This is a genomic window from Streptomyces sp. NPDC031479 (assembly GCF_055581065.1).
This window is the reverse complement of record NZ_JBVIKC010000009.1, coordinates 56,905-170,232: the sequence shown is the minus strand read 5'-3', so window position 1 is coordinate 170,232 and position 113,328 is coordinate 56,905. Positions and strand designations below refer to the sequence as shown.

The window sequence follows — 113,328 nt, the reverse complement described above, 5'->3', positions numbered from 1 at the left end:
GCACCCCCTGAGCCGTGCCGCCTTCCGCGGGGCGACGCCCGTGGCCGGCTGCCTGCCGACGCTGCTGCAGCTGCCGGTGTTCTTCGTGATGTACCGGGCGTTCTCCTCCTCGGAGGTGGCCGGCGCGGCCAACGAGCTGCTGGGGCACCGGCTGTTCGCCGCTCCGCTCGGATCCCGGTGGGCCGATGCCCTCGGGGAGGGCGGTCCGTTCGGGCCGCAGGGGCTGGTGTTCCTGGGGCTGTTCGCCGCAGTCGGGGTGGTGGCCGCGTGGAGCGCGGTGCGCGGGCGGCGGGCCGCCGCGGCCGCGCCCGCGGTGCCGGTCCTGCCGGTGGCCGGTCCGCGCGGGGGCAAGGCCGTGCCCGGCGTGGGGAAGGCCGTGCCCGGCGGGGGCAAGGGCGGTTCGCGCGGGGTGAAGGGTGGTCCGCGCGGGGCCGGGGCGGGGTTCGGCGCGGGTCGCGCCGGGGCGCCGGCCGCGCTGAGTGCCGAGCAGCAGGCCGCGATGCGCAAGCTGGGCGGCGTACTGCCCCTGCTGGCGTTCGGGACGCTGATCACGGCCGCCGTGGTGCCGCTGGCGGCCGGGCTGTACCTGCTGACCACCACGGCGTGGTCCGTCGCGGAGCGGGCCTGGCTGCAGCACCGCAAGGACCGGGCCGCCCGGCCGGGCGGAGAGGTGGCGGCGGCGGGCCGGGCCGCGGGATAGCCGCCCCGGCCGGCGGTCCGGGGCGGGCGCTGGAGGGGTGGGCGTTCCAGTCTGTGAACAGGGTCTTGCAGATTGGTCGGTCATCTTGGAGGATCGACCAATCCTCCGATGGCCGCAACCCATCGTCCGGCCCGGGGCATGCCCATGGGCCGACCACCCTCGACCACGGGAGAATGTCCATGAAGCTGCTGCGTGTCGGACCCGCCGGATCGGAGCGCCCCGCGCTGCTCGACCAGGACGGGACCCTGCGCGACCTGTCCGGCCTGATCACGGATGTGGACGGGGCCCTGCTCGCCGACGACTCCGTACTGTCCCGCGTACGGGACGCCGCGGCGGCCGGCGAGCTCGCGGAGCTGGACGCCGAAGGGCTGCGCGTCGGCTCCCCGGTCGGCCGGATCGGCAAGATCGTGGGCATCGGGCTGAACTACCACGGGCACGCGGCCGAGGTCGGCGCGCAGGCTCCGCCGGAGCCCATCGTCTTCCTCAAGTCCCCGGACACCGTGGTCGGCCCGGACGACACCGTGCTGATCCCGCGCGGCAGCGTGAAGACCGACTGGGAGGCCGAGCTCGGCGTCGTCATCGGCGCCACGGCCCGCTACCTGGACTCCGCGGCGGAGGGGCTCGCGCACGTCGGCGGCTACGTGCTGGCGAACGACGTCACCGAGCGCGCCTTCCAGAACGAGCGGGGCGGCACCTGGGACAAGGGCAAGAACTGCGAGACCTTCACCCCGCTCGGCCCCTGGCTGGTCACCGCCGACGAGGTCCCGGACCCGCAGGCGCTGGACGTGCGGCTGTGGGTGAACGGCGAGCTCAAGCAGGACGGTCACACCTCCGACCAGATCTTCCCGGTCGGCGAGGTCGTGCGGTACCTGAGCCACTTCATGACCCTGTACCCGGGCGACGTGATCGTCACCGGCACGCCGGCCGGTGTGGCCGCGGGCCGGCCGGAGCCGAAGCCGTTCCTGCGGGCCGGTGACGTCGTGGAGGTGGAGATCGGGGGCCTCGGGCGCCAGCGCCAGGAGTTCAAGGCCGCGTAGCGCCGACGGGGGACGAGGGGCGGGGCCGCCGGTGGCGGCCCCGCCCTTCCGTGTGCGCGGGCCGTCCGCCACGCCGCGCCGCGCCACGCCGTGGGGCAGGGGCCGGCAGGTCGTCAGGCGGCGATGTCCACCGCCACCCCGTCGCGGGAGGACCTGCGCGCCGCCTCCAGTACCTCCAGGCACCGCGCCGCCTCGTGCGCCGTGACCGGGGCCGGGCCGCCCGTGCGCAGGGCCCGCGCGACCGCCGCGTAGTACGCCGGGTAGTCGCCGTGCTCGGTCGGCACCGGGATCCCGCCGCCGGTCAGCGGGGACTCGCCGGAGCCGAGCCGCCCCCACAGGTGCGGCGGCTCCTCGCCCCACAGCGCGCCGTCGGCGGGCCGGTCGGGGCGCATCCCCTCGCGCAGGGCGGCCTCCTGCGGGTCCAGGCCGTACTTCACGTAGCCGGCCCGGGAGCCGAGGACGCGGAAGCGCGGGCCGAGCTGGGCGGTGGTCGCGCTGACGTAGAGGTGCGAGCGGACGCCGTTCGCGTGGGTGATCGCGATGAACGTGTCGTCGTCGGTCTCGGCGCCCGGGCGGCGCAGGTCGGCTTCCGCGTAGACGCGTACGGCCGGGCCGAACAGCACCAGCGCCTGGTCCACGACGTGGCTGCCGAGGTCGTACAGCAGCCCGCCGATCTCCTCCGGGGCGCCGGATTCGCGCCAGCCGCCCTTGAGCTGCGGGCGCCAGCGCTCGAAGCGGGACTCGAAGCGCTGGACCTCGCCGAGTTCGCCGTCGGCGAGGAGGCGGCGCACGGTCAGGAAGTCGTTGTCCCAGCGGCGGTTCTGGAAGACGGACAGGAAGGTGCCGGTCCGGTCGGCCAGCGCGGCGAGCTCCCGGGCCTCGGCGGCGGTGGCCGCGAGCGGCTTGTCCACGACCACCGGGATGCCGGCGGTGAGCGCGGCCGTGGCCATCGGGACGTGGGTCTTGTTGGGGGAGGCGATGACGACCAGGCCGGGGGCGGGGGAGTTCTCGCCGGCGCGGTCCCACAGCTCGGTGGCGGAGGCCGCGACGCGGACGTCGGGGTGGGCCTCGCGGACCTGGGCCTGACGGCCGGGGTCGGAGGTGACGACCGTGTCGAGGACGAGGCCCTCGGTCGCGGACACCAGCGGGGCGTGGAAGACGGAGCCGGCGAGTCCGTAGCCGATGAGTGCGACCCGCAGCGGGGCGGTGGGGCTGGTGGGGGCGGTGTTCATGACTCCACTTTGGCAACAGCGTTGCGTAAGTGCAAGGAGGGTGGACAATGGGCGGGTGAACAGGGGCAAGGGCAACGTCAGCGGGGGCGGCGGCGGGGGCGACGGCGACCGCGCGGGCGGGCGTGGCGGGCGCGGCGGGCGCGGCGGGGCGAACCTGCCGGCCCTGCGCGGGCACAACGACGCGCTGCTGCTGGACCTGCTGCGTTCGGCGGGGGCGCCGGGCCTGGGCCGCGCCGAACTCGCCGTCCGTACGGGCCTCACCCCGCAGGCCGTCAGCAAGATCACCGCTCGCCTCGCCGCGGAGGGCCTGGTGGCCGAGGCCGGCCGCGGCGCCTCCACCGGCGGCAAACCCCGCACGCTGCTGCGGCTCGTTCCGCAGGCCCGGTACGCGGTGGGGGTCCACCTGGACCGCGACCGGATCCGGGCGGTACGGGTCGACCTCGCGGGCGGCGTCGTCGACGAGTGGAGCGGACCGCTGGACTTCGGGGCGGGCCCGGACCTCGTCGTGGAGGCGGTCCTGGCGGCGGTCGTACGGGTCCGCGCCCGCGGGCCGGCCGCGCCGCCGGTCGGGGTCGGGGTGGCCGCGCCCGGGCCGTTGGACTGGCGGAGCGGGGTCCTGGGCCCGGTGACGGGGTTCCCTGACTGGGCGGGGTACCCGATGCGGGAGGTGCTGGAGGCGCGGCTGGGGCTGCCGGTGGCGCTGGACAAGGACACCAACGCGGCGGTCGCGGCGGCCGGGGGACCCGGCGGGACCGGCTCCTGCGTGTACCTGCATGTCGGGACCGGACTCGGAGCGGGACTCCGGCTCGACGGCGCGGTGTACCGGGGCACGCGCTCGGCGGCGGGGGAGTTCGGCCATCAGGTGCTGCGGCTGGACGGGCCGCCGTGCCGGTGCGGGGGACGGGGCTGCCTGGAGGTGCTCTGCCTGGACGCGGTGGCCCGCGGCGACCTCACGGGGGCCGCGCGGCTGCTGGGGGAGGGGGCCGCGAACCTGGTGGCGCTCCTGGACGTGGACCGGGTGCTGCTGGGCGGCCGGGTCGTGGCCGCCGATCCGGAAGTGTTCGTGGAGGGGGTCCGGGCCGTCCTGGCGGCCCGGGCGCCGACGGGTGACGCGCCGCCGGTCGAACGTGCGGCGGCGGGGGTGGCGGAGGGCGCCGCGGCACTGGCACTGGCCCCGCTCTTCGGTCACGCCTGACCCCGGGCGGGCCGCCGTGCCCGCGGCGACCAGCGCCGGGCGGAGGCGTCCGGAGTGGGGTTCGGGGCCGGGTCCGGGGCACAGTCCCGGCTGCGCAGACCCGCCCGGGTCCGGGGCCGAGTCCGCGCTACGCAGCCCCGCCCGGGGCCAGGCGGGGCCAGGCGGGGCCGGGGGTGCCCCGGGTCGGGGCGCCCCCGAGTGGGGTGTCGTCCCGGACCGCATGATGTATCGCGCCCCCTCCGAGCCGGCCCTGCCGGCCGGTACCCCACGCCAGCGCATCACGTTCTACGTCCCGGACACCACCGCATCCCGCCCCACCGCACCGCACCCCACCCCACCCGCCAGGGAGGCCCCGTCGAGGCGGGCGGGTTGACCGTCGCCGCCGTTCGGGCGTAAACCGGGAGGGCTCGGGCGCGGCGGTGTGAAGGGGATTTCGCACGCGTGGGAGGGTGCGGGCAGGGCCGGGGTGATTGTCGCCTCGTCCGATCATCATCCCGTCCGGCTAGCAGCGAAGGTCTTCCATGGGACAGCGACTGCGCACGGCCCTCCCCCCGGGTGCCAAGACCGCCGTGGCGGCCGTCACCGCCATGGCCGCCCTGCTCCTCGCCGCCGGCGCACCCACCGCTGCCGCCGGCGCGCCCACCGCTGCCGCCGACGTCGGTACCGGCGGCGGCAGCGCCGCCCGCCCCGCGCCCGCGCCGCCCTCCCGCATCCAGGCCAGCTGCGGGGACGGCAAGAGCAGCGCCTTCCCCATCGGCGCCCGCATCCGCGGCGGCCCGCCCGTCTACCGGGCCGGCGCCGAGCCGCAGACCTGGCTGCTGGACCTGACCAACAGCACGGGCAGCGTGTGCACCGCCATCCATCCCGTCATCGTGTTCACGGACACCGCCCGGGCCCTGCGCCCCGCCCACCTGCGGATGGAGTTCGACGCGCCCGGCGGCACCCACCCCGTCAGCCTGGAGCGCAGCGACCGCGACGAGACCATCGCCGTCTTCGACGGCGGCGGCGACGCGTTCGCCGGCTTCTCCGTCCCGGCGGGCGGCACCACGACCGTCAAGGTGCGGCTCGCCTTCGCCCCCGACGCCCCCCACGGCGATGTCCTCGCCGACGCCGCCCTGGTCCAGCGCAAGGGCGAGCATGGCGACGACGGCGACTGGGTCGGCGAGGCCGGCGGGTACCGCTTCTCGGTGCGGGGGCCGCAGGACGAGGACCCCGTCGAGGCCGGCTCCCTCGCCCACACCGGCCCCCGGGAGTGGATCTACGGTGCCGGGGCCGTCGCCGCGCTCCTCGCCGGAGCCGGACTCCTGCTCGGCGCCCGCCGCCTGCGCTCCCCCCGTGAACCCCGCCGTCTGCGTGCGCCCCACGGGACGCCCGCCACCCACGTGCCGACCGCCGCTCCCGAATCCAGGCAACGCCGGGACCGCTGAGCGGCCCGGCCCCCCGCGCGGGGCCTCACCCTCCCACGCGCCGATCCCCGTACACCTGCCCCACGTACAGTCCGACCGTGGAAGAACAGACCCCGTACCCGGCCCACCGCCCCGGCTCGCCCGTCCGCTCCGGCATCCCCGAGCACGGTCGCGTCCCCAAGTACTACGCCGTCAAGGCCCAGGTCGCCGACCTGCTCGACGAGCTCGGCGAAGGCGGGACGCTCCCCACTGAGCGCGATCTCGCCGAGCGCTACGAGGTGTCCCGGGAAACGGTCCGCCAGGCCCTGCGCGAGCTGCTGCTGGAGGGCCGGCTCCGCCGTTCCGGGCGTGGCACCGTGGTCGCCGGCCCCAAGCTGGAGCAGCCCCTCTCGCTCGCCAGCTACACCGAGGGCGTGCGCCGCCAGGGCCGCCGCCCCGGCCGCCACCTGATCGGTCTGGAGCGCTTCCCCTGCCCGCCCGAACTCGCCCGCGGGATCGGCGCCGAGGCCGGCGAGCCCGTCTGGCACCTGGAGCGCGTGCTGCTCGCCGACGACGAGCGCGTCGGGCTGGAGAGCACGTACGTACGGGTCTCGCGCGCGCCCCGCCTCGACGTCGATTTCCAGCCGGACTCCTCCTTCTACGGATACCTCCACGACCGCCTCGGCATCGCCTTCGGGGACGCCGACGAGAAGCTGGAGACGGTGCTCGCCACCCCCCGCGAGGCCCTGCTCATCGGCACCCCGCCCGCGCTTCCGATGCTGCTCATCCACCGCTTCTCGCGGGACCGGGAGGGACGTCCGCTGGAGCGGGTGCGTTCGCTCTACCGTGGTGACCGGTTCAGCTTCACGACCCGCCTGCGGCCCGAATAGCCCCCGGGAAACTATCCCAATCTCCCCAAACAGGACCTATTCAGATCACGGAACGATAACGGGTCTAGTCCAAGCGTCGAGGGCTGTTCACCGGCCCGTCGCCGGACCGACCTCCCCGGGACACGGGCCCCCACCACCTTGGTCGACGTGAGAGTCATAGTCGTCGGAGGCGGCGTGGTCGGCACCATGCACGCCTGGCAAGCAGTCCAACGCGGCCACGAGGTCGTCCAGATCGAGCGCGAGGCCGAGGCTCGCGGCGCGTCACTACGCAATTTCGGCCAGATCTGGGTCAGCGGCCGGGCCGGGGGCGAGGAACTCGACACCGCCCTGCGGGCCCGCGAGCTCTGGGAGCGGATCGGCGCGCAGGTGCCCGGCCTGGGTTTCCGTGCCATCGGCTCCCTCACCCCCGTCCGCAACGCCCGTGAACGCGCCGTCGCCGAGGCGGCCGTGGCCCGCCCCGACGCCGCCGCCCGCGGCTACCGACTGGTCACCGCCGCCGAGGCCCGGGAGATCAACCCGGCCCTGCGCGGCGACTTCGAGGCCGCCCTGTGGTGCGAGCGCGACGCGGCCGTCGAACCGCGCACCGCCCAGCTCCACCTGCGCGACGCCCTGCGCGCCTCCGGCCGCTACACCTTCCTCCCCGGACGCGAGGTCCGCGAGGTCACCGGCCCCGGCGCCGTCCGCGACGACCACGGCGACGTCCACCGCGGCGACGCCGTCGTCCTCGCCACCGGCGCCTGGCTGTCCGGCCTGGTCCGCGAACTCGCCCCCGACCTGCCCGTACGCCGCGTCCGCCTCCAGATGATGCAGACCGCCCCGCTCGGCGAGCGGCTCACCACCTCCGTCGCGGACGCCGACAGCTTCCGCTACTACCCGGCCTACGCGTCCCCCGCCCTCGACGCCCTCAACGCCGAACAGGAACAGGCGCCGGTCGCCGCCGCGCACAGGATGCAACTGCTCATGGTCCAGCGCCTGGACGGCGGACTGACCATCGGCGACACCCACGAGTACGAGCACCCGTTCGCGTTCGACACCCTCGAAGACCCCTACGAGCACCTCACCGGGGTGGTCGAGGCCTTCCTCGGCCGCCCGCTGCCGCGGGTCAGGCACCGCTGGGCGGGCGTGTACGCCCAGTGCACCGACACCGGCCGCGTCGTCCACCGCCAGCAGGTGGGCGACGGCGTCTGGCTGGTGACCGGACCCGGCGGACGCGGCATGACCTGCTCGCCCGCCATAGCCGAGACCACCGCGAACGAACTGGGCTGGTGAACACCGTGACCGACCGCACCCACGCCAGGAACCTGATCGTCCTCGACATGGCCGGCACCACCGTCGCCGACGGCGGCCTCGTCGAGCGCGCCTTCGAGCACGCCGCGGGGCACCTCGGCGTCGAGCCCGGCAGCGCCGACCACGCCGTCAAGCTCCAGTACGTGCGCGACACCATGGGCGAGTCGAAGATCTCCGTCTTCCGCCACCTCTTCGGCACGGAGGAACTCGCCCGGCGCGCCAACTCCGCCTTCGAGCAGGCCTACGGAGAACTCGTCGACGGCGGCCTCGTCGCCCCGCTCCCCGGCGCCCGCGAGACCATCGAGAAGCTCCGCGCCGACGGCCGCACCGTCGTCCTGACCACCGGCTTCGCCCGCGTCACCCAGGACGCCATCCTCGACGCCCTCGGCTGGCGGGACCTCGCCGACCTCACCCTCTGCCCCGCCGACGCGGGCGGCCGCGGCCGCCCCTACCCGGACATGGCGCTGACCGCCTTCCTGCGCACCGGCGCCGTGGCCGACGTACGCCACATGGCCGTCGCCGGGGACACGGCCTACGACGTGCTCAGCGGCAACCGCGCCGGAGCGGGCATCGTGGCCGGCGTCCTCACCGGCGCCCACGACCGCGCCGCGCTGACCGGGGCCGGCGCCACCCACGTCCTCGCCACCATCGCCGAACTGCCCGCCCTGCTCGCGCCGCTCGACGAGGAGCCGGTGTGAGCGGCATCCGCTTCGACTCCGTCTCGGTCGCCTACGACGGCACCACCGTCCTGGACTCCCTCGACCTGACCGTCGAACCCGGCGAGGTCATGGCCCTGCTGGGCCCCTCCGGCTCCGGCAAGACCACGGCGCTGCGCGCGGTCGCCGGCTTCGTACGGCCGCGCTCCGGGCGGATCCTGATCGGCGGCCGGGACGTCACCGCCCTGCCGCCGCACAAGCGCGGCATCGGCATGGTCGTCCAGCAGTACGCGCTCTTCCCGCACATGCGGGTCGAGGACAACGTGGCCTTCGGCCTGCGGGCCCGGAAGGCCCCCAGGGCGGAGATCCCCGCCCGGGTCGCCGAGGCCCTGGAGATGACCGGGATGGGCGCCTACGCCAAGCGCTACCCCCGGGAACTCTCCGGCGGGCAGCAGCAGCGCGTGGCCATCGCCCGCGCCCTCGCCATCCGCCCCCGGGTCCTCCTCCTGGACGAGCCCCTCTCCGCCCTCGACGCCCAGCTGCGCTCCGGGATGCTGGCGGAACTGGCCCGGCTGCACCGCGAACTGCCCGAGGTGTCCATCCTCTACGTCACCCACGACCAGGTCGAGGCGCTCACCCTGGCCGACCGGATCGCCGTCATGGACCGGGCCCGGCTCCAGGACTGCGGCACCCCGCAACAGCTGTACCGGGCGCCGCGCACCGAGTTCACGGCGTCCTTCGTCGGCAACGCGAACCTGCTCCCGGTGACGGTGGCCGACGGCGGCGCGGTCTTCGCGGGCCGCACGCTGGCCCTCGACCCGGGCCGCGCCGCGCCGGGCTCCACGGCCACCCTGTGCGTACGCCCGCACCTGCTCGGGCTCGGCGAGGGGCCGAACGCCCTGCGCGGCACGATCGCCGAGGTGCAGTGGCGGGGCTCGACGCACCGGCTCTACGTCGACGTGGACGGCCACCGCGTCAAGGCGGACCTCCCCGAGCTGCGGGAGACCCCGGCCCTGGGCGACGAGGTGACCCTGCACTTCGAACCCCGCGACGGGGTGCTGCTGGCGGCGGGGGTCTGCGATGCCTGACGCCTCGCGGCGAGCCACCGCGCGAACCCCGGCCCCGACGGGGCAGTCCGGTCCGGGCGCCCCCCGCAGTGCCCCGCACGCGGCCGGGGCACCGGCACCGCCGGTGCCCCGGGGAGCGGCCCGGCGGGGGATCGGGCGCGCCGCCTGGGCGCTGCCTCCTGTGGCCGTACTCGCGCTGGTGTTCCTCTATCCCCTCGCGCTGGTCGTGCGGCAGTCCTTCACCCCCGAGAACGGCGGCGGCGCCCTCGACGCGTACGCCTCCGTCTTCGCCTCCGCATCGTTCCGCGAAGCGCTCGGCACCACCGTCTGGCTGGCCGTGGGCGCCACCGCCGGCTGCCTCCTGCTCGGCTTCACGCTCGCGCTGATCATCGCCTTCGTGCCCTTCCCCGGAGCCAAGGCCGTCGCCAGGTTCATCGACGTCTTCCTCTCCTTCCCCTCCTTCCTCATCACCCTCGCCCTCCTCTTCATCTACGGAACGGCCGGCATGGCCAACGGGGTCTGGACCGACCTCTTCGGCGTCGGCGACGGTCCCTTCCACTTCCTCAGCACCCCCTGGGGCGTCCTGCTCGCGGAGATCACGTACTTCACGCCCTTCGTGATGCGCCCGCTGCTCGCCGCCTTCTCCCAGCTGGACACCGCACAGCTGGAGGCGGCCGCCGGCCTCGGCGCCCGCCCCGCCCGGATCGTCCGGCAGGTGATCCTCCCCGAGTCCCTCCCCGCCCTCGCGGCGGGCGGCAGTCTCGTCCTCGTCATGTGCCTCAACGAGTTCGGGATCGTCCTGTTCACCGGAGCCAAGGACGTCACGACCCTCCCGATGCTCATCTACGGCAAGGCGATCCTCGAATCCGACTACGCGGCCGCCTGCGTGGTCGCCGTCGTCAACATCGCGATTTCCGTCGGCCTGTTCGGCCTCTACCGGGTGGTGGGCAAGCGTGCTGGTGCATAGCAAGGGCGGCCGCTGGGCCGCGTGGGGCCTGTTCGGCCTCCTCTTCCTGCCCCTCTTCGCCCTGCCCCTCCTCGTGGTGGTGGCCGCCTCCTTCGCCACCCACTGGTCCGGCGCCTTCCCCTCCGGCCCGACCACCGCGAACTACGCGTCCGCCGTCCGGGGCGAATCCCTCCAGGCCCTGACCACCTCCCTGGTCACCGCGGTGACCGCCAGCCTGCTCGCGCTCACCGTCGGCACCTGGGCCGCGCTGGCCGCCGCCGGGCTGAGGAAGCGCGGGAAGCGCTGCCTGGACGCCCTGTTCATGCTGCCGGTCGCCGTGCCCTCCGTGGTGGTCGGCCTCGCCGTCCTCGTCGCCTTCAGCAGGCCGCCGGTGCTCCTCAACGGCACCGCCTCCATCGTCATCCTGGCGCACACGATCCTTGTCACGGCGTTCGCCTACCAGTCGGTTTCGGCCGCCATCGTTCGTCTCGACCCCGCGTACGAACAGGCGGCGGCCTCCCTCGGGGCCAGCCCCGCCCACGTGCTGTGGCGGGTCAGGCTCCCGCTCCTGCTGCCGTCCCTCACCGCGGCCGCCGGGCTCTGCTTCGCCCTCTCCATGGGCGAGCTGAGCGCCACGATGATGCTCTACCCGCCGGACTGGATGCCCCTCCCGGTCCGCGTGTTCACCGCCACCGACCGCGGCTCGCTCTTCGGCGGTTCCGCCGTGGCCGTGGTGCTGATGGCGACCACCCTCCTGGTGCTGCCGGCCGTCTCCCGCGTCCGCACCAGGGCCTCCTACCGCTGATCCCCGCCCGCCCCACCCCCGCCGACTCCCTTTCCCCGTAAGGAAGTTCCATGCCCAGCAAGCTCCTGCTCCGCGTCACCGCCTCCGTCACGGGCAGCCTCGCCCTCGCCGTCTGCCTCACCGCCTGCGGCGGCGCCGCGACCGCCGGCTCCAAGGGTGGCGAGAAGGTCGTCACCGTCTACAGCGCCGACGGCCTCAAGGGCGACAAGGGCGACGGCTGGTACGACAAGGTCTTCGCCGAGTTCACCAAGAAGACCGGCATCGAGGTCAAGTACGTCGAGGGCGGGTCCGGCGAGATGGTGCAGCGCGCCGTCCGCGAGAAGACCAACACCCAGGCCGACGTGCTCGTCACCCTGCCCCCCTTCATCCAGCAGGCCGACGGCAAGGGCCTCCTCCAGGCGTACGAGCCGCAGGGCTCCGACAAGGTCAACGGCGGGGACAAGTCCGCCGACGGCAAGTGGACCTCCGTCGTCAACAACTACTTCGGGTTCGTCTACGACAAGAAGGAACTGACCGCGGCCCCCAAGACCTGGGAGGAGCTGCTGGACGGCAAGTACAAGGGCAAGCTGCAGTACTCCACCCCGGGTGTCGCGGGCGACGGCACGGCCGTACTGATCAAGGCCATGCACGACTTCGGCGGCAAGGAGCCGGCGATGGAGTACCTCAAGAAGCTCCAGGCCAACAACGTCGGCCCGTCCTCCTCCACCAGCAAGCTCGCGCCCAAGACCGACAAGGGCGAGCTGCTCGTCGCGAACGGCGACGTCCAGATGAACTTCGCGCAGTCCAAGTCCATGCCGAACCTCGGCATCTGGTTCCCCGCCAAGGACGGCGGCAAGCCCACCACCTTCGCCCTCCCGTACGCGGCCGGACTCGTCGACAAGGCCCCGCACACCGAGAACGGCAAGAAGCTCCTCGACTACCTGCTCTCCGAGGACGCCCAGAAGCTGGTCAGCGAGGTCGGCGGAGGCTTCCCGGCCCGTACGGACGTGAAGCCGACCGACGCCAACGCCGTCGAACTCACCAAGATCATGGGTGGGGTCGAGGTCTTCGAGCCGGACTGGGCCGACATCGACAAGAACCTCACCGGCTACGTCGACGCGTGGAAGTCGGCGACCGGCAGCTGATCCGACACCTCCCGGTCACCCACGACCGGAAGAGTGACGAGCGCATAACGGGTCTGGACCGAAGGTGCCCACGAGGCCCCTCGGCCCGGACCCTCCGCGCGCCCGCCCCTCCGCACCACCGAGCGGCCCCGCACCACCACCGCGCCGCACCGCCCGGCACTCCCGCGCCGCCCAGCACCCCTGCACCTCTGCACCCCAGCACCTCTGCACCCCTGCACCCCTGCACCGCCCGGCACCCCCGCACCGCTCAGCGCCACGCTCCGCGCCCCCGTCTGCCCACTTGCTCCTGGAGGAGTACGTGTCCCCTGTCCTGTCCGGACGGACCCTCGCCGTGGCCGCCACCGCCACGGCCCTGCTCGCCACCGCCCTCGGCGCCACCACCGCCCTCGCCGCCCCGCAGCCCCCCGCCACCCCCAAGGCCGCGGCCGAGGCCGCCGCCGCCGAGGCCGCCGCGGCCCCCAAGACCGCCGCAGTCCCCAAGGCCGCCGCCACCACCGACAAGGTGCTCGTGATCGGCATCGACGGTACGGTCCTCGACCGCGTCAAGGCCGCCAACGCCCCCAACCTGCAAGGGCTGATGGCCCAGGGCCTCACCGCCCGCAGCACCCTCTACGCGAGCCCGATGGCCGCCACCTCCTCCGGCCCCGGCTGGTCCACCATCGCCACCGGCGTCTGGCCCGACAAGCACGGCGTCAAGGACAACTCCTTCACCGGCAAGAACTACGGCGCCTACCCGGACTTCCTGACCCGCATCGAGAACGCCAAGCCGGCGCTCAACACCTACGCCGCCGCCGACTGGGAACCCATCGCCTCCACCGACCAGAACGGCCCGATCTTCTCCGCCGAGGTCGACAAGCGCCTCAGCCTCAAGGGCGACCGCGACGGCTACGGCAGCGAGGACCCGAAGATCGCCGCCGCTGCCGCCGCCGAGCTCCAGAACCAGAACCCGGACGCCGCCTTCGTCTACCTCGGCGAGATCGACCACGCGGGCCACACCTCCGGCGCCGCCGGCCAGGAGTACCTGAACGCCATCGGCCGCGTGGACACCCTGGTCGGCAAGCTCCTCACCGCCGTCCAGAACCGCCCGACCTACGCCCAGGAGAACTGGAAGGTCCTGGTGACCACCGACCACGGCCACACCGACGCGGGCGGCCACGGCGGCTCCACCCTCCAGGAGCGCGGCACCTTCGTCATCGCCAAGGGCGCCGGCATCCCCGCCGGTTCGGTCCGCACCGACGTCAAGCTCGTCGACGTCGCCGCCACCGCGCTCGCCCAGGTCGGGGTCACCGCCGCCGGGACCGACGGCGTCCCGCTGACCAGCCCCGGCAGCGACCCCTTCGACACCCTGCGCCCGGGCCTCCAGGCCCGCGTGGACGAGACCGGCATCCCGGCCGCCACCAAGGGCTTCACGCACACCCCGCCCGCCGGCTGGTCGGTCGACAACTCGAAGATGGGCAGCGGCGGCGTCACCGAGTGGGCCGGATGGGCCTTCGCCACCGACGAGTTCTGGAGCCAGTCGCAGCGGGACCAGTGGCGCGAGCTGAACGTCCGCTCCCGTGACGTCTTCGCCGTCGCCGACTCCGACGACAAGAGCCACACCGGCACCTTCGACTCCACCCTCGTCACCCCCAAGTGGGCGGTCACCGGCGGCACCACGCGCACCCTCGCCTTCCAGACGCACTACCGCCACGAGGCCGGCCAGACCGCACAGGTCCTCGTCTCCTACAACGGCGGCGCCGCGACCGTCGTGAAGAACTACACCGCCGACGCCGTGGCCAAGGGCGAGTCCATCGCCCTCCAGGTCCCGGCCGGCGCCACCGACGTCCAGGTCCGCTTCCGCTACAGCGGCACCAACAACTGGTTCTGGACCGTCGACGACGTGACCCTGGGCTGACCCGCCCGGGCCCGCACCGCGGGACGGCCGTCCGGGCCGTGGACGCCCTCCGCGTCCACGGCCCCCGGCCGCTAGGGTGGTACAGACCAGAGGCCCCCGAGGTCAGAGGCCCCGCAGAGCGGAGAACAGTCCCGTGGCAGAGCGCAAGCCGATCGAATCCTGGCTCACCGACATGGACGGGGTCCTCATCCACGAGGGCACCCCGATCCCCGGCGCGGATGCCTTCATCAAGCGGCTGCGCGAGTCGGGCAAGCCCTTCCTGGTGCTGACGAACAACTCCATCTACACCCCGCGCGACCTCCAGGCCCGGCTGAGCCGCATGGGTCTGGACGTGCCCGTCGAGAACATCTGGACCTCGGCGCTGGCCACCGCCAAGTTCCTCGACGACCAGCGGCCGGGCGGTACGGCGTACGTCATCGGCGAGGCGGGCCTGACCACCGCGCTCCACGACATCGGCTACATCCTCACCGACCACCAGCCCGACTACGTGGTCCTCGGCGAGACCCGCACGTACAGCTTCGAGGCCATGACCAAGGCCGTCCGGCTGATCAACGCCGGCGCCCGCTTCATCTGCACCAACCCCGACGAGACCGGTCCCTCCACCGAGGGCCCGCTCCCGGCCACGGGTGCGGTCGCCGCGCTGATCACCAAGGCGACCGGCAAGCAGCCGTACTTCGCGGGCAAGCCCAACCCGCTGATGATGCGCACGGGCCTGAACGCCATCGGCGCGCACTCCGAGAGCAGCGCGATGATCGGCGACCGGATGGACACCGACGTCCTGGCCGGGCTGGAGGCGGGCATGCAGACCTTCCTCGTGCTGACCGGCCTGACCTCGGTCGAGGACACCGAGAAGTTCCCGTACCGCCCGACGAAGACGGTGGACTCCATCGCCGACCTGGTGGACCTGGTTTAGGGCCGTCGCGCGGTCCGTTGGTGCGAACGGCTGACACATACGGGCCAAGAGAGCGCCGCTCCGGATGCGGAGCGGCGCGTCGCGCGTGAATCTCCTTGTCGAGGAGGTTCACCATGCGCAGTTCTCTGATCGCACTCCGTGTCGCCGGGGTGGCCGTCGTCCTGACGGCGAGCACCGCCGTGACCGTCCCAGCCGCGCTCGCGAACGAGTGGGACCGCGGCGGCGTCTCGGCGGACCCGAATCCGGCCGAACCGGGGGCGCAGGTCAAGATCCGCGTCCGTGGCTGTGACGGCGACCGGGCGATCGCCCTCTCCCCGGTCTTCGTCTCCGAGGCCCACCTGACGTCCGGCCGCGACGAACGCCGCACCCTCTACGGCGAGACGATGATCAGCTCCCACGCCCGGCCCGGCTGGCACGAGATCAAGGTGAAGTGCGCGGGCCGCGACGGCGGTCGTGACGGCGACGGCGGTCGCGACGACGGTCGCGACGACGGTCTGCGCGGCTCCATCGAGATCCGCGAGCGCGACCACCGCCCCGACCCCCACCACTCGCCGGTCTGGCCCGTCCACGCGGGCGGCGGCGGGATGGCCGCCCAGGTCGCCGAGACCACCCGGCTCGCCGCGGCCACCAAGAAGAGCCACGGCGGGGACGGGCCCGGACTGTCGCAGACCGTCATCGGCGCCGTGCTGGCCGCGGCCGCCAGCCTGGCGGTCGCCGGGCGGGCACTGACCCTGCGCCGCCGCCGCAACGGCGAATGAGCGAGGCCAAGGCCTCCCCGGGGGGCCGGCTGCTGACCTTCGCCGCCTGGTCGGTGCTGGTCCTCGTGCTGTGGGTGTGGGGCAAGGAGATCACAGGGGTCCCGCCCGCCGCCGCGCCCGGCGGGGCCGGCGGGCCGGTGGGGCCGGGCCTGCCGGCCCCACGGGTACCGCTGTCGGCGGCGATGCCCGCGCGGATCGACGTACCGGCCATGGGCGTCCAGGCGCCGGTGATCGCGCGGGGCCTGGACGCCGACGGGGCGGTCGAGCCGCCGCCGTACGAGCTCCCCGGAACGGTCGGCTGGTGGGGCGCGGGCCCCGCGCCCGGGGCGGCCGGGACCGCGCTGATGGTGGGACACGTGGACACCAGGTCCAAGCCCGCCGTGTTCTTCGGCCTGAGCACCCTGCGGCCGGGGGAGAAGATCCGCGTGGCCCGGGCGGACGGCACGATCGCGGAGTTCACCGTGGAGGACGTACGGGTCTACGAGCGCGCGGGCTTCGACCCGCACAAGGCGTACGGGCCGCGGGTCAAGGGCCGCGCCGAACTGCGCCTGGTCACCTGCGGCGGCACCTACGACAAGGCGGCCCGGCAGTACTCGGCGAACGTGGTGGTCTCCGCCTACCTGACGGGCGCCGGAACCAAGCCGACCGCACCCGCCTAGCGCCCGGACCGGGCCGTGCCCGGCGCGCCGAAGTAAACGAAGAAGTCCCCCGCAGCTTTCGCTGCGGGGGACTTCTTCTTGTCTGTGCGCCGCCAGGGACTCGAACCCCGGACCCGCTGATTAAGAGTCAGCTGCTCTAACCAACTGAGCTAGCGGCGCTTGGTGACAGGGAAAACTCTACCCCACCTGCGGCGGTGCTCGTGACCAGCCGCGCCCGCGTTGTCCGATTAACCCATGTTTGGGGGGTTTGTCGTGCACGATATGTCTGGGCCGAGCCGAATCTGACGTCCCGCCAGATACGTGTGCGGTCGACCACTGGACGACTAGGGGAGCGGACGGAACCGCATGACGATGCAGCCTCCGGTGCATGTGCCGATGCCGACGGCGATGCCGGCGCCGGCGTTCGAGGAGTACGAGCCCGCGGGCGACTGCGCGTGCCTGGGGTGCGCGCAGCGGCGCCGCGCCCTCGCGCGCGGGCGGGCCATAGGGCGGCGCGACGGCGGCCACCCCGCCGTACGCGGAGCCCGCCGGGCGCTGGTGCTGGCCACCGCCGCCGGCGTGGTCCTCGGCGGTGGTGGGTCGGCCGCACTGGCCGCGGCCAAGCCGGTGCCCGGCCCCGGGCCGGTGGCGCGGGACGGGTCGGACACCCCGCAGGGCGGCCGGGCCCCGCTGCACGGACGTCCCGCGGCCGGACACCCCGCCGGCCGGCCCGGCGCTCCCGCCCTCGTACGGCGCATCGACCGCACGACGATCATCAACCGGGCGAAGCTGTGGCTGGAGGCCAAGGTCCCCTACAGCATGTCCGAGTACTGGACGGACGGCTACCGGCAGGACTGCTCGGGCTACGTCTCCATGGCCTGGAACCTGGGTACGAACGAGTGGACCGGCAGCCTCGACACCTTCGCCACCCGGATCACGAAGGAGGAGCTGCTGCCGGGGGACATGCTGCTCTTCCACAACCCGGCGGACCCGAACAAGGGCTCGCACGTGGTCCTCTTCGGCGGCTGGGTCGACGAGACGCGCACGCACTACGTCGCCTACGAGCAGACCCCCCCGACGACGCGGAAGCAGCCCACGCCGTACGGGTACTGGACCAACGCCGAGAAGTACCTCCCGTACCGGTTCAACGGCGTGACCGGCGGCGTCGGCCCGGAGGAGCCCGCGCCCGCCCCCATCCAGCCGGCCGCGACCGCCTTTCCGGGCGTCGCGAAGTTCGGGCCCGGGGCCGACAACCCGTACGTGGCCGAACTCGGCAAGATGCTGATCGGGCGCGGCGCCCTGCGCTTCTACCCCAAGGGCGCCCACACCAAGTGGAGCGATGCCGACCGGCTGGCCACCCAGGCCTTCCAGCAGGCGCAGGGCTGGAAGGGCGCCGACGCCGACGGCATCCCGGGCGAGCACACCTGGCGGCTGCTGGTGCAGAGCCAGGGCAAGGACATCCCGCCCACGCGGGCCGGCAGTCCGGGTCCCGCCGGGGTGCCCGCGTACCCGGGGGCCGCGTTCTTCCGGCCGGGGCAGTCCCATGCGGCGATCACCGCCCTGGGCCGCCGGCTGAGGGAGAAGGGCTTCGGCAAGTACTACACGTCCGGCCCCGGGCCCCGCTGGAGCGAGGCCGACCGCCGCAGCGTCGAGGCCTTCCAGCGCGCCCAGGGCTGGCGCGGCGCCTCGGCCAACGGCTACCCGGGCCCGGAAACCTGGCGCCGGCTGTTCGCATGACGGAGGCAACGATGTACCCCACGCGCACCACGTTCACGACGGGCACCTTCCACCCCTCGTCGCGCCGCCCCACGCCCGTTGCCGCCACCCACCGGACCTGGGGCACGACCCCGGGCGTGGAGCAGCAGCGCGCCGTCGGCCCCGAGCCGACGCCGGGCCCGCGGCCTGCGGGCCCGGCGCACCCGCCCACCCCCGAGCCGCCCCTCGGGCCAACCCCGACGGCCGACCCGGACCCGACGGCTCACCCGGGCCCGGCCGCCTACGCGGCCCCGGCGGCTCACCAGGGCCCGGACCCGGCCGGCCGCCCGGACCCGGCGGCCCACCCGGCCCAGGTCGCCTACCCGGCAGCGGAGTTCCACCAGGGCCCGGCCAGCCGTCCGGATCTGACGGCCCACCCGGCCCAGGTTCCCTACCCGGCCTCGGCGGCCTACCCGGCCTCGGCGGCCTACCCGGCCTCGGCGGCCTACCCGGCCTCGGCGGCCTACCCGGCCCCGGCGGCCGGCGGGCCGGAGCCGACGCCCCCGGCCGCCCACCCCGTCCCGGCCGCCGCCGGTGCGGCCCGCTCCCCCCGGGAGGCCGACCCGTCCCCCGCCCCCGGCCCCGAACCGGTGGCGGCGGGGCACCCCGGCCGGTGGGTCACCCCCGAGGCCGTGGTGGTGGGCCGCCCGGCGGGGCCGGAGGAGCCGCACTCCGCCCGGCCGGCGTTCCCCTCCGCCCCCGAGCCGGCGTTCCGGGCCGGGCACCCGGAGCGGCCGGAGCCCGTCGGGCCGTCCGGCGCCGCCCTGGCGGCCGATTCCGGGCTGGTGGCGTCGGCCGGTCCGGCCGGGGCCCAGGAGCCGTACCCCGCGTGGTCCGCCCGACCGGCCGACGCGGCCTCGGCGCACAGGACCGCGCCCCCGTCGGGGCCCGTGGCCGTACCGGCGGGCCGCCACACCCACCCCGCGGACCCGCCCTCCGCCCGGGTCGCCGGTACCGAGCCGGTGGTGGGACGCCCGGCCGGCCCGGAAGAGCCGCACCCCGTACGGGCCGTGCGCCCGGCCGACGCCGAGCCCGCGCTCCCGGCCGCGCAACCGGCGGAACCGGAAGCCGTGGCGGCGGTCCGCCCCGTCCGGGCGGCCGACCCGGTGGCGGAGCCGTACGCGGTCCACCCGGCCGACCCGGAGCGGTACCCCGTCCCGGCGGGGCACGCCGACGGGTCCGCCCCCCGGCAGGGCCGGTGGGTCGACGCCGGGTGGCCGCCCGCGCGGGGCGACGTACCGGCGGCCCGCGCCGAGGCGGACACCGAGACCGAGCCCGAAACCGAGACCGAGCCCGAAACCGAGACCGCGGCCGCGACGGCGACGGCGAAGGAGCCCGAGCCCGGGATCCCGCACCCCGCCCCGCAGGGAACCGGCGTTCCCGGCCCCGGCGTGGCCGAGATCGTCGCCCAGGCCGTAGCCCGCGGCATGGACGCGACCCAGGGCGCCCGGGGCGCGAGAGGGGAGGGGGACACGCTGGACATCCCCCTCCTGCGCCCCCCGCACGGCACCGCCGTCACCGACGTCCCCGTCCACCTCCCCTTCCGCGCGCACCACCGTCCCCCCGAGCCCCCGCGGGACCTCCGCCCGGCGGCCCGCCGCCCGGCCGCGCGGCCCCCCGCCGGGCGCCGCGTCCCCCGCGGCGACGACCGGCTCCGCGAGCACCGCGGCCCCGTGCTGCCCGGCTGGATCGCCGTGATCATCGGCGGCCTCGCCCTCTCCGGCTGCACGGCCGTGCTCTGGCGGGCCGGGGTCGTCCCCGCCCCCCTGGTGGCCGCGTTCGGCGCGGCCCCCCGCGCCTACCGCGGACTGCACGCCGCGCACTGGCCCCCGCTCGCCCTCCTCGGGATCGTCGCCCTCCTCGCACTCGGCGGCCTCGGCCGCGCCCGGGCCGGCCACGCCTGGGTGCTCACCCTCTTCGGGCGCTACCGCGGCACGGTCCGCCGTACCGGCCTGACCTGGATCAGCCCGCTCCTGCTGCGCCAGCGGATCGACGTGCGCCTGCGGCACTGGCGCAGCGAGCCCATGCCGGCCGTCGACTCCGGCGGCCTCGCCCTCCAGGTGGTCGTCCAGGTCGTCTGGCAGGTCAAGGACACCGCCCGGGCGACCCTCGCCGTCGAGGACCACACCGACTACCTCGCCGAGCAGGTCGAGTCGGCCATGGCCCGGGTGCTGTCCCAGCTCCCCGCCGACGCCTTCCACGAGGACGCCCCGACCCTGCGCGACGCCGAGGCCGTCGGCGACGCGCTGACCCGGATGCTGGCGGCCGAGACGGAGGCCGTCGGGATCGAGGTGTTCTCGGCACAGCCCACCCGGATCGAGTACGCCCCGGAGGTCGCGGAGGCGATGCGCCGACGCCGGGTCGCCGCGATCGACGCCAAGCACCGGGACGCCGTCCTGACCGCGGTGGTCGACGCGGTGGACGACACCGTCCACCGCCTCACCTCGCGCGGGATCGTCGAGCTCGACGACTACGAGCGCAAGGCTCTGGTGAAGGACCTCACCGTCGCCTTCTACACCGGGCGTGGTGACCAGTAACACGCGTGACGGGCAAACGGGTGGCCGGTTGTGACCGGACCACCCGTTTTCTCATTGGTATAGACATGGCCAACTCCCGTCAATACTGTGGGACTTGGTCTAGACCTGGAGTCATCCCCACGCGCGCGCACGGCTCCCCTTCCCGCCCCCCCCACGTCCAAGGAGCACCATGCGTTCCTTCCGCATGCCCGCACGGCCCGGCCGGGCCGGCGCCGCCGCCCTCGGCGTCGGCCTGCTCGCCGCCGTCACCCTGCTGAGCGCCCCCTCCGCCAGCGGCCACGGCTACACCGACACCCCCATCAGCCGCCAGAAGCTCTGCGCCAACAAGACCGTCGCGGACTGCGGCCCCATCCAGTGGGAGCCCCAGAGCGTCGAGGGCTACAAGGGCTTCCCGGCGGCCGGCCCGGCCGACGGCCAGATATGTTCCGGCGGCCACAGCGAGTTCGCGCAGCTCGACGACCCGCGCGGGGGCAAGTGGCCCGCCACCGGCGTCACCTCCGGCCAGAGCTTCGACTTCCGCTGGCAGTTCACCGCGAACCACTCCACGACCGACTTCAAGTACTACGTCACCAAGAACGGCTGGGACCCCACCAAGCCGCTGACCCGGGCCTCGCTCGACCCCCAGCCCTTCCTCGTCGTGCCCTACAACGGCGGCCGCCCGGACATGACGACCATCCACCGCGGCACCATGCCCGCCGGCAAGAGCGGACGGCACATGATCCTCGCCGTCTGGACCGTCAATGACACCCCGATGGCCTTCTACTCCTGCTCCGACGTTCAGTTCTGACGTAACGTCAGCTAACCTCCGGCGACATGCGGACGACGACTGCTCCCGATGCCGAGGCGCCCGAGACCATCGCGGAGCTCATCGCGCGCCACTGGGGCGACCCCCGGGCCGGGCTGATGTACGGGGCCGACGCGGCCCACGGCGTCCCGCCCGCCGTCCTCAGCCGCCACCGGACCGCCCGGGAGGCCGCCGCCCGCGCCGCGCTCCTCGTCGACCTGCTGCCGCCGGGGGCGGAGCCGCACGTGGGGGTGCTGCTCGACAACACCCCCGAGTTCCCCTTCTGGCTCGGTGCGGCGGCCCTCGCCGGGGCCGCCGTCGCCGGGATCAACCCCACCCGGCGCGGCCCGGAGCTGGCCCGCGACATCCTGCACACCGACTGCCGGATCCTGGTCACCGAGCCCGCCCACCTGCCACTGCTGCGCGGCCTCGACCTGCCCGGCGTACGGATCCTGGTCACCGGCACCGAGTCCTACGCCGCCCTGCTCGCCCCGTACGCGGACGCCGGGCCCGGCGAGGCGACCGTCCGCCCGCCCGGTCCCGGCAGCCGGCTGCTCCTCTACTTCACCTCCGGATCCACCGGAGCCCCCAAGGCCGCGATATGCAGCCAGGGCCGGCTCGCCGCCGCCGGCCACTCCCTGGCCCGCGCCTTCCGGGTGGGCCCGGACGACGTCCACTACGTCTGCATGCCGCTCTTCCACGGCAACGCCGTCATCGCCGACTGGCTCCCCGCCCTCTGCGGCGGGGCCGCCGTCGCCCTGCGCCCCCGCTTCTCGGCCTCCGCCTTCCTGGACGACGTCCGCGCCTACGGGGCCACCTACTTCACCTACGTCGGCCGGGCCGTCCAGTACCTCCTGGCCACCGCCCCCCGCCCCGACGACCGCGCGCACCCCCTGCGCCTCGGCTTCGGCACCGAGGCCGGAGCGGTGGACGCGGCGCGCTTCGCCGAACGCTTCGGGGTCCGCCTGGTGGAGGGCTACGGGGCCACCGAGGGCGGCGCCTCCGTCCAGCGGACCCCGGACACCCCGCAGGGCGCGCTCGGCCGGGCCGCCGCCGGGGACGACCTCGCCGTGATCGACCCGGAGACCGGCCTCGAATGCCCCGCGGCCGTCCTCGACGCCTACGGCCGTCTGACCAACGGCGCCGAGGCCATCGGCGAACTGGTCAACCGCGGCCGCAGCCTCTTCGAGGGCTACTGGCGCAATCCGGCCGCCGAGGCCGCCCGCACCCGCGAGGGCTGGTACTGGACCGGCGACCTCTTCTTCCGGGACCCCGACGGCTTCCTCTACTTCGCCGGCCGCACCGACGACCGGCTGCGGGTCGACAGCGAGAACCTGGCCGCCGCGGTGATCGAGAGCATCCTGGCCCGCTGGGACGCGGCGGCTGCCGTCGCCGTGTACGCCGTCCCGGACGAGGTCGCCGGGGACCAGGTCATGGCCGCCCTGGCGCTGCGCGAGGGGACCTCCTTCGACCCGGACGCCTTCGCGGCCTTCCTCGCCGCCCAGCCGGACCTCGGCACGAAGATGGCCCCGCGCTACCTGCGGGTCCTCGACGCCCTGCCCGTCACCGCCACGAACAAGATCCACCGGGTCGCCCTGCGCCGGGCCGGCTTCCTGCCCCCGCCCGTGGACGCCTCCCGGCCCGCCCCCGTCTGGCACCGCACCGGCGCCGGCTACCGCCCGCTCGACGCGGAGTCCCTGGCCACGCTGCTGGCGGCGTACGAGGACCGGGGGCGCCGGGAGCTGCTGGACCGGGGGTGATGGTTTGGAGCACCCCCCGGGAGCAGGTAGTATTTTCTCTGTCAGCAGGCGCCGCTAGCTCAGTTGGTTAGAGCAGCTGACTCTTAATCAGCGGGTCCGGGGTTCGAGTCCCTGGCGGCGCACCTGAACTTCGGGCGGTTTCCGGTCTCACCGGGAACCGCCCGAAGTGCTTTCCCGGGCTTTTCCGCCCGTCCTCACAGTGCGAGCGACAGCAGCAGCGGCGCGGCTTTCCGGTTCAGGGCGTCGGCGGCGGCCCGCAGCCGGTGGGCGTGCTCGACCGGCATCGACAGGGCCAGGCAGCCCACGGCGGCCCCGGCGGTGATCGGAACGGCCGCGCAGACCGTCCCCACCGCGTACTCCTGCAGGTCCAGCACGGGCACGGTGGCCGGGTGGCTGTCCAGCCTGGAGAAGAGGATCCGCTCGTTCACGATCGTCTTCGAGGTGAGCCGGGCGATCTTGTGACGGGAGAGGTGGTCACGCCGCCCGTCCTGGTCGAGCTGGGTGAGCAGGCACTTGCCGACCGCGCTGGCGTGCGCCGCCGAGCGGAAGTCGACCCACTCGTGCACCTTCGGGGTGCGGGGGCTGTCCGCGAACTGTGTGATGCGGACCTCACCGTCGACGTAACGGCTGATGTAGACGGCCGCGCCGACCGAATCGCGCAGCCGGTCCAGGGTGTCCTGGAGCTTCTCCTGGAGCGCCCGCTGCCGGTCGACGCCGGAGCCGAGCAGCACCAGGGAGTCGCCTATGACGTAGGCCCCGTCGGAGACCTGGAGGACGTACCCCTCGCGCCGCAGCATCAGCAGCATCGGGGCGAGATGGGCCGCGGGCAGGCCGGTCTCGCGCGCGAGCTGCGCGTCGGTCACACCGCCGGTGTGCCGCGAGATCGTTTCGAGCACGCGCAGGGCGTACTGCACCGAATGGAACGGCGCGGTCGGCTCGGGCTTCAGAGCCACGGTCTCCCCCTACCAGGTCGTTACCACTTGCCTCTTCACGATAGCCACCAAAAGGCCCTTCCGGAGCGCCTGTTGGGCAGATTGATGGCTCGATCGGGTCCCTCTGCCTGGCCCTACTCGTCTGGCATATGCCAGTGGCATGCCACTGGCCCACCGCGCCGGGAATGCCGGGGGAGCGCCGACGGTTCGAGTTCTTCGTACGGACGAATCGAACGGGACGGGAGCGACGATGAGCGACACCGGGGATGCGGACCGCGGGACGGGCGGCGGGGCGGGCGGCGGGGACGCGGGCGGCACGGATGCGGTCCGCGGCACCGTACGGGGCGAGGCGCCGGTGCCGCTGTCGGTGCTCGACCTGGTCACCGTCGGCAGCGGCAGCACCGCCGCCGCGTCCCTGCGCACCAGCGTGGAGATCTCCCGGCTCGCGGAATCCCGCGGCTACCACCGCCACTGGGTCGCCGAGCACCACTCCATGCCCGGGGTGGCCAGTTCCTCCCCGGCCGTGATCCTGGCCCACCTCGCCGCCCACACCTCCCGGATCCGGCTCGGCTCCGGCGGGGTCATGCTGCCCAACCACGCCCCGCTCGCGGTGGCCGAACAGTTCGGCACCCTGGAGGCCTTCGCCCCGGGCCGGGTCGACCTCGGGCTCGGCCGGGCGCCCGGCACCGACCCCCGTACGGCGGCGGCGCTGCGCGGGCCCGGACGGCCGGACGAGGCCGCGGACGACTTCCCCCGCCGGCTCGCGGAGCTGACCCGCTTCCTCGACGACGACTTCCCCGACGGCCACCCGTACGCCCGGGTGCACGCCGTGCCCGGCCCGGTGCAGGGCCCGGCCGGCCGGCCGCCGATCTGGCTGCTCGGCTCCTCCGGCTTCAGCGCCCGCCTCGCGGGCGAGCTGGGCCTGCCCTTCGCGTACGCCCACCACTTCTCGGCCGCCGGGACGCTGCCCGCCCTCGACCTCTACCGCCAGAGCTTCCGGCCCTCCGAGGTGCTGGACGCCCCGTACGCCCTCATCGGGGTCTCGGCGCTCGCCGCCGACACCGAGGAGGAGGCCCGCGCCCAGGTGCTCACCGGCGCGCTGTCGATGCTGCGGCTGCGCAGCGGCCGCCCCGGGCTCGTGCCGACGCCGCGGGAGGCGGCCGCGTACCCCTTCACCCCGCTGGAGCGGGAGTTCGTGGACAGCTGGCTGTCCAACATCGTGCACGGCACCCCCGACGAGGTCCGCTCGGGGCTCGACGCCCTGGTGAAGCGGACGGGCGCGGACGAGCTGATGCTGACCGCCAACGCCCACGGCGGGGACGCCCGGCTGCGCTCGTACGGGCTCGTCGCAGATGCGTACGGGATGCCGACCCAGGGGTCGACTCCGGCTTGAGCGCGGGAGAACGGGGTTTGGCTGGTTTGTTGCCGAAACCTTGCCGGAGCATGACCTAAGGCAGCCTTAAACCGCTCGTCACCCGGGGTGGCGGGCGGTTTTTGATGTGCCCTCACCCCTCTGACGAGCGGATTTGTCCGCGCAGTGGTCTAGTCCTTCTTTGGTCCAAACCATTGACTGGGGCGCGGGGTGATCGCTATCACTTCTCTCACCTGAAGCTGATGCTCCCCCCTCCCACCCCCCGGAGGCAGTTCATGCACATCCGTAAACCCCTCATCGCGGCCGCCGCCACGGCCGCGCTGGCAGCCGGAGCGCTGGCCACCTTCGCGGGACTCGGCACCGCCCAGGCGGCCGACGCCTCCGCCACCGCGAGCAGCGGCGGCGTGAAGATCGCCTACTACGACCAGTGGAGCGTGTACGGCAACGCCTTCTACCCCAAGCACCTCGACACCCGGGGCATCGCGGGCAAGCTGGACGTGATCAACTACTCGTTCGGCAACATCCACCCCACCAACCTCACCTGTTTCGAGGCGAACAAGGCGGCGGGCGACGACAACAACCCCAACGCCGGTGACGGCGCGGGCGACTCGTACGCCGATTACCAGAAGTCCTTCAGCGCGGCCGACAGCGTCAGCGGCGTCGCCGACAAGTGGGACCAGCCGATCGTGGGCGTCTTCAACCAGTTCAAGCAGCTGAAGGCGAAGTACCCCCACCTGAAGATCAACATCTCGATCGGCGGCTGGACGTACTCCAAGTACTTCAGCGACGCGGCCAAGACCGACGCCTCCCGCAAGAAGCTGGTCTCCTCCTGCATCGACCAGTACATCAAGGGCAACCTGCCGGTCGACGGCGGCTTCGGCGGCGCCGGCGCGGCGGCCGGGATCTTCGACGGCGTCGACATCGACTGGGAGTACCCCGGTTCCTCCGGCGGCCACCTCGGCAACCACTACGCCCCCGAGGACAAGCAGAACTTCACGCTGCTGCTCAAGGAGTTCCGCGACCAGCTCGACGCCTACGGGCAGGCCAACGGCGGCAAGAAGTACCTGCTGACGGCGGCGCTCCCGGCCGGCCAGGACAAGATCAAGTACATCGAGACGGACAAGATCGGCGCGTACCTCGACTACGCGAACATCATGACGTACGACATGCACGGCGCCTGGGACGGCGACGGCCCGACGTACCACCAGTCCCCGCTGTACTCCCCGGCGGGCGACCCGACCGACCCGATCGCGCCGGGCACCCAGAAGTACAGCATCGACAACGCCATCGACTCCTGGATCGACGGCAACCCGGCCTACGGCATCACCGGCGGCTTCCCCGCCAACAAGCTGACCCTGGGCTACGAGTTCTACTACCGCGGCTGGAAGGGCGTCCCCGCCGGGGCGGCCAACGGCCTCGCGCAGACCGCCACCGGCCCCTCCGGCGCCCGCCCCACCAGCCAGCAGGCCGGCATCGCCAACTACAAGGAGCTCGGCGGGATCGTCGACAACCCGGCGACCACCTTCTGGGACGACCAGGCCAAGGCCGCGTACTTCTACAAGGACGGCGAGTTCTTCACCGGCCTGAACCAGAAGGCCGTCCAGGCCCGGGTCGACTACGGCAAGCAGCGCGGCCTGGCCGGCGCGATGATGTACTCCCTGCTCGGCCTGGACGACAAGACCACCCTGCTCAACCAGATCTCGGACGCCCTCGGCGGCACCACGCAGCCGCCGACCACCCCGCCGACGACGCCTCCCACCACGCCTCCCACGACCCCGCCGACCACCCCGCCGACGACCCCGCCGGCCGGCTGCGGCTCCGTCCCGGCCTACGTCGCCGGCACCGTCTACACCGGCGGCAGCCAGGTCTCGTACGGCGGCCACAAGTGGCAGGCCCAGTGGTGGACGCAGAACGAGACGCCGGGCACCACGGGCCAGTGGGGCGTCTGGAAGGACCTCGGCGCCTGCTGATCTCCCCCCACCCCGCGCCGAGCGACCCGCCGCCCCCCTGCCCGACTCGGGCAGGGGGCGGCGGTGGTCCGGGCCCGGTCAGTGCGCGCCCAGGGGGCCGTGCGCGGGCCAACGGCGTCGGACGGCGGAAGGTCTGTCGAGCCAGAGGGCGGCCGCGGCCCAGAGCTGCACGGCGCAGCCCAGGGTGAGGAGGTACTGGCCGAAGCCGGCCTCACCCCCGAGCACCGTCCAGAAGTAGATCGTCGCCCCCAGGGTCAGCAGGGCCACGGCGCTGTAACTCCAGAGCACTCCGGGCATCCGGGCGACCGCGTGGCCGCTCCAGGCGTAGACGGCGACCGCCACACTGGCGACCGCGCTCACCAGGATGACGGCGCACGCCACCTGGCGGGCACCCCTCCATTCCAGCAGTATGGTGAGCTGCCAGGCCGGGCCGCCCGAGCCCAGGGGAATCGGCAGCACCAGGGTCATGATGACGGCCGCGAGCGTGCACGGCCGCAGCGAGCGGGCATCGGCGTGGTCCGTCCCGCCCGTGACGGCAGCGCGCCGGTCCGGCCCGAGCTGCGCGGCGCCCCACGCCTGGAGCAGGCTGCCCACGACGAAGGCCGGGAAGCCCAGGCCGGCGTCGAAGTCGGCCCGGACGACGGAGGCGGCGAACCACAGCGTCACCATCGCGCAGACGCACACCGCCGCCAGCGCCCGGCACCACCGGCTCAGTGCCGGCCGCCGCAGGGCGGGGGAGCGGCGCAGGACGAGGATGCCGGCCGTGGCGCAGGTGCCGGCGCTCAGGAGCGTCAGCACGAGCATGATCGGGCCCGCCCCTCCCAGCGGCCAGTACCAGTGCGCCGGCGACCCGAGCCACATGGGGAACTCGCGCTTGTCGATCTTCTCGTAGAAGGGCAGGGCCAGCGCCAGCACCATCGCGACGGCCGCGAGCGGGAAGGGCCACGGGTTGAGGGAGGAAGCCGCGGCCACTCGGGTCCCGGCCTTCTTCCGCGCCGCCGCGGCCGTACGCGTCTCCGCCGTCTCCGCCGTCTCCGGCGGCGACGTCTCGTCCGGCCCCTGCTGCTTCTCCGGCTCCTGCTGCTTCTCCGGCTCCTCCGGCTTCTCCGGCTCCTCCGGCTCCTCCGGCTCCTCCGGCTCCTCCGGCTCCTCCGGCTCCTCCGGCTTCCTCAGCGTCTCCGGCTCGGCGCTCCCGGCCTCCGCGGTGGTCCCCGTCCCGGCCTCGGGATCGGCCTCCGTCTCCGTTCCCGTCGCCACGGCGATCGCCAGTTCGCCCGTCACGGTCCGCAGCTGGACCGTCCCCTCGTGCCGCCCCCGCCCCTCCGGCTCCGGCACCAGCTCGATGCCGGTGTCGAGGTACCGGACCTTCAGCCACGGGTCCGTCCTGGCCTCCAGCGTGGCGAGGACGATCGGGGGGCCCGTCACCCGGACGACGGCCGTCTCGGCCGGCCCCACCTCCACCGCCGGGGTGTCGACCCCGGGGGAGGCCAGGGACAGGGCGCGGGAGGCACGCTCGGCCACCCGGCGGCTGTCATCGGCGGCGAGCTCGGACAGTGCCGCGTGGGCGGCGAGCGCCACGCCCACGTCCGCGCCGCACAACAGCGTGCCCAGGTCCTCGACCGACCACAGTTTCCGCTCCCGGCTGTCGGAGCGGACGGCGTCGGCGAGTGGGATCGGGAGGTCCGCGGCGACGGCCCGCCGCCGGCCGGTGTGGGCGATGGGCAGGTCGCCCTGGCTGCCGAACAGCCACAGCTGCGGGGTCTGGTGCGGGGTCCGTTCCCGGATCCGCTCGTTGACGTAGTCCGCCAGCTCGGACATGCCGACCTCTCCGTCGTGGTCGAGGTCGGCCTCACCGGTGCGCAGGCCCTCCACCAGGGCACCCGTGAACAGTGACGGTCCGTCCCCGGCCCCCGGCTTGCCGCCGGACACCGGCTGGTCGCCCTCGAAGGCGTACTCCAGGGCGCTGGAAGCGGTGAAGACCGCGCGTCCGCGCTTGCCGCCGGTGCGTTCCAGGTCGTGGAAGCTCTCCTGGACCTGGACCTGGGAGCCCGCCCGGGTGAGCATCCCCCTCTCGAACGCTCCGGCGTAGCAGCAGTCCAGGAAGAGGACCGCACGCTGGGCGCGGCTCTCCAGCATCAGAGTGCTCACGTACTCGGCCGGTATCGCGGTCGCGGCCAGGCGGGCGCGGTAGGTGTCGGACGCGGCGAGGAAGAGTTTGCCCGCGGCGTTCTTCACCCCGTGGCACGAGAAGTGCAGCAGCAGGGTGTCCTTGGTGGACCTGTCCGCGAAGAAGTCCTCCACCGCGAGGCGCAGTCGCTGGACGGTGGGGTCGGTCAGCACCTCCACGTCGAAATCGCCCACGGAGGTGTCACCGAGCACCTCGGCGAGTCCGGCCGCGTCCTTCGCCGGTGCCCGCAGCGCACCCAGTCCCGCGTCCTCGTACCTGCTGGTCACCACGACCAGCGCATGTCTGCCCGGCCTGGTCATGAGTCCTGCTCCTGCTCCTGCTCCTGCCCCGGCTCGCCGGTGTCCGGCCGGGAGATGCGCGCGATCCACAGGTCGGTCAGGCGTCGCTGCTCCTCGCTGCGGACACCGGTCAGCTCCAGACGGTTTCCGTCGATCTCCAGGACGACGTGGCGTGAGGTGCCGGTGCGTCCGAGCCACTCCCTGACGACACCGACCAGGTTCGACAGCAGCGGCAGCGCGGGCGGCAGGCTCACCAGGAGGACGTTGACCAGATCCGTTGCCGCGCCGCGCGTACCGTCCGGAGCCGGACCGCCGTCCTGACGCGTCACCTGCTCCACGTCCAGCAGGAGCAGGTCCTCGCGCAGGACGTCCACCTCGCGTTGCAGCGACTCCGTCTCGTCGTCCGCGCGGCCGTCCGCATGCCCGACAGTGATCCGTACTCGTCTGGTCACGACTGATCGCCCCGGATGGCTCCCGTTTCGCCCGTCAGTGGCGCGGTACCCCGGTCTCCAGTCTGGCACCACCCGGTCCGGGGCGCACGGCTCAGCCGTCGGCCACGGGGCGGCCGCCGATCATCTCGGCGATGCGGTCGGGCGGGACCGCGCGGGAGTAGAGCCAGCCCTGGCCCGTGTCGCAGCCGACGCGGCGCAGCCGGGCGGCCTGGCCGGCGGTCTCCACGCACTCGGCGGTGACCGTCAGGCCCAGCCGGTGCGCGAGCTGGACCAGGGCCTCCACGATGGTCTCGTCGGCCGGGTTGGGATGGGAGCCCTCCTCGTAGCGGAAGCCCCGTACGAAGGAGCCGTCCAGCTTCAGCACCGACACCGGGAGCCGGCTCAGATAGGCCAGGTTCGAGTACCCGGTGCCGAAGTCGTCGATGGCGATCCGCACGCCCATGTCGCTCAGCGCCTGAAGGGCCTGGAGCGGCCGCCCGGCGGAGCCCATCACGGCCGACTCGGTCAGTTCCAGCTGGAGCAGCTGCGGGGCCAGTCCGGTCTCGGCGAGGATCTCCGCCACGTCGCCGACCAGGTCGGAGTCCCACACCTGGCGCACGGCCACGTTCACCGAGACGAACACCGGCGCGTCGCTGGGCTGTTCGATCTGCCAGCGCCGGGCCTGGCGGCAGGCCGTGCCCAGCACCCACCGGCCCAACTGGACGATGGAGCCGTCCTCTTCGGCGATCCCGATGAACCGATTCGGCGTGAGCGTGCCGAACTGCGGGTGGTTCCAGCGGACCAGGGCCTCCACCCCGCGCACGGCTCCGCTCTCCAGATCCACCAGGGGCTGGTACTCCAGCTCGAACTCGCCCCGCTCCACGGCCGGCCGCAGCGTCGAGGACAGCGCCTGCCGCGTCATGCGGTGCGCGTTGCGCTCCGGGTCGAAGAGGGTCCAGCGGGCCTTGCCGTCCGCCTTCGCCCAGTACAGGGTGGTGTCCGCCGCCTGCATCAGCCCCGTCGCCGAGGTGCCGGCCGCGTCCCGTTCCACCACGCCGATCGACGCGGACACCGACAACCGCTGCCCGGCCAGGTCGAAGGGCTCCTGTACGGCGGCCAGTACGCTCCCCGCCAGGTCCGCGAGCTGCTCGGTGCCGGTGGAGTCCTCGACCAGCAGCGCGAACTCGTCGCCGCCGAGCCGGGCCACGAGGTGCCCGCCCGTGCGCCCGTACCCGGACTGGTCGGCGCACTGCGTCAGCCGGGCCGCGACGGCGGTCAGCAGCCGGTCGCCGACCCGGTGGCCCAGGGTGTCGTTGACGGCCTTGAACCCGTCGAGGTCGAGGTAGCACAGTCCGATCCGGCCGGTGCCGCCCTGCTCGTACGGGGACTCCAGGGCGGCGGAGAGCCGTTCGAAGAACAGGGCCCGGTTGGGCAGCCGGGTCACCGGGTCGTGCATCTGGAGGTGGCGCAGGCGGGCCTGGAGGTCGCGCCGGTCGCTGATGTCGGCGACGGACAGCAGGACGTCCGGGGTGCCGGCCACGGGCCCCAGCGTGACCTCGGTCCACAGCGAGTGCCCGTCGGGGTGTTTGAGGCGGCGCGTGCAGCGCAGCCGGGCCTGGCGTCCGCGCAGCACCTCCTGGTAGGCCTGCCAGGTACGGGCCTCAGCCGCCAGGTCCACCAGGTCGGCGGCGCGCTGCCCGGCGAGCGCGTCCGGCTCGCCGCCCAGCAGCCCGGCGAGGGCGCGGTTGGCGGCGATGACCTCGCCGTCACGGCCGACGAGGGCCATGGCGAGGTGCGCCGCGTCGAAGGCGGCCCGGTAGTCGCGCGGCGAGGCAGGCACCGCGGGGTGACGCTCCGTAAGGGTCGATCGGATGCTGTCGGCCGCCGAACCGGTTCCTTCTGAGGTTGCGCTCACCCTTGGCTCCCGCAGTGTTCGTGAGTGTCCGTGCAGGAAAGTGTGCCGATCATAGAGGCTGCCGGGAGGCCCTATCCAGCGGCGTCGCCGTGCGGGGCGCGGCCCGTCGGCATGATGACGCCCTGCGGACGGTGTGCTGACGGAGCGTCGAGCATGATCCGGGTGATCGTTTCTGCGCGCCTGTGAGCGCGCGAGTGCCGTCATTGATCTCACGTGATCGGACGTGACGTTCCGTAGGCGGGCGCGTCAAGTCGGCGGGTCACCGACTTGCCGTACCGCTCACTCATGTGGGGCAGCGGAACAGGGCATTAGTAAGACAATCGCCTCAAGGTGGATGAGAGGGTACGAATCCACCACCGGAGGTCGATGTGCCGCCACAGCAGACACCCGGGGGAGTGGACCGCTCCCGCATGCGCAGCACGGCCGCCGCCCTCACCTCCCTGACGGCACTCGCCGCGATGTCGCTCGTGGCGGGTCCCGCGGTGGCCGATTCCCGGACCGGCGGACCCTGCGCGCTGACGCGCACGGCCGCGCACCACTCCCTCGGTCTGGACAGCTGGAACCGGGCCTACCCCAAGCCCGAGCGCGAGCTCAACGCGGTGCTGGTCTTCCTCTCCTTCCCCGACCACCGGCCGGCCGTCTCCCCGGCGGACCTGACCTCCGACTACTTCCCGGCGACGAGCGACTTCTTCCAGCGGGCCTCCTACGGCCGGTTCCGCCTGGTCCCGCACCCGCAGGAGCGGTGGGTCCAGATGCCCCGGCCGTCGGCCGCCTACGGGATACGGCGCGACTGGGCCCCCGAGGACCGGGCGGCCTACCTGCGGGACGCGGTCGCCGCCGCCGACCCGCAGGTCGACTTCTCCCGGTACGACGTCGTGTACTTCGTCGCCGACCCGAACGCCCCCGGCGTGGACTCCGACGCCACCAAGGTCGTGAACTTCGACCGCCCGATCACCGCTGACGGCGTGGAGCTGCGGCGGATCGTCACCGTCTTCGAGCACCACCCGCCCGACCGCAACGTGCTGGCCCACGAGACCGGGCACGTCTTCGACCTGCCCGACCTCTACCACCGGCCCACGGACGGCAAGGGCGACTGGGACACCTACGTCGGCGACTGGGACGTCATGGGCAGCCAGTTCGGCATGGCCCCGGACCTGTTCGGCTGGCACAAGTGGAAGCTGGGCTGGCTGGACCCCTCCCAGGTCGACTGCGTGCGCTCCGGTATCTCGCTGCACACCCTCCAGCCGCTCTCGGAGGCCCCGCCGCGCGGCGGCACGGGCGGGACCAGGCTCGCGGTGATCCGCACGGGTCCGGGCAGCGCGATCGCGGTCGAGGCCCGGGGCTCCTCCGGCAACGACGGGGACACCTGCACGGAGGGCGTCCTGGTCTACCGGGTCCGCAACGAGGCGGCCTCCGGCGGCGGCCCGATCGAGGTACTGGACGGGCATCCGCGCACGGAGGCCTGCTGGGACCGCTCGGTCTACCCGCCGCTGGCGGACGCGCCGCTGGAGGTCGGGGAGACGTTCACGGTGCCGGGCGAGCGGATCACGATCGAGGTGGCGGACCGCACGCAGTCCGGCGCGTACACGGTGAAGATCACGACCTGACGGCGGCGGACACGAAGAAGGCCCCCGCTCTGCTGAGCGGGGGCCTTCCTCCGTCTGTGCGCCGCCAGGGACTCGAACCCCGGACCCGCTGATTAAGAGTCAGCTGCTCTAACCAACTGAGCTAGCGGCGCTTGCTGACGAGGTAGACATTAGCATCAGGTCCGGCCGAAGGAAAAATCGATACCGGGCCGGGCGGCGTGCAGGAACGCCCAGAGCAGGGAGTCCGGCCCGGGGAGCCAGGGCCGCCGGGCGTCGGGTGCCACCAGCCAGCGCGACGGCCCGGAGGCGGAGCCGGGGCCGGTGGACAGCGGGGGCACGGTGACGGCGTCCCCGTGGCCGTGGCAGAGCGGGGCCGCCGCGGCCGGGCTCCACTCCTCCCAGGCGAGCAGGGCCGGCAGCCGCTGCGCGGTCCCGGGGGCGGCGAAGAGCAGCATCCGGCCGCGGTGCACGGCGGCGGGCCCGGAGCCGGGACCCCGCTCCCAGAGCAGGTCGAGCATCCGGCGGCCCACCACGAGCGGAACGTTGACGACGTCGAACGCGGTCCCGCAGGGCAGGGCCGCCGGTGCGGCGGGCCGGGCCTGCCAGGCCGCGAGGGTGTTCTCCGGGTGGGCGGAGGCGGAGGCCAGCCAGGCGGCGCCCTGCGGGGTGACCTGGGTGGCGGGCGCGGTGCGCGCGTCGAGGCCTTCGAGTGCGGGGCAGCCTGCGGCCGTCGTCAGGGTCGTCATATGCCAAGGTCTACCGGGCGTAGCCTTCCCGTTCCCGGGAGTTACCGAAAACCGGGACAGGGCGGGCGGGGGTGGAGTATGTTGCGCCGCGCATATGCCAGGGGGCGCGCGGCGACGCCACCCGGAACGCCGCGCGCCCGGCGCCCGCCGGGAAGCGGGGCGCCGGGCACGGTGCGGGGTGCTGTACGGCGGTGCAGGGCGGGCTCAGGCGGTGTCGGGGCCGGCACCGCGCTGGAGGTCCTCGCCGAACTCGATCATCTTGCGCGCGTAGTCCTCGGTCCACTCCGCCGCCTCGGCGATGGCCTGCGGCGAGAGCCGGTCGAAGCGGCGCGGGTCCGCCAGCTGGGCCGCCGCCAGGGCCTGGAACTCCACCGCTCTGTCCTGCGCGGCCCGGAAGGCCAGGGTCAGCTCGGTGGCGCGGGCCAGCAGCTCACGCGGGTCCTCGATCGATTCCAGGTCGAAGAAGTGCTCCGGGTCCGTGGCGGCCTCCGAGGGCTCGAAGAGCAGCGGCGCCGGCCGCAGCCTCCGCTCGGTCCGCTCGGGCTCTGACATGCGTGTCCTCCTGCTGCGCGTACGAAATCCTCCGGGCCACCCTCCATTGTCCAGCGTCGCGCAAGGGTGCCGCCGGTTCAGGCGGCGGCGGGCTCCTTGGCCAGGGCCGCGACGTCCTCGAAGACGCCCGCCAGCTCGCCCGCCAGCCCCTCCGTGGGCTCGAACCCCTCGGCGCCGAGCAGCGCGTTGATGCCCGGAATCGCGACCGAGCGCTCGGCGGGCAGCATGCCGAGCCGGGTCAGGACCGGCAGCAGCATCTCGGCGGCCGGGGCGCCACCCGTGGGGCCCGCGCTGTAGCTGACCAGGCCGACCGGCTTGCCCTGCCACTCGCGGTAGAGGAAATCGATGGCGTTCTTGAAGGGGGCGGTGAAGGAGCCGTTGTACATCGGCAGTACGAACACGAACGCGTCCGCGGAGTCGACGAGCGCGCTCCACTCCTGGGTGTGCGCGTGGGCGTATATCCCGGTGGAGGCGTACTCCGGCTCGTCCAGGAAGGGCAGTGCGATCTCCGCCAGATCCACCGGGGTGACCTCGAAGCCACCGTGCGCGCGGGCCTCGTCGGCGATCCAGCGCGCGAGGGGGCGGCCGCTGGAGGTGGGACGGGTGGCGGCGGAGACGACGTGCAGGCGGGTCATGGTGTGAACTCCCGTTGGGTGGAGGTGTGCTGTGCGCACCGAAGTCTCGCCGCCGGAGCCCCGCCGGGAAAACCGGAACCCCGCGATATGTCACGACGGGCCCCGCCGCACCCGACGTCGCCGCCGCACCCGACGTGTCGCACACCCCTCAGGGCCGCCACCGCACCCGGTGTTCGGCGAGGTGGGCCAGGACCGAGTGGTTCGCCTCCCAGCCGTCCGGGAACTTCACCGTGACGCCCAGCTGGACCGGTTCCGTCGACGGGTGTTCGTCCAGGAGCTCCGCTATGCCCGCGCGGGCCACCACCACGCAGGCGTGCCGGTGGCGGGAGGCCAGGACGCACAGCCGGCCCGTCTCCAGGTGGAACGCCGTCGCGTCGGGGCGGCCCGACAGGGGGTGCAGGACCACCGTGAGGTCGTACTCGCGGCCCTGGAGCCGGTTCGCGGTGTCCACGGTGACCCCGGTGACGCCCAGCGAGGCCAGGGCCGTGCGGACCGCGGCGGCCTGGTCGCGGTGGGCGGTGCCCACGGCGATCCGGTCGGCCGTCAGCGGGGACGGCCGCGGGGACTGCTCGTCGGCGGTCACCGCACCCCGGTCCAGCGCCCGCCGGACCACCAGCGCCACCGCCCCCACCGCCTCCGGATCCGTGCGCGGGGTGTGCCGTGCGGGCAGTTCCAGCAGGCCCCAGCCCGACGCGGCGGCCTCGTCCAGCACCCGGTCGGGGCCCGAACCGTCGCCCGCGACCCCGTACGAGAGCCGTCGCTCGCCCGGACCCGTACCGCTGCGGAACTGGCTGTACGGGTAGAAGGCGCGCGAGACCAGCGGCGCGGCCGTCGCCGGCAGCCGCCACGACACCGGGAGCCGGTGCTGCGGCAGCTGCGGGTTGTGCGCCAGCAGGGTGGACACCGCCGACGCCGAGGGGTCGTAGGACAGGCCCGCCCACTGCTCGGCGCCCACCACGCTGAACGGGTCCAACTGCCCCGGGTCGCCGACGAACAGCGCCCGGTCGAACAGCCCGGCCACGGCCAGCAGCGCGTCGGAGCGCATCTGGTACGCCTCGTCGACGATCGCGTGCTCCCAGGGCTCCGCGTCCTTCACGTACGCCCACTTCGCGGCCGTGGAGATGGTCACCGGCAGCTCCGCCAGGTCCCCGGGCCTGGCGGAGAGGGTGACGGACGGCAGCTCCCGAAGGGCGGGGTCGTACGCGTCACCGTCGCTGCTGTGCAGCCGGCCGACCTTCAGCTCCGGGTCCTTGTCGGCGAGCCGCAGCACCAGGTCGTCGACCTGCGCGTTGGTCTGAGCGACCACCATCAGGCGGCGTCCGGCCGCGGCCAGTTCGCGGGCCGCGCGCACCACGAGCGTCGACTTGCCCGCGCCGGGCGGGGAGTCCACCACCACGCCCCGCTCGGTGCCGTGCAGGGTGTCGCGCAGGATGGCGGCGGTCGCCTCGGCGGCGGCCGCGCCCGGGTCGAAGCCGGTCACAGGAGGTCCTCGTCGGTCACGGAATCGGGCGGCGTCGGGGCGCTCAGGTGGGCCGGCGGTCCGCCGTGCGTCCACGGGGTGTGCTCGGGGTCGGGCAGTCTGGGCCCGCCCCGCGCGTCGTGCTCGAACAGCGTCCAGCACACCCGGTCGCCCTTCTCCGGCACCGAACCCGCCACCGGCTCCCGGCCCGTGCCCATCTTGTCGAGCACGCGCAGCACCAGCTGCCCGTCCTCCTCGTGGCGCACGAACGCGAAGGCCTGCTGGCGCCCGTCGAGCGAGCGGAACACCTTCCCGCCGCCCTCGTCGGCCAGTTGGGGCCGGTCCTCGGTGGCCACCGTCACCAGCGGACGCGGGCGGGGCCGCTTGCCCTCCGTCCACTCCATCACCACTTCGGTGACCTCACCGGCGAAGGCCTCGCCCGCGAGCCGCCGGCCCGCCATCACCAGCGGGTCGTCCAGCGCCTCCTGGGCGTCGAGCCGGACCTGCTCGGTCTCGCGCGTGGCCAGCTTCTGGGCCGCGGTCACCGCGTCGTCGCGGCGCGGCTGCGGGGGCTCGCCCGCCCGGACGCGGTCCCGGTGGCCGGTGAAGGACCACCGGTCGCGGGTCCAGCGTTCCGTGGTGCGCTCGCCCGGCGGCAGGGCGCGCAGCAGGTCGAGCGCCTCCCAGGTCTGCCGCCAGGTGTGCTCCATCTGCGAGGTGACCAGCTCCCGGACCGCCCGCTCGGCTTCCCGTACCCGCTCCCCGGCGCCGGGCCCGTCCGCGGCCGCCGCCGCCCGGGCCGCGTCGAACCGGGTGATCGCCGGGGCGAGCAGCCCGTTGTCGAAGGCCGGGTCGGTGGCCGGGCCGGCCGGCGGGAACAGCAGCCGGCCGTGTCCGTCGCGGCCGAGCTCCACGCGCAGGGCCCACTCGGCCCCCGACGTGCCCTCGGGCGGAGCTATCCAGCCCAGCAGCGATCCGAGGTGCTGGTCCTCCAGGTTGCTCTGGCCGGTGGCCCAGTGCCGTCCCAGCAGCTCGGTGGCGCTGAGCAGCATCGAGGAGCCGGGGACGCGGGAGCGCTCGGCGAGGTGCGTGAACCAGCGGCCCAGCAGCGGCACCCGGGCGGGCGCCGGGTACGGGTTCTCCGGGTCCTCCTCGGCGGTGCGCCGGAACCGCATCGAGCGGCCCAGCAGCCGGACGTACTCCACGCCGGCCCGGCTGGGCACGATGATCTGCGGGGCGTCCACGCACAGTTCGGCCTCGACCTTGGACTTCCGGCCGGTCTCCGGGTCGGTTTCGGTGCGCTCGGCCGGCTCCACGACGTCCGCGTACCCGTCGACGTACGGCATCAGGCGCTCCGCCAGGCCCGCCAGGAACGTCCAGCGCAGGTTGCGGTCGCGCGGCTGCGGGACCACCAGGACCAGCGGGTCGTCCGGGTCGGTGCCCAGCATCGCGCCGAGCGGCGCCCCCGCCTCGCCGGCGGTGGTCAGCGGTACGAGGACCATCGGCCGCTCGCTCAGGTGGCGGTGCCGTACGGTCGCCAGCGGCCGGGCGCGGCCCTCGCGGACGGCCTCCAGCCGGGCCAGGGTGTTCAGCAGGGGCATGCGGGGCCCTCCGGGGCGGGGTGCCGGGACCGGGCGGCGGCGAGTTCCAGCGCCTCCGCGCGCAGCCGGGCCGCCCGGCGCAGCGCGGCGGCGGTGGGGTCGTCCTCGGCTTCGGCGGCTGCGTCGGCGGGGGCCGGGGAGGCGGCCGCGGCGAGGGCGGCCCCGACGGTGGCGAGCCCGCCCAGCTCCCCCCGTACGGAGCGGCCCAGGGCGGCGGGGTCCCCGGCGGCGCGGGACCGCTCGCGGCAGTGGAAGGCCAGCTCGCAGGCGGCCAGGCACTCGGGGGCGTAGGCCGCGCCGACGGCGGAGACGGCCTCGGAGAGTTCCCCGGCGGGCCGGGCCGGGTCGAAGCTGAGGCCCGCCGGCAGGCCGGCGGCCAGTTCCTCGACCCGGGTCAGCCGCTCCATCTGGCGCAGGGTCACCGCCCGTTCGCGGCGCACGTCGACGGGCGCGGCGGTGGGCAGGTTGGAGAAGTCCTTGGGGCAGACGAGCAGCACCCGGTGGCCGACCTCGGCGCCGGGCACCTTCCCGGCGGTCCGCTCCAGGGCGAGCACGTAGACGGCGGCCTGGCGCGCGGCGGCGCCCACCTTCGCGGAGTCGGCGGCCCCGTCGATCATCGGGAACGACTTGATCTCCACCACGCTCCACCGGCCGCCGGGGTCCACCACGACCGCGTCGGGCTCCAGGTAGGCGGGGGTGCCGGCCACCTCCAGCGCCAGCATCGGATGGTCCAGCAGCGTCCACGCCCCCGCGGCGGTGGCCTCGCGCAGGGCCAGCGCCGTCCGGGCGGCGCGCCCCTCCGGTCCGGCGGCGGTCAGGTCGGGCACCCGGGCGTCCGGCCCGGGGGGCTCGGCGGCCCCGCCCAGGAGGGTGTGCGCGAGCCGCAGCAGTTCGGCCCCGCCGTCGGCCTTGACCTTGGCCTCGAAGGAGTTGCCGCGGACGATGGCGAACTGCGACTGGCCGAACGCGGCGGGCGTGCCCAGGGCCGCCGCGAGCGCGCCCTTGTCCACCCCTGCGCCGTCGAGCAGGGCGCGTCTGCCGCATCCGGGGTTGGCCGCGAGCGCGGCCAGGGAGCGGGCGTCGAGCGGCCGGGGCGGCACGGCGGGGCCGCGCAGGTCAGCGAGACGCTGCCGCAGTGTCGTCGTCTGCGCAGGAGCGGCGGGCGGGTAGGAGCTCACGGGCGGAAGTGTCCCATCCGCCACTGACAAGCGTGGACGTACCGTGAAAACCGGCCGGTTGTGCCTCCGGTGGAGGGACCGCGGCGGGGCCGGGTGCGGTGTCCTTCGCCCGGTCAGGTGCGGCGAAAGGTTCCTGCGTCCGGCGGGCGGCGAGGCCGCGTGCGATCGCCAGGCCGGCGCCCATCACGGCGGCCCCGGCGACGGCGTCGAGGAAGTAGTGGTTCGCCGTCCCCATCACCACGACCGCGGTGAGCGCGGGATAGGCCAGGCCCAGCGCCCGTACCAGCGGCCGCCGCGCGTACCGCCACACCACGAGCCCGCACCACAGGGCCCATCCGACGTGCAGGCTCGGCATGGCCGCGTACTGGTTGGTCAGGGAACCGAGTCCGCGCGGGGCGCTCGCCTCGCCGCCCCACCAGCCGTAGGCGCTGTACCGGGCCATGGTGTCCGTGAACCCGTACGGGGCGTCGAGCAGCCGGGGCGGGCAGGTGGGCAGCAGGGTGAAGCCGATCAGACCGAGCAGGGTGGAGGCCACCAGCCAGGTGCGGGCGGTGCGGTAGTGCGCGGGCCGCCGGTGGTAGAGCCAGAGCAGCACGGCGGGGGTGACCAGGTAGTGCAGGGAGGCGTAGACGAAGTCGGCGGGTATGCCGAGCGCGCCGCTGTGCGAGAACAGCCGGTTGAGGGGTCTTTCGAAGTCGACGTGCAGGAATTCCTCGGCGCGCAGGATCGCGAGCCCGTGGCCGACGGCTAGGTCCACGTCGCCCCGGGCGAGGAGACGGCCGCCCGAGTAGGCGCCGTAGACGAGACCCAGGAGCAACAGTTCCGCCCACCAGCGCGTGGGCCAAGGCCGTTTGGTCATGAGGTGTATGACGCTCGTGGGGCGGGCGGAGTTGCCCCGTGTTCACGTCGTGGATGATGGACGGACGACGGAACCGCTGCATCCGGGGCGAACGCCCACGAACCGGGAGAAGAAGATATGGCCCCCCGCATCCTGCTGGCCCGCCACGGCCAGACGGCATGGTCCCGGCTCGGCAAGCACACCGGGCGCACGGACGTGCCCCTGCTGGACGAGGGCAGGCAGGGCGCGAAGCTGCTGGGCGAGCGGCTCGCCGGCGAACCGTGGGCCTCGCTGCGCGGCCTGGAGGTGCGCACCAGCCCGCTCGTCCGCGCGAGCGAGAGCTGTGACCTGGCGGGCTTCGGGCTCCAGGCGGAGCCCTGGGACACGCTCATGGAGTGGGACTACGGGGACTACGAGGGCATGACCCCGGCCGAGATCCAGGCGGTCCGGCCGGGCTGGCTGATCTGGCGCGACGGGGTCCCCGGTGGCGAGTCCGTCGCCGACATCGCGGCGCGGGCGGACGAGGTCGTCGAGTGGGCCCGCTCGGCCGAGCGGGACGTCCTGGTCTTCGCCCACGGCCACGTCCTGCGCACCCTCGCCGCCCGCTGGCTCGGCTTCGAGGCCTCCTTCGGCGCCCGCATCCGCCTGGACCCCACCTCCCTCTCGGTCCTGGGCTGGGCCTACGGGGCCCCCGCGCTGGAGCGCTGGAACGACACGGGCCACCTCGACGGCTGACCGCGCCCCGTCCCCGCGCCCCGGCCCTCACTCCCGCGGCCCTCACTCCCGCGGCCCCGCCGCCGGTCAGGCCTCGGCGTGCCGGGTCAGGAAGGCGCCGACGCGCGGGGAGCGCTGGTGGGGGACCAGGGTGCGGGCCGTGCCCGAGAGCATCGAGCGGATCCGGGTCGACTGGACCTCGGAGAGCAGGTCCAGCACCCGCCCGCCCGCCCAGGCGGCCTCGTCGGGGGCGCCCGCCCGCGCCAGGTCCTCGGCCAGTTCCGCCGTGTAGAGGGCGACGTTCCGCGCGAAGTGGGGGTCCTGGAGGTCGGCCGCCCGCCGGGCGTGGCGCGCCGCGCGGGCGTGCTCCCCGAGCGCCGCCCAGCAGCGGGACTCCAGCGATTCCAGCTCGGCCTCGCCGAAGAAGGACATCCACTCCGGGTCGGCGCCCGACGCGCCCCGCGCGAACTCCGTGTGCGCCCGCGCCAGCGCCTCCTCGCAGGCCCTGCGGTCCGCGAGCCCCGACCAGCCGCCCGCCTCCCTCAGGGCCAGCAGCGACAGCAGCCGGGGGGAGCCCAGCGAGCGGGCCGCGCGCCGGCCCGCCTGGGCGGCCCGTACCGACTCGCGGGGGCGCCCGCAGTCCCGGGCCAGGAAGGCCATGTTGCTGAAGGCGTGCGCCTCCAGGGCCGCGTCCCCCGACACCCGGGCGGTGGCCAGGGCCTCCGCGTAGTGCGAGCGGGCGTCCTCGAAGCGGCCCGAGTCGTGCGCCAGCCATCCCACCGAGACGGCCAGCTCCCCGGCCCCGGCGTGCAGCCGGTCCTCGGTGGACTGGCGGGTGGCCCCCGCGTCCAGCAGTGCGTAGGCGGTCCGCAGGGGCTCCGCCGCCCGCCGGTAGAGGGCGTCCGCCCCGTGCCGGTCGTCCAGCAGCCGGATCTGGCGTACGGCGTCCTCGACGGCGGCGGCCTCGGCCTCGCCCGCGCGGGTGGGGATCCGGCGGGTGTCGCCGAGCAGGGTGAGGCTGAGCGTCGCGGCCGCCACGGTCGCGGAGCCGCCCGCCATGAACGCGCGACGCAGCACGTCGCTCTCCTTGGAACGGTGGACGATGGGGGCGAGGACGGCAGGCTCGGGCACGGCGCGCTGCGCGGAGCGGCCGCGCACCGCCTCGCGCGGGGAGAAGCCGAGGTCGGCCAGGGTGCAGCCGGGGAACATGTGGAGGAAGACGCGCTCGTAGGCGTAGTTGGGGCAGCGGATCTCGCCGGATTCGACCCGGCCGATGTAACGGGCGTCGCAGGAAACCGTTTCGCCGATCTCCCGTGCGGCCCGGCGCACCAGGGCCGCGAACTCGGCGGGGGAGTGCTGCCCGCGCAGCCGCCGGAAGGAGGAGTTGGGTGAGTGGGGGGACGCCGCCATGGACGTGGCCTCTCTGGACAATCTCAGGTGATCCCGGTGGATCCCTGTCGATCTCGCCCCGGAGCGCGGCTCCGGCGCGCATGAAAGTACCGCCGCCGGGGGCCTGTTCATGCGGTGTTTGGCTACAAAACGGATATCTCACCCGCGATCCGCCATGAACTGCCATCCTTTGCGGCGTCTTGCCGCCGCACCCGTTGACGCCGCCGTGCGTTGAACCCATGCGGATACGGATCGAGGAGGGGTTCCCCTTGGTGGAGGCCGGCATGGACAGCACTGCAACGGACACCGCGCACGAGCCCGGCGCGACCCCCCTGCTCCCGGTCCCGGTTCCGGCCGCGGCCCCGGACCTGGTGACCGTGCCCACCCGGCAGGGCCTGGAAGCGGTGGACATCATCCGCCGCGGCGCCGGCCGCTCCGCCCCCGGTACGGGCCCCTGCGCCCCGGGTGTCGGCCCGGTGCTCCACGACGGCTCCGACGACACCCTCGGCTTCCTCGTGCCGCCCGGCACCGCCGACGCGTGGGACCTGCCCGGCAGCGCCTGTACGCAGACCAACGGGCGCGGCATCCGCTTCGGCGACGCCGTCTCGCCGACCTCCGGCGGCACCGGCTGGCTGCTGCCCCCCGACGCCGTGGGCCCGGTCACCGACCCCGAGGTGCTGCGCGCCGCGCTCGGCGAGGCGGCCCGGCTGATCGAGGCGGCGGACAACTGCCGCTGACGCGCCCGAGGTCCTGACCAGCCATAATGGAGGGGTGGCAGGCAAGAGCAAGGGTGGCAGGAGCGGTGGCGGCGCTCCCCGGGGCGGTACTCCCCGGGGCGGCGGGGCGGTCGCCGGGCCGGTGGCGGGGCAGGTGGCCGGCGGGCTGGCGGAGCTGACCCCCGACCGCGAGCGCTCCCGTGCCTGGACCCTGCTGATCGACGGGGCCCCGCAGTCCCACGTCGACCTCGACGACCCCGGTCACCTGGACTTCTCCTACCAGCGCCGGATCGGCCACCTCATCGACCTGATCGCCCCCGCCCGGCAGCCCCTGAACGTGGTGCACCTGGGCGGCGGCGCCTTCACCCTGGCCCGCTACACCGCGGCCGCCCGCCCCCGCTCCACGCAGCAGGTGGTGGAGATCGACGGGGCCCTGGTGGCCTTCGTACGGGAACACCTGCCGCTGGACCCGCAGGCACGGATCCGCGTACGGGCCGTGGACGCGCGGGCGGGACTGGCGAAGGTGCCGGACGGCTGGGCGGACCTGGTCATCGCGGACGTGTTCGGCGGGGCCCGCACCCCGGCGCACCTGACCAGCGCCGAGTTCCTCGACGACGTACGACGGGCACTGAAGCCCACCGGCTGGTACGTGGCCAACCTCGCGGACGGCCCGCCGCTGGCCCACCTGCGGGGTCAGATCGCCACCGCCGCCTCCCGGTTCAGTGAGCTGGCGCTCGCGGCGGACCCGGTGGTGTGGCGGGGGAAACGTTTCGGCAACGCGGTGCTCGTCGCCGCCGACCGGGAGCTGCCCGTGGCGGAGTTCACCCGGCGGGTGGCGAGCGACCCGCACCCCGGCCGGGTCGAGCACGGCCGGGCCCTGGCCGACTTCACCGGCGGGGCGGCCCCGGTGGCGGACGCCTCGGCGGTGGCCTCGCCGGAGCCCCCGCCGTCGGTGTTCCGCTAGGCCGGGGGCGGGTAGGGGGCGGGTGGAGGGAGCGGGCCGGCGGCGGTCCCGGTGGCCTCAGCGGCCCCCAGCGGCCCTGGTGGCCTCAGGGGCCCCGGTTGCCCCGGTGACTTCAGTGGCCTCAGTGGCCTCAGTGGCCTCAGGGGTCGACGATCTCCACCGTCGGCGGGTGGTCGTGCCAGGTGCAGAACACCGACACCTCGCGGCCGTCGCGGGTGAAGGTGACCCGGATCCAGAAGTCCTGCTTCCACACCTGCATCCGCCAGCCCGCCTCCGGCGTCGCCGAGACCAGGCCGGCCGCGGAGGCGCCGAGGTCGAAGACGACCCGCCCGCCGGAGACCGAGTAGCCCTTCACCGTGCCGGAAGCGGAATCCCCCTCGTCCGTCTCGCGGTAAGGGCGTTGCCCGGCCGGCGGCGCGGGCTTCGACTTCGACGGCGCGGCCGACGAGGGGTCGGCCGAGGGGGACGCCGAGGCCGGGGCCGGGGCCGACGCGGAGGTGGAAACGGAGGAGGACGGGGAGGCCGTCGGCCCCTGAGTGGAGGACGACAGCGGTGACCCGGTCAGGGGCTGCGTCGTCAACGGCACGGCGAGCGGCGGATCGTAGGCCGTCCCGGACATGACCGTGTGCACGCCCCACCACGACAGGGTCACGGCGGCCGCGGTCGCCAGTACCCACGCCAGGGCGTGTACAAGTCCTCGTCGCATCAGGGCACATACTGCACCACCCACCACAGAGGTGGCCCGGCACCTCCCCGGGTCCCCCGAATGGACTACGGTGCCGCCATGGCAAGTGTGCTCGTGGTCGAGGACGACCAGTTCGTGCGTTCCGCCCTGATCCGGCACCTGACCGAGGCCTCCCACACCGTGCGGAGCGTCGGCACGGCCCTGGAGGCCCTGCGCGAAGTCGCCCACCACCGCTTCGACGTGGTCATCCTCGACCTCGGCCTGCCCGACCTCGACGGCTCCGAGGCGCTGAAGATGCTGCGCGGCATCACCGACGTGCCCGTCATCATCGCCACCGCCCGCGACGACGAGGCCGAGATCGTCCGGCTGCTCAACGACGGCGCCGACGACTACCTGACCAAACCGTTCTCCGTCGAGCACCTCTCCGCCCGGATGGCCGCCGTGCTGCGCCGCTCCCAGGCCGCCGCCGCCGAACCGCCCTCCCGCGTCCTGCGCGTCGGCGGACTCGCCATCGACCCGCTGCGCCGCCAGGCCGAACTCGACGGCTCCGTACTCGACCTCACCCGACGGGAGTTCGACCTGCTGGCCTTCCTCGCGGGCCGCCCCGGGGTGGTCGTGTCCCGGCGCGAGCTGCTCGCCGAGGTGTGGCAGCAGTCGTACGGGGACGACCAGACCATCGACGTGCACCTGTCCTGGCTGCGCCGCAAACTCGGCGAGACCGCCGCACGACCCCGCTACCTGCACACGCTGCGCGGGGTCGGGGTGAAGCTGGAGCCGCCGCTGTGAGCCGGTTCCGATGAGATGGGCCCTGGTCAAGGTGTGCCTCGCGGTCACCACCATGGTGGTCCTGGCCTTCGCCGTACCCCTGGGACTGGTGGTGCGGGAGATGGCCAGCGACCGGGCCTTCTCCAACGCCGAGCGGCAGGCCGCCACCATGGGGCCGACCCTGTCCATCACCACCGACCCCGTCCAACTGCGCAAGGCCGTCGAGTCCACGCAGATGGGCGCCGCCCGCCGGATGGCCGTCCACGTCCCCGCCATCGGCGGCGCCGCCCCCGTGGACATCGGCGAAGGCTGGGCGGGTGCCCGCGCCGTGGCCGAGACCCGCAGCCTCGGCCGTGCGACCACCGCCCGGGTGACCGGAGGGGGTTCCGCCCTGCTCCAGCCGACCGCCCTGGGCTCCGGCGACATCGCCGTCATCGAGATCCTGGTCCCGGAGAGCGAGGTCAGCAACGGCGTCACCACCGCCTGGCTGGTCCTCGCCGGGGTCGGGCTCGCGCTGGTCGTGGGCTCCGTCGCGGTCGCCGACCGGCTCGGCGCCCGCCTCGTGCGGCCCGCCGAACGGCTCGCGGACGCCGCCCACCAGCTGGGCGACGGACGGCTCGGGGCGCGGGTCCCCGAGGACGGCCCCAAGGAACTGCGCTCGGCGGCCGTCGCGTTCAACGCCATGGCCGACCAGGTCGTGGAACTCCTCGCCAATGAGCGGGAACTGGCCGCCGACCTCTCGCACCGGCTGCGCACCCCCCTGACGGTCCTCCGGCTCAACGCCGCCTCGCTCGGCGACGGCCCGGCCGCCGAACACACCCGGGCGGCCGTGGAGCAGCTGGAGCGGGAGGTCGACACGATCATCCGTACGGCCCGCGAACAGCGCCCCGCCACCCAGGCGGCCGGTTCGGCGGGCGCAGGCTGCGACGCCTCCGAGGTGATCCGCGACCGGATGGCCTTCTGGTCGGCGCTGGCCGAGGACGAGGGCCGCGAGGTCCGGCTGGCGGGCGTGGACCGTACCGTACGCATCCCCGTGGCCCGTCCGGAGCTCGCCGCGGCCCTCGACGCCCTGCTCGGCAACGTCTTCCGGCACACCCCCGAGGGCACCCCCTTCGCGGTGGACGTGCACGACGCCGGTGACGCCGTCATCGTCCTCGTCTCCGACGCCGGACCCGGCATCGCCGACCCGGACGCCGCCCTGCGGCGCGGCAACGACGGCCGCCGCGACGGCTCCACCGGCCTCGGCCTCGACATCGCCCGGCGGGTCGCGGAGTCCACCGGCGGTGACGTCCGGCTGGGGCGCTCCGTACTGGGCGGCACCGAGGTCCGGATCTGGATCGCCCTCGACGGCCGGGCCCGGGGCGACGGCCGCGGACCCGGCGTCCGGCGTGGCCGGCGCAAGCGGCGGGGCAACTGACCGACCCCGGGGGCGCGCCGCGCTCCCGCCCCCGGCCTGAGCCACTGACCGTGGCCGCGCCGAGCGGCCCGTGCCGGACGGGCGGACGGGTGGACGCGCGGACGGGCGGACGGGTGGACCAATGGCGGGTGGGCGGGTGGCGGGTGGGCGGTTGGAATACCGTACGGGCCGGGCGAGTTGAGGCCGCCGGGTGCGCGGGTGCGTCCCCGGGCGGGTCCCGTCCGCTCGCCCCACGTGCTGAAGCCCTCGCCTGATTGGAAACCGCATGCGTTACGCAATCCTCGGCACCGGCGTCGTCGGCCGGACGGTCGCCGCCCGGCTCGACTCCCTGGGCCACGAGGTGGTCATCGGCACCCGCGACCCCGGGGCCACCCTGGCCCGCGCCGAGTACGCCGCCTGGCAGGAGGCGCATCCGAGGATCTCCCTCGCGGACTTCCCCGAGGCAGCCCGGCAGGGCGACACGCTCGTCAACGCCACCGGCGGGAAGGTGAGCGTCGCCGCCCTGACGGAGGCCGAAGCCGCGCACCTGGACGGCAAGATCCTGATCGACATCGCGAACCCGCTGGACTTCTCGAAGGGCTTCCCGCCGAGCCTGGACCCCGTCGACACCGACAGCCTGGGCGAGCTGATCCAGCGGACGTTCCCGCGGCTGCGGGTGGTCAAGACCCTGAACACCATGAACTGCGAGATCATGGTCGACCCGGCCCGGGTGAAGGGCGACCACACCGTCTTCCTCTCCGGCGAGGACGCCGACGCGAAGAAGACCGTGCACGCCCTCCTCTCCTCCTTCGGGTGGCCGGACCGTTCGATCCTCGACCTCGGCGGCATCGAGACCGCCCGCGGTACCGAGATGCTCCTGCCGATCTGGCTCCGGCTGATGGGAGCCCTGGGACACTCGGAGTTCAACTTCCACATCCAGGGAGCCTGACCCGGCGCGCCCCGGTCCGGCCCCGTGGGCGGGGTCTTCCCGGAGTCGGGGAGGCCTCGCCCGGACGGGGGTGCAGATGTTGCCGGGCCCCCCGCCCGCCCGGAACGTGGGGGTGACGGAAGGAGTCACCCCATGAGAGTCATGCTCAGGGCCCATATGGACACGGCCGCCACCAACGAGGGCATCAAGACCGGTGCTCTCCAGCAGGCGATGAAGAAGCTGATGGAGGCCGTCGAGCCGGAGGCGGCCTACTTCGGGCTGCACGAGGGCGTGCGGTCCTGCTGGATGGTTTTCGACCTCCAGGACAGCTCGCGCCTGCCGGCGCTGCTCGATGACCTCTTCACGCAGTTCAACGCCGAGATCGAGGTCGGTCCGGTCATGAACGCCGAGGACCTGGCGAAGGGGCTGGCGGCGGTCGGGGCGAGGTCTTAGGGGGATCGGCGGGGGGCGGCTCGGCTGGTGGCACCGGGGTGACGCGGCGGCGTGGTCGTCGTGGGTGTTGATGTGGGCGTGGGCGTGGGTGCGGGTGCCGGTGTCGCCGGAGCGGACCCGCCCCGAAGCCGCCGCCGCCGACGCGGCTGCCGCCCGGCCCCGCCCCGCACGACACGTCGAGGGCGGTCCGGTGCCGGTACGCCGAGGCCGGCGGGCAGGCCGCCCGGCCCGGTCCCGGGCAGGACGCACGAGGCGCCCCGGAGTCGCGAAGCCCGAGCAGCGGCAGGGTGAACACCGTCCGGCTGCCGATCGTCCACCGCGGCCGACCGGCGAACCGGCGGGAGCGCTGGCCCCCGTATCGGCCGCGCTCCAGGTGGCCCTTGCGGTACGGCCATGGCGAACGGCGGGTCCGGCCCCCCGACCACAGCCGTACGTGTACCGGGCCGCCCGCGCCCGCGCCGGCGGCCCGACCCGAGCACGGTGAGCCTGGCGGCGACCGTGAGGCCCGTCCGTGGCCGACGGCAGCCCGCGGAGCACGGCGGCGACCAGGGCGGCCGGTACGGGGGCGCCGGCGCCGTGGGCGGCGGGCGACGCCGGACGGGGACCGCGCCGGACGTGAGCAGGCCGATTACCGGGCCGCCCTCCGGAAGACCCGTTCGCGGCGCGGTCAGGCGTGGTCCTCGGCGCGCAGCCGCTGCGTCTGGGCCCGTCCGACCTCGGCGGCCCGGTGGAGGTAGTCGGCGATGACCGTCAGCTCGGCATCCGAGTAGCCGTCCAGTACGGCACCGAAGGCGCGGCCCGGGACGTCCCAGGCCGCGCCGATGCGTTCGCGGGCGGCGGGCGCGAGGACGACGAGGGAGCGCCGCCGGTCCTCGGGGTCGGCCCGGCGTTCGACGACCCCGGCCTTCACCAGCCGGTCGACGAGGCGGGTGGCGGAGCCCGAGGTCAGGCCGGTGAGGCGGGCGATGTCGCCGGTGGAGACGGGGCCGGGCTCCGTGTCGAGGAGGGCCACGCACTGCATGTCCGTGGGGTGCAGGCCGACGTGGTCGGCCATGGCCTGGGCGAAGAGGGAGTAGTCGGCGTAGTGCCGCTGGCTCTCGGTGACGATGCGCGCCATCAGCTCGGCGCGGCTCCACTCACCCGAACGGGGGGAATCGGTTGACATCGGCTTCTCCATGGTTGAGATTTATCTGTGTCACGCAGTGAATGTGTGACGCAGAATCTGCACCACGTAACTCTTGCTCACCCTACCCGGGCCCGAAGGCCGTGGCGCCGGCTGCGACAGCGATACGCACGACGACCACCTGACGAACGCATGACGACACGCATGACGACACGTACGGCAATACGGGCAGCACCACGGACCTGCGATCGCAACGACAGCAACAACCCCCATGAATCAGGAGTCCCACCATGTCCCTCCTCGTCACCGGCGGCCGCGGCGCCGTCGCCCGCCACCTCGGCGGTCTCCTTTCGGCCCGCGGGATTTCCCACCGCGTCGGCTCGCGGGAGCGGGACACCCCCGGCGCCGTGCACTGCGACCTCTCCGACCCCGCCACCTTTCCCGCCGCCCTGGCCGGAATCCGGTCCGTCTTCCTCTACGCCGAGGCCTCCGCCGCCGAAGCCTTCGTCGAGGAGGCGGTCTCCGCCGGGGTGGAGCACGTGGTCCTGCTGTCCTCCTCCTCGGTGCTCGGTCCGGATCCGGTCGGGAGTCCACTGTCGGCCGGACACCTCGCCGTCGAGCAGGCCCTCCTCGCGTCCCCGCTGCGCAGCACCCTGCTGCGGCCCGGCTCCTTCGCGAGCAACGCCATCGGCTGGTCCTGGGCACTGAAGTCCGGCCGCCCGGTCCACCTGCCCTACCCGGGCTCCTACGCCGACCCCGTCCACGAGGCCGACATCGCCGAAGCCGCCCTCGCCGTCCTGACCGACCCGGCCCTCGGCGGCCGCGCCCACACCCTGACCGGCCCGCAGGCGCTGACCTTCACCGCGCAGCTCGCCATACTCGGCTCCGTCCTCGGCCGGCCCGTGCCCTTCACCGCCGTCACCCCCGAGGAGTGGAAGGCCGAGGTGGAGGGTTATATACCCGGCCCGTACGCCGACGCCCTCCTCGACTTCTGGGCCGCCTCCGACGGCCTGCCCGTCCCGGTCACCGATGCCGTCGAGCGGCTCACGGGGCATCCCGCCCGTTCCTTCGAGACCTGGGCCCGGGACCACGCCGAGGCCTTCGGGGGCTGAGCGGTACCGACCGCCTTCCAGGGGCGCCGGCGGGCAGGCCGGGAGTAGATTCGCAGCCTGGAGGCAGCGATGAAGGCTCACGGGCGCAGCGGGGGCCGGCCGACGTTGGAGGAGGTCGCACTCAGGGCCGGGGTCGGGCGCGGCACCGTCTCGCGGGTGGTCAACGGCTTGCCCGGGGTCAGCGCGCGGACCAGGGCCGCCGTCGAGGCCGCCGTCGCCGAGCTGGGATACGTACCCCACCGGGCCGCCCGGGCGCTGGCCGCCGACCGTGCCGACGCCGTCGCCCTGGTCGTTCCCGACCCGGAGGCGCCCCTCTTTCCCGGCGGCTCCTTCATCGAGGTCGTGCGCGGGGTCGGCGCCGTCCTGGCCGACACCGACGTGCAGCTGGTGCTGGCCCTGGCGGGCGGCGAGCGGGAGCGCCGCCGTCTGGAAGGGTTCCTCTCCGGGCGGCGGGTCGACGGGGTGCTGCTGGTGGGGCTGGGCTCCGGGGATCCGCTGGCGGAGCTGGCGACACGGCTGGGCATCCCGGCGGTGCTCGGTGGGCGCCGCTCGGCCGCCGAGACGCTGCCGAGCGTGGACTGCGACGACCGGGAGGGCGCCGCCGCGGCCGTGCGCCACCTCCTGGAGCGGGGCCGGCGGGCGATAGCGGCGATCACCGGGCCGCTCGACGCGTACGGGGACCGGTGCCGGCTGGAGGGCTACCGGCAGGCCCTGGCGGCGGCGGGGCGCCCCGTGGACGAGCTGCTGATCTCGGCGGGGAACCCCACCGCGGAGGGCGGCCGGCGGGCCGTGCGCGAACTGCTGGAGCGCCGCCCCGAGCTGGACGCCGTCCTCGCCGCCTCCGACCCGCTGGCGGCCGGGGCGCTGGCCGGGCTGCGCGCGGCCGGCCGTCGGATACCGGGCGACGTGGCGCTGGTCGGCTTCGGCGACTCCGCGACGGCCCGGTACCTGGATCCGGCGCTGACCAGCGTCCGGCAGCCCGGGGAGGAGATGGGCCGGGCCATGGCGCGGCTGCTGCTGGAGCGGATCGCGGGCGGCCGGGGGGCGCCGGGAGCGCCGGGGGAGGGGTCGGTGGTACTGCCGACGCAGCTGGTGGTCCGCGGGTCCTCGTAGGGCGTTCCGGCGGCGGGGAGGGGAATGCAGAAGGCCCCGGTCCGCTTCCGCGTACCGGGGCCTTCCCGCAGGGTGAGTGACGGGACTTGAACCCGCGGCCACCTGGACCACAACCAGGTGCTCTACCAACTGAGCTACACCCACCATGTCCGGTCGCAGAACGACCGGCCGAAGAAAAGGGTACAGGGTCCGGGAGGGTGCTCGCTCCACCCTTTTCCCGCACCCCTCTCCGGGGGGTCCTACTCGCCCGCCACCACGTGCTTGGCGGCGATGGTGCGGGCGGTGTCCGAGTCGGGTCCGGGCTGTGGCACGAAGACCGCCTCCCGGTAGTAGCGCAGCTCGGCGATGGACTCCTTGATGTCCGCGAGCGCCCGGTGGTTGCCGTTCTTCGGCGGGCTGTTGAAGTACGCCCGCGGGTACCAGCGGCGCGCCAGCTCCTTGACCGAGGACACGTCCACGATCCGGTAGTGCAGGTAGCCCTCCAGCGCGGCCATGTCGCGCAGCAGGAATCCGCGGTCGGTGCCGACCGAGTTGCCGCACAGCGGCGCCTTGCGCGGCTCCTTGACGTGCTCGCGCACGTACGCGAGGACCTGGGCCTCGGCGTCGGCCAGGGTGGTGCCGGCGGCCAGCTCGTCGAGCAGACCGGAGGCGGTGTGCATCTCGCGCACCACGTCCGGCATGGTCTCCAGGGCCCGGTCCGGCGGGCGGATCACGATGTCCACGCCTTCGCCGAGCACGTTGAGTTCCGAGTCGGTGACCAGTGCGGCCACCTCGATAAGTGCGTCGTCCGTCAACGAGAGCCCGGTCATCTCGCAGTCGATCCACACCATGCGATCGTTCATGCGCCCCACCTTATGCCGAAGGTCCCCCACATTGGTGCTCGGCCGATGTGGGGGACCTTCGTCAGGCGATGCCGGGAGTGGCCGCTACGCGTGCTCGCGCAGGACCCGTCCCGGGGAGTACAGCTCCGTCACGCTCGGACCGGAGGCGGCCAGGGCCGCCGCCGCCCGCTGGGGCTGCGGCGTGCGCTGGTGCGGCAGCGGACCGCCCGAGAGCTCGGACACCGGGGACACGTCGGCCTGCGGCCGGCGCGCACGGTAGGCGGAGCGGTAGGCGGCCGGGGAGGATCCCAGCTGCCGGCGGAAGTGCCCGCGCAGCGCGACGGGGGAACGGAACCCGCAGCGTCCGGCGACCTCGTCGACCGAGTAGTCGGAGGTCTCCAGCAGCCGCTGTGCCTGGAGCACCCGCTGGGTGATCAGCCACTGGAGCGGAGCGCTGCCGGTGAGCGAGCGGAACCGCCGGTCGAAGGTGCGCCTGCTCATGTAGGCGCGGGCGGCCAGCGTCTCCACGTCGAACTGCTCGTGGAGGTGTTCCAGGGCCCAGGCGACGACCTCGGCGAGCGGGTCGGCGCCGATCTCCTCGGGCAGCGACCGGTCGAGGTAGCGCTCCTGGCCTCCCGTGCGGCGCGGCGGGACGACGAGCCGGCGGGCCAGTGCCCCGGCCGCCTCGCTGCCGTGGTCCGTGCGCACGATGTGCAGGCACAGGTCGATTCCGGCCGCGGTGCCCGCGGACGTCAGCACGTCGCCGTCGTCGACGAACAGCTCGCGCGGGTCGACGTGGACGGACGGGTAGCGCTTGGCCAGCGTCGGCGCGTACATCCAGTGCGTCGTCGCGGGCCGGCCGTCCAGCAGCCCGGCGGCGGCGAGCACGAACGCTCCCGTGCACAGGCCGACGATCCGGGCCCCCTCCTCGTGCGCCAGACGCAGGGCGTCCAGGGCCTCCGGCGGCGGCGGTGAAGTGATGGAGCGCCAGGCCGGAACGACGACCGTGCCTGCCCGGGCGATCGCCTCCAACCCGTACGGCGCGGTCAGTTCGAGTCCGCCGGTGGTCCGCAGCGGACCGTCCTCCCCGGCGCACACGAGCAGTCGATAGCGTGGAACTCCCGCGTCCTGCCGGTCGATGCCGAACACGGAAAGTGGAATGGAACTCTCGAAGATCGGCCCGCCGCTGAACAGCAGCACGGCGACGATCTCCCTGCGGCGACGCCCCGCGAGCTTCCGGCCCGCGTCGGCGACGACTGCGGCGGTGGAATCCTGGCTCATGGCGCTAAGCCCCCCTTGGGTGTCGCGACTCCTTGGTCTGGTCGCACCTGCACGTTTCCCCTCGGCCTTGCACGTGGATCCCCCGCCGTAAATACATGATCGAATCTACTGCGTCCCGTGGTGTCGGCGTGACAAGTTCAGCACGGAGCGCTATGTCGACTTGGCAACTTGGCGAAAAGCATTCGATCAGGAAGCGTTCCACTCCGCTACCCGGGTGGGAAGCTCGCTGTCCGGCCATGGCCAGTACCCGTAGGGCCTCAGCGCCCCCCGAGGCTTGTAGTCGCTGGTGGTAGGGGGGTTGGGGGGACATTCCGGCAAGGGGGGCACACGGTCGGGAAGTTGGCTGAAAACAAGCGGGTGTGTACGTGCGAACCGGTCAGTCGTGAGGGGAGAGGGCGCCGGAACCGTGGCAACCGCGGTGCGAACCGGCCCCGCTGCGGGAGTGCCGGCCCCGGTGGCCCAGCGGAAGCGGATCCTCCGAACGCACCCGCGCGGCGGCCCGTTCCGTCTTCTCCGAGTGCCTCAGCAGCACCCGGCAGGCGGCGGTGACGGCGGCCAGCCCCAGCGTCGCCACGGCGGCCCCGCCGTAGGAGGTGCCGTAGACGACCAGCACGACGGGAACGAGGAGGCAGCTGAAGGCGGCCCAGCGCACCACGTCACCCGCCGGGTCGTCAGGGGCGCGCCCGGCGGACCGCACGGACGGGTGAAGAACGGAGGGCGCGTGAGGCCCGGCTGCGGAGTGGGGGGACGGGAGGGACTGCGTCGGCGGAGCGGGCTGGACGGGCTGGACGGGGTGAACCGGATGGCCGGGCACGGCGTACTCCCTGCGGGCTCTTCCTGGACGGTCGGACGTCTGTCCAACGCCCCGGTGCGCGGCTCGGTCACTGCGCGCACGGGTGGCGCGCGGGCCTCTCGTCACTGGCTGTAGGGGACAGTCGCCATTGCCAAGGCGCCGTCGCTCCGGCATGCTCCCTGGGACGCTCTCCAAGGGCGGCATGCCCTGTGCAGGACAGGAGTGTCGCCGTACCCTGGTGGGTAAGGGCTTGGGAAGATGCTTCCCGGACAGAGCTCCGTCACCCTGCGTCGTCAAAAACCCGCGTCGTCAAAAACCTGCGTCGTCACACACCTGCGTCGTCGAAATCGCCCCTGTCGCTTCCCCCGAGGACTCTTCACCGAGACACCCATGGCCGGTCACGAATTCTCCGAACCCGCGGACCGCAAGCGCAAACCCCTCGCCGATTCCGTATCGAGCGACCTGCGCGCGGTGGAACAGACCCGACTCCCCTGCGACCCGGCCTTCCGGCACGGCGTGGTGGTGGGCTTCGACGGCTCCATGTCCAGTGAGCGAGCCCTCGCGTACGCGATCGGAATGGCCCGGCGCTCGGGCTCCGGTCTGATCATCGTGCACGTGGCCAACCGCCTCCCCACCACCGTGTGGGCGGGCTGCGAGCCACCCGTCTTCGTGGACGTGCCGGACCACCGCACCGAGGTGCTGGGGCTGGAGCTGGCCTGCGCCGACTACCTGTCCGAGGTGCCGTGGATCCTGGTCGAGCGCGGCGGGGACATCTGCCACGAGCTGGAGGAGGTCGGCCGGGAGTACTCGGCCGACGCCATCGTGGTCGGCTCCACGCACGGGATCGTCGGCCGGATCTTCGGCTCGGTGGCGGGCCGGCTGGCCAAGCGGGCGCAGCGACCCGTCGTTGTCATTCCGTAACCCTCTGTACGTCGGTTGTGCGGTTGTGAACCCCCTTGTAAAGGGTAGATAAATGCTGCTGGGACGCAGCAAACAACTGCAGATCGAAGGGAGCCCGCCGTGGACAACGGTGTCTCTGCGGGAAGCACGGCCTCGACTTCGACCCTGGGGAACATCGCCCTGGGGCTCACCCTTCTCGCGTTCGGTATCGGCCACACGGGCGTCGTCAGCGGCGTGACCGTGGCCGACTCCGTGTCGCTCGCCATGTACGTCGGCGGTCTCGCCCTGTTCGTCCTCGGACTCCTCGAATTCCGGGGCGGCAACGGCTTCAACGGCACGGCGTTCGCGGGCCTCGGCGCCTTCTGGTTCACCTGGGCCGGCGGCGCCGACGGAAAGGTTTCGCCGCACGCGGCCGGCCTGTTCCTCGCCCTGTTCGCCCTGCTCGCGCTGACGCTCACCGTGAGCGCGGCGAGCGGACTGTTCGGCCAGGGCGTCTACGCCCTGCTCACCCTCTCCCTGGTGCTCCTCGCGATAGGCGCCTTCGCCGGCGGCGACGGGCTCGGCAAGGCGGCGGGCTGGGTGGCGGCGCTCTCCGGGCTGCTGGCCTGGTACGGGGCCACCGCCGCGCTGGCGCACTGGCCGACGGCGCTCGGCAAGGCCTCCGGCAGCGGCGCGGTCGCCGCAGGCTGAGCGGCCTGGCACCGTACGCGCGAGCGGCCCCCGGGGGATGTCCCCCGGGGGCCGCTTCGTGCGTGCCGTGGTGGTGGCGGTCCGACTACTCGACGGTGACCGACTTCGCCAGGTTGCGCGGCTTGTCGATGTCCCGGCCCAGGGCCAGGGCGGTGTGGTACGCCAGCAGCTGGAGCGGGATGCCCATCAGGATCGGGTCCAGCTCGTCCTCGTTCTTGGGCACGAGGATGGTGTGGTCGGCCTTCTCCTGCTCGCGGTGGGCGACCGCGAGGATGCGGCCGCTGCGGGCCTTGATCTCCTCCAGCGCCGCGCGGTTCTTCTCCAGCAGGTCGTCGTCGGGGACGATCGCGACCGTCGGCATGGCGGGCTCGATGAGGGCGAGCGGGCCGTGCTTGAGCTCGGAGGCCGGGTAGGCCTCGGCGTGGATGTAGGAGATCTCCTTCAGCTTGAGGGAGGCCTCCAGGGCCACCGGGTAGCCGCGCACCCGGCCGATGAACATCATCGACTTGGCCTCGGCGTACTCGGCCGCCAGCTTCTTGATGTCCTCTTCGCCTTCGAGGATCTCCTGGATCTGCGCGGGCAGCTTGCGCAGGCCCTCGATGATCCGCTTGCCGTCGGTGACCGACAGGTCCCGGATCCGGCCCAGGTGCACGGCGAGCAGCGCGAAGGCCGTGACCGTGTTGGTGAAGCACTTGGTGGAGACGACGCAGACCTCCGGGCCGGCGTGCACGTACACGCCGCCGTCGGCCTCGCGGGCGATGGCGGAACCGACCACGTTGACCACGCCGAGGACGCGGGCGCCCTTGCGCTTGAGCTCCTGCACGGCCGCGAGCACGTCGTACGTCTCACCGGACTGGGAGACGGCGATGTAGAGGGTGTCGGGGTCCACGACCGGGTTGCGGTAGCGGAACTCGGAGGCCGGCTCGGCGTCGGCGGGGATCCGGGCCATGCTCTCGATCAGCCCGGCGCCGATCAGGCCCGCGTGGTAGGAGGTGCCGCAGCCCAGGATCTTGACCCGGCGGATGCCGCGGGCCTCGCGCGGGTCGAGGTTCAGGCCGCCCAGGTGCACGGTGTTGAAGCGGTCGTCGATCCGGCCGCGCAGCACGCGGTCGACCGCGTCGGGCTGCTCGGAGATCTCCTTGTGCATGTACGTGTCGTGGCCGCCCATGTCGTAGGACGCGGCCTCCCACTCCACGGTCTCCGGGGTGGAGGTGGTCTTCGTACCGCTGGTGGTGTAGGTGCGGAAGTCGTCGGCCTTGAGGGTGGCCATCTCGCCGTCGTTGAGGGTCACGACCTGGCGGGTGTGGGCGATCAGCGCGGCGACGTCGGAGGCGACGAGCATCTCCTTCTCGCCGATGCCGAGGATGACGGGCGAGCCGTTGCGGGCGACGACGATGCGGTCGGCGAAGTCGGCGTGCATCACGGCGATGCCGTAGGTGCCCTCGATGACCTTGAGCGCCTCGCGGACCTTCTCCTCCAGGCTGTCGGCCTGCGAGCGGGCGATCAGGTGGGTGATCACCTCGGTGTCGGTGTCGGAGACGAAGACGACACCGTCCGCCACCAGCTTCGCGCGCAGCTCGTCGGCGTTGTCGACGATGCCGTTGTGGACGACGGCGACTTTGTTCTCGGGGTCCAGGTGCGGGTGCGAGTTGATGTCGCTCGGGGCGCCGTGGGTGGCCCAGCGGGTGTGGGCGATGCCGGTGGTGCCGGCGAACCGCTTGGGAACGCGGGACTCCAGCTCGCGGACCCGGCCCTTGGCCTTGACCATCTTCAGCGCCGCGGCCTTCGGGCTGTTGACGACGATGCCCGCCGAGTCGTAGCCCCGGTACTCCAGCCGCTGGAGACCCTCCAGCAGCAGCGGTGCCACGTCGCGCTTGCCGATGTAACCCACGATTCCGCACATACGGTCTTGCCCCTCCTGTAGTTCGGTGTCCGTGCCCTGCGCCGTCCCGGTCGTCTCAGCCGTAGACGATGCGGCGCAGCTGCCGGAGCGAGAGCTCCGGGGGCGCCACGGCGCGGTGCGGCAGTTCGGCGGCGATCCGTTCGAAGATCTCCGCGTTGACCGCGCCGCCCGACTGGAGCTCGCGGTGACGACGACGGACGAACTCCTCGGTCGTCTCGTCGAAGTACGCGAGCACGTCGAGCACCACCCGGGCGGCCTCTCCGCGCTGCAGCGCGGTGCTGCGCACCAGGTGGTCGACGAGGTCGTCATGGGACGGGCGGCGGTCGAGCACCTGTAGATATTGACGGTCCACGGGCTGGAACGCAAAGATCCTGCCCGAAATCGGGCAGGATCCTGCTGGTCTGGACCAGGGAATGGGTAATTCCGGTCCGGGTCGGTCAGAAACGACCCAAAATGGCGGCCTTCGCGGCGCTGAACTCCTCGGCGGTCAGGATGCCCGTCCGGTGCAGCTCGCCCAGCTCGCGCAGGCGTCGCAGCAGGGTGTCGTGGTCCACCGGCTCGCCCGCCAGGGCCGCGCGCGCCTCGGGCAGCGGCAGCGCCTCGGGCGCGGGGGCCGGCGCGGGCGCCGCCGGGTGCGGGATCCGCACCGCCACGGCCGCCGCGACCAGCGCCATCAGGGGGTCCTTCTTGAAACCGAAGAGCTCCAGGGTGTGCGGGTCGTACTTGGGCGCGGCCGCCGCCGTGGCGCCCTTCAGGGTGAACCGCAGCCAGCCGTGCTCCAGCCCCCTGGACGGCGTCCACTCCACCGACCGCACGTCGCCGACGCGGAACTCCCGCGGTCCGCCGGAACGCTTCGCCTCCTCCGTCGTCCAGTTCCAGTCCAGCAGCACCCGGTCGCCGTCGAAGGCCGCCGACCCGTCACCCGCGCCGACCGAGATCGGAACGGCGGGCCCCGGCAGCAGGTAGGCGTCCGAGGGGCCGGGATCGACCTGGTCCAGCAGCAGGGCGTTGCGCAGCTCGTCGACGAAGTACTCCGCGACCCCGGTCCGGTCCGGCTCCACCGTCAGGAGATAGGGGTCGGAGGGCTCCGGCAGCCGCCCTCCCGTCACCTGCAGCAGCGGGTCCGCCCCGTCCCGCAGCCGAAGCCGCAGCCGGCCCGCCTTGCGGCCCGGCTCGTGACTGACCCCCGCGACGGCCCGCAGCGGTACGACCACTTCGCCGAGGTGCTGCCGGAGCAGCCCCACCCCCTTGTCGCGGCCCGGCACGATGCGCACCGCGTCCCCGTCGAAGGTCCAAGTGCCGTCCTTCTGGATGATTTCCGCCATGCGGTGATTCTCCCATCGGCAATCCAGGGCCGGTTGGCCTATACCTGGGCGCATGAGAGTCCTGCGACGCGCGCTCGGCACCCTCCTCGCCCTCGGGGCGGTCGTCTCCTGCACCGCGGCCCACGGTGACGACGCCAAGGCCACCCGCCGCCCCGCCGCCCTCGCCCCCTACGAACGGCTCCTGCCCGCGCCCGCCTCCGCGCGGGCCGAAGGCGCCCCGTACGTCTTCGGGGCCGGCACGGTGATCCGTACGGGTGTGGCGGCGCCGGAGGAGGTCCGGCGGGTCGGCGAGCTCCTCGCGGAGCAGCTGCGCGGCCCCGGCGGGCTGCCGCTGCCGGTGGTCGACGGCGAGGACGGGGACGGGGTCCGGCTGCGGCTCGACACCGGGGACGCGGAACTCGGCGCGGAGGGCTACCGGCTGCGCACCACCGCCGCCGGGATCACCCTGACCGCCCGCACCCCGGCCGGGCTCTTCCACGCGGGGCAGACGCTGCGCCAGCTGGTGCCGGTCCGGGGGGCGGGCGGGGTTCCCGGCGGGACGGTGGTGGACGTCCCGCGGTTCGCGTACCGGGGGGCGATGGTGGACGTGGCCCGTCACCACTTCCCGGTGGAGCAGGTGAAGCGGTACGTCGACCAGCTCGCCCAGTACAAGATCAACACCCTGCACCTGCACCTCACGGACGACCAGGGCTGGCGGATCGCGATCGACTCCTGGCCCCGGCTCGCGGAGTACGGGGGCGCGAGCGAGGTCGGCGGCGGGCCCGGCGGCCACTGGACCAAGGAGGAGTACCGGGACCTGGTGGCGTACGCGGCGGAGCGGTACGTGGACGTGGTCCCGGAGGTCGACATGCCCGGCCACGTGAACGCCGCGCTCGCCTCCTACCCGGAGCTGACCTGCGACGGGAAGGCCCCGGAGCGCTACACCGGGATCAAGGTCGGCTTCAGCTCGCTGTGCGTGGGCAAGGAGCGGACCTACGAGTTCATCGACCAGGTCCTCGGCGAGCTCGCGGAGCTGACCCCCGGCCGCTACCTGCACATCGGCGGCGACGAGGCCCGCGCCACCCCGGCGGCGGACTACGCGGCCTTCATGGACCGGGCCCAGCAGGTGGTGGCCCGCCACGGCAAGACGGTGGTGGCCTGGCACCAGCTCGCCTCGGCCCGCCCGGCGCCGGGCGCGGTGCTCCAGTACTGGGGCCACGACAAGACGGCCGCCGCCGAGAAGGCGGCGGTCGTGGCGGCGGGGAAGTCCGGCCACCCGGTGATCCTCTCCCCGGCCGACCACGCCTACCTGGACATGAAGTACGACACGGCGACGAAGCCGGGCCTCGCCTGGGCCGGCTACGTCCCGGTGCGGCGCTCCTACTCCTGGAACCCGGGCTCCTACCTCCCGGGCCTCCCGGAGTCCGCCGTCCTCGGGGTCGAGGCCCCGCTGTGGACGGAGACCGTCGCGACCCGCTCCGACTGGGAACTGCTGGCCTTCCCGCGCGTCCTGGGCCTGGCGGAACTGGGCTGGTCCCCGGCGAGCGCCCTCGACTGGCCGGCGTACCGCGAACGCCTGGCCGCCCAGGCCCCCCGCCTGGAAGCCCAGGACATCACGTACTACCGGGCCCCGGAGGTCCCCTGGGAGTAGCCGGATCGGGCCCGCCGGCGTCCGTGCGACGATCTGACGACGGACGGCAAGAGGTCCGGTTCCTGGTGGGGCCGGACGGGGAGGGGCGGCATGAGCGGCGACGGAGCGGATCTCGGCGTCCCGGAGGCGGCGCCGGTGCGGAGGGCTGAGGGCGTCACGCTCGACGAGGCCGTCGAGGCGGCGAGGCCCTGTCTCGCCCGGGCCTTCGCCCATGAGCCGTGGACGATCGTCCTCCAGCCGGAGCTCAGCGAGGAACTCGACCTGGCCTGGGTCATCCGCTTCGACACGCAGGAGAGCATCGACGCCGCAGACCACTGGATCGGTCCGCTCACCAAGGGGGTTCTCGTCCCGAAGGACGGCGGCGCGGTGCGGTTCCCTCCGTCGCACCTGCCGATGGAGGAGTTCCTGGCCTATGTGCGCCACGGCGGCTGGGAGTCGGCCTCGCTGGCGAGGACCCGTAGCGCCACGCCGTGGCAGCGGGCCCTGGAATGGCTCCTCACCACCTACCAGGGGCGCGTCGAGCTGGCCGGGATCGAGCCGGTCGCCGAGGACGCCGGGACGTGGCTGTTCGCCTGCCGGACCATCGAGCGGCCGGGGTACCCGCGCACGCCCATGCTGACCGCCTCCGTGGTGGTGCCCAAGGACCTGGGACGGCCCTTTCACCCGGCTTCCGACGACCCTTGGACCGATGCCGGGGAGTACACCCGGACCGAGCAGGAACGGGACCCCCAGGTCCAGGCGCGGCGGTTGAACTCGCGCGGATGTGTCGTGACCGTGGCCGCCGCCATCGCCGGGGCGCCGTCGACGCCCCTGCCGTGGCAGCCCGCGCACGAGGCGCCGGGGTGGTGGGAGCTGCTGCTCGAGCGGTACTTCCCGGCCGCCGTGCAGATCCGCTGCGGGAGCTGGGACGAGGTGATCCGGCGGGCCGGGGAGACCGGGCCGGACACCCAGGGCGTCGTGTGGGTGCGCCGGGTGATCCGCGGCGCCGAGGTCAGCGGACACCTGCTGTACGTGCACAACAACAACGGCAGCGTCGTGTTCCTGGACGGCATGACCGGTGGCCTGGCGCGGCTGGACACCGTCGGTGTGCTGGAGCTGGTGTTCGCGCGACTGCGGCCGTAGCCCGGAAGAGCGGCGGGAACCGGGCCGGGCGGCGGAGTCGGGGCGGGCGGGCGACAATGAATGCGCGTTCCTGCGCCCACGGCGACTCGCGCCCGGCGCACGGAGACGTCCGCGCCGAACGTGGCCTGGGTGGTGGGCACGCAGCCCTGGCACGACCCGGTGCGGTGCGGGCCGGGGGTGTTCCCGACCCCGTAGAACTCGTAGAAGGCCCGGCACTCCCCGAAGGGACCGTATTTCGGGGAGTGCCGGGCCGGGGCCGTCAGCGCCGGGCGAAGGGCGCGACGGGGTTCTTGAGGGTGCCGATCAGCTGCAGGGCCGCCGACGGGTCGGCGAGGTCGACCATCTGCTTGTTGTTGCGCAGCTGGAGGCGGTTGAGGCAGGACAGCTGGAACTCGGGCGCGAAGAGGTCGTAGCGCTCGAAGCGGATTGCGAGGGCCGGGACCGAGTCCTGGTAGGCGTGGGCGCAGTCGGCCACGGCCTTCCAGAAGGTGTCCTCCTCGCAGATGCCCTCGGTGGCCAGGATCGGGCCGAGGAAGCGGAAGAAGCAGTCGAAGACGTCCGTGAAGACCGACAGCAGCTTCATGTCCTCCGGGATGTCCGCCCGGACCCGCTCGACCGCGGGCGGCAGGACCGCGTCCGGGTCCATGACCACGATCTCCTCGGCGATGTCCTTGAAGATCGCCCGCTTCACCACGCCGCCCTCGATGACGAGGATCGTGTTCTCGCCGTGCGGCATGTAGGCGAGGTCGTACTGGTAGAAGCAGTGGAGGAGGGGGACGAGGTAGGCCCGGAGGTAGGAGGCCAGCCACTCGGCCGGGGTGAGGCCCGACTCCTCGATCAGGGCGCCGACGAAGGACTTGCCGTCCGCGTCCACGTGCAGGAGGGAGGCCATCGTCGCCAGGCGCTCCTCGCCCCGGACGAAGTTCACCGGGGACTCGCGCCACAGCGCGGCGAGCATCTTGCGGTACGGGGAGTACCGGTCCGTCGCGCGCTCGTACTGGCGGTGGTGGTAGCCGATCGCCGCGCGCTCGCGGATGATCGAGAAGTCGACGGACCGCAGGACCTCGTCGTTCTCGATCAGCTGGTGCAGCCAGTCGTTGATGGCCGGGGTGGCCTCCATGTACGCCGCCGAAAGGCCACGCATGAAGCCCATGTTGAGGACCGAGATGGCGGTCTTCACGTAGTGCTTCGTGGGGGTGGTGGTGTTGAAGAAGGTGCGGATCGACTGCTGCGCGAGGTAGGCGTCGGAGCCCTCGCCCAGCAGGACCAGGCGGCGGTTGGCGATCTCGGCGGCGAAGGTGACCGTGGTCTTGTTCCACCACTGCCAGGGGTGGACGGGCAGCAGGTGGTAGTCCGCGAGGTCCAGGCCGAGGGAGGCCATTTTCGCCGCGAAGAGCGTGAGGGCGTCCTCGCCGAGCTCCTCGCGGACGAAGGCGTCGTGGTCCAGGCCCGCGCCCGCCGTGAAGGTGGAGACGTCCCTGCGGGCGGCGACCCACACCAGGTGGACCGGGCTCGCGGTCTCCGGGGCGTACGAGAGGTACTCGTGCACGCCGAAGCCGAGGCGGCCGTTGTTGGCGACGAAGCAGGGGTGGCCCTCGGTCATGCCGGTCTCGATGTCCTGGAAGGAGGACTTCGCGAGGACGGCGGAGGAGACCTGCGGCTTCGTGTACTTGTAGCCCGAGCCCGCCAGGGTGGAGGAGATCTCCTCCAGGTAGACGGGCAGGACCTCCGCGCTCAGGCCCAGGGTCCGGCGGAGCTCGATGTGGAAGTCGAGGGCGTCCAGGTCGGCCGGCCCGCCGTCGCGGTGGCGGGTGATGGAGGCCTCGTCCACCGACCAGTGGTCCAGCGCGTGGAGGGTCGCGGCGAAGCGGTACTCGACGGTGGCGTCGTCGCTGAGGACCGAGTACAGGCCCGAGTCCAGCAGCTTCGGGGTCAGCAGGCGCTCGTGCGAGAACTCGGCGAGCGCCTTGCGGACCAGGGCGCGGTTCGCGCGGGCCCACAGCTCCGGGGAGAGGTGGGAGATGGCGTCGGACAGGCTCATATCGACTCCTGCTGGGTGGCCTCGAACTGCTCGCGGGTGCAGAAGCTGAGCAGGGCGGTCTTCTCCGGCTTGACGACCTCGCGCTCGGGGACGAAACCGACCGCCTCGTTGAGGGCGTGGACGGCCTTGTTGCGGACGTCGGGCTCGACGACGACGCGGAGGTTCGCCGGGTCGGCGAAGAGCGAGGCCATCACCGTGGTGATCACGGCGCGGGTGAAGCCGCTGACCGGGGTGTCGGTCGGGGCGACCAGGAAGTGCATGCCGACGTCGCCGGGCTCGGGGTCGTACAGGCCGACCAGCTCCAGGCGCGCCGGGTCGTAGCTCTCCATGAGGAAGGCGGGCCGGCCCTCGTGCAGGCCGATGAAGGCCTGGTGGTGCTCGTGCGTGGTGATGCGCACGTACTCGCGCTCCACCTCGGTGAGCGTGGCGTCCTGCATCATCCAGAACGCGGCCTTCGGGTCGGTGACCCAGACGTGCAGCAGTTCCGCGTCGGCGAACGGGTCCAGGGGACGGATCGCGAAGGTCCCGAGGACGGCGTCGGTGCGGGTGAAGAGGATCTCGGCGGTGGTGCTCATGCGTGTGTGCCTTCCGGGGCCGCGAACTGCTGGAACGCGATGGACTTCTCGACCTTGTAGTACTCGCGGCCGAGCAGCTCACCGACGATGTACGCGTTGCGGTACGCGGCCATGCCCAGGTCGGGCGAGGTGATGGAGTGGTTGTGGGTCGTGCCGTTCTGGAGGTAGACGCCCCGGCCGGTCGTGTCCACGCTGTAGTTGCGGCCCGCGTCGAGGCGGCCGCGGCCGTCGAAGTTCAGGCGGTCGCGGACCGGGTCCAGGAATCCGGGGACGACGTACTCGTAGCCGGTGGCGAGCACCAGGCCCTCGGTGGCGAGGGAGAAGTCCCGCTCCTGCTCCTCCTGGCGCAGCCCCAGGGTGTAGGTGCCCGTGGTGGTGTCGTACGCCGTGCCGTTCAGGGAGGTGTTGGTCAGCAGGGTGGTCGGGACGGGGCCCGGCATGCTGATCTTCTTCTGGTAGAGCAGGTCGAAGATCTCGTTGATCAGGTCGCCGTCGATGCCCTTGAAGAGGTTCTTCTGCTGGGTCTCCAGGCGGTAGCGGGTGTCCTCCGGGAGGGCGTGGAAGTAGTCCACGTATTCTGGGGAGGTCATCTCCAGCGTCAGCTTGGTGTATTCGAGGGGGAAGAAGCGGGGGGAGCGGGTGACCCAGTTCAGCTGGTAGCCGTACGAGTCGATCTCGGCGAGGAGGTCGAGGTAGATCTCGGCCGCGCTCTGGCCGGAGCCGATCAGGGTGATCGACTTCTTCTTCTGCAGCTCCGCCTTGTTCTGCATGTAGGCCGAGTTGTGCAGGAAGTCGCCGCCGAGGTCCCCGCAGGCCCGCGGGACGTGGGGCGAGGTGCCGGTGCCCAGGACCAGGCGGCGGGCGAGGTGGGTCTCGCCCTTGTCCGTGTGGACCTCGTAGAGGCCGGCGGCCCCGTCGTAGGTGACCTCGGTGACCGTGGTGGAGTACAGGACGTTGTCGAGCCGGTCGGCGGCCCAGCGGCAGTAGTCGTTGTACTCGGCGCGCAGCGGGTAGAAGTTCTCCCGGATGTAGAAGGAGTACAGCCGGTCCTTGTCCTTCAGGTAGTTCAGGAAGGAGAAGGGCGAGGTCGGGTCGGCGAGGGTGACCAGGTCCGACATGAACGGCGTCTGCAGGTGCGCACCGTCGAGGAACATGCCGGCGTGCCACTCGAAGTGCGGCTTCGACTCGATGAAGAGGCCGTCGAGCTCGTCGATCGGCGCGGTCAGGCAGGCGAGTCCCAGGTTGAAGGGACCGAGGCCGATGCCGATGAAGTCGTGGGGCTTAACGGTGGACGGCAAGGGATTCTCCCAGGAACTGCTCGGCGTGTGCGGCGAGGAGGTCGAGGACGGCCGCGATGTCGGACGTCGTGGTCTGCGGGTTGAGGAGGGTGAACTTCAGGTACTGGCGGCCGTCCACCCTGGTGCCGGCCACGACGGCCTCGCCGGAGGCGAACAGGGCCTTGCGGGCGTGCAGCTGGGCCTCGTCGAGGAGGTCCGCCCGGTACTCGCCGCCGGCGGGGACGTAGCGGAAGACCAGGGTGGAGATCTGCGGGCGGACGACGACCTCGAAGCGCGGGTCGGCCTCGATGACCTCGTAGCCGGCGGCGGCCAGGTCGATGACCTCGTCGAAGAGCGAGCCGAGGCCGTCGGCGCCCATGACGCGCAGGGTCATCCAGAGCTTGAGGGCGTCGAAACGGCGCGTGGTCTGGATCGACTTGTCGACCTGGTTCGGGATCCGCTCCTCGGCCATCCGGCGCGGGTTGAGGTAGTCCGCGTGGTACGTGGCGTGCTTGAGGGTGTCGCGGTCGCGGACCAGCATCGCGCTGGAACTCACCGGCTGGAAGAAGGACTTGTGGTAGTCGACCGTGACCGAGTCGGCGTGCCCGATGCCGTCGAGGAGGTGCCGGCGGGTGGGGGAGACCAGCAGTCCGCAGCCGTAGGCGGCGTCCACGTGCATCCACGCGGAGTGCTCGGAGGTCAGGCGGGCGATCTCGGGGAGCGGGTCGATGGACCCGAAGTCGGTGGTGCCGGCGGTGGCGACGACGGCCATCGGGAAGAGGCCCTCGGCGGCGCAGTTCTCCAGCTCCAGGGCGAGCACCGAGGTGTCCATGCGGCGGTTGCGGTCGACCGGGACGGAGATGACCGCCTCGTAGCCGAGGCCGAGCATGGCGGCCGACTTCTGGACGCTGAAGTGGCTGGCCTCGGAGGTGAAGATGCGCAGCTTCGGCAGCAGTTCGGCCTTGGCGAGCTCGACGCCCCGGTCCAGGGCGCGCTTCATGACGATGCGGCAGGCCTCGTCGCGGGCCAGGAGCAGCGCGTGGAAGTTCGACTGGCTGCCGCCGGAGGTGAAGATGCCGTCGGCGCCCTCGCCGAGGCCGATGCGGCGGGCGGTCCAGTCGATCAGGCGGCGCTCGATGAGCGTGCCGCCGATGGACTGGTCCCAGGTGTCGAGCGAGGAGTTGACGGCCGAGAGGACCGCTTCGCCGACCACCGCGGGGATGACCACCGGGCAGTTGAGGTGGCCCAGGTAGCGGGGGTGGTGGAAGTAGACCGCGTCACGGAGGTAGACGCCTTCGAGCTCGTCGAGCGCGGCCGCGGTGTCGGCCAGCGGGGTGTCGAGGTCGATCGAGGCGATGACCGGGGCGAGCTCGTCGACGGACACGCCGGTGTGGGGTTGTTCCGTGGTCGCGAGTTTGGCGGCGACGCGGTCGACGCCCTCGGTGACGGAGCGCCGGTAGAGGTCCGCGGTCGTCTCGTTCAGCAGATGCGAGCGCATCAACTTTCCTCCGGGCAGGGGGAGAAGCGGGTGGGGTGTAATGATTAGGTTAGCCTAACCTAATCATTCGGCCAAATAGGGAAGGGCCCCGGCGAATGCCGGGGCCCTTCTTCCAAATGCCGTGCGTGGCGCGCGCGTTGCTACAGCTCGGACGCGGGGTCCTCGCTCGCGGCCTTGCCCGCGTACGCCTCGGCGAGCAGCTGCTCCTCGCTCGCGCCGAGGCGCCAGTAGCCGGTGAAGCGCACCGCGCGCCGGTCGACGGAACGTTCCTGCACCAGGTGGCGGCGTACCGCGCGGATGGTGCCGGCCTCGCCCGCGATCCAGGCGTACGGGGCCTCGGCGGCGGGCAGCGCGCTCGCCCGCACCCGCTCCACCACCTCTTCGGTCCGCTCCCGGCCGGCCCCCTTCTCGCGCACGATCCAGGTGACGTCCGCGTCCGCCGGAGCCGGCAGGGCGATCCGGTCGTCCTCGTGCGGGACCTCGAACCACGCCTTCACCCTGGTTCCGGCGGGGAGCCGGTCCAGGATCGCCGCGGCGGCCGGCAGGGCCGTCTCGTCCGCGTACATCAGCACCGCGTCGGTGCCCGCAGGGGGCTGGAAGCGCACGGACTTGTTCTCCGCGACGGCCGGGCCGATCGCCATGATCCGGCGGCCGGTCACCGCCTTGCCCGCCCAGCGGGAGGCCGGGGAGGAGTCCCCGTGCAGGACGAAGTCGATGTCCACCTCGTCCGCGCCGCCGGGCGTGCGCCGCTGCTCGCGCACGGTGTACGAGCGCATCACGGGCCGCTCCTCCTCCGGCATCCCCCGCCACTCGGCGAACCAGGTGTCCTCGGCGGTGGAGGGGAGTTCGGTGTGCTCCCGGTGCTCGGGCGGCAGGAAGAGCGAGAGGCTCTGGTCGAAGCCCCCCGACCGGAATCCGGCGAGGGACTCCCCGCCGAAGGTGACGCGCAGGAACGAGTGGCCGAGGCGCCGCGTGCGCAGGACTTCGAGCGTGAAGAAGCCGAAGTGCGCGGCGGATTCGGTGGCGGTCATGCGGAGGATCCCCCTGGGATTTCGCCGTCGTGGCGGTGGTCAGCTGACCTTCTTGGCGTTCTGGACGGTCTTCGCGAGGTCTTCCAGGATCTGCGCGCACTTCTCGTACGAGTAGATCGGCTCCGTCACGCGCGGGGCGATCTGGCCGGCCTTGACGGCGGGCAGCGCGGCCCAGGTGGGCTTCTCCTTCGTCAGCTGCTCGTTCTGCAGGGTGCCGGTGCGGTTGTCGAGCAGGACGACGTCGGCCTTGTACTTGCCGGCGTTCTCCCAGCTCAGGCTCTCGAAGAAGACGCTGCCCTGGTCGAGGTGGTCCGGGGTCACGAACTCCACGCCGAGGGACTCGAAGTACTTCAGGTCGGCCGAGGTCTTCGGGGTGGAGACGTAGAGGTGGTCCGCGTCGCCCGAGCCGACGAGCACCTTGACGCCCGGGTTGGCCTTGGTGGCCTCGCGGACCTTCGCGGCGGCTGCCTCGAAGCGGGCCTTGGCGTCGACGGTCTTCTGGTTCTTCGGGTCGGCGCCGAGGGACTGGGCGAGCTCCGCCGTGCGGGCGAGGGCCTTGTCCATCGAGGCGTCGCTGCCCGTGGCGATGGCGGCGGCCGGGGCCAGCTTCAGGATCTTGTCCTTGGAGGCCTCGGGGACGTACCAGTACGAGCCGTCCCAGGTGTTGGTCAGCAGCACGTCGGGCCGCAGGGCCGCGTACTTCTCGACGTTGAACTCGTCGTAGACGTTGCCCAGGATCTCGACCTTGGAGATGTCCATGGAGCCGGCCTGCGGGTCCGGCTTGCCGTCGGCGAGCTTGGTCGGGCCGAACACGCCCTTGACCTGGACGCCGTAGTCGTAGAGGGCGGCGGCCGTGCCGGTGAAGGCGACGATGTTCTTCGGCGCGGACTTGGTGCTGACGTCCTTGCCGAGGTCGTCCTTGAACGTCCAGGGGCCGGAAGCCGCCGCGGAGGCGCCGCCCTTGTCGCCCGCGCCGTCCTTCGCCGTGCCGGTGTTGCCGCCGCAGGCGCTGAGCGCCGCGACGAGGCCGAGGGCGCCGCCCGCCGCGACGAAGCCGCGACGGGAGAGGACGGAGGTTCTGGGCTTGGGCATGTCGATGTCCGCTTTCGTACGCGCAGGGGGCGGCCACCGGGGGTGTGACCGTTCGTGGGAAGGTTAGCCTAACCTTGGCCAAAAACAGTAAGGGGACCCTAATTTTCTCGGGTCCCCTTGCCGCTCCCCGCGCGTCGCGGGGGTTCCGTCAGCCGGCGAAGCCCAGCTCACGGGCGATGAGCATGCGCTGCACCTCGCTCGTGCCTTCGCCGATTTCCAGGATCTTGGAGTCCCGCCACATGCGGGCCACGGGGTACTCGTTCATGAAGCCGTAGCCGCCGTGGATCTGCGTGGCGTCACGGGCGTTGTCCACGGCCACGGTCGAGGAGTACAGCTTCGCGATCGCAGCCTCCTTCTTGAACGGCTCCCCGGCCACCAGGCGGGAGGCCGCGTCGCGCCAGCCGATGCGGGCCATGTGCGCGCGCATCTCCATGTCCGCCAGCTTGAACTGGATGGCCTGGTTGTCGCCGATCGCCTTGCCGAAGGCGTGCCGTTCCTTCGCGTACTTGACCGACTCGTCCACACAGCCCTGCGCGAGGCCGGTGGCGAGTGCCGAGATGGCGATGCGGCCCTCGTCCAGGATCCGCAGGAACTGGGCGTATCCGCGGCCCTCGTCGCCGACGAGGTTGGCCAGCGGGACGCGGACGTCGGCGAAGGACAGCTCGCGGGTGTCCGAGGAGTTCCAGCCGACCTTGGAGTAGGGCGCGGCGACCGTGAACCCGGGAGTGCCCGACGGGACGATGATCGAGGAGATCTCCGGACGGCCGTCCGCCTTGCGACCGGTCACGGCGGTGACGGTCACCAGTCCGGTGATGTCCGTACCGGAGTTGGTGATGAAGCACTTCGAGCCGTTGATGACCCACTCGTCGCCGTCCTTGACGGCGGTGGTGCGGGTGCCGCCGGCGTCGCTGCCCGCGCCGGGCTCGGTCAGGCCGAACGCGCCCAGGACCTCCCCGGAGCACATCTTGGGCAGCCACTCCCGCTTCTGCTCCTCGGAGCCGAAGAGGTAGAGCGGCATGGCGCCCAGCGAGACGCCCGCCTCCAGGGTGATGGCGACCGAGGAGTCGACGCGGGCCAGCTCCTCCAGGGCGATGCCGAGGGCGAGGTAGTCGCCGCCCATGCCGCCGTACTCCTCCGGGAAGGGCAGGCCGAACAGGCCCATGCGGCCCATCTCGCGGACGATCTCGTACGGGAACTCGTGGCGCTCGTACAGGTCGCCGATCTTCGGGGCGATGACGTCGTGGGCGAACGCCTCGACGGTGCGGCGGAGTTCCTCGTGCTCGGGGGTGAGCCGGTGGTCGAGGGCCATGATCTTCGTTACTCCTTGTGGGAGAGGGCGCGGACGGTGCGGGAGGGGCTGGGACGGCCCAGCTGTTCGGCCATCCACACGCTCGTGGCGGTGAGGGCGGCCAGGTCGACCCCGGTCTCGATGCCGAGGCCGTCGAGCATCCACACCAGGTCCTCGGTGGCGAGGTTGCCGGTGGCGCTCTTCGCGTACGGGCAGCCGCCGAGGCCGCCCGCGGAGGCGTCGACGGTGGTCACTCCGTGCTGGAGCGCGGCGAGGGTGTTGGACAGCGCCTGGCCGTAGGTGTCGTGGAAGTGCACGCCGATCCGGTCCGTCGGCACGCCCTCCTCGTTGAGCTCGCCGAGGAGGCTTTGGACATGGCCCGGGGTGGCGACGCCGATGGTGTCGCCGAGGCTGAGCTCGTCGCAGCCGAGGTCGAGCAGGGCCTTGGCGACCCGGACCACCTGGTGGACCGGGACCGGGCCCTCCCAGGGGTCGCCGAAGCACATGGAGAGGTAGCCGCGCACGTGCGCGCCGCCCTCCTTGGCACGGGCCACGACGGGCTCGAACATGGTGAGGGACTCGGCGACGGTCCGGTTCAGGTTGCGGGACGCGAAGGTCTCGGTGGCCGAGCCGAACACGGCGATGCGGTCCGCGCCGAGCGCCAGGGCGCGGTCGAGGCCGCGCTCGTTGGGGACGAGGACGGGCAGGTGCACCCCGGCCAGGTCCTGGAGCCGCGGGAAAAGCTCCTCGGCGTCGGCCAGCTGGGGCACCCACTTGGGGTGCACGAAGCTGGTCGCCTCGACGGTCGTCAGGCCGGCGGCGGCGAGGCGGTGGACGAACTCGGCCTTGACGGCGGTGGGTACGGCCGTCTTCTCGTTCTGCAGTCCGTCGCGGGCGCCGACCTCGTGGATGCGGACCCGGGCCGGCAGCCCGGGGGCCGGGACGTTCATGGGCAGTCCGTTCACCGGTCCCCCTCCTCTTCCCCGTCCGGGGTCACGACCGCCAGGACCTGGTCCATGGCGACGGTGGTGCCCGGGGTGACGTCGAGTTCGGTGACGGTGCCGGCGTGCGGGGCGGAGATGACGTGCTCCATCTTCATCGCCTCGACGACCAGCAGGCTCTGGCCCGCCGCCACCTTGTCCCCGACGGCCACCTTGACGACGGTGACGGTGCCGGGCATCGGCGCGGCGAGGGTGTCGGCGCCGGTCCGTCCGGCCCCGCCGAGCAGGGCGGCGACGGGGTCGTGCCGCTGCACGTGCCAGGCGTCGCCGTCGCGGCCGAGCCAGGTCCCCTCCGAGGAGGCGGCGTGGCTGAACCGGTGCGTGACGCCGTCCAGTTCGACGGTGACGAGGTCGCCGGTGCGCGCCACGACCCGGCCCGCGGCGGAGGCGGCGACGCCGTCGCCGTCCGGGGCGAGCAGCAGCTCCGTACCGGGGCCGGACGGGCGGGTGCGGACCTCCACCGGGTCCCGGCCGGGGAGGCGGAAGTGGTGCACCGTCCACGCCGGGGTCCCGCCCAGGCGCCAGCCGTCGGCGGCGTCGAACGGGTCGGCCCAGCCCTGCGGCCGGGCGGGCGGGGCCGCCGCCAGCAGCGCGGCCGCCGCGTACACCTCGGCCGGGACCCCCTCCGGGAGCAGGGCCTGCAGGTCGCGTTCCACCAGGCCCGTGTCCAGGTCCCCGCTGACCACGTCCGGGTGGGCCAGGAGCCTGCGCAGGAAGCCGGTGTTGGTCTGGACGCCCAGGATCACGGTGTCGGCCAGGGCCGCCCGCAGGGAGCGCAGGGCCGAGGCCCGGTCGGGTCCGTACGCGATGACCTTCGACAGCATCGGGTCGTACGTGGAGCCGGTGTCCACGCCGGCCGTCAGCCCGGAGTCGGTGCGCACCGCCCCGCCCTCCGGCTCCGACAGGGCCAGGACCGTACCGCCGGACGGCAGGAAGCCGCGGGCCGGGTCCTCGGCGCAGACGCGGGCCTCGATGGCGTGGCCGGTCAGCCGCACGTCCGCCTGCCCGAACCCGAGGGGAGCCCCCGCCGCCACCCGCAGCTGCTGCTCCACCAGGTCCAGGCCCGTGATCAGCTCGGTCACCGGGTGCTCGACCTGGAGGCGGGTGTTCATCTCCATGAAGTAGTACGAGGACGGGTCCCCGCCCGGCACGATGAACTCCACGGTGCCCGCGCCGACGTACCCGCAACTGCGGGCCGCCTCCACGGCCGCGGCGCCCATCGCCGCGCGGACCTCCTCGTCGAGCAGGACCGAGGGCGCCTCCTCGATGACCTTCTGGTGGCGGCGCTGGAGGGAGCACTCGCGCTCGCCGAGGTGGACCACGTTGCCGTGCGCGTCGGCCAGCACCTGGATCTCGATGTGCCGGGGCCGGTCGACCCACCGCTCGACGAGCAGGGTGTCGTCGCCGAAGGAGGACTTCGCCTCGCGGCGGGCGGCCGCGATCTCCTCGGCCAGCACGGCCGCGTCGCGGACCAGCCGCATGCCCTTGCCGCCGCCGCCCGCGGAGGGCTTCAGCAGGACGGGCATGCCGATGGCCTCGGCCGCGGAGACCAGCTCGGCGTCGGTGAGACCGCTTCCGGAGGAGCCGGGGACCACGGGCACGCCCGCCGCCTTCACCGTCTCCTTGGCCCGGATCTTGTCGCCCATCAGGGAGATGGCGCTCGCGGGCGGGCCGATGAAGGCCAGCCCGGCGTCGGCGCAGGCCCGGGCGAAGCCGGCGTTCTCCGCGAGGAAGCCGTAGCCGGGGTGGACGGCCTCGGCGCCGGTGCGGCGGGCGGCGTCCAGGAGCCGCTCCACCGACAGGTAGCTCTCGGCGGCGGCCGCCGGGCCGATCCGGACGGCCGTGTCGGCCTCCCGTACGTGCCGGGCGTCCGCGTCGGCGTCGCTGAAGACGGCCACGGAGCGGATGCCGAGCTGCCGCAGCGTGCGGATGACCCGTACCGCGATCTCGCCCCGGTTCGCGACCAGAACAGTGCTGAACATCGAAGAGGTCCTCACGTCACATCACGTCACATACGGAAGATGCCGAAAGCGGGGTCGCCCAGCGGGGCGTTCGCGCACGCGGTCAGGGCCAGTCCCAGCACCTGCCGGGTCTCCATCGGGTCGATGACCCCGTCGTCCCACAGCCGGGCGGTGGCGTAGTAGGCGTTGCCCTGTTCCTCGTACTGGGCGCGGACCGGGGCCTTGAAGGCCTCTTCGTCCTCGGCGGGCCACTCCTGGCCCGCGCCCTCGATCTGGTCGCGCTTGACCGTGGCCAGGACGGAGGCGGCCTGCTCCCCGCCCATCACGGAGATCTTGGCATTGGGCCACATCCACAGGAAGCGGGGGCTGTAGGCCCGTCCGCACATCGAGTAGTTGCCCGCGCCGTAGCTGCCGCCGACGACCACCGTGAGCTTGGGGACCCGGGCGCAGGCCACGGCCGTGACCATCTTGGCGCCGTGCTTGGCGATGCCTCCCGCCTCGTAGTCCCGGCCGACCATGAAGCCGGAGATGTTCTGGAGGAAGAGGAGGGGGATGCCGCGCTGGTCGCACAGCTCGATGAAGTGGGCGCCCTTCTGCGCGGACTCGGAGAAGAGGATGCCGTTGTTGGCGATGATCCCGACCGGGTGGCCGTGGATCCGGGCGAAGCCGGTCACCAGGGTCTGGCCGAACTCGGACTTGAACTCCTGGAAGCGGGAGCCGTCGACGATCCGGGAGATGACCTCGCGGGCGTCGTAGGGGGTCCGGGAGTCGACGGGGACCGCGCCGTAGAGCCCGGACGGGTCGACCTTGGGCTCCTCGGGCGCCTCGACCGACCAGGGCAGGGCCCCGCGGTCGGGCAGGGTCGCCACGATGTTCCGTACGATCCGCAGCGCGTGCGCGTCGTCCTCGGCGAGGTGGTCGGTCACTCCCGAGACGCGGGAGTGGACCTCGCCGCCGCCCAGTTCCTCGGCCGTGACGACCTCTCCGGTGGCGGCCTTCACCAGCGGCGGGCCACCGAGGAAGATCGTGCCCTGGCCGCGCACGATGACGGCCTCGTCGCTCATGGCCGGGACGTACGCGCCGCCCGCCGTGCAGGAGCCGAGGACCGCGGCGATCTGCGGGATGCCGGCCCCCGACATGCGGGCCTGGTTGTAGAAGATGCGGCCGAAGTGCTCGCGGTCGGGGAAGACCTCGTCCTGCATGGGCAGGAAGGCGCCGCCGGAGTCGACCAGGTAGAGGCAGGGGAGACGATTCTCCAGGGCCACTTCCTGGGCCCGCAGGTGCTTCTTGACGGTCATCGGGTAGTACGTGCCGCCCTTGACGGTGGCGTCGTTGGCGACGATCACGCACTCACGGCCGCTGACCCGGCCGATGCCCGCGATCACGCCCGCGGCCGGCGCGGCGCCCCCGTACATCCCCTCGGCGGCCAGCGGGGCCAGCTCCAGGAAGGGGGACCCGGGGTCCAGGAGGGCGTCCACGCGGTCGCGGGGAAGCAGCTTCCCGCGGGCGGTGTGGCGGGCGCGGGCCTTCTCCCCGCCGCCGAGCCGGGCCGCGTCGAGCCGGGCGCGGAGGCCCTCGGCGAGCTCGCGGTGGGCGGCCTCATTGGTCCGCCAGGCCTCGGACGCCGGGTCCGCGGCGCTCGTCAGCACTGGTGCCTGCTGCATCGGTCGAGCTCCCTTGCTCGGTGCACGCTTTGTTAATGACCGTTAACGCGTATGCGCCCAGGTTAACGAGCGCTAACGGCCCTGTCTAGAATGGATTCCCATGAGCACCAGAGCCGCCGCCCCCACCCGTCGCGAGCAGATCCTCCGTGAGGCCGCTCGGCTCTTCGCGGAGCGCGGGTTCCACGGCGTGGGAGTGGACGAGATAGGGGCAGCGGTCGGTATCAGCGGCCCCGGTCTGTACCGCCACTTCGCCGGCAAGGACGCCATGCTGGCCGAGCTGCTGGTCGGCATCAGCGAGCGGCTGCTGACGGGCGGCCGGCGGCGGGTCGAGGAGGCCGGCGCGAACCCGCGCGAGGTGCTGACCTCCCTCGTCGAGGGCCACATCGACTTCGCGCTGGACGACCGGGCGCTGATCACCCTCCACGACCGGGAGCTGGACCGGCTGCGCGAGGCGGACCGCAAGCTGGTGCGCCAGCTCCAGCGCCAGTACGTCGAACTGTGGGTGGCCGTCGTACGGGAGCTGCACCCCCAGGTCGGCGAGACGGAGGTACGGGTCTGCGTGCACGCGGTCTTCGGGCTGCTGAACTCCACCCCGCATCTGGCGGTCCTCGGCCGGGACGCGACCGAGTCGCTGCTGCGCAGGCTCGCCGACGGCGCCTTCGGAGCGCTGTCGGGGTGAGGCGGACGTTCCGGCGGCCGAGGCGGAACGGACGGCTCCGGCCGAGCGACGGCAGAATGGGCCGCATGCCGATAGAGACGCCCGTACCCAGCCGCGCCGAACTCGTCGAACACCTCGTCCGTACGCGGATCGCGGGGGAGGTGGCCACCCCGCGCGAGAACAACCTGAGCCACTACCGCAAGCTCGCCAACGGCGACCGCCACTACTGGCTGGGCCTGGAGCTCGGCGACCGCTGGACGGACGAACAGGACGTCCTGGCCGTCATGGCGGAGCGGTGCGGGGTCGTCGACGACCCCGAGCACCGGCACGGCCAGGACACCATCGACCCGGAGCTGACGGTCGCGGGCCTGGACCGGCTGGCCGCCCGGCTGCGCAAGGCCGCCTCCGACCGCCAGCGCGTGCTGCTGGCCACCGGGCACCCGGGCGGGCTGCTCGACGTCCACCGCGCCACCGCCGACGCCCTGCGCGCCGCGGGCTGCGAGATCGTCCGGATCCCGCAGGGGCTGACCGCCGACGAGGGGTCGGTGTGGCAGTTCGCGGACATCGCCGTGCTGGAGCGCGGGGCCACGCTGTGGCACACCCACTCCCCGGCGCCGATGGCCGCGATCCTGGACGGCCTCGCGGCGGAGGGCCGCCCGCAGCCGGACCTGGTCGTCGCCGACCACGGCTGGGCGGGCTGCGCGGCGCAGCGCGGGCTCGACGCCGTCGGGTACGCGGACTGCAACGACCCGGCGCTCTTCCTCGCCGAGGCGGAGGGCACCCTCCAGGTGGCGGTCCCGCTGGACGACCACGTCCGCGACCCCCGCTACTACGACCCGATGGTCGCCTACCTCCTCGCGGCGGCGGGCCTCACCGCCTGACCCCGCCGCCGCCCGGCCGGTCAGGGCCCGGCCGGTCAGGGCACGGCCGGGCCGGTCGGGCCGCCCGGCCAGGCCGGGCCCGTCCGGCCCGGAGGCGGCGCCGGCGCACGCCCGGCCGCCGGCCAGGGCGTCGGGTCGAGGTAGACGTGGCGGATCGCCGGGAAGCGCTCGCGGAGCTGGTCCTCGGCGTCCTCGCAGGCCGCCTCCACCTGGCGGGCCGACGCCAGGTCATGGAAGTCGATCTTCGCGGCGATCAGCACCTCGTCCGGGCCCTGCACCAGGGTCGTCAGCTCCAGCACCCCCTCGATGTGCGGCACCGTCAGCAGCTCCTCGCGGACCTCCTCCCGCATCCCGGCGGGCAGCGGGCGCCCGATCAGGTACCGCGCGTTCGAGCGCCCCAGCCCCCAGGCCACCGCCGCCAGCAGGGCGCCGATCAGCAGCGAGGCCACGCCGTCGTACGCCCCGGATCCCGTCAGCTGCGCCCCCAGCAGGCCGCCCGCCGCCAGTACGAGCCCGATCGGCGCGGCCACCTTCTCCAGCGGGACGGCCTTCACCGCCGTGTCCGGCGTGTGCTCCACGTACGGGCCCAGCGGCGCCCGCATCCGCTCCGCCTCCCCCGTCATCCGCCGCCGGGCCGTCAGCAGCGAGCAGCCCTCCAGCAGGAAGGCGACGGCGAGGACGACGTACGAGACCGTCGGGTCGCCCGGCTCCTCCCCGTGCGCGAGGGTGCGGACGCCGTCGTAGAAGGCGAAGACCGCGCCGCCGGCGAAGGTCGCGACCGAGGCGAGCAGCGCCCGGGCGCAGCGCTCGGACCCGTACCCCCGCGGATGCGCCTCGTCGGCGGGCCGGGCGCCCCGCTTGAGGGCGGTCGGCAGCAGCAGTTCCGTCACCGTGTCGGCCACCGAGTGCGCGGCTTCGGAGAACATCGCGCTGGACCCGCTGACGACTCCGCCGACCGCCTTGGCCACCGCGATCCCGAGGTGGGTGGCGGTGGCGACGACGACGGGGCCGGCGCTTTCGGATTCTTCGGACATGGGGTGACGTTATGTCCGCGACGCGGGCCGGATGCCCAGTGACACCCGCCCCGCCGAATACGTCAGGCCCGCGGTACGCGGACGACGCCCTCCTGGATGACGGTCACCGCGAGACGGCCGTCCTGGGTCCAGATGCGGGCCTGGCCCAGGCCCCGGCCGGCCGCGGCCGAGGGGGACTCCTGGTCGTACAGGAGCCACTCGTCGGCACGGAAGGGCCGGTGGAACCACATGGCGTGGTCCAGCGAGGCGCCGACCACGTCGCCGACCGCCCAGCCGCCCCGGCCGTGCGCGAGCAGCACCGAGTCCAGCAGGGTCATGTCCGAGACGTAAGTGGCCAGGCAGGTGTGCAGGAGCGGATCGGCTCCCTCCAGCTTGCCGGCCGTACGGAACCACACCTGGGAGCGGGGCTCGACCGGCTCGCCGACGCTGCCCCACGGCGGGGTCGTCGCGTACCGCAGGTCCACGGCGGCCCGCGCGTCGATCAGCCGCTCCACCGTGCCCGGGTCCCGGAAGGTCTCCCGGTACGCGGGCAGGGACTCCTCCGCGGTCGGCAGGGTCTCCGGATCCGGGGCGGAGGGCATGACGGCCTGGTGGTCGAGGCCCTCCTCGTACGTCTGGAACGACGCCGAGAGGTGGAAGATCGGCTGCCCGTGCTGGACGGCGACGACCCGGCGCGTGGTGAAGGAGCGCCCGTCGCGGATCCGGTCCACGGAGTAGACGATGGGCGCGCCGGGGTCCCCGGCGCGCAGGAAGTACGAGTGCAGCGAGTGCGCCGTGCGGTCCTCGGGGACGGTGCGCCCGGCCGCGACCAGTGCCTGGGCCGCGACCTGACCGCCGAAGACGCGCGGTACCAGCGCCGAACGGCTGGTACCGCGGAAGATGTTCTCCTCGATCCGCTCAAGGTCGAGCAGATCGAGGAGAGTCGTCAGTGCCTCGTTCATGGGGGAAGGGTAGGACCCTTACAGACCCATCGACTTGGCGATGATCGACTTCATGACCTCGCTGGTGCCGCCGTAGATGCGGTTCACGCGGTTGTCGGCGTACAGACGGGCGATCGGGTACTCGTTCATGTAGCCGTAGCCGCCGTGCAGCTGGAGGCACTTGTCGATGACGCGGTGCGCGACCTCGGTGCAGAACAGCTTCGCGGAGGCGGCCTCGGCGGCGGTCAGCTCGCCGGCGTCCAGGGCCTCCAGGGCGCGGTCGGCGACCGCCTCGGCGGCGTCCACCTCGGCCTGGCAGGAGGCCAGTTCGAACTTGGTGTTCTGGAAGTGCGCGACCGGCTTGCCGAAGACCGTGCGGTCGGTCACGTACTGCTGGGCGAACCGGACGGCGGCCTTGGCCTGCGCGTACGCGCCGAAGGCGATGCCCCAGCGCTCGGAGGGAAGGTTCGCGCCCAGGTAGTAGAAGCCCTTGTTCTCCTCGCCGAGCAGGTCCTCGACCGGCACCTTCACGTCGACGAACGCCAGCTCGGCGGTGTCGGAGGTGCGCAGGCCCAGCTTGTCCAGCTTGCGGCCGATGGAGTAGCCCTCGGACTTGGTGTCCACGGCGAAGAGGGAGATGCCGAAGCGGCGGTCCTGCTCGCCCGGGGCGGAGGTGCGGGCGCAGACGATCACGCGGTCGGCGTGGACGCCACCGGTGATGAAGGTCTTGGAGCCGTTGAGGACGTAGTGCGTGCCGTCCTCGGAGAGCTTGGCGGTGGTCTTCATGCCCGCGACGTCGGAGCCGGTGCCCGGCTCGGTCATCGCGAGGGCCCACATCTCCTCGCCGGAGACGAACTTCGGCAGGTAGCGCTTCTTCTGCTCGTCGGTGGCGAGCATCTTGATGTAGGGCAGGGCGAGCAGCACGTGCACGCCGGAGCCGCCGAAGTTCACGCCGGCGCGCGAGGTCTCCTCGTACAGGACGGCCTCGAACTTGTGGGTGTCCAGGCCCGCGCCGCCGAACTCCTCGGGGACGTTGATCCCGAAGACGCCCAGCTCGCCGAGCTTGTAGTAGAAGTCGCGCGGGGCCTGGCCGGCCTGGAACCACTCGTCGTAGACGGGGACGACCTCGGCCTCGATGAAGGCGCGGATGGTCTCGCGGAACGCCTCGTGGTCCTCGTCGAAAACGGTACGGCGCACAGCCGGCCCCTCTCTGCGGCTGAACCGCCGCCCGCTCTCGCGGGGGTGGTCGTGCGCCGTCGTGGTTGCTCGAATGGTGAAATGCCTAAGCGCTTGCTCAGATTAAGTTACCGGCGGGTTGTTCTCCCTGTCCAGAGTGAGGAGCAGCACGCTGCCGTGCACAGGGCGCGCTGGGCGGGCCGGACCGGCGCGCTCAGTCCGCGGCGGGGCCGAGGTGCTCGGCCAGCACCTGCTGGGTGAGGTGGATCCCGGCGCGCAGCACGGCGTCACGCGCGCCGGGGTGAGCGGCCCGGTGCGCGGCTTCGAGCTCCCGGGCCAGGCGCAGCCGGTCCGCGCAGGGACCGCCCCGCAGGGCCTCGTCCAGCGCCCGGCCGGTCGCCTCGATCAGCGGGGCCATGGCGCGCGCCGACGCGTCGTCGGCGGCGGGCCGGGTCTCCACCTCCCGCGTGAGGAACTGCAGGGCCGGGGCAGTCCGCGCCGCCAGCCGCAGGCGCGGCCACAGCGGGCCCGCCTCGTCGGCCGCATCCCGTCGCGGCGGCAGCAGCAACAGCCGCCCGGTCCCGTGCTCCAGCGCGGCGGACAGTTCGTACGGGCGGTGCCACAGGGCGAAGGCGGCCACGGGGGCGGGGGAGGGGGCGCCGGCCGGAGCGGGGGCGGAGGCGCGGGCGGCGGTCCGCGCGAGGCGGTCGGCGAGGCCGGTGCGGTACTCCTCCAGGCCGCGCGCCGTCTCCCGGTACGGGTCCGGCGGCCAGAGCAGCGGGCCGAGGAGCGCCACGACGGCGATGCCGATCGCGCTCTCCATCAGCCGGGCCAGGGGGTACCCGGGCACCGGCGTGGAGTAGATCACCAGGGCGGTGATGAGCACCTGCTGGTTGGGGGAGCCCCCGTGGCGCAGCAGGTACGTCCCGGCGCAGGCGCACACCAGGAGGACCGGGAACGACAGCGGGCCCGTGGGCAGCCAGTGCAGGACCGCCACGCTCAGCAGTACCCCGACGGCCACCCCGGCCAGGCGCTCCAGGGCCAGCCGGGGCGCCGCGAACACGTCCCCGCGCAGGATCAGGACGGCGGGCAGCGCGGCCGCCACCGGGGCCGTGCTCGTGCCGAGCCACACGCACGCGTACCAGGGCAGGGCGGCACACACGAGCAGCCGGGCCGCCGACGCGAGGCGCCCGCCGGAGGCGCGGCCGTTGCCGCGGCCGCTGCCGCGCACCGGTCCGGACATGCGGAACATGCGGAACATGTCGTGCATGCCGGACATCGTAGGGCGCGGTGGGGCGGCGGCCCTGCGGTCAGCCGTCCCCGCCGGGCGGGGGTCCGGCCGGGGGTTCGGCATGGGTCTTCGGCCCGGGTTCCCAGCGCAGGGCGAACCACAGCTCCATCCGGGTGTCGGGGTCGTCCGGGTCGACGCCCAGCAGCCCGGCGGCGCGGGCGATGCGCTGGCGGACGGTGTTGCGGTGGACGCCTAGGGCGGCCGCGGTGCGGTCCCAGCTGCCGTGGTGCGCGAGCCAGCCCCGGAGGGTGTCCCGCAGGGCGGGGGAGAGGGGGCCGAGCAGGGCCTCGGCGTGCGCCCGCGCCTCGGCCTCGCCGACCAGACCCGCGAGACCCGGCTCGGCGTGCCGGGCCAGCGGGGTCCGGGCCGCCTCCGCGCGCTGCAGTGCCCGGCGCGCCTGGGCCCCGGCCGTGCCCAGCCCGGCGGGCGCGGCGGGGGCGCTCACCCCGAGCCGCCAGCCGGGCTGGGGGGCGGGCTCCCGGTCGGTCAGCAGCCGTACGCCGTCCCCGCGCGGGTCCAGCAGTACGGTGCCCAGCGCGGCGGCCAGCGCCCGCGGGTCCCCGCCGCCCCGGGCGTGCACGGCGTACCAGGGCCCGGGCGAGAGCGCCCCGGCCGGATCGCCGTCCAGCAGGAGCCGGGTCAGGGAAGCGGCCTCGTCCCCCGCCGGGCGGCCCGCGGTGAGCAGGGTCAGCAGCACGGCGGCCACCGAGGCGATGGTGTGGTCCCCGGGGGCGCGGGACGGGGTGGTGAGGGCGAGCGCCCGGCCGCCGCCCACGGCGTACGCCGCCAGGTGCGTGCCGCCGAGGGTGTCGGTGGCCGTCGCGACGCCCCCGGCCGCCACCCGTGCGGCCAGCGCGCCGAGCGCCCCGAGCACGTCCTCCCGCGGCGGCACCCCGGCGTCCACCGTCGCCCCGTACGGCCGGAACCCGCCGCCGGCCGCCCCACCGGGGACGGGCGGTCCGCCCGCGGGGGCGGACTCCGCCGGCGCCGTTCCCGCTCCCGGCGGCGGGGTCAGCAGTGCCGCCCAGCCGTTCAGGCTGGCCGCCAGGCGGGACAGGACCGCCGCCACCGGGTGGGGGCGGGCGGCGGCCGACGCCAGGGACTGCTGCGCGTCGGTCACCCGGCGCAGTTCCCGGGTCCGGGCCTCGGCCATCAGCCGCCAGACCGCCCGGCCGACCGCCGTGAAGGGGGTGCCCGGCGGGACCTCCACCAGCGGCAGTCCGTACCGCTCGCAGGCCTCGGCGAGGGCCGGCGGCACCGTCTCGTGTACCGGGGTGACCCCGAACCCGACCGCGCCCACGCCGGCCCGGACCAGCCGCGCCACGTACTCCGCGGGATCCGCGGGAGCCGCGCCCGCCGGAGCCGCGCCCGCCGGAGCCGCGCCCGCGCCCGCCGCGCCCGCGAGCCCCGCCCCGGCCGTCAGGAGGAGCTCGCCGCCCAGCAGGTAGGGCGACGGGTCGGCCATCTCCGAGGCGTGCACCCCGTACACGTCAGCGTCGGCGGGCCCCGCGAGGAGCCGCAGCCCCAGCTCCCGGTCGGCGGTCAGGGCGGCCAGCGGAACCGGCGGGGTGAGCGGGGCCTCCATGGCTACTCCGTACATATCGGTGCCGAACAGTGGATGAAACGTACACTTCGCGCCCCATCGGCGCCCGCTTACGCTCGAAGGACCGCACCCGTAGGACCACCAGAAGGGCACCCCCCATGAGCACGCAGCCGCGCGGCCCCGTCGACTCCTCCCGCATCCCGCGCTACGCGGGCCCGGCGACCTTCGCCCGGCTGCCCCGCCTCGACGAGGTCGGCTCCGCCGACGTCGCCGTCGTCGGCGTGCCCTTCGACTCCGGTGTCTCCTACCGCCCCGGCGCCCGCTTCGGCGGCAACGCCATCCGCGAGGCCTCCCGCCTCCTGCGCCCGTACAACCCGGCCCAGGACGCCTCCCCCTTCGCCCTCGCGCAGGTCGCGGACGCCGGTGACATCGCGGTGAACCCCTTCAACATCAACGAGGCCGTCGAGACGGTCGAGGCCGCCGCCGACGAGCTCCTCGGCAACGGCTCCCGCCTGATGACCCTCGGCGGCGACCACACCATCGCCCTCCCGCTGCTGCGCTCCGTCGCGAAGAAGCACGGCCCGGTCGCCCTGCTCCACTTCGACGCCCACCTGGACACCTGGGACACCTACTTCGGCGCCGAGTACACGCACGGCACCCCGTTCCGCCGCGCCGTCGAGGAGGGCATCCTCGACACCGAGGCGCTGTCCCACGTCGGCACCCGCGGCCCGCTGTACGGCAAGCAGGACCTGGACGACGACGCCAAGATGGGCTTCGGCATCGTCACCTCGGCGGACGTCTACCGCCGCGGCGCCGACGAGGTTGCCGACCAGCTGCGCCAGCGCATCGGCGACCGTCCCCTCTACATCTCCATCGACATCGACGTGCTCGACCCGGCGCACGCGCCCGGCACCGGCACCCCCGAGGCGGGCGGCATGACCTCCCGCGAGCTCCTGGAGATCATCCGGGGTCTGTCCTCCTGCAACCTCGTTTCCGCCGACGTCGTGGAGGTCGCCCCGGCGTACGATCACGCGGAGATCACCTCGGTCGCGGCCTCGCACACCGCGTACGAGCTCACCACGATCATGAGCCGTCAGATCGCTGCCGCCCGGCAGGGTCGCTGAGCACGACGCGGCGGCGAACGGCGAAGGGCGAAGAAGCACCGTGACGCACGACCACGACCTGGTACTCCGCCCCACCGAGGCCCAGACGGCGGCCGCACTCGCGCCGCCACCGGGCCGCACGGGCGGGGACCTGGTCGTGGAAACGCTGCGCGGACTCGGCGCCACCACCGTCTTCGGCCTCCCCGGCCAGCACGCGCTCGCCCTCTTCGACGCGGTCGGCCGCTCCGACCTGCGTCTCGTGGGCCTGCGTACGGAGAACAACGCGGGCTTCGCCGCCGACGGCTACGGCCGCCTCACCGGCGAGGCCGTTCCGCTGCTCCTCTCCACGGGGCCGGGCGCCCTGATGTCCCTGCCGGCCCTCGCCGAGGCGGCGGCGGCCTCCGCCCCCGTCCTCGCGATCTCCTCCCAGGTCCCGTCCCCGGGCCTGGGCGGAGGCCGGCGGGGCCACCTGCACGAGCTGCGCGACCAGTCCGCCTCCTTCCGGGACGTGGTCAAGTCCGTCCACACCGCCCGGACCCCGTCCCAGATCCCGTCCGTCATCGCGGCGGCCTGGGAATCGGCCCTCACGGTCCCGTTCGGCCCGGTGTGGGTGGAGATCCCGGAGGACGTGCTCCGCGCGGAAACGGTCATCCCGCAGGTCACGGGCATGGACGCGACCCCGCACGAACTGCCCCCGCGCCCCGAGCTCACGGCCCTCGCCGCGCACTGGCTCTCCCACGCCTCCCGCCCGGTGGTCATCGCGGGCGGCGGAGTGATCCGCGCGGACGCGGCGGGCAAGCTCAGGCAGCTCGCGGAACTGCTCAATGCCCCGGTCGTCACCACCTTCGGCGGCAAGGGCGCCTTCCCCTGGACGCACCCGCTGTCCCTCCGGTCCTGGCTGGAGGACCGCCACACCACGGACTTCCTGGAGGACGCGGACGTCGTCCTGGTCGTCGGCTCCGGCCTCGGGGAACTCTCCTCGAACTACCACACGTTCTTCCCCACGGGCCGGGTCGTCCAGATCGAGGCCGACCTCGGCAAGCTGGAGTCCAACCACCCCGCCCTCGGTATCCACGCCGACGCCCGCCTCGCCCTCCAGGCCCTCCTGGAAACGGTGACCCCCCGGGAGGACCCGGGCGCCCCGGAGCGGGTCGCGTCCCTGCTCGCCGCGGTCTCGGACCGCCTCGCCGCCCAGGACCTCACCCTGGAGCAGGAGATCCTGACCTCGGTCCGCGCGGCCCTCCCGCCCCGATCCCCGTCCTTCTGGGACATGACGATCCTGTCCTACTGGGCCTGGTCCGCCTTCGACCCCGGGCACCCGAACACCATGCACTCCGCCCAGGGCGCCGGAGGCCTCGGCTACGCCTTCCCGGCGGCCCTCGGAGCGGCCGTCGCGGAGCCGGGCACCCCGGTCCTCGCGGTGTCGGGCGACGGCGGCGCCATGTACTCGATCGCCGACCTGGCCACCGCCCGCCAGCACGACCTCGACGTCACCTGGCTGATCGTCGACGACGGCGGATACGGCATCCTGCGCGAGTACGGCTGCGCCACCGGCACCGACCTCACCCGTCCCGACTTCGCCGCCCTGGCCGCCTCCTTCGGCGTCCCGGCGACGGTCACCACCCCGGAAGCCCTCCGGGCGGACCTCACCCAGGCCCTCAAGACCCCGGGCCCGTCGGTGGTCGTCCTCCCGGCCACCCTGAAGATGTTCGCCCCGACCCACCTCTGAGGTCCTTTGCCCCGCTCCGGTGACCCCTATGCTCGATATGCGGCGGCCGTACTGGGCACCAATTCCAAGAAGGACACCGTCAACGCGGCGCTCCAGGAAGTCGCGCGCAGGCACAAGCGGCTCGCCGCGCTCGACCGGCTCGCGGACATGGGCGCGAGGGGGGACTTCGACGTCCTCCTGGACAAGGGCGCATACCGCCGAAGAGTCATGTGACCTTCCTGATCGACGGCCCATGCCCGACACCGTCCACGTGCGCGCCCGTGCCGTGCAGCGGCTGCTCACCGACCGGGGTGGGCACCGCAGCGCGGGCGCGGTCGACCTGCTCGCGGCGGCCACCGCCGAACTCACGGGTCTCACCCTGCTGCACCACGACCGCGATTTCGAGACGATCGCGCGCAGCACCGGGCAGCCCACCCGCCGGGTGGGTGGTCGCTGACGCGCCGGGCTGCCCCGAGCCCCGCTCGACACCCGGTCGGATCAAGCTCGCGCGCCGCCCCCGTACGGCCGTGCGATTGTTGCGGCGGGATGAAATCCGCCGGTCGGAGCGTTGGGGTGGCGGCAGGACAGGACCTACGGGGAGGTATCACGTGACGGCGGCCGGCGGGAAACAGGGCTGGGGCAGGCGGCTGACCGCCTACACCTGGCGGTACAGGCGCAACGTGCTGCTCGCGCTGGGGTCCTCGCTGGCCGGCATGGCCGTCATGGCCCTCGTACCGCTCGTCACCCGCGTGATCATCGACGACGTCGTCGGGAACAAGACCGAGGACATGGCCCCCTGGGCCGGCCTGTTCATAGGCGCCGCCCTGCTCGTGTACGTCATGACCTACATACGCAGGTACTACGGCGGCCGCCTCGCCCTCGACGTCCAGCACGACCTGCGCACCGACATGTACGACACGATCGCCCGCCTCGACGGGCGGCGTCAGGACGAGCTGTCCACCGGACAGGTCGTCGGCCGGGCCACCAGCGACCTCCAGCTGATCCAGGGCCTGCTGTTCATGCTCCCCATGACCATCGGGAACTTCCTCCTCTTCGGGATATCCCTCGGCGTCATGCTCTGGCTGTCCCCGCTGCTGACCCTGGTCGCCCTGCTGATGGCCCCCGCGCTCTGGTTCATCGCCAAGCGCAGCCGCAAGAAGCTCTTCCCCGCCACCTGGTACGCCCAGGCACAGGCCGCCGCCGTGGCCACCGTCGTCGACGGCGCCGTGACCGGCGTCCGCGTCGTCAAGGGCTTCGGGCAGGAGGAGCAGGAGACCGGCAAGCTCCGCGAGGCCGGCCGCAGGCTGTTCGGCGGCCGGATGCGCGCCATCCGGCTCAACTCCCGCTACACCCCCGCCCTCCAGGCCGTTCCCGCCCTCGGGCAGGTCGCGATGCTGGCCCTCGGCGGCTGGATGGCCACCCGGGGACAGGTCACCCTCGGCACCTTCGTCGCCTTCTCCACCTACCTCGCCCAGCTCGTCGGCCCCGTCCGCATGCTCGCCATGATCCTCACCGTCGCCCAGCAGGCCCGCGCCGGCGCCGAGCGGGTCTTCGAGCTCATCGACACCGAGCCCGTGATCCGCGAGGGCACCCGCGAGCTGCCCGCCGACGCCCCGGCCACCGTCGAGTTCGACGACGTCCGCTTCGGCTACGACCCCGAGCGGCCCGTCCTCGACGGGTTCTCGCTCACCATCGCCGAGGGCGAGACCGTCGCCGTCGTGGGCTCCTCCGGCAGCGGCAAGTCGACCGTGGCCCTGCTCCTGCCCCGCTTCTACGACGCCGACCACGGCGCCGTCCGCGTCGGCGGCCACGACGTCCGCGAGCTGACCTACGACTCCCTGCGCGCCGCCATCGGCCTGGTGCCCGAGGACTCCTTCCTCTTCTCCGACACCATCCGCGCCAACATCGCCTTCGGCCGCCCCGACGCCTCCGACGAGGAGGTCCGTGCCGCCGCCCGCGCCGCCCAGGCCGAGGGCTTCGTCGAGGCCCTCGCCGCCGGGTTCGACACCCGCGTCGGCGAACAGGGCCTCACCCTCTCCGGCGGCCAGCGCCAGCGCATCGCGCTCGCCCGCGCCATCCTCACCGACCCCCGGCTGCTCCTCCTCGACGACGCCACCTCCGCCGTCGACGCCCGCGTCGAGCACGAGATCCACGAGGCGCTCCGGGCCGTCATGGCGGGCCGCACCACCCTCCTCATCGCCCACCGCCGCTCCACCCTCGCGCTGGCCGACCGGATCGCCGTACTCGACCACGGGCGGCTCGCCGACATCGGCACCCACGAGGAGCTGGAGCGCCGCTGCGACCTGTACCGCAGGCTGCTGACCGACCCCGACGCCCTCGGCGCCGCCTCCCCGCGCACCCCCGACGCGCCGGCGATGGCCGAGTTCGAGCGGGACATCGAGCGGGACCTGGAACTCGAAGCGGAGATCGACTCCGAGCCGGTCAACGCCAAGCGCCGGGTCGCGGACGGGGTCACCCCCGAGCTGTGGCGGCGCGAGGAGAGCGGCAGGTCCGCCACCACCCCCGCGGCCCCCGGCATGCCCGCCACCCCCGAACTCCTCGCCCAGGTGGCGGCCCTGCCGCCCGCCGCCGACGAACCGGCGGTGGACGAGGACCGGGCCGCCGCCGCCGAGGACAGCTACGGCCTGCGCCGCCTGCTGCGCGGCTTCTGGGCGCCGCTCGCCATCAGCCTGGGCCTGGTCACCCTCGACGCCGGCTCCGGACTGCTGCTGCCCGTCCTGATCCGGCACGGCATCGACCAGGGCGTCGAGCAGGCCGCGCTCGGAGCCGTCTGGGCGGCATCCGGCCTCGCCCTCCTGCTGGTCCTCGGCCAGTGGGCCGCCCAGTTCGCCGAGACCCGGATGACGGGCCGCACCGGCGAGCGCGTCCTGTACGCCCTGCGCGTCAAGATCTTCGCCCAGCTCCAGCGCCTCGGTCTGGACTACTACGAGCGCGAGCTCACGGGCAAGATCATGACCAGGATGACCACCGACGTGGACTCCCTGTCCAGCTTCCTGCAGACCGGGCTCGTCACCGCCGTGGTCTCCGTCCTCACCTTCTTCGGGATCCTCGTCGCCCTGCTCGTCCTCGACGTCGAGCTCGCGCTGATCGTCTTCGCCACCCTGCCCGTGCTGGTCCTCGCCACGGTCGTCTTCCGCCGCAAGTCGGTCGCCGCCTACGAGCTCGCCCGCGACCGGGTCAGCGTGGTCAACGCCGACCTCCAGGAGTCCGTGGCCGGGCTCCGCCTCGTGCAGGCCTTCCGCCGCCAGTCCACCGGCGCCGCCCGCTTCGCCGAGCGCAGCGACTCCTACCGCCAGGCCCGGGTGCGCGGCCAGTGGCTGATATCCGTCTACTTCCCCTTCGTGCAGCTGCTGTCCTCCGGCGCGGCCGCGGCCGTGCTGATCGTCGGCGCGGGCCGGGTGGGGGCGGCCACCCTCACCACCGGCGCGCTGGTCGCGTACCTGCTGTACATCGACCTCTTCTTCGCCCCGGTCCAGCAGCTCTCCCAGGTCTTCGACGGGTACCAGCAGGCAACCGTCTCCCTCGGCCGGATCCAGGAGCTGCTGCGCGAGCCCACCACCACCCCGCGTCCCGCCGCCCCCGTCGACGTGCCGAAGCTGCGCGGCGAGATCGCCTTCGAGGACGTGCGCTTCCGCTACGGCACCGCCGAGGAGCGCGGGGAGACGGGCGAGGCGCTGGCCGGGATCAGCCTGCGGATACCCGCCGGACAGACCGTCGCCTTCGTCGGCGAGACCGGGGCCGGAAAGTCCACGCTGGTCAAGATGGTCGCCCGGTTCTACGACCCGACCTCCGGCCGGGTCACCGCCGACGGCGCCGACCTGCGGGAGCTGGACCTGACGGCGTACCGCCACCGCCTCGGCGTGGTCCCCCAGGAGCCCTACCTCTTCCCGGGTACGGTCCGCGACGCCATCGCCTACGGGCGGACCGGCGCGAGCGACGCCGAAGTGGAGGCCGCCGCCCGGGCGGTCGGCGCCCACGACATGATCGCCACCCTCGACGGCGGCTACCTGCACGCCGTCGCCGAGCGCGGCCGCAACCTCTCGGCGGGCCAGCGCCAGCTGATCGCGCTGGCCCGCGCCGAGCTCGTCGACCCGGACGTGCTGCTCCTCGACGAGGCCACCGCCGCCCTGGACCTGGCCACCGAGGCGCAGGTCAACCAGGCCACCGACCGGCTCGCGGGCAAGCGCACCACCCTGGTCGTCGCGCACCGGCTGACCACCGCCGCCCGCGCCGACCGGGTGGTGGTCATGGACCGCGGCCGGGTCGTCGAGGACGGCAGCCACCTCGAACTGCTGGCGCGTGGCGGCCGCTACGCCGAGCTGTGGCGGACCTTCGCCGGGGAGGACGAGCCCGCGGCGGCCGCGTGAGCGCGTCCGGTCAGAGTTCGCCGAAGAGCAGGTTGCCGGGGGCGTCCTCGTCGTCCCCGGTGTAGTACTCGCGTACGGCGTCGAGGAGTTCGTCCAGCGACAGGTAGCCGTCGTGGTTCTTGTCGATCTTCGCGAAGAGGACGTCCGCGTCGGCGGGCTCCAGCTTGGTGTCGAAGGCCAGCTGCGCCGTGTGGAACTCCTCGGGGCTGATGTGCCCGTCGCCGTTGGTGTCGACGACCGTGAGGATCGCCTTCATCATCGGCCGGAAGGACTTCTCGTACGCGGGGCCGCCGTCCTTGTACAGGCGGGTCATGCCGTCCCGGTACTGCTCGGGCGTGAGCTTCTGGTCCTCGCCGACGCCCAGCTCGTTGAACAGGTCCACCCAGAAGTCCGTGAGGCCGCGGAACACGTCGGCCGCCTTGGGGGAGGTGGCCGGCTCCGACAGCGCCGAGAGCAGGCGGGACCCGAGCGCGATCATGTCCTGCTCGTCGATCACGCCGTTGGAGTCCGCGTCCAGGTGCGCGAACGCGCGCTCCAGCTTGCGGTCGAGCAGATCGTTCGTCATGTCAGATGCCCTTCACGGCTACCACGGATACGCTGAGCGGTCACTCGGCCACCTAGCGTAATCTGTCCGTCGGTCGCGAACTCCCGCTCTCCCGCCGGGAAGTCGGGGATGCACTCTTACGGGGTAGGGCCGGGCCCGTGGGCGCGGGCCCGGGTCCGGTCGCCGTGCGCAACCTTCCGCCGCGCCTGCGCGTCGTACGTGCGTACGTGTTGCGTACGGCCGATCGGGGGCTCAAGGGTGCTGCGTCAGGGGCAGAAGGTGCGCGAGGTGCGGGGCAGGGAGGGGCGTGGCCGGGGGAGGGCCGTGTCCCTGGGGGCGTTCGGGGCGGCGCTCTGGCTCGTCGTGGGGGCGGTGTTCGCGGCCGCTCCGGCGCAGGCCGCGACCGGCGGGTGCCCGGGCGAGCTGGTCGAGGCGCTGCCCTTCGCCACCGGTGAGGTGCGCGTGTACAAGAGCCGGGACCGGGTGTGCGCGGTGACGGTGGCCCTGCGGGCCGGGGAGCGCCGTCACATGTGGGTCAGTATTCAGCCACGTGGTGGCGTCCCGGTGGGCGATGCGGGGCAATTCACCCGGTACGCGGGCCCCGTCAGCGTGGGGGCGATCAACCGATGTGTGTATGTAAAGGGCGGAGTGGCGGCCGGATCCGTCGATTCCGGCTGGATCCTGTGCTGAGCTCGCGACCCAACTGGGACTGTTCATGGGCGTGTTGCCCCCGCTAGGTTCACGGCGACCACAGTGAACTCAAGGGGAGGGTGAATGCGCAAGACGCTCGGATGGCTGCTGTCGCTCGTGGTGCTGATCGGCACCATGGGCGCGGCCGGCGCCACGGCACAAGCGGCCACCGCCGCGGGGCCTGCCGCCGCCACGGACATCAAGGACCAGATCCTCAGCATTCCGGGGATGAGCCTGATCGAGGAGAAGCCGTACCCGGGGTACCGCTTCTTCGTACTGAACTACGAGCAGCCGGTCGACCACCGGCAGCCGTGGAAGGGCACCTTCAAGCAGCGCCTGACCCTGCTGCACAAGGACGTCTCGCGGCCCACGGTGTTCTTCACCTCGGGCTACAACGTCAACACCAGCCCGCGCCGCAGTGAGCCGACGACCATCGTCGACGGCAACCAGATCTCCCTGGAGTATCGATTCTTCACCCCCTCCCGGCCCGACCCGGCCAACTGGGGGAACCTGGACATCTGGCAGGCCGCCAGCGACCAGCACCGCATCTTCACCGCGCTGAAGAAGATCTACCCCAAGAACTGGCTGGCCACGGGCGGCAGCAAGGGCGGTATGACGGCGACGTACTACGAGCGCTACTACCCGCGTGACATGGACGGCGTCGTCGCGTACGTCGCCCCCAACGACGTCGTCAACAAGGAGGACTCGGCCTACGACCGGTTCTTCACCAAGGTCGGCACCAAGGAGTGCCGCGACAAGCTGAACAACGTGCAGCGCGAGGCCCTGGTCCGCCGCGAGCCGCTGGAGGCCAAGTACACGGCCGCCGCCGCCGCGAACGGCTGGACCTTCACCACGGTCGGCAGCCTCGACAGGGCCTTCGAGGCCGTCGTCCTCGACTACACCTGGGCCTTCTGGCAGTACAGCCTGCTCTCCGACTGCGCGGCCATCCCGACCGCCGCCACCGCGAGCGACCAGGAGATCTGGGACACGGTGGACACCATCTCCGGCTTCTCGGCCTACGCCGACCAGGGCCTGGAGACCTACACGCCGTACTACTACCAGGCCGGTACGCAGCTCGGTTCGCCCGACATCAAGCAGCCCCACCTCAAGGGCCTGAGCCGCTACGGCTACCAGCCGCCGCGCACCTTCGTGCCCCGCGACATCCCGATGACCTTCCAGCCGGGCGTCATGGCGGACGTGGACAACTGGGTCCGCAACAACGCGAACCAGATGCTCTTCGTCTACGGGCAGAACGACCCGTGGGGCGCCGAGCCCTTCCACCTCGGGTACACCGTGCGCGACAGCTACGTGATGATCGCGCCGGGCGCCAACCACGGGGCCAACGTCGCCAAGCTCCAGGAGGGCGAGAAGGCCCTCGCGACCGCGAAGATCCTCCAGTGGGCCGGGGTCGCCCCCGCCCAGACCCTGTCCGGCCGGGCCCAGGCCCCCGCGCCGCTGGCCGCGCCGGACCCGGTGCTCGACCAGGTCGACCTCAGGCACGAGCCGCAGCTGCGGCCGTAGTCCCCGGTCGTTTCAGGGAGTACGGCTACCGGGCCACGGGCGGGTACGACAGCCCGTGGCCCAGGGGGTAGCGGCCCGGTACGGGGACCGGGAGGCGGCCGGCGGGCCGCCTCGCACCCGTCAGTACCCGGGCCGCCGCCCGCATCTCCACGTCCGTCCAGCAGTACGTCGCCAGCTCGGCCGCGCACTCCGGCAGCCGCGCCGGGTCGTGCGGGTTGCGGATCGCCACCAGCACCACCGGGACGCCCGTCGCGACCAGGTCCGCCACCAGCGCGCGCTGCGGACTCTCGCCCTCCGGGACGTTGTACGTGCACACCAGCACCGCCGCGTGGCCAGGGGCCGCCGCCGGCGCCCCGGCGGGCGCGAGCGCCGTCGCCCGGCAGCCCAGCGCCGTCAGCTCCCGCGCCAGGACCGTCGTGGGCGGGCCGGTGGTACCCGTGGGGGAGACCGGGTCGGTCCCGGTGACCAGCAGCTTCGGCCCGGCCGCCGCGTCCAGCGGCAGCAGGCCCCGCGGATTGGCCAGCAGGGTGGTCGTGGCCGCCGCGATCTCGTCCGCCGCCGCCAGGTGCCCGCCCGTGCCGACCACCGCGTCCACCCGGGCCGCCGAGGTGTAGGGGTCCTCGAACAGGCCGCGGCGGGCCTTGAGTTCCAGGATCCGCAGCACCGACTCGCCGATCCGCTCCCGCGTCAGCTCGCCCGACTCCACCGCCGCCCGCACGCTGCGCTGCGCGAGGGCGAGGTCCGGGGCGTTCAGCAGCTGGTCGCAGCCCGCCTTCAGGGCCAGCACCGGGACCCGGTCGTCCCCGTACTTCTGGCGGACCCCCGCCATGTCGAGGGCGTCGGTCACCACCACCCCCCGGAAGCCGAGGCGTTCGCGCAGGATGCCGGTGACGATCGGCCGTGAGAGGGTCGCCGGATCCCCCGAGGGATCGAGCGCGGGGAAGACGATGTGCGCCGTCATCACGACGTCCACGCCCGCCTCCACCACCGCCCGGAACGGCGGCTCGTCCAGCTCCTCCCACTGCGCGCGGGTGTGCCGCATCACCGGCAGCCCGACGTGGCTGTCGGTCTCCGTGTCCCCGTGCCCCGGGAAGTGCTTCGCCGTCGCGGCCACCCCGGCCCCCTGGTAGCCGCGCACCTGGGCCGCGGCCAGGGCCGCCACCGCCCGGGGGTCCGCGCCGAAGGACCGTACGCCGATCACCGGATTGGCCGGGTTCACGTTCACGTCCGACACCGGGGCGTAGTCCTGCCGGACGCCCAGCGCCGCCAGCTCGGCCCCCGCCACGCGCGCCGCCCGGCGGGCGTCGGCCGTGGACCCGCCCGCGCCCAGCGCCATCGCCCCCGGCAGCAGGGTGGCCGGCCGGCCGATCCGGGCTACGGCCCCGTGTTCCTGGTCGGTGGAGAGCAGCAGCGGGATCCCGGCGCCCGAGCCGGCCGCCGCCCGCTGGAGACCGTCGGACAGCCCGGCGATCTGGTGCGGGGTCCGGGTGTTGTGGGCCCAGCCGAAGTAGACGACCCCGCCCAGGCGGTAGCGGGTGACCACCTCGGCGGCCGTGCGGACCCCGAACTGGGCCAGGTTCAGCTCGGCGTCCGCCGCGTCGGGATCGGTCGCGGAGTGCCCGTAGGCCCGGGACACGAACAGCTGCCCCACCAGCTCGGGCAGGCTCATCCGGGAGACCGCAGCGCGCAGCCGGGACCGGTCCGGGTGGCGGCCCAACGGCTCCTGCGGGGAGCGGGAGTCGTCCGGTGCGGTGGCGCGGGAGCCCACGGCGGCGGAGGAGGTCCCGGCGGCCGTGACGGCGGCCATGGCGGCGGCGGCGAGCAGGGCCCGGCGGGAGGCTTGGTACGGCACCCGCCGGACCCTACTGGCGGGCCGCACCGTCCGCCCGGGGGACACTCGGGAGGTCCCCCGGAAGGGGGGCCGCGGCGGGCCAGTGCTCCTGGAGGGCGCGCACGGCCTCGGTGATCGCCGGCCGGCGGGCCGCCCCCGTCCGCCACAGGGCGTACAACCGGCGTACGGGGCCCGGCTCCAGTGCCACCGCCACCGCGCCCGGCGGCAGCGCGCCCGTCCCCAGCCGCGGCACGACGGCGATGCCCAGCCCGGCGGCGACCAGCGCCACGATCGTGTGGTTCTCCTCGGCCACGTGCGCGATGTCCGGCTCCAGCCCGGCCGTGCGCAGGGTCCGCACCAGCCAGTCGTGGCAGACCCGTCCGGGCGGCTGGCACACCCACCGCTGCCCCGCGAGGTCCGCCCGCCGCACCGCCCCGCGGGTGGTGAAGGGGTGCCCGGCCGGCACCACCAGGTCGCACCGGTCGTCCCCGATCACCGCCTGCTCCACCCCCTCGGGGGCCGGCAGCGGGGCGATGTCCCAGTCGTGCGCCACCGCCAGGTCGGTGACCCCGCGGGCCACCAGGTCCACCGAGAGGTGCGGGTCCACCTCCGTGAGGCGTACGTCCAGCGCGGGATGCCGGTGGGCCAGGTCGGCCAGCACCCCCGGAAGCAGGCCGCGCGCCGCCGAGGCGAACGCGGCCACCGTCAGCAGACCGCTCGGCCGTCCGCGCCGCTCCTCCAGGGTGGTCTCCGCCCGCTCCACGATGGCCAGCAGCTCCCGGGCCGTGTCGGCCAGGTGCCGGGCCTCCTCGGTGAGGGCGACCCCGCGGCCGCGCCGTTCCAGCAGCGTGGTGCGGGTCTCCCGCTCCAGCTTCGCGATCTGCTGGGAGACCGCGGAAGGGGTGTAGCCGAGGGCGGCCGCCGCGCCCGCGACCGAGCCGTGGACGGAGACGGCGTGCAGGGCGCGCAGCCGGGAGAGGTCGAGCATGCGCCAATCGTAAGCATCGCTTCATCCAACGGGGAAGAAATCCGCGCTGGTGCTACATGGTCGGGGTCGCCGATGCTCGGGGAATGCGTCCCGTACACACCGCACTCGCCGTACTCGTCGCCGCCGTCTGGGGGTTCAACTTCGTCGTCATCGAGATCGGCCTCGGCCATTTCCCGCCGCTGCTGCTGTCCGCGCTGCGCTTCCTGGTCGCCGCGCTGCCCGCCGTGTTCTTCGTCGGGCGCCCCAAGGTCGCCTGGAAGTGGATCCTCGGGGTGGGCGCCGCCCTCGGCATCGCCAAGTTCGGGCTGCTGTTCACCGGCATGGCCGCCGGGATGCCGGCCGGGCTGTCCTCCCTGGTCCTGCAGATCCAGGCCGTCTTCACCGCCGTCCTCGCCGCCGTCGTGCTGCGCGAACGGCCCGGCCCGGTGCGGGTGCTGGGCATGGCCGTGGCCCTGGCCGGCATCGGGGTCGCCGCCGTCGACCGGGGCGTCTCGGGGCCGGTCACCGGCTTCGTCCTGGTCGTCGCGGCCGCCGCCTGCTGGGGCGTGTCCAACGTGCTCACCCGCAAGGCCGCCCCGCCGGACGCCCTGAACTTCATGGTGTGGGTGTGCACCGTCCCCGTGATCCCGCTGTTCGCCCTCTCGCTGCTGCTGGAGGGGCCCGACCGGGACCTGGCCGCGCTGCGCGCCCTGGACTGGTCGGGGGTCGCCGTCATCGGCTACGTCGCCTGGGTGTCCACCGTCTTCGGCTTCGGCGCCTGGGGCTACCTGCTGCGTCGCTACCCGGCCTCCTCCGTGGCGCCGTTCTCCCTGCTCGTGCCGGTCTTCGGGATGTCCTCGGCCGCGCTGGTGCTCGGTGAGGGGATCTCGGGGACGCGTTGGCTGGCGGCGGTGCTGCTGGTCGGCGGCGTCGGGCTGACCTCCCTGACCCCCGCGCGGGCCGGCCGGCGGGCCGCCGTCAGCGCGGGGCGTCCTCCCGCAGCGACAGCCGCCAGTCCTGCCCCGTGAGGTCGGCCCCGTACGAGCGGTGCGCGCGCTCCGCGACCAGGGTGAACCCGGCCCGCAGATAGAGGGAACGGGCCGAGACCAGCACGTCGTTGGTCCACAGCACCAGCTCGCGGTAGCCCACCGAACGGGCGAAGGCGACGACGGCGTCCACGAGCCGGGCGCCCACCCCCAGCCCGCGCGCGGCGGGGTCCACCAGCAGCAGCCGCAGCCGGGCGGTGCCGGGGGCGCCCTCCTCGCGCACGCACATCACCGAACCGACCGGGCGGCCCTCGTGTTCGGCGATCCAGACCCGCTCCAGGTGGGGGTCGTGGTCGCCGGCGAAGTCCGCGACGATCCGGGCGACCAGGCCCTCGAACTCCTGGTTCCAGCCGTACTCGGCCGCGTAGAGCGCGCCGTGGCGCTGCACGATCCAGCCCAGGTCGCCGGGCTCGGGGTCCCGCAGCCGCACCGGCCGGCCGGGGCTGTCCTCAGGGAGCGCAGGGGGCTTCATGGCGCCCGAGGATAGCGCGCGGCCCGGACCGGCGGACGGCGCGCGGTGCGGACCGGGGGGACGGCCCGCACGTCCCGGTCCGCGCCACGCGCCGTGCCGTACGGGTTACTTCTTGCCGCCGCCCAGGATCTGGCCGAGCAGGTCGCCGAGCCCGCCGGCGTCCGCGCCCGCCGCCGGGGCCGCGCCGGGGGCCGGGGCGCCGTCCGCCGTCGGGGCGCCCGCGCCCGCCTTGCCGTCCGCGGCACGCTTGGCGAAGACGGCCAGCACCACCGGGATCAGCACCTCGATGACCCGGCTGACGGTCGCGGCCGGGATGCCGGTCTTCTTCGAGACGGCGTTGGCGACGGGCTTGTTCACCTTCGCCAGCACTCCGGCCATCATGCCGCCGCTGAGCAGCCCGCCGAGGCCGCCGAGGGTGGCCACGCCCTGCAGCGGGGGTTCGGCCACCTCCGCGAAGGCCTGGCGCACCTCGCCGTCCTCGCCTTCGGCCGCGGCCTTCTCCCGGAGGCCTCCGGCCATGGCTCCGGCGGTCTCGCCGACCGCGGCGCGCGCGCCGTCGGCGTCGGTGCCGAGCAGTCCCGCGATCTCGGTCAGCCTGTCGTCGCCGAGCTCGCCCAGCACGTCGTCCTGGAATGAAGATTCGCTCATGCCGGAAACGCTACGTCCGTCCCGATTCGCTGGCACCTTGGGTAGGCGTTTGGTAACGGAAAGGCAAATCCGGCGGTCGGCGTGCAACCCTGCGGGCCGATCGGGGGTCGTACGGTGCGTCGGGACTTCCGGGAGGGGATCCGGGGGGATCGGGAAGTCCGACGAGGGAGGGGTAACCGTGAAGGGGTCCGGCCGGAAGGCCGGACCCCTTTCGCGGTCAGCTGGTCTGGACGGTGTAGGTGGAGGAGTTGTTGCCGGCGTTCGTGTCGCCGGCCACGCTGATGGAGGCGTGCACGGCACCGAAGCCCTTCTTGGCCACCGTCGCCAGGAGCGGGATCTGCCCCTTCTCGCCCGCCTTCAGGGTGCCGCCCGTGCAGCGGAAGCCACCGGTGGCTCCGCCCGAAGCGCCGACGGCCGAGCACTGGAACCCGTTGAACGTGCCCGATGACCGACCGCCCCACACCCGGGACGGCGGGGCCCGGGAGCTGCCTCCTCACGGGTGCGGCGGCGGGATTGCCCTGTTCCCTCAGGGTGACGAAGAAGGCGAGGTCCGGCTCGGAGTTGTCCGTGAAGGTGACGGTGGCGTCCGCGCCGTCCAGACGGAGGGTCTGGAGGGTGGGCGGGTTGGGCAGGTAGACGTCGTGCACCGCCGCCGCGGGCACGACGGCCACGCGACCAGACCGCACAGCACTCCCGCCCCGAGCGGCAGTGACCACAAGCGACGCATGCGTCGGCTGGGTGTCGTGGGGATCATGGGATTTCCGTTCCGCAGTCGCCGGAGGGCACTGTCGGGAGGAAGCCGCCCCGGCGCCCTACGGGCGCGCCCGACGTGCCGGCACACCGCCGATTGTCCGCTCGGCCACGGGCCGCGGCAACGCGGGCGGTGACGTTGTCCACAGGAGCCCCGGCCCCCTGTCGGCGCCTGCCGGTAGTTTCGTGCCATGACAACCAACGGGGCGGTGCAACTGGCGGTGGTCGAGGGGGTGCTGGAACGCATCACCTACGCCAACGAGGAGAGCGGGTACACGGTCGCCCGGGTCGACACCGGCCGCGGCGCCGGGGACCTGCTGACCGTCGTCGGATCGCTGCTCGGCGCGCAGCCCGGCGAGTCCCTGCGCATGGAGGGCCGCTGGGGCTCGCACCCCCAGTACGGCAAGCAGTTCAGCGTCGAGAACTACTCGACCCTGCTGCCCGCCACCATCCAGGGCATCCGCCGCTACCTCGGCTCCGGCCTCATCAAGGGGATCGGCCCGAAGATCGCCGACCGGATCGTGGAGCACTTCGGCACCGACACCCTCGACGTCATCGAGGCCGAGCCGAAGCGCCTGATCGAGGTCCCCGGCCTCGGCCCCAAGCGGACGAAGATGATCGGCGCCGCCTGGGAGGAGCAGAAGGCCATCAAGGAGGTCATGGTCTTCCTCCAGGGCGTCGGCGTCTCCACCTCCATCGCCGTGCGGATCTACAAGAAGTACGGTGACGCCTCCATCTCGGTGGTCAAGAACCAGCCCTACCGGCTCGCCGCCGACGTGTGGGGCATCGGCTTCCTCACCGCCGACCGCATCGCCCAGGCCGTCGGCATCCCGCACGACAGCCCCGAGCGGGTCAAGGCCGGCCTCCAGTACGCCCTGTCCCAGTCCACCGACCAGGGCCACTGCTTCCTCCCCGAGGAGCGGCTGATCGCCGACGGGGTCAAGCTGCTCCAGGTGGACACCGGCCTGGTCATCGAGTGCCTGGCCGAACTCGCCGCCGATCCGGAAGGCGTCGTACGGGAGTCCGTGCCGGACCCCCAGGGCGGCCCGGACCCCCTCACCGCCGTGTACCTGGTGCCCTTCCACCGCGCGGAGCTGTCCCTGGTCGGGCAGGTCCGGCGGCTCCTGAACGCGGAGGAGGACCGGATGCCCGGCTTCCGGGACGTGGACTGGGACAAGGCGCTCGGCTGGCTGGCCGGGCGCACCGGGGCGTCCCTCGCGCCCGAGCAGCGGGACGCGGTCCGCCTCGCCCTCACCCGTCGGGTCGCCGTCCTCACCGGCGGGCCGGGCTGCGGCAAGTCCTTCACGGTGCGCTCGATCGTGGAACTGGCCCGTGCGAAGAAGGCCAAGGTGGTGCTCGCCGCCCCCACCGGCCGGGCGGCGAAGCGGCTGTCGGAGCTGACGGGGGCCGAGGCCTCCACCGTGCACCGGCTGCTGGAGCTGAAGCCGGGCGGGGACGCGGCGTACGACCGGGACCGGCCCTTGGACGCCGATCTCGTCGTGGTGGACGAAGCCTCGATGCTGGATCTGCTCCTGGCGAACAAACTCGTCAAGGCCGTGGCCCCGGGCGCGCACCTGCTGCTCGTCGGCGATGTGGACCAGCTCCCCTCGGTGGGGGCCGGAGAGGTGCTGAGGGACCTGCTGGCCGAGGGCGGCCCGGTCCCCGCCGTCCGTCTGACCAGGATTTTCCGCCAGGCCCAGCAGTCGGGCGTGGTCACCAACGCGCACCGGATCAACACCGGGGTCCCGCCGATCACCGACGGGCTGCCGGACTTCTTCCTCTTCCCCGAGGAGGACACCGAGGCGGCCGGTCTGCTCGCCGTCGACGTGGCCGCCCGTCGAATTCCGGCCAGATTCGGTCTGGACCCGCGGCGTGACGTCCAGGTGCTGGCCCCCATGCACCGCGGCCCGGCCGGCGCCGGGAACCTCAACGGCCTGCTGCAGCAGGCGATCACCCCGGCCCGGCCGAACCTGCCCGAGAAGCGGTTCGGCGGCAGGGTCTTCCGGGTGGGTGACAAGGTCACCCAGATCCGCAACAACTACGAGAAGGGGGCCAACGGTGTCTTCAACGGCACCGTCGGCGTGGTCACCGCGCTTGACCTCGACGAACAGCGGCTGACCGTCAGGACGGAGGAGGACGAGGAGGTGGGGTACGAGTTCGCCGAGCTCGACGAGCTCGCCCACGCGTACGCCGTCACCATCCACCGCTCCCAGGGGAGTGAATATCCGGCGGTCGTGATCCCGGTCACCACCGGGGCTTGGATGATGCTCCAGCGAAATCTGCTCTACACGGCGGTGACCAGGGCTAAGAAACTGGTCGTCCTGGTCGGGTCCCGCAAGGCCCTGGGGCAGGCGGTGCGTACCGTTTCCGCAGGCAGGAGGTACACGGCGGTCGCCGCCAGGCTGTCCGGTCGGATACCGGTGGGAAACATCACCTAGATGATCGATCATTTGGGGTATCCGCCACGGTGTGGAGGGGGCAGGATGAGCAGGTTGAAGGCACTCAGTGCCGTCAAATAGACCAAAGGCCGACCCCGAGTGCACTTTCCTGCGCCAAATGGGGGAAGGTAGAGGCAGTCAGGGCACCTCGAAGAAGAGGCACTACGTCGGTGAGGGATGACGTGAGCGACAACTCTGTAGTACTCCGGTACGCGGACGGTGAATACACCTACCCGGTGGTCGAAAGCACTGTCGGTGACCAGGGCTTCGACATCTCGAAGCTGAGGGCCCAGACCGGGCTCGTCACGCTGGACAGCGGCTACGGAAACACCGCCGCCTACAAGTCCGCGATTACCTACCTCGACGGCGAGCAGGGCATCCTGCGCTACCGCGGTTACCCGATCGAGCAGCTGGCGGAGCGCTCGACCTTCATCGAGGTCGCCTACCTGCTGATCAACGGTGAGCTGCCGACCGTCGACCAGCTCGCGTCGTTCCGCAACGACATCACCCAGCACACGCTGCTGCACGAGGACGTCAAGCGGTTCTACGACGGCTTCCCGCGCGACGCGCACCCGATGGCGATGCTGTCCTCCGTGGTCAGCGCGCTGTCGACGTTCTACCAGGACAGCCACAACCCGTTCGACGAGAAGCAGCGCAACCTCTCGACGATCCGCCTGCTGGCCAAGCTCCCGACGATCGCCGCGTACGCGTACAAGAAGTCGGTCGGCCACCCGGTGGTCTACCCGCGCAACGACCTCGGCTACGTCGAGAACTTCCTGCGCATGACCTTCTCCGTGCCGGCCCAGGAGTACGACCTGGACCCGGTCGTGGTCTCGGCGCTCGACAAGCTGCTGATCCTGCACGCGGACCACGAGCAGAACTGCTCGACCTCCACCGTGCGTCTGGTCGGCTCCTCGCAGGCGAACATGTTCGCCTCGATCTCCGCCGGCATCTCCGCCCTGTGGGGCCCGCTGCACGGTGGCGCCAACCAGTCCGTCCTGGAGATGCTGGAAGGCATCAAGAACGACGGCGGCGACGTCGACGCCTTCATCCGCAAGGTGAAGAACAAGGAGGACGGCGTCCGCCTGATGGGCTTCGGGCACCGCGTCTACAAGAGCTTCGACCCCCGGGCGAAGATCATCAAGGCGGCGGCGCACGACGTCCTCTCGGCGCTCGGCAAGAGCGACGAGCTGCTGGACATCGCGCTCAAGCTGGAAGAGCACGCGCTGGCCGACGAGTACTTCGTCGCGCGCAACCTCTACCCGAACGTGGACTTCTACACCGGTCTGATCTACCGGGCCATGGGCTTCCCGACCGAGATGTTCACCGTGCTCTTCGCGCTCGGCCGGCTCCCCGGCTGGATCGCCCAGTGGCACGAGATGATCAAGGAGCCCGGCTCCCGCATCGGCCGCCCGCGCCAGATCTACACCGGCGAGGTCCTGCGCGACTTCGTCCCCGTCGAGGCCCGCTGACCGCGAGCCCGCGAGGCCTGAGCGTACGAAAAGCGCCCCGCCGTCGATCCCCCCACGGGTCGACGGTCGGGGCGCTTTCCTTTTCCCCGGCAGCGGATTCCCCCCACGGGATCCGCGCCGGGGCGTCGGTGTGTGCCGGGACCCGTTCGGGTCGGGAGGGCCGCTCAAGGCTTCCCGAGGGCACGCGTCCCGGCCGGCAGATGCCCGGGACGTCCCCCAAGACCTCCGTGAAACATCCCCCAAGACGTTTCTGGCATCGCCCTATTAGACCCGTGTCGACCCCGGATGGTTACGTTGCGATCACTGTGATCTGCGTCTCCAGTGAAGGAACTGTGGAGGGCCGGGGGAGGAGGGCCACTAGCGGAAGGACCGCAGCCGCAGGCTGTTGGTGACCACGAAGACCGAGGAGAAGGCCATCGCGGCCCCCGCGATCATCGGGTTGAGCAGCCCGGCCGCCGCCAGCGGCAGCGCCGCCAGGTTGTAGCCGAAGGCCCAGAAGAGGTTGCCCTTGATGGTGGCGAGGGTGCGGCGGGAGAGCCGGATGGCGTCCGCGGCCACCCGCAGGTCGCCCCGTACGAGGGTCAGGTCCCCGGCCTCGATGGCCGCGTCGGTACCGGTGCCCATGGCCAGGCCGAGGTCGGCCTGGGCCAGCGCGGCCGCGTCGTTGACCCCGTCGCCCACCATGGCGACCGTCCGGCCCTCGGCCTGGAGCCGGCGGACCACGTCCACCTTGTCCTGCGGGAGCACCTCGGCGATGACCTCGTCGATGCCGACCTCGCGGGCCACCGTCTCGGCCACGGCCCGGTTGTCGCCGGTCAGCAGGACCGGGGTCAGGCCCAGTGCGCGCAGCCGGGTCACGGCCTCGGCGCTGGTCTCCTTGACCGCGTCGGCCACGCTCAGCACCCCGCGGGCCGTTCCGTCCCAGGCCACCAGCACGGCCGTGGCGCCGGTGGCCTCGGCGGCCTCCTTGGCGTCGGCGAGCGCTGCGGGCAGCGGCACCGACCGGTCGGCCAGCAGCCGTTCGCGGCCCACGAGGACGGCGTGTCCCTCGACGGTGCCCTCGACGCCGAGCCCGCCGTGGTTGCGGAAGTCCTCCGGGACGGGCAGCCCCTCGGTGAGCTCCGCGGCCGCCGTGGCGACGGCCCGCGCGATCGGGTGCTCGGAGAAGTGCTCCAGGGCGCCGGCCAGGCGCAGCAGTTCGCCGGCGTCGACCCCCTCGGCGGGATGGGTGGCGGACAGGGTCATCCGGCCGGTGGTGACCGTCCCGGTCTTGTCCAGGACGACGGTGTCCACCCGGCGGGTCGACTCCAGCACCTCGGGGCCCTTGATCAGGATGCCGAGCTGGGCCCCCCGTCCGGTGCCGACCATCAGCGCGGTCGGCGTGGCCAGGCCCAGGGCGCAGGGGCAGGCGATGATCAGGACGGACACGGCGGCGGTGAAGGCGGCGGTGGCGTCGTCGGTGATGAGCAGCCAGGCGACCCAGGTGCCGAGTGCGAGGAGCAGGACGACGGGGACGAAGACGCCGGAGACGCGGTCGGCGAGCCGTTGCACCGCGGCCTTGCCGTTCTGCGCGTCCTCGACCATCTTGGCCATCCGGGCGAGCTGGGTGTCGGCCCCGATCCGGGTGGCCTCGACGACGAGACGCCCGGAGGCGTTGACCGTGGCTCCGGTCACCGGGTCCCCGACGGCCACCTCGACCGGGACGGATTCCCCCGTCAGCATCGAGGCGTCCACGGCGGAGGAGCCCTCGACGACGGTGCCGTCGGTGGCGATCTTCTCGCCGGGTCGGACGACGAAACGGTCTCCGACCACGAGCGCGGCGACCGGGACGCGGACCTCCCGGCCGGCGCGCAGCACCACCACGTCCTTGGCGCCCAGTTCCAGCAGGGCCCGCAGGGCGGCCCCGGCCTTCCGCTTGGAGCGGGCCTCCAGATAGCGGCCCAGCAGGATGAAGGTGACGACTCCGGCGGCGACCTCCAGGTAGATGGCGGAGGAGCCGTCCGCGTGCGAGGTGCCCACGTCGAAGCCGTGCCGCATGCCGGGCGTGCCCGCCTGCCCGAAGAACAGGGCCCACAGCGACCAGGTGAAGGCGGCGAGGGTGCCGATGGACACCAGGGTGTCCATGGTGGCCGCGCCGTGCCGCAGGTTCGTCCAGGCGGCCTTGTGGAAGGGGAAGCCGCCCCAGACGACCACGGGCGCGGCCAGGGTCAGCGAGAGCCACTGCCAGTTGTCGAACTGGAGGGCCGGGACCATCGCGAGCACGACGACGGGCAGGGTGAGGACGGCGGAGACCAGCAGCCGCTCCCGCAGCGCGGCGAGTTCGGGGTCGGGCCCGGCGGGCTCCCGCGCTTCCCGTTCCGGTCCGGCCCCGTCGGCCGTGGCGGGGGACGGGGGCGGGGGCGCGGGCTCCTGCGCGGTGTACCCGGTCTTCACGACGGTGGCGATCAGGTCGGCGACCCGCACGTCCCCCGTGCAGGAGACGTGGGCCTTCTCGGTGGCGTAGTTCACCGTGGCCTCGACGCCGTCCATCCGGTTGAGCTTCTTCTCGATCCGGGCGGCGCACGAGGCGCAGGTCATCCCGCCGATCGAGAGCTCGACCGCCGTTATGGGCCCGTCGTGCACTGTGCTGGTCATGTTTCCGGCTCCAGGGGGAGGGCCGGCCCGTACGGGACCAGTATGAGCTGGCCGGTACGGACCGGCTGGGTGCTGCGGGGGTGGCGGGGCGCGGCTCAGACCCGGCCGGCGAGCTCGTAGCCGGCCTCGTCCACGGCGGCGCGGACGTCTTCCTCGGCGAGCGGGGCGGCGGAGACCACGGTGACCTCACCGGTGGCGGCGACGGCCTCGACCGAGGACACGCCCGCCAGGGCGGTCAGCTCGGCGGTCACGGCGCCCTCGCAGTGCCCACAGGTCATGCCGGTGACCTTGTACACGGCGGTGGTCCGGGTGTCCGTCTCGGCGGTCATGTCGTTCTCCTTCATCGGGGGTGTCTCTCTGCTCCCAGATTATACCCCTAGGGGGTATTGAGCGAGCATCTGGCGGGACTTGGCGGGATCCCAGTGAAGCGTGCGGGGGGCAAGATCGCCGCAATCCCAGTAAACGGCGTTTACGGTGCATGTGGAACGCTATCCACTGATAGTGGTCGCCGGGCCGTCAGCCGTCGTGGCGCCCCCGGTTGCCCGGGCGGCGGGCCACCCAGGCGCGGATGGTGTCGGCGTACCAGTAGGGCTTCGAGCCCTCCACGTGGTCGGGCGCGGGGAGCAGCCCGTGCTTCCGGTAGGAGCGCACGGTGTCCGGCTGGACCTGGATATGGGCGGCGATCTCCTTGTACGACCACAGCGTTCGGTCGCTCATCCACGACACCTCCTGGTCCACGCCGCGGGGCCGGCCGGACGGCCGTCGGGGGAGCCGGCGCGTGGACAGTGACGATCACTCGGGTTGTGCCCGGAGAACGACGCCCGGTGAGTGCGGGGCAGCGGCTGTCGACGGCCTGTGACGGAAAACCCGCGAAATGCGGACATCCGTCACAGGAGGGTGACTCCCGTGACGGAATACGACACAGGAGTCACCGGGGCGTCCGGGGTGCTGCGGGGCGCTTCCAGCCCGCTTGCGGCCCGCTCAGTCCCGCCGGGCCGCGTACAGCTCCGGCCGCTCCGCCAGCCGCACCTCGGTCCGTACGCCGCTGCGCGCGGCCACCAGCCCCGCCCGCGAGACGGCCGCCGCCGCGTACCCGTCCCACGCGTCGGGTCCCGCCACCCGCCCCCGCGCCGCCGCGGCCACCCAGCGCCGCACCTGGCGGTCGTAGGCGTCGGCGAACCGGGTCGTGTAGTCCTGGACCACCTCCCCGCCCCACCGGCCGCCCGACTCGACCACCATCGCGTGGCCGTCGCCGATGCGGGCGGTGCCGGACTCGCCGACCGCCTCGCAGCGCACCTGGTAGCCGAAACCGCAGTTGACGAAGATCTCCACGTCCACGATCGCGCCGCCCGAGGTCTCCAGCAGGACGAAGCGCGGATCGCCCAGCGCCTCCGGCGCGGCCGAGGTGGGGGTGGGCGCGAGCACCGTCACCGCGGTGACCTCCTGGCCCAGCAGCCAGCGGGCCGCGTCCACCTCGTGCACCACCGAGTCGCTGATCAGCATGTCGCCGGTGAAGAAGGAGGGCGAGGAGGCGTTGCGGTGGCGGCAGTGCAGGAAGAGCGGCCGGCCGATCCCGCCCGCGTCCAGCAGCTCCTTGAGCCGCTCGTACTCGGCGTCGAAGCGCCGCATGAACCCCACCTGCACCAGCCGCCGCCCCAGCCGCCGCTCCGCCTCCATGATCCGCAGGGCTCCCTCCGGATCCGGGGTCAGGGGCTTCTCGCAGAGCACCGGCAGCCGGCGGTCCAGGGCGTGCAGGACCGCCTCCTCGTGGGCGGGACCGGGGGAGGCGATCAGTACGGCGTCCACCCCGGGCGCCGCGATCGCCGCGCCCGGGTCCGTGTACGCGCCCGCGCCCTCCAGCCCCGCCGCGACCTCCTTGACGCGGTCCCCGTCCGGATCGGCGACGGCCACCACCCGCGCTCCGCCCACCGTGGTGCCGATCCGCCGGACGTGATCGGAGCCCATCCTCCCGGTGCCGATGACCGCGATGCCGAGCGTGCCGCTCATGTGTCTCTCCTCCAGGGTGTCAACGGGCGCCGCAGGAGCGCAGATGGGCCCGGGTGCGCCGGGCGATGGGCAGCGGCCGGTCGGGCGGGCACGGGTACATGTCCTGCTCCACGATGGCGAAGAGCTCCACGCCGAGCCGCTGGGCCGCCGCCAGTACGGGTTCCAGCGCGGGCACTCCCGACGGCGGCTCGCACATCACCCCGCGGGCCACGGCCGGCCCGAAGGGCAGCTCCTCGGCCCGCACTTCGGCGAGGACCCGCGGGTCCACCTGCTTGAGGTGGAGGTAGCCGATCCGCTCGCCGAAGGTCTCGATCGCCTCGACGCTGTCCCCGCCGCAGTACGCGTAGTGCCCGGTGTCCAGGCACAGCGAGACCAGGGCCGGATCGGTGGCATCCAGGAAGCGGGCCACGTTCGAGGGGGTGTCGATGTGGGTGTCGGCGTGCGGGTGGACCACGATCCGCAGCCCGTAGCGGTCCCGGACCTCCCGGCCCAGCCGCTCGGTCTGCGAGGTCAGTTCGCGCCATTGGTCCGGGGGCAGGACCCGGTCCTCCAGCACCGCGCCGGTCTTGTCGTCGCGCCAGAAGGAGGGGATGACGACCAGGTGCTCCGCGCCCGTGTCCCGGGTGAGCGCGGCGATCCGCGACACGTGCTCCCAGGTCTCCTCCCAGACGGCGGGCCCGTGATGGAGTCCGGTGAAGACGGTGCCGGCGGACACCCGCAGGCCCCGCTTCGCGGTCTCGTCGGCGAGGCGGGCCGCGTCGGTGGGCAGGTAGCCGTAGGGGCCGAGCTCGATCCACTCGTACCCGGCGTCGGCCACCTCGTCCAGGAAGCGCTCCCAGGGGGTCTGGAGGGGATCCTCCGGAAACCAGACACCCCAGGAGTCCGGAGCCGAACCGACACGGATACGGGTCAACGCGGGTGGGGAGGAGGTCATGACGGCCACCTTAGGGTGCGAGGCTCAAGGCAACGGGGAAGGCGAATGGGACGGGCACGGGGAGCGGGAGGAGCGGCGCAAGTGGCAGGAGTTGCGGGAGTGTCGGCTGTGAACAGCGCGGACGGGTCCGCGTACGACCTGATCACCATGGGACGGATCGGGGTGGATCTCTACCCGCTCAAGAGCGGTGTACCGCTCGGCGAGGCCGACACCTTCGGCAGGTTCCTCGGCGGCTCGCCCACGAACGTCGCCGTCGCCGCCGCCCGGCTGGGCCGCCGCACGGCCGTGATCACCCGGACCGGGGCCGACCCCTTCGGGGCGTACCTGCGCGCCGAGCTGCGCGCCTTCGGCGTCGACGACCGGTGGGTGGGCGAGGTCGAGCGGTACCCGACGCCCGTCACCTTCTGCGAGGTCTTCCCGCCGGACCACTTCCCGCTCTACTTCTACCGGCTCCCCAAGGCCCCCGACCTGGAGATCGGGGCGGACGAGGTGGACCGGGAGGCGGTGCGCGCGGCCCGGGTCTTCTGGATGACGGGCACCGGACTCAGCGCGGAGCCCAGCCGCAGCGCCACCCTCGGCGCGCTGGAGGCCCGCTCGAAGTCCGGGACCACCGTCTTCGACCTGGACTGGCGGCCCATGCTCTGGGAGGAACCGCCGCAGCCCTGGTACGAGCGGGCCCTGGCCCTGGCGACCGTCGCCGTCGGCAACACCGAGGAGTGCGCGGTGGCCACCGGCCGGGACGAGCCGTACGCGGCCGCGCGGGCGCTGCTCGCCGCCGGGGTGGAACTGGCCGTGGTCAAACGCGGGCCGGAGGGCGTCCTGGCCGTGCACCGGGACGGGACGGTGGTGGAGGTGCCGCCGGTGCCGGTGACGGTGGTCAACGGGCTGGGCGCCGGGGACGCGTTCGGGGGCGCGCTGTGCCACGGACTGCTGGCCGGCTGGGACCTGGAACGGGTGCTGCGCCATGCGAACGCGGCCGGCGCGATCGTGGCCTCCCGGCTGGCGTGCTCGTCGGCGATGCCGTTCCCGCACGAGGTGGAGGAGGTGCTGGGGCGTGCCGGTGGTGTCTGAGTCGGTCATGGAGTTCACCCGGCTGCGGGTGCTGGAACTCGCGCCGGGGGAGACGTACGCCTTCGCGTGCGGGGACGCGGAGTGGATCGTCCTCCCCCTCGCGGGCGGCTGCGAGGTCCGCTGCGCGGGGGCTTCCCGGGACCCGGATCCGGGCCCGGAGGCGGACGCCGAGCCGGAGCCGGACCCCGGCCCCGGGTCGGATCCCGGCCCCGAGCCGGAGCCGGACCCCGAGCCGGATCCGGAACCGTTCCCGGACCGGCCTCCAGGGCCGGACCCCGAGCCGGAGCCGGACCCCGAGCCGGAGCCGGACCCCGAGCCGGAGCCGGATCCCGAGCCGGATCCGGAACCGTTCCCGGACCGGCCTCCAGGGCCGGACCCCGAGCCCGAGCCGGATCCCGAGCCGGATCCGGAACCCTTCCCGGACCGGCCTCCAGGGCCGGTTGCCGGGCCCGACGCGGGCCGGCCTTCCGGCGGGCCGGGCGGGGCCGCCCGGAGCGCGACGCGGGTCTTCCGGCTCGGCGGCAGGAACGGGGTGTTCGACGGCCCGAGCGACTTCGCGTACCTGCCCCGCGACGGCCACGCGGACGTCACCTCGGCGCGGGGCGGCCGGTTCGCGCTCGTGGGGGCCCGCTGCGAGCGGCGGCTGCCGGCCCGGTACGGGCCCGCCGGGGCCGTACCCGTGGAGCTGCGCGGCGCCGGCACCTGCTCCCGGCAGGTCCACAACTTCGCCGCCGCCGACGTGTTCCCCTGCGACCGGCTCATCGCCGTCGAGGTCCTCACCCCCGGCGGGAACTGGTCCTCGTACCCGCCCCACAAGCACGACGAGCACCACCCCGGCGAGGAGTCCCGCCTGGAGGAGATCTACTGGTTCGAGATCGCCCCGCACGACGGCGTCCCCGGCTTCGGCTACCAGCGGGTGAGCCCCTCCCCGGCCGGGAGGACCGACGTCCTCGCCGAGGTGCGGACGGGCGACACCGTCCTGATCCCGGACGGCTGGCACGGCCCCTCCATCGCCGCGCCGGGCCACGACATGTACTACCTGAACGTGATGGCCGGGCCGGACGCGACGCGGGAGTGGCTGATCCGGGACCACCCCGACCACGGCTGGATCCGCGGCACCTGGCCCGGCCTGGCCGTCGACCCCCGGCTGCCCTTCCCCCGCGCGGAGGACGACGCATGAGGCTCACCACCGCCCAGGCCCTGGTCCGCTTCCTGGCCGGCCAGTACACCGAGCGCGACGGCCGTCGCCACCGGCTGATCGCCGCCACCTGGGGGATCTTCGGACACGGCAACGTGGCCGGGATCGGGCAGGCCCTGCTGGAGAGCGGCCCGCGGGCCATGCCCTTCCTCCAGGGGCGCAACGAGCAGGCCATGGTGCACGCCGCCGTCGGCTACGCCCGGCAGAGCGGCCGGCTCTCCGCGCACGCCGTGACCACGTCCATCGGGCCCGGCGCGACCAACCTCGTCACCGGCGCCGCCCTCGCCACGATCAACCGGATCCCGGTGCTCCTGCTGCCCGGCGACACCTTCGCGACCCGGCCCGCGGATCCGGTGCTCCAGCAGCTCGAAGTCCCCTACGCCGGCGACGTCTCCGTCAACGACACCCTGCGGCCCGTCTCGCGCCACTTCGACCGGATCACCCGCCCCGAGGCCCTGGTCCCGGCCCTCCTCCAGGCGATGCGGGTGCTCACCGACCCCGTGCAGACCGGGGCCGTCACGCTCGCGCTGCCGCAGGACGTGCAGGCCGAGGCCCACGACTGGCCCGAGGAGTTCTTCGCCGAGCGGGTGTGGACCGTGCGCCGCCCGCGCCCCGACCGGCACGAGCTGGCCGCCGCCGCCGAGGCGCTACGGGGCTCCGCGCGCCCCCTGATCGTCGCCGGCGGCGGCATCCGGCACGCCGCCGCCGGGGCCGCGCTCGCCGCCCTCGCGGAGGCGACGGGGATCCCGGTCGCCACCACGCAGGCGGGCAAGGGGGCCCTCCCGTACGACCACCCCGCCGAAGTGGGCGGCGTCGGCCACACCGGGACGGCCACCGCCGACGCGCTGGCCCGCGAGGCCGACCTGGTCATCGCCGCCGGGACCCGGCTCACCGACTTCACCACCGCCTCCTCGACCCTCTTCCAGAACCCGGCCGTCCGCTTCGTCGGCCTCAACCTCGACCCGTACGACGCCCACAAGCTCGCCGCCCTGCCGCTGGTGGCGGACGCCCGCGAGGGGCTGGGGGAGCTGCTCGACGCGGTCGCCGGGTACCGGGTCGCGCCCGCGTACGAGGCCGCGTACACCGGGGCCAAGGCCGGGTGGGAGGCCCGCGTGGACGCCGCGTACGCCGTACCCGCCGACGCCGAGGACCTGCCGCCCACCCAGGCCCAGGTCCTCGGCCTCCTCGACGGGCTCGTGGACGGCACCGACATCCTGGTCAACGCCGCCGGCTCGCTCCCCGGAGACCTGCACAGGCTCTGGCGGGCCCGCTCCGCCGACCAGTACCACGTCGAGTACGGCTACTCCTGCATGGGCTACGAGATCCCCGCCGCCCTCGGCACCGCCCTCGCCGCGCCCGGCCGCCCCGTGTGGGCCCTGGTCGGCGACGGGACGTACCTGATGAACCCCACCGAACTCGTCACCGCCGTACAGGAGGGCGTCCCGGTCAAGGTGGTGATCCTCGACAACCACGGCTTCGCCTCCATCGGCGGCCTGTCGGGGGCCGTGGGCGGCGAGGGCTTCGGCACGGCGTACCGCTTCCGGGGGCCCGACGGCGCGTACGACGGCGCTCCCCTCCCGGTGGACCTCGCCGCGAACGCGGCCTCCCTGGGGATGGCCACCATCCGTACCCGCACCATCGGTGACCTGCGAAAAGCCCTCTCCGAAGCGCGTGCGGCGGACCGTCCCACATGTGTCTACGCACAGACCCGAACACCCGACACTGTGTCGGGCCCACCCCCGGCACAGGCGTGGTGGGATGTTCCTGTGGCCGAGACCGCGACCCGTGCGTCGGCGGCCCGTGCCCGTGACGAGTACGACCGGCAAGCCGCGCAGCGACGTCGCCATCTGTGAAGGAGCAAGCATGAAGACCGTCAACCACTGGATCGGTGGCAAGACCGTCGAGGGCGCGTCGGGCAACTACGGCCCGGTCACCGACCCGGCCACCGGCGAGGTCACCACGCAGGTCGCCCTCGCCTCCGCCGAGGAGGTCGACGCCGCGGTACGGGTCGCGCAGGAGGCGTTCCTGTCCTGGGGCCAGTCCTCGCTGGCCGCCCGCACCAAGGTGCTGTTCGCCTACCGCGCCCTGCTGGACGCCAACCGCGACGC

Annotated in this window: 94 protein-coding genes, 4 tRNA genes and 4 pseudogenes (2 of these 102 cut by a window edge); 52 read left to right on the top strand and 50 right to left on the bottom strand. The window is 73.4% G+C overall.

Going from position 1 to position 113,328, the window contains the following annotated elements; all coding sequences use genetic code 11:
• Both ACZ5D2_RS13375 and ACZ5D2_RS13370 read left to right on the top strand, forming a co-directional pair.
• Positions 1 to 700, top strand: partial view of a hypothetical protein gene (locus ACZ5D2_RS13375; protein ID WP_371678398.1) — the 3' portion only. 116 nt of this gene lie to the left of the window's left edge; only the last 700 of its 816 coding nucleotides appear in the window; its start codon lies off the left edge, out of view; it ends in the stop codon at positions 698 to 700.
• 179 nt (positions 701 to 879) lie between these two features.
• Positions 880 to 1,737 carry a fumarylacetoacetate hydrolase family protein gene (locus tag ACZ5D2_RS13370; RefSeq protein ID WP_371678399.1) on the top strand — a complete coding sequence of 286 codons (858 nt, stop codon included), beginning with the start codon at positions 880 to 882 and terminating at the stop codon, positions 1,735 to 1,737.
• Positions 1,738 to 1,850: 113 nt separating this feature from the next.
• On the opposite strand, the gene ACZ5D2_RS13365 is transcribed toward ACZ5D2_RS13370, so the two are convergent.
• Complete coding sequence (locus ACZ5D2_RS13365) at positions 1,851 to 2,969, bottom strand: Gfo/Idh/MocA family oxidoreductase (RefSeq protein ID WP_371678400.1); 1,119 nt, start codon at positions 2,967 to 2,969, stop codon at positions 1,851 to 1,853.
• A gap of 55 nt (positions 2,970 to 3,024) precedes the next feature.
• Here ACZ5D2_RS13365 and ACZ5D2_RS13360 point away from each other — a divergent pair, with 55 nt between their 5' ends.
• The 13 genes from ACZ5D2_RS13360 to ACZ5D2_RS13300 all read left to right on the top strand — a co-directional run bounded on the left by ACZ5D2_RS13360 (position 3,025) and on the right by ACZ5D2_RS13300 (position 16,548).
• The gene (locus ACZ5D2_RS13360; protein WP_371678401.1) at positions 3,025 to 4,164 is read left to right on the top strand and encodes an ROK family transcriptional regulator; all 1,140 of its coding nucleotides are present in this window, start codon (positions 3,025 to 3,027) and stop codon (positions 4,162 to 4,164) included.
• Positions 4,165 to 4,685: 521 nt separating this feature from the next.
• On the top strand, positions 4,686 to 5,591 hold the full coding sequence (locus ACZ5D2_RS13355) for a hypothetical protein (protein WP_371678402.1): 906 nt from the start codon (positions 4,686 to 4,688) through the stop codon (positions 5,589 to 5,591).
• Positions 5,592 to 5,668: 77 nt separating this feature from the next.
• A complete protein-coding gene (locus ACZ5D2_RS13350) occupies positions 5,669 to 6,439 on the top strand; it encodes a GntR family transcriptional regulator (protein WP_371678403.1) in 771 nt (256 codons plus the stop codon).
• Positions 6,440 to 6,586: 147 nt separating this feature from the next.
• Positions 6,587 to 7,708: a TIGR03364 family FAD-dependent oxidoreductase gene (locus tag ACZ5D2_RS13345; protein WP_371678404.1), complete on the top strand. Its 1,122-nt coding sequence runs from the start codon at positions 6,587 to 6,589 to the stop codon at positions 7,706 to 7,708.
• Complete coding sequence (locus ACZ5D2_RS13340) at positions 7,705 to 8,424, top strand: phosphonatase-like hydrolase (protein ID WP_371678405.1); 720 nt, start codon at positions 7,705 to 7,707, stop codon at positions 8,422 to 8,424. The genes ACZ5D2_RS13345 and ACZ5D2_RS13340 overlap by 4 nt, the downstream gene beginning before the upstream one ends.
• Positions 8,421 to 9,470: an ABC transporter ATP-binding protein gene (locus ACZ5D2_RS13335; RefSeq protein ID WP_371678406.1), complete on the top strand. Its 1,050-nt coding sequence runs from the start codon at positions 8,421 to 8,423 to the stop codon at positions 9,468 to 9,470. Before ACZ5D2_RS13340 ends, ACZ5D2_RS13335 begins: the two co-directional genes overlap by 4 nt.
• Positions 9,463 to 10,416: a 2-aminoethylphosphonate ABC transporter permease subunit gene (locus ACZ5D2_RS13330; protein ID WP_371678407.1), complete on the top strand. Its 954-nt coding sequence runs from the start codon at positions 9,463 to 9,465 to the stop codon at positions 10,414 to 10,416. Before ACZ5D2_RS13335 ends, ACZ5D2_RS13330 begins: the two co-directional genes overlap by 8 nt.
• Positions 10,403 to 11,200, top strand: a complete 798-nt coding sequence (locus ACZ5D2_RS13325) for an ABC transporter permease (RefSeq protein WP_371678408.1) — start codon at positions 10,403 to 10,405, stop codon at positions 11,198 to 11,200. The genes ACZ5D2_RS13330 and ACZ5D2_RS13325 overlap by 14 nt, the downstream gene beginning before the upstream one ends.
• A 50-nt stretch (positions 11,201 to 11,250) precedes the next feature.
• The gene (locus ACZ5D2_RS13320) at positions 11,251 to 12,324 is read left to right on the top strand and encodes a 2-aminoethylphosphonate ABC transporter substrate-binding protein (protein WP_371678409.1); all 1,074 of its coding nucleotides are present in this window, start codon (positions 11,251 to 11,253) and stop codon (positions 12,322 to 12,324) included.
• A gap of 298 nt (positions 12,325 to 12,622) precedes the next feature.
• Positions 12,623 to 14,218 carry an alkaline phosphatase family protein gene (locus tag ACZ5D2_RS13315; protein WP_371678410.1) on the top strand — a complete coding sequence of 532 codons (1,596 nt, stop codon included), beginning with the start codon at positions 12,623 to 12,625 and terminating at the stop codon, positions 14,216 to 14,218.
• Between the two features lie 133 nt (positions 14,219 to 14,351).
• A complete protein-coding gene (locus ACZ5D2_RS13310; RefSeq protein WP_285526357.1) occupies positions 14,352 to 15,131 on the top strand; it encodes an HAD-IIA family hydrolase in 780 nt (259 codons plus the stop codon).
• A 113-nt stretch (positions 15,132 to 15,244) separates the two neighbouring features.
• Positions 15,245 to 15,889 (top strand): hypothetical protein, encoded by a 645-nt coding sequence (locus ACZ5D2_RS13305; protein ID WP_468929016.1) that lies wholly within the window; start codon positions 15,245 to 15,247, stop codon positions 15,887 to 15,889.
• On the top strand, positions 15,886 to 16,548 hold the full coding sequence (locus ACZ5D2_RS13300) for a class F sortase (protein WP_371678412.1): 663 nt from the start codon (positions 15,886 to 15,888) through the stop codon (positions 16,546 to 16,548). Before ACZ5D2_RS13305 ends, ACZ5D2_RS13300 begins: the two co-directional genes overlap by 4 nt.
• 85 nt (positions 16,549 to 16,633) lie before the next feature.
• Here the strand turns inward: ACZ5D2_RS13300 and ACZ5D2_RS13295 are convergent.
• Positions 16,634 to 16,707: transfer RNA gene (locus ACZ5D2_RS13295), tRNA-Lys, on the bottom strand.
• Positions 16,708 to 16,935: 228 nt separating this feature from the next.
• Here ACZ5D2_RS13295 and ACZ5D2_RS13290 point away from each other — a divergent pair.
• The 5 genes from ACZ5D2_RS13290 to ACZ5D2_RS13270 all read left to right on the top strand — a co-directional run bounded on the left by ACZ5D2_RS13290 (position 16,936) and on the right by ACZ5D2_RS13270 (position 23,485).
• Positions 16,936 to 18,264 carry a peptidoglycan-binding protein gene (locus tag ACZ5D2_RS13290; RefSeq protein WP_371681264.1) on the top strand — a complete coding sequence of 443 codons (1,329 nt, stop codon included), beginning with the start codon at positions 16,936 to 16,938 and terminating at the stop codon, positions 18,262 to 18,264.
• Between the two features lie 11 nt (positions 18,265 to 18,275).
• Positions 18,276 to 20,819 (top strand): SPFH domain-containing protein, encoded by a 2,544-nt coding sequence (locus tag ACZ5D2_RS13285; RefSeq protein ID WP_468929014.1) that lies wholly within the window; start codon positions 18,276 to 18,278, stop codon positions 20,817 to 20,819.
• Between the two features lie 169 nt (positions 20,820 to 20,988).
• Entirely contained in the window at positions 20,989 to 21,606 is a 618-nt protein-coding gene (locus ACZ5D2_RS13280; protein WP_345189315.1) for a lytic polysaccharide monooxygenase auxiliary activity family 9 protein, read from the top strand.
• 26 nt (positions 21,607 to 21,632) lie between these two features.
• Positions 21,633 to 23,363: an AMP-binding protein gene (locus ACZ5D2_RS13275; protein WP_371678414.1), complete on the top strand. Its 1,731-nt coding sequence runs from the start codon at positions 21,633 to 21,635 to the stop codon at positions 23,361 to 23,363.
• A 48-nt stretch (positions 23,364 to 23,411) separates the two neighbouring features.
• Positions 23,412 to 23,485 (top strand) — tRNA-Lys (locus tag ACZ5D2_RS13270).
• 72 nt (positions 23,486 to 23,557) lie between these two features.
• Here ACZ5D2_RS13270 and ACZ5D2_RS13265 read toward each other — a convergent pair.
• Positions 23,558 to 24,316: an IclR family transcriptional regulator gene (locus tag ACZ5D2_RS13265; RefSeq protein ID WP_371678415.1), complete on the bottom strand. Its 759-nt coding sequence runs from the start codon at positions 24,314 to 24,316 to the stop codon at positions 23,558 to 23,560.
• Between the two features lie 229 nt (positions 24,317 to 24,545).
• Between ACZ5D2_RS13265 and ACZ5D2_RS13260 the strand changes: the two genes are divergently transcribed.
• Both ACZ5D2_RS13260 and ACZ5D2_RS13255 read left to right on the top strand, forming a co-directional pair.
• Entirely contained in the window at positions 24,546 to 25,688 is a 1,143-nt protein-coding gene (locus tag ACZ5D2_RS13260; RefSeq protein ID WP_468929011.1) for an LLM class flavin-dependent oxidoreductase, read from the top strand.
• 254 nt (positions 25,689 to 25,942) lie between these two features.
• A complete protein-coding gene (locus ACZ5D2_RS13255) occupies positions 25,943 to 27,637 on the top strand; it encodes a glycosyl hydrolase family 18 protein (protein ID WP_468929009.1) in 1,695 nt (564 codons plus the stop codon).
• A 78-nt stretch (positions 27,638 to 27,715) separates the two neighbouring features.
• Here ACZ5D2_RS13255 and ACZ5D2_RS13250 read toward each other — a convergent pair whose 3' ends face one another.
• The 3 genes from ACZ5D2_RS13250 to ACZ5D2_RS13240 all read right to left on the bottom strand — a co-directional run bounded on the left by ACZ5D2_RS13250 (position 27,716) and on the right by ACZ5D2_RS13240 (position 32,449).
• Positions 27,716 to 30,124, bottom strand: coding sequence for a caspase family protein (locus ACZ5D2_RS13250; protein WP_468929007.1), 2,409 nt, complete (start codon positions 30,122 to 30,124; stop codon positions 27,716 to 27,718).
• Positions 30,121 to 30,555, bottom strand: coding sequence for an effector-associated constant component EACC1 (locus ACZ5D2_RS13245; RefSeq protein ID WP_468929005.1), 435 nt, complete (start codon positions 30,553 to 30,555; stop codon positions 30,121 to 30,123). The genes ACZ5D2_RS13250 and ACZ5D2_RS13245 overlap by 4 nt, the downstream gene beginning before the upstream one ends.
• A gap of 91 nt (positions 30,556 to 30,646) precedes the next feature.
• Positions 30,647 to 32,449 (bottom strand): putative bifunctional diguanylate cyclase/phosphodiesterase, encoded by a 1,803-nt coding sequence (locus tag ACZ5D2_RS13240; RefSeq protein ID WP_371678420.1) that lies wholly within the window; start codon positions 32,447 to 32,449, stop codon positions 30,647 to 30,649.
• 368 nt (positions 32,450 to 32,817) lie between these two features.
• Between ACZ5D2_RS13240 and ACZ5D2_RS13235 the strand changes: the two genes are divergently transcribed.
• On the top strand, positions 32,818 to 34,056 hold the full coding sequence (locus tag ACZ5D2_RS13235; protein ID WP_468929003.1) for a M6 family metalloprotease domain-containing protein: 1,239 nt from the start codon (positions 32,818 to 32,820) through the stop codon (positions 34,054 to 34,056).
• Positions 34,057 to 34,113: 57 nt separating this feature from the next.
• Here ACZ5D2_RS13235 and ACZ5D2_RS13230 read toward each other — a convergent pair.
• The 8 genes and pseudogenes from ACZ5D2_RS13230 to ACZ5D2_RS13195 all read right to left on the bottom strand — a co-directional run bounded on the left by ACZ5D2_RS13230 (position 34,114) and on the right by ACZ5D2_RS13195 (position 41,065).
• A tRNA-Lys gene (locus ACZ5D2_RS13230) sits at positions 34,114 to 34,187 on the bottom strand.
• A pseudogene (locus ACZ5D2_RS13225) lies at positions 34,178 to 34,781 on the bottom strand (bifunctional DNA primase/polymerase). Before ACZ5D2_RS13225 ends, ACZ5D2_RS13230 begins: the two are co-directional and overlap by 10 nt.
• Before the next feature lie 204 nt (positions 34,782 to 34,985).
• Positions 34,986 to 35,333, bottom strand: a complete 348-nt coding sequence (locus tag ACZ5D2_RS13220) for a hypothetical protein (protein ID WP_266839198.1) — start codon at positions 35,331 to 35,333, stop codon at positions 34,986 to 34,988.
• Positions 35,334 to 35,410: 77 nt separating this feature from the next.
• Positions 35,411 to 35,968, bottom strand: a complete 558-nt coding sequence (locus ACZ5D2_RS13215) for an NADPH-dependent FMN reductase (protein ID WP_371678422.1) — start codon at positions 35,966 to 35,968, stop codon at positions 35,411 to 35,413.
• A 148-nt stretch (positions 35,969 to 36,116) separates the two neighbouring features.
• Positions 36,117 to 37,448 carry an AAA domain-containing protein gene (locus ACZ5D2_RS13210; protein WP_371678423.1) on the bottom strand — a complete coding sequence of 444 codons (1,332 nt, stop codon included), beginning with the start codon at positions 37,446 to 37,448 and terminating at the stop codon, positions 36,117 to 36,119.
• The gene (locus tag ACZ5D2_RS13205; protein WP_371678424.1) at positions 37,445 to 39,028 is read right to left on the bottom strand and encodes a hypothetical protein; all 1,584 of its coding nucleotides are present in this window, start codon (positions 39,026 to 39,028) and stop codon (positions 37,445 to 37,447) included. Before ACZ5D2_RS13205 ends, ACZ5D2_RS13210 begins: the two co-directional genes overlap by 4 nt.
• Positions 39,016 to 40,206 carry a hypothetical protein gene (locus ACZ5D2_RS13200; protein ID WP_468929001.1) on the bottom strand — a complete coding sequence of 397 codons (1,191 nt, stop codon included), beginning with the start codon at positions 40,204 to 40,206 and terminating at the stop codon, positions 39,016 to 39,018. The genes ACZ5D2_RS13205 and ACZ5D2_RS13200 overlap by 13 nt, the downstream gene beginning before the upstream one ends.
• Positions 40,145 to 41,065 carry a phosphatase PAP2 family protein gene (locus ACZ5D2_RS13195; protein WP_371678426.1) on the bottom strand — a complete coding sequence of 307 codons (921 nt, stop codon included), beginning with the start codon at positions 41,063 to 41,065 and terminating at the stop codon, positions 40,145 to 40,147. Before ACZ5D2_RS13195 ends, ACZ5D2_RS13200 begins: the two co-directional genes overlap by 62 nt.
• Positions 41,066 to 41,182: 117 nt before the next feature.
• Between ACZ5D2_RS13195 and ACZ5D2_RS13190 the strand changes: the two genes are divergently transcribed.
• Entirely contained in the window at positions 41,183 to 41,779 is a 597-nt protein-coding gene (locus ACZ5D2_RS13190) for a histidine phosphatase family protein (RefSeq protein WP_468928999.1), read from the top strand.
• Positions 41,780 to 41,845: 66 nt separating this feature from the next.
• Here ACZ5D2_RS13190 and ACZ5D2_RS13185 read toward each other — a convergent pair whose 3' ends face one another.
• A complete protein-coding gene (locus tag ACZ5D2_RS13185; protein ID WP_371678428.1) occupies positions 41,846 to 43,168 on the bottom strand; it encodes a tetratricopeptide repeat protein in 1,323 nt (440 codons plus the stop codon).
• A gap of 263 nt (positions 43,169 to 43,431) precedes the next feature.
• On the opposite strand from ACZ5D2_RS13185, the gene ACZ5D2_RS13180 reads away from it, so the two are divergent.
• Positions 43,432 to 43,884, top strand: a complete 453-nt coding sequence (locus ACZ5D2_RS13180; protein ID WP_371678429.1) for a hypothetical protein — start codon at positions 43,432 to 43,434, stop codon at positions 43,882 to 43,884.
• A gap of 121 nt (positions 43,885 to 44,005) precedes the next feature.
• Entirely contained in the window at positions 44,006 to 44,827 is an 822-nt protein-coding gene (locus tag ACZ5D2_RS13175) for a spermidine synthase (protein WP_468929079.1), read from the top strand.
• A 139-nt stretch (positions 44,828 to 44,966) separates the two neighbouring features.
• Here the strand turns inward: ACZ5D2_RS13175 and ACZ5D2_RS13170 are convergent, their stop codons facing one another.
• Positions 44,967 to 45,533 carry a hypothetical protein gene (locus ACZ5D2_RS13170; protein ID WP_371678431.1) on the bottom strand — a complete coding sequence of 189 codons (567 nt, stop codon included), beginning with the start codon at positions 45,531 to 45,533 and terminating at the stop codon, positions 44,967 to 44,969.
• Between the two features lie 78 nt (positions 45,534 to 45,611).
• On the opposite strand from ACZ5D2_RS13170, the gene ACZ5D2_RS13165 reads away from it, so the two are divergent.
• The 4 genes from ACZ5D2_RS13165 (at position 45,612) to ACZ5D2_RS13150 (ending at position 49,054) form a co-directional block, all read left to right on the top strand.
• Positions 45,612 to 46,298: a response regulator transcription factor gene (locus ACZ5D2_RS13165; protein WP_280915177.1), complete on the top strand. Its 687-nt coding sequence runs from the start codon at positions 45,612 to 45,614 to the stop codon at positions 46,296 to 46,298.
• A gap of 10 nt (positions 46,299 to 46,308) precedes the next feature.
• Entirely contained in the window at positions 46,309 to 47,694 is a 1,386-nt protein-coding gene (locus ACZ5D2_RS13160) for a HAMP domain-containing sensor histidine kinase (RefSeq protein WP_371678432.1), read from the top strand.
• A 265-nt stretch (positions 47,695 to 47,959) separates the two neighbouring features.
• Complete coding sequence (locus ACZ5D2_RS13155; RefSeq protein ID WP_371678433.1) at positions 47,960 to 48,622, top strand: NADPH-dependent F420 reductase; 663 nt, start codon at positions 47,960 to 47,962, stop codon at positions 48,620 to 48,622.
• A gap of 132 nt (positions 48,623 to 48,754) precedes the next feature.
• On the top strand, positions 48,755 to 49,054 hold the full coding sequence (locus ACZ5D2_RS13150) for a DUF3303 family protein (RefSeq protein ID WP_371678434.1): 300 nt from the start codon (positions 48,755 to 48,757) through the stop codon (positions 49,052 to 49,054).
• A 667-nt stretch (positions 49,055 to 49,721) separates the two neighbouring features.
• On the opposite strand, the gene ACZ5D2_RS13145 is transcribed toward ACZ5D2_RS13150, so the two are convergent.
• The gene (locus ACZ5D2_RS13145; RefSeq protein ID WP_371678435.1) at positions 49,722 to 50,219 is read right to left on the bottom strand and encodes a MarR family winged helix-turn-helix transcriptional regulator; all 498 of its coding nucleotides are present in this window, start codon (positions 50,217 to 50,219) and stop codon (positions 49,722 to 49,724) included.
• Positions 50,220 to 50,467: 248 nt separating this feature from the next.
• Here ACZ5D2_RS13145 and ACZ5D2_RS13140 point away from each other — a divergent pair, with 248 nt between their 5' ends.
• Both ACZ5D2_RS13140 and ACZ5D2_RS13135 read left to right on the top strand, forming a co-directional pair.
• Positions 50,468 to 51,289, top strand: a complete 822-nt coding sequence (locus ACZ5D2_RS13140; RefSeq protein ID WP_468928995.1) for an NAD(P)H-binding protein — start codon at positions 50,468 to 50,470, stop codon at positions 51,287 to 51,289.
• Positions 51,290 to 51,358: 69 nt separating this feature from the next.
• Positions 51,359 to 52,402, top strand: a complete 1,044-nt coding sequence (locus tag ACZ5D2_RS13135; protein ID WP_371678437.1) for a LacI family DNA-binding transcriptional regulator — start codon at positions 51,359 to 51,361, stop codon at positions 52,400 to 52,402.
• 71 nt (positions 52,403 to 52,473) lie between these two features.
• Here ACZ5D2_RS13135 and ACZ5D2_RS13130 read toward each other — a convergent pair.
• The 4 genes from ACZ5D2_RS13130 to ACZ5D2_RS13115 form a co-directional block, all read right to left on the bottom strand.
• Positions 52,474 to 52,546 (bottom strand) — tRNA-His (locus ACZ5D2_RS13130).
• A gap of 95 nt (positions 52,547 to 52,641) precedes the next feature.
• Positions 52,642 to 53,244, bottom strand: coding sequence for an oligoribonuclease (gene orn / locus ACZ5D2_RS13125; protein ID WP_266839171.1), 603 nt, complete (start codon positions 53,242 to 53,244; stop codon positions 52,642 to 52,644).
• A gap of 84 nt (positions 53,245 to 53,328) precedes the next feature.
• Positions 53,329 to 54,504, bottom strand: a complete 1,176-nt coding sequence (locus ACZ5D2_RS13120) for a helix-turn-helix domain-containing protein (RefSeq protein ID WP_100660955.1) — start codon at positions 54,502 to 54,504, stop codon at positions 53,329 to 53,331.
• A gap of 376 nt (positions 54,505 to 54,880) precedes the next feature.
• Complete coding sequence (locus ACZ5D2_RS13115; RefSeq protein WP_371678438.1) at positions 54,881 to 55,201, bottom strand: hypothetical protein; 321 nt, start codon at positions 55,199 to 55,201, stop codon at positions 54,881 to 54,883.
• Positions 55,202 to 55,687: 486 nt separating this feature from the next.
• On the opposite strand from ACZ5D2_RS13115, the gene ACZ5D2_RS13110 reads away from it, so the two are divergent.
• The gene (locus ACZ5D2_RS13110; protein WP_371678439.1) at positions 55,688 to 56,218 is read left to right on the top strand and encodes a universal stress protein; all 531 of its coding nucleotides are present in this window, start codon (positions 55,688 to 55,690) and stop codon (positions 56,216 to 56,218) included.
• Positions 56,219 to 56,317: 99 nt separating this feature from the next.
• Positions 56,318 to 56,887, top strand: a complete 570-nt coding sequence (locus ACZ5D2_RS13105) for a GPR1/FUN34/YaaH family transporter (RefSeq protein ID WP_371678440.1) — start codon at positions 56,318 to 56,320, stop codon at positions 56,885 to 56,887.
• A gap of 85 nt (positions 56,888 to 56,972) precedes the next feature.
• On the opposite strand, the gene glmS is transcribed toward ACZ5D2_RS13105, so the two are convergent.
• The 3 genes from glmS to ACZ5D2_RS13090 form a co-directional block, all read right to left on the bottom strand.
• Positions 56,973 to 58,790 (bottom strand): glutamine--fructose-6-phosphate transaminase (isomerizing), encoded by a 1,818-nt coding sequence (gene glmS / locus ACZ5D2_RS13100; RefSeq protein ID WP_371678441.1) that lies wholly within the window; start codon positions 58,788 to 58,790, stop codon positions 56,973 to 56,975.
• A 55-nt stretch (positions 58,791 to 58,845) separates the two neighbouring features.
• Positions 58,846 to 59,121, bottom strand: a complete 276-nt coding sequence (locus tag ACZ5D2_RS13095) for a hypothetical protein (RefSeq protein WP_030008735.1) — start codon at positions 59,119 to 59,121, stop codon at positions 58,846 to 58,848.
• 106 nt (positions 59,122 to 59,227) lie between these two features.
• Complete coding sequence (locus ACZ5D2_RS13090; protein WP_371678442.1) at positions 59,228 to 60,115, bottom strand: DUF4429 domain-containing protein; 888 nt, start codon at positions 60,113 to 60,115, stop codon at positions 59,228 to 59,230.
• A 52-nt stretch (positions 60,116 to 60,167) separates the two neighbouring features.
• Between ACZ5D2_RS13090 and ACZ5D2_RS13085 the strand changes: the two genes are divergently transcribed.
• The gene (locus ACZ5D2_RS13085; protein ID WP_371678443.1) at positions 60,168 to 61,745 is read left to right on the top strand and encodes a beta-N-acetylhexosaminidase; all 1,578 of its coding nucleotides are present in this window, start codon (positions 60,168 to 60,170) and stop codon (positions 61,743 to 61,745) included.
• Positions 61,746 to 61,835: 90 nt separating this feature from the next.
• Entirely contained in the window at positions 61,836 to 62,867 is a 1,032-nt protein-coding gene (locus ACZ5D2_RS13080) for a toxin glutamine deamidase domain-containing protein (protein ID WP_371678444.1), read from the top strand.
• A 259-nt stretch (positions 62,868 to 63,126) separates the two neighbouring features.
• On the opposite strand, the gene ACZ5D2_RS13075 is transcribed toward ACZ5D2_RS13080, so the two are convergent.
• The 10 genes from ACZ5D2_RS13075 to ACZ5D2_RS13030 form a co-directional block, all read right to left on the bottom strand.
• On the bottom strand, positions 63,127 to 64,908 hold the full coding sequence (locus tag ACZ5D2_RS13075) for an IucA/IucC family protein (protein WP_468928991.1): 1,782 nt from the start codon (positions 64,906 to 64,908) through the stop codon (positions 63,127 to 63,129).
• On the bottom strand, positions 64,905 to 65,483 hold the full coding sequence (locus ACZ5D2_RS13070; RefSeq protein WP_468928990.1) for a GNAT family N-acetyltransferase: 579 nt from the start codon (positions 65,481 to 65,483) through the stop codon (positions 64,905 to 64,907). The genes ACZ5D2_RS13075 and ACZ5D2_RS13070 overlap by 4 nt, the downstream gene beginning before the upstream one ends.
• The gene (locus ACZ5D2_RS13065; protein WP_371678447.1) at positions 65,480 to 66,781 is read right to left on the bottom strand and encodes a lysine N(6)-hydroxylase/L-ornithine N(5)-oxygenase family protein; all 1,302 of its coding nucleotides are present in this window, start codon (positions 66,779 to 66,781) and stop codon (positions 65,480 to 65,482) included. Before ACZ5D2_RS13065 ends, ACZ5D2_RS13070 begins: the two co-directional genes overlap by 4 nt.
• Positions 66,765 to 68,258: a pyridoxal phosphate-dependent decarboxylase family protein gene (locus ACZ5D2_RS13060; protein ID WP_371678448.1), complete on the bottom strand. Its 1,494-nt coding sequence runs from the start codon at positions 68,256 to 68,258 to the stop codon at positions 66,765 to 66,767. The genes ACZ5D2_RS13065 and ACZ5D2_RS13060 overlap by 17 nt, the downstream gene beginning before the upstream one ends.
• 140 nt (positions 68,259 to 68,398) lie before the next feature.
• Positions 68,399 to 69,289 (bottom strand): siderophore-interacting protein, encoded by an 891-nt coding sequence (locus ACZ5D2_RS13055; RefSeq protein ID WP_371678449.1) that lies wholly within the window; start codon positions 69,287 to 69,289, stop codon positions 68,399 to 68,401.
• A 39-nt stretch (positions 69,290 to 69,328) separates the two neighbouring features.
• Positions 69,329 to 70,381, bottom strand: a complete 1,053-nt coding sequence (locus tag ACZ5D2_RS13050; RefSeq protein ID WP_371678450.1) for an ABC transporter substrate-binding protein — start codon at positions 70,379 to 70,381, stop codon at positions 69,329 to 69,331.
• A 148-nt stretch (positions 70,382 to 70,529) separates the two neighbouring features.
• Positions 70,530 to 71,690: an acyl-CoA dehydrogenase family protein gene (locus ACZ5D2_RS13045; protein WP_371678451.1), complete on the bottom strand. Its 1,161-nt coding sequence runs from the start codon at positions 71,688 to 71,690 to the stop codon at positions 70,530 to 70,532.
• 8 nt (positions 71,691 to 71,698) lie between these two features.
• Positions 71,699 to 72,619 (bottom strand): hydroxymethylglutaryl-CoA lyase, encoded by a 921-nt coding sequence (locus tag ACZ5D2_RS13040; RefSeq protein WP_371681265.1) that lies wholly within the window; start codon positions 72,617 to 72,619, stop codon positions 71,699 to 71,701.
• Between the two features lie 11 nt (positions 72,620 to 72,630).
• The gene (locus ACZ5D2_RS13035) at positions 72,631 to 74,652 is read right to left on the bottom strand and encodes an ATP-binding protein (RefSeq protein ID WP_371678452.1); all 2,022 of its coding nucleotides are present in this window, start codon (positions 74,650 to 74,652) and stop codon (positions 72,631 to 72,633) included.
• Between the two features lie 26 nt (positions 74,653 to 74,678).
• Positions 74,679 to 76,295 carry a carboxyl transferase domain-containing protein gene (locus ACZ5D2_RS13030; RefSeq protein WP_266839147.1) on the bottom strand — a complete coding sequence of 539 codons (1,617 nt, stop codon included), beginning with the start codon at positions 76,293 to 76,295 and terminating at the stop codon, positions 74,679 to 74,681.
• Positions 76,296 to 76,395: 100 nt separating this feature from the next.
• Here ACZ5D2_RS13030 and ACZ5D2_RS13025 point away from each other — a divergent pair, with 100 nt between their 5' ends.
• Entirely contained in the window at positions 76,396 to 76,974 is a 579-nt protein-coding gene (locus tag ACZ5D2_RS13025; protein WP_371678453.1) for an SACE_7040 family transcriptional regulator, read from the top strand.
• A 56-nt stretch (positions 76,975 to 77,030) separates the two neighbouring features.
• Positions 77,031 to 77,834: a phosphatase gene (locus ACZ5D2_RS13020; RefSeq protein ID WP_468928987.1), complete on the top strand. Its 804-nt coding sequence runs from the start codon at positions 77,031 to 77,033 to the stop codon at positions 77,832 to 77,834.
• Positions 77,835 to 77,869: 35 nt separating this feature from the next.
• On the opposite strand, the gene ACZ5D2_RS13015 is transcribed toward ACZ5D2_RS13020, so the two are convergent.
• From ACZ5D2_RS13015 to ACZ5D2_RS12995, 5 genes are all read right to left on the bottom strand, one after another.
• The gene (locus tag ACZ5D2_RS13015; RefSeq protein WP_468928985.1) at positions 77,870 to 78,868 is read right to left on the bottom strand and encodes a cation diffusion facilitator family transporter; all 999 of its coding nucleotides are present in this window, start codon (positions 78,866 to 78,868) and stop codon (positions 77,870 to 77,872) included.
• A 62-nt stretch (positions 78,869 to 78,930) separates the two neighbouring features.
• Positions 78,931 to 79,809, bottom strand: coding sequence for an acyl-CoA thioesterase (locus ACZ5D2_RS13010; RefSeq protein ID WP_280915151.1), 879 nt, complete (start codon positions 79,807 to 79,809; stop codon positions 78,931 to 78,933).
• An 18-nt stretch (positions 79,810 to 79,827) separates the two neighbouring features.
• Positions 79,828 to 80,985 carry an acyl-CoA dehydrogenase family protein gene (locus ACZ5D2_RS13005; protein ID WP_030229495.1) on the bottom strand — a complete coding sequence of 386 codons (1,158 nt, stop codon included), beginning with the start codon at positions 80,983 to 80,985 and terminating at the stop codon, positions 79,828 to 79,830.
• A 193-nt stretch (positions 80,986 to 81,178) separates the two neighbouring features.
• Entirely contained in the window at positions 81,179 to 82,234 is a 1,056-nt protein-coding gene (locus ACZ5D2_RS13000; RefSeq protein ID WP_468928982.1) for an FUSC family protein, read from the bottom strand.
• Between the two features lie 40 nt (positions 82,235 to 82,274).
• A complete protein-coding gene (locus tag ACZ5D2_RS12995; RefSeq protein ID WP_468928980.1) occupies positions 82,275 to 83,840 on the bottom strand; it encodes a PucR family transcriptional regulator in 1,566 nt (521 codons plus the stop codon).
• A 116-nt stretch (positions 83,841 to 83,956) separates the two neighbouring features.
• Between ACZ5D2_RS12995 and speB the strand changes: the two genes are divergently transcribed.
• The 5 genes and pseudogenes from speB to ACZ5D2_RS12970 all read left to right on the top strand — a co-directional run bounded on the left by speB (position 83,957) and on the right by ACZ5D2_RS12970 (position 90,997).
• Entirely contained in the window at positions 83,957 to 84,922 is a 966-nt protein-coding gene (gene speB, locus ACZ5D2_RS12990) for an agmatinase (protein WP_266839139.1), read from the top strand.
• A gap of 40 nt (positions 84,923 to 84,962) precedes the next feature.
• Complete coding sequence (locus ACZ5D2_RS12985; RefSeq protein WP_371678458.1) at positions 84,963 to 86,630, top strand: thiamine pyrophosphate-binding protein; 1,668 nt, start codon at positions 84,963 to 84,965, stop codon at positions 86,628 to 86,630.
• A 6-nt stretch (positions 86,631 to 86,636) separates the two neighbouring features.
• The gene (locus tag ACZ5D2_RS12980; protein WP_468928978.1) at positions 86,637 to 86,843 is read left to right on the top strand and encodes a type II toxin-antitoxin system VapB family antitoxin; all 207 of its coding nucleotides are present in this window, start codon (positions 86,637 to 86,639) and stop codon (positions 86,841 to 86,843) included.
• Positions 86,844 to 86,859: 16 nt separating this feature from the next.
• Positions 86,860 to 87,066 (top strand): annotated as a pseudogene (locus ACZ5D2_RS12975) (PIN domain-containing protein); the annotation flags it as partial.
• 151 nt (positions 87,067 to 87,217) lie between these two features.
• Positions 87,218 to 90,997 carry an ABC transporter ATP-binding protein gene (locus ACZ5D2_RS12970; protein ID WP_371678459.1) on the top strand — a complete coding sequence of 1,260 codons (3,780 nt, stop codon included), beginning with the start codon at positions 87,218 to 87,220 and terminating at the stop codon, positions 90,995 to 90,997.
• Positions 90,998 to 91,007: 10 nt separating this feature from the next.
• On the opposite strand, the gene ACZ5D2_RS12965 is transcribed toward ACZ5D2_RS12970, so the two are convergent.
• Positions 91,008 to 91,562 carry an EF-hand domain-containing protein gene (locus tag ACZ5D2_RS12965; RefSeq protein ID WP_371678460.1) on the bottom strand — a complete coding sequence of 185 codons (555 nt, stop codon included), beginning with the start codon at positions 91,560 to 91,562 and terminating at the stop codon, positions 91,008 to 91,010.
• A 303-nt stretch (positions 91,563 to 91,865) separates the two neighbouring features.
• On the opposite strand from ACZ5D2_RS12965, the gene ACZ5D2_RS12960 reads away from it, so the two are divergent.
• Both ACZ5D2_RS12960 and ACZ5D2_RS12955 read left to right on the top strand, forming a co-directional pair.
• Positions 91,866 to 92,231: a hypothetical protein gene (locus ACZ5D2_RS12960; protein ID WP_371678461.1), complete on the top strand. Its 366-nt coding sequence runs from the start codon at positions 91,866 to 91,868 to the stop codon at positions 92,229 to 92,231.
• Positions 92,232 to 92,315: 84 nt separating this feature from the next.
• The gene (locus ACZ5D2_RS12955) at positions 92,316 to 93,752 is read left to right on the top strand and encodes an aminopeptidase (RefSeq protein WP_468928975.1); all 1,437 of its coding nucleotides are present in this window, start codon (positions 92,316 to 92,318) and stop codon (positions 93,750 to 93,752) included.
• Positions 93,753 to 93,777: 25 nt separating this feature from the next.
• Here the strand turns inward: ACZ5D2_RS12955 and ACZ5D2_RS12950 are convergent, their stop codons facing one another.
• Both ACZ5D2_RS12950 and ACZ5D2_RS12945 read right to left on the bottom strand, forming a co-directional pair.
• Positions 93,778 to 95,559: a glycoside hydrolase family 3 protein gene (locus tag ACZ5D2_RS12950; RefSeq protein WP_468929076.1), complete on the bottom strand. Its 1,782-nt coding sequence runs from the start codon at positions 95,557 to 95,559 to the stop codon at positions 93,778 to 93,780.
• Positions 95,560 to 95,614: 55 nt separating this feature from the next.
• Complete coding sequence (locus tag ACZ5D2_RS12945; protein ID WP_371678463.1) at positions 95,615 to 96,571, bottom strand: LysR family transcriptional regulator; 957 nt, start codon at positions 96,569 to 96,571, stop codon at positions 95,615 to 95,617.
• Positions 96,572 to 96,654: 83 nt separating this feature from the next.
• On the opposite strand from ACZ5D2_RS12945, the gene ACZ5D2_RS12940 reads away from it, so the two are divergent.
• Entirely contained in the window at positions 96,655 to 97,578 is a 924-nt protein-coding gene (locus ACZ5D2_RS12940) for an EamA family transporter (protein ID WP_371678464.1), read from the top strand.
• On the opposite strand, the pseudogene ACZ5D2_RS12935 reads toward ACZ5D2_RS12940, so the two are convergent.
• From ACZ5D2_RS12935 to ACZ5D2_RS12925, 3 genes and pseudogenes are all read right to left on the bottom strand, one after another.
• Positions 97,529 to 98,041 (bottom strand): annotated as a pseudogene (locus ACZ5D2_RS12935) (GNAT family N-acetyltransferase); the annotation flags it as partial. The gene ACZ5D2_RS12940 and the pseudogene ACZ5D2_RS12935 sit on opposite strands and share 50 nt — an antisense overlap.
• Before the next feature lie 132 nt (positions 98,042 to 98,173).
• Positions 98,174 to 98,716, bottom strand: coding sequence for a DUF937 domain-containing protein (locus tag ACZ5D2_RS12930; RefSeq protein WP_468928972.1), 543 nt, complete (start codon positions 98,714 to 98,716; stop codon positions 98,174 to 98,176).
• A gap of 217 nt (positions 98,717 to 98,933) precedes the next feature.
• Complete coding sequence (locus ACZ5D2_RS12925; RefSeq protein WP_468928970.1) at positions 98,934 to 99,179, bottom strand: hypothetical protein; 246 nt, start codon at positions 99,177 to 99,179, stop codon at positions 98,934 to 98,936.
• Between the two features lie 478 nt (positions 99,180 to 99,657).
• Between ACZ5D2_RS12925 and recD2 the strand changes: the two genes are divergently transcribed.
• Together recD2 and ACZ5D2_RS12915 are read left to right on the top strand one after the other, a co-directional pair.
• The gene (gene recD2, locus ACZ5D2_RS12920; protein ID WP_371678467.1) at positions 99,658 to 101,904 is read left to right on the top strand and encodes an SF1B family DNA helicase RecD2; all 2,247 of its coding nucleotides are present in this window, start codon (positions 99,658 to 99,660) and stop codon (positions 101,902 to 101,904) included.
• A gap of 182 nt (positions 101,905 to 102,086) precedes the next feature.
• Complete coding sequence (locus ACZ5D2_RS12915) at positions 102,087 to 103,376, top strand: citrate synthase (protein ID WP_266839123.1); 1,290 nt, start codon at positions 102,087 to 102,089, stop codon at positions 103,374 to 103,376.
• A gap of 357 nt (positions 103,377 to 103,733) precedes the next feature.
• Here ACZ5D2_RS12915 and ACZ5D2_RS12910 read toward each other — a convergent pair whose 3' ends face one another.
• The 5 genes from ACZ5D2_RS12910 to ACZ5D2_RS12890 form a co-directional block, all read right to left on the bottom strand.
• Complete coding sequence (locus ACZ5D2_RS12910) at positions 103,734 to 106,010, bottom strand: heavy metal translocating P-type ATPase (RefSeq protein WP_468928967.1); 2,277 nt, start codon at positions 106,008 to 106,010, stop codon at positions 103,734 to 103,736.
• 95 nt (positions 106,011 to 106,105) lie between these two features.
• Positions 106,106 to 106,339 (bottom strand): heavy-metal-associated domain-containing protein, encoded by a 234-nt coding sequence (locus tag ACZ5D2_RS12905; protein ID WP_468928965.1) that lies wholly within the window; start codon positions 106,337 to 106,339, stop codon positions 106,106 to 106,108.
• Between the two features lie 187 nt (positions 106,340 to 106,526).
• A complete protein-coding gene (locus ACZ5D2_RS12900; RefSeq protein WP_266839119.1) occupies positions 106,527 to 106,727 on the bottom strand; it encodes a helix-turn-helix transcriptional regulator in 201 nt (66 codons plus the stop codon).
• A 264-nt stretch (positions 106,728 to 106,991) separates the two neighbouring features.
• Entirely contained in the window at positions 106,992 to 108,017 is a 1,026-nt protein-coding gene (locus ACZ5D2_RS12895; RefSeq protein ID WP_468928962.1) for a Gfo/Idh/MocA family protein, read from the bottom strand.
• A 19-nt stretch (positions 108,018 to 108,036) separates the two neighbouring features.
• Positions 108,037 to 108,951 carry a sugar phosphate isomerase/epimerase family protein gene (locus ACZ5D2_RS12890; protein ID WP_371678472.1) on the bottom strand — a complete coding sequence of 305 codons (915 nt, stop codon included), beginning with the start codon at positions 108,949 to 108,951 and terminating at the stop codon, positions 108,037 to 108,039.
• Positions 108,952 to 109,050: 99 nt separating this feature from the next.
• On the opposite strand from ACZ5D2_RS12890, the gene iolC reads away from it, so the two are divergent.
• From iolC to ACZ5D2_RS12870, 4 genes and pseudogenes are all read left to right on the top strand, one after another.
• Entirely contained in the window at positions 109,051 to 110,022 is a 972-nt protein-coding gene (gene iolC, locus ACZ5D2_RS12885; protein WP_371678473.1) for a 5-dehydro-2-deoxygluconokinase, read from the top strand.
• Between the two features lie 508 nt (positions 110,023 to 110,530).
• Positions 110,531 to 111,202: pseudogene (gene iolB / locus ACZ5D2_RS12880) on the top strand (5-deoxy-glucuronate isomerase); the annotation flags it as partial.
• Entirely contained in the window at positions 111,199 to 113,073 is a 1,875-nt protein-coding gene (iolD, locus tag ACZ5D2_RS12875; RefSeq protein WP_468928959.1) for a 3D-(3,5/4)-trihydroxycyclohexane-1,2-dione acylhydrolase (decyclizing), read from the top strand. The pseudogene iolB and the gene iolD, both read left to right, overlap by 4 nt.
• A gap of 10 nt (positions 113,074 to 113,083) precedes the next feature.
• Positions 113,084 to 113,328, top strand: the 5' portion of a protein-coding gene (locus tag ACZ5D2_RS12870) for a CoA-acylating methylmalonate-semialdehyde dehydrogenase (protein WP_371678476.1). 1,255 nt of this gene lie beyond the right edge of the window; the window shows 245 of its 1,500 coding nt (coding positions 1–245); its start codon is at positions 113,084 to 113,086; its stop codon lies beyond the right edge, outside the window.

Bases quoted from the DNA above. Each gene is read 5' to 3' on its own strand.
- ACZ5D2_RS13370 (WP_371678399.1), top strand. From the start codon at position 880: ATGAAGCTGCTGCGTGTCGGACCCGCCGGATCGGAGCGCCCCGCGCTG.
- ACZ5D2_RS13365 (WP_371678400.1), bottom strand. From the start codon at position 2,969: ATGAACACCGCCCCCACCAGCCCCACCGCCCCGCTGCGGGTCGCACTC.
- ACZ5D2_RS13355 (WP_371678402.1), top strand. From the start codon at position 4,686: ATGGGACAGCGACTGCGCACGGCCCTCCCCCCGGGTGCCAAGACCGCC.
- ACZ5D2_RS13330 (WP_371678407.1), top strand. From the start codon at position 9,463: ATGCCTGACGCCTCGCGGCGAGCCACCGCGCGAACCCCGGCCCCGACG.
- ACZ5D2_RS13320 (WP_371678409.1), top strand. From the start codon at position 11,251: ATGCCCAGCAAGCTCCTGCTCCGCGTCACCGCCTCCGTCACGGGCAGC.
- ACZ5D2_RS13305 (WP_468929016.1), top strand. From the start codon at position 15,245: ATGCGCAGTTCTCTGATCGCACTCCGTGTCGCCGGGGTGGCCGTCGTC.
- ACZ5D2_RS13300 (WP_371678412.1), top strand. From the start codon at position 15,886: ATGAGCGAGGCCAAGGCCTCCCCGGGGGGCCGGCTGCTGACCTTCGCC.
- ACZ5D2_RS13290 (WP_371681264.1), top strand. From the start codon at position 16,936: ATGCCGGCGCCGGCGTTCGAGGAGTACGAGCCCGCGGGCGACTGCGCG.
- ACZ5D2_RS13285 (WP_468929014.1), top strand. From the start codon at position 18,276: ATGTACCCCACGCGCACCACGTTCACGACGGGCACCTTCCACCCCTCG.
- ACZ5D2_RS13280 (WP_345189315.1), top strand. From the start codon at position 20,989: ATGCGTTCCTTCCGCATGCCCGCACGGCCCGGCCGGGCCGGCGCCGCC.
- ACZ5D2_RS13275 (WP_371678414.1), top strand. From the start codon at position 21,633: ATGCGGACGACGACTGCTCCCGATGCCGAGGCGCCCGAGACCATCGCG.
- ACZ5D2_RS13260 (WP_468929011.1), top strand. From the start codon at position 24,546: ATGAGCGACACCGGGGATGCGGACCGCGGGACGGGCGGCGGGGCGGGC.
- ACZ5D2_RS13255 (WP_468929009.1), top strand. From the start codon at position 25,943: ATGCACATCCGTAAACCCCTCATCGCGGCCGCCGCCACGGCCGCGCTG.
- ACZ5D2_RS13250 (WP_468929007.1), bottom strand. From the start codon at position 30,124: ATGACCAGGCCGGGCAGACATGCGCTGGTCGTGGTGACCAGCAGGTAC.
- ACZ5D2_RS13220 (WP_266839198.1), bottom strand. From the start codon at position 35,333: ATGTCAGAGCCCGAGCGGACCGAGCGGAGGCTGCGGCCGGCGCCGCTG.
- ACZ5D2_RS13215 (WP_371678422.1), bottom strand. From the start codon at position 35,968: ATGACCCGCCTGCACGTCGTCTCCGCCGCCACCCGTCCCACCTCCAGC.
- ACZ5D2_RS13205 (WP_371678424.1), bottom strand. From the start codon at position 39,028: ATGCCCCTGCTGAACACCCTGGCCCGGCTGGAGGCCGTCCGCGAGGGC.
- ACZ5D2_RS13195 (WP_371678426.1), bottom strand. From the start codon at position 41,065: ATGACCAAACGGCCTTGGCCCACGCGCTGGTGGGCGGAACTGTTGCTC.
- ACZ5D2_RS13190 (WP_468928999.1), top strand. From the start codon at position 41,183: ATGGCCCCCCGCATCCTGCTGGCCCGCCACGGCCAGACGGCATGGTCC.
- ACZ5D2_RS13185 (WP_371678428.1), bottom strand. From the start codon at position 43,168: ATGGCGGCGTCCCCCCACTCACCCAACTCCTCCTTCCGGCGGCTGCGC.
- ACZ5D2_RS13180 (WP_371678429.1), top strand. From the start codon at position 43,432: ATGGACAGCACTGCAACGGACACCGCGCACGAGCCCGGCGCGACCCCC.
- ACZ5D2_RS13170 (WP_371678431.1), bottom strand. From the start codon at position 45,533: ATGCGACGAGGACTTGTACACGCCCTGGCGTGGGTACTGGCGACCGCG.
- ACZ5D2_RS13165 (WP_280915177.1), top strand. From the start codon at position 45,612: ATGGCAAGTGTGCTCGTGGTCGAGGACGACCAGTTCGTGCGTTCCGCC.
- ACZ5D2_RS13160 (WP_371678432.1), top strand. From the start codon at position 46,309: ATGAGATGGGCCCTGGTCAAGGTGTGCCTCGCGGTCACCACCATGGTG.
- ACZ5D2_RS13155 (WP_371678433.1), top strand. From the start codon at position 47,960: ATGCGTTACGCAATCCTCGGCACCGGCGTCGTCGGCCGGACGGTCGCC.
- ACZ5D2_RS13150 (WP_371678434.1), top strand. From the start codon at position 48,755: ATGAGAGTCATGCTCAGGGCCCATATGGACACGGCCGCCACCAACGAG.
- ACZ5D2_RS13145 (WP_371678435.1), bottom strand. From the start codon at position 50,219: ATGTCAACCGATTCCCCCCGTTCGGGTGAGTGGAGCCGCGCCGAGCTG.
- ACZ5D2_RS13140 (WP_468928995.1), top strand. From the start codon at position 50,468: ATGTCCCTCCTCGTCACCGGCGGCCGCGGCGCCGTCGCCCGCCACCTC.
- ACZ5D2_RS13135 (WP_371678437.1), top strand. From the start codon at position 51,359: ATGAAGGCTCACGGGCGCAGCGGGGGCCGGCCGACGTTGGAGGAGGTC.
- orn (WP_266839171.1), bottom strand. From the start codon at position 53,244: ATGAACGATCGCATGGTGTGGATCGACTGCGAGATGACCGGGCTCTCG.
- ACZ5D2_RS13120 (WP_100660955.1), bottom strand. From the start codon at position 54,504: ATGAGCCAGGATTCCACCGCCGCAGTCGTCGCCGACGCGGGCCGGAAG.
- ACZ5D2_RS13110 (WP_371678439.1), top strand. From the start codon at position 55,688: ATGGCCGGTCACGAATTCTCCGAACCCGCGGACCGCAAGCGCAAACCC.
- glmS (WP_371678441.1), bottom strand. From the start codon at position 58,790: ATGTGCGGAATCGTGGGTTACATCGGCAAGCGCGACGTGGCACCGCTG.
- ACZ5D2_RS13090 (WP_371678442.1), bottom strand. From the start codon at position 60,115: ATGGCGGAAATCATCCAGAAGGACGGCACTTGGACCTTCGACGGGGAC.
- ACZ5D2_RS13085 (WP_371678443.1), top strand. From the start codon at position 60,168: ATGAGAGTCCTGCGACGCGCGCTCGGCACCCTCCTCGCCCTCGGGGCG.
- ACZ5D2_RS13080 (WP_371678444.1), top strand. From the start codon at position 61,836: ATGAGCGGCGACGGAGCGGATCTCGGCGTCCCGGAGGCGGCGCCGGTG.
- ACZ5D2_RS13075 (WP_468928991.1), bottom strand. From the start codon at position 64,908: ATGAGCCTGTCCGACGCCATCTCCCACCTCTCCCCGGAGCTGTGGGCC.
- ACZ5D2_RS13070 (WP_468928990.1), bottom strand. From the start codon at position 65,483: ATGAGCACCACCGCCGAGATCCTCTTCACCCGCACCGACGCCGTCCTC.
- ACZ5D2_RS13060 (WP_371678448.1), bottom strand. From the start codon at position 68,258: ATGCGCTCGCATCTGCTGAACGAGACGACCGCGGACCTCTACCGGCGC.
- ACZ5D2_RS13055 (WP_371678449.1), bottom strand. From the start codon at position 69,289: ATGACCGCCACCGAATCCGCCGCGCACTTCGGCTTCTTCACGCTCGAA.
- ACZ5D2_RS13050 (WP_371678450.1), bottom strand. From the start codon at position 70,381: ATGCCCAAGCCCAGAACCTCCGTCCTCTCCCGTCGCGGCTTCGTCGCG.
- ACZ5D2_RS13045 (WP_371678451.1), bottom strand. From the start codon at position 71,690: ATGGCCCTCGACCACCGGCTCACCCCCGAGCACGAGGAACTCCGCCGC.
- ACZ5D2_RS13040 (WP_371681265.1), bottom strand. From the start codon at position 72,619: ATGAACGTCCCGGCCCCCGGGCTGCCGGCCCGGGTCCGCATCCACGAG.
- ACZ5D2_RS13035 (WP_371678452.1), bottom strand. From the start codon at position 74,652: ATGTTCAGCACTGTTCTGGTCGCGAACCGGGGCGAGATCGCGGTACGG.
- ACZ5D2_RS13030 (WP_266839147.1), bottom strand. From the start codon at position 76,295: ATGCAGCAGGCACCAGTGCTGACGAGCGCCGCGGACCCGGCGTCCGAG.
- ACZ5D2_RS13025 (WP_371678453.1), top strand. From the start codon at position 76,396: ATGAGCACCAGAGCCGCCGCCCCCACCCGTCGCGAGCAGATCCTCCGT.
- ACZ5D2_RS13020 (WP_468928987.1), top strand. From the start codon at position 77,031: ATGGGCCGCATGCCGATAGAGACGCCCGTACCCAGCCGCGCCGAACTC.
- ACZ5D2_RS13015 (WP_468928985.1), bottom strand. From the start codon at position 78,868: ATGTCCGAAGAATCCGAAAGCGCCGGCCCCGTCGTCGTCGCCACCGCC.
- ACZ5D2_RS13010 (WP_280915151.1), bottom strand. From the start codon at position 79,809: ATGAACGAGGCACTGACGACTCTCCTCGATCTGCTCGACCTTGAGCGG.
- ACZ5D2_RS13000 (WP_468928982.1), bottom strand. From the start codon at position 82,234: ATGCACGACATGTTCCGCATGTTCCGCATGTCCGGACCGGTGCGCGGC.
- ACZ5D2_RS12995 (WP_468928980.1), bottom strand. From the start codon at position 83,840: ATGGAGGCCCCGCTCACCCCGCCGGTTCCGCTGGCCGCCCTGACCGCC.
- speB (WP_266839139.1), top strand. From the start codon at position 83,957: ATGAGCACGCAGCCGCGCGGCCCCGTCGACTCCTCCCGCATCCCGCGC.
- ACZ5D2_RS12965 (WP_371678460.1), bottom strand. From the start codon at position 91,562: ATGACGAACGATCTGCTCGACCGCAAGCTGGAGCGCGCGTTCGCGCAC.
- ACZ5D2_RS12955 (WP_468928975.1), top strand. From the start codon at position 92,316: ATGCGCAAGACGCTCGGATGGCTGCTGTCGCTCGTGGTGCTGATCGGC.
- ACZ5D2_RS12950 (WP_468929076.1), bottom strand. From the start codon at position 95,559: ATGGCCGCCGTCACGGCCGCCGGGACCTCCTCCGCCGCCGTGGGCTCC.
- ACZ5D2_RS12945 (WP_371678463.1), bottom strand. From the start codon at position 96,571: ATGCTCGACCTCTCCCGGCTGCGCGCCCTGCACGCCGTCTCCGTCCAC.
- ACZ5D2_RS12940 (WP_371678464.1), top strand. From the start codon at position 96,655: ATGCGTCCCGTACACACCGCACTCGCCGTACTCGTCGCCGCCGTCTGG.
- ACZ5D2_RS12930 (WP_468928972.1), bottom strand. From the start codon at position 98,716: ATGAGCGAATCTTCATTCCAGGACGACGTGCTGGGCGAGCTCGGCGAC.
- recD2 (WP_371678467.1), top strand. From the start codon at position 99,658: ATGACAACCAACGGGGCGGTGCAACTGGCGGTGGTCGAGGGGGTGCTG.
- ACZ5D2_RS12910 (WP_468928967.1), bottom strand. From the start codon at position 106,010: ATGACCAGCACAGTGCACGACGGGCCCATAACGGCGGTCGAGCTCTCG.
- ACZ5D2_RS12905 (WP_468928965.1), bottom strand. From the start codon at position 106,339: ATGACCGCCGAGACGGACACCCGGACCACCGCCGTGTACAAGGTCACC.
- ACZ5D2_RS12900 (WP_266839119.1), bottom strand. From the start codon at position 106,727: ATGAGCGACCGAACGCTGTGGTCGTACAAGGAGATCGCCGCCCATATC.
- ACZ5D2_RS12895 (WP_468928962.1), bottom strand. From the start codon at position 108,017: ATGAGCGGCACGCTCGGCATCGCGGTCATCGGCACCGGGAGGATGGGC.
- ACZ5D2_RS12890 (WP_371678472.1), bottom strand. From the start codon at position 108,951: ATGACCTCCTCCCCACCCGCGTTGACCCGTATCCGTGTCGGTTCGGCT.
- iolD (WP_468928959.1), top strand. From the start codon at position 111,199: ATGAGGCTCACCACCGCCCAGGCCCTGGTCCGCTTCCTGGCCGGCCAG.